Source organism: Brevundimonas sp. (assembly GCF_046295075.1).
GTDB lineage: Bacteria > Pseudomonadota > Alphaproteobacteria > Caulobacterales > Caulobacteraceae > Brevundimonas.
In genome coordinates, this window is the sequence record NZ_JBKBOC010000003.1 from 1 (window position 1) to 110,663 (window position 110,663).

The following is a 110,663-nucleotide window of genomic DNA, read 5'->3' on the forward strand; positions in this document are numbered from 1 at the left end:
GTTCAATCGCCAGAATCATGGCGAACTGGGCGGCTCGCGCGACAGCACCTATGTCTATCACCACACCGGTCGCCAAGTATTCCTGGGCGCGCGGTATCGCTTCTGATGGAAGCCGAGCCGCTGCGGCGGCTCGGCCTTTCAACGACGGGTCATTTAGGAAGAGGCGGTCGAAAGGCCGCCTCTTTTTTCTTGTGCAGGAAAAGTCGACAGCGAGCGCGACCTGCTGTCACGGCCCGCTTTAAACTTTCAACGATTTCTAGATCTGGGCGGTCGTCAGCGGCGGGCTGACGGATGGCGGAGAGGGTGGGATTCGAACCCACGGTACCCTTCCAGGCACGCCGCATTTCGAGTGCGGTACATTCGACCACTCTGCCACCTCTCCGCGGCGCCGATATCGCTTGGTCGAGCGAGGGGCTTCTCTAGTCGGAGCCGCAGCGCTTCGCAACCCGTCTGTGAAAGAAATCCGACGCTATCTTTGGGCAGGCAGGGACAGGCCCGGCGCGGCGCCGGTTTGGGCGTCCACGCCCTTGAATCGAAACAGTTCGGCGGGGCGGCCGCCGGTGGTCGAGGAGAGTTGTCCGGTGGGTTCGACGAGGCCCGTTCGCTCCACCCCGCGACGGAAGTTCTGCTTGTGCAGGCTGAGGCCCGAGACGGCCTCGGCGCCCGCCTGAAGTTGCGACAGGGTGAAGACGCCGGGGGTCAGGTCGAACAGGACTGGGCGGTATTTCAGCTTGCTGCGCAGGCGGCCAAGAGCGGTGGCCAGGATGCGTCGGTGATCCGAGGTCATGATGCGGCCGGGCATGGGCTGAGACGGGGGCTGATCGGCATCGCGCCAGGCCTCGGCGACCAGGCGCGCCTCATAGAGCAGCTCGTAGCGCTCCAGCACCCGCTCCTCGTTCCAGCGATGCTCGGGCGTCAGGGCGAACAGGGCGCGGACGCGGGCCAGGCGGTGTTCGTCGCCGGCGGCCCAGGCGAGCAGGCCGTCGGTCAGGGCGGCGTCGTGGTCGTTGCGGCGGTCTTCCCACGGGAAGAAGTCGAAGACGGCGTCCCAGCGTGCGTCGTGGGTCTGGCCTTCCGAGGCGTCGGGCGTCAGAGCCAGATAGCCGACGGAGACCTCGCGGTGGCGGCCGGGGCCGGGCGTGGCGCGGGGCGAGGCGCGGCCGGCGTCGCCGAAGGTGTAGAGCTGTTCGACGAAGCCGAGGCGGAACCCCGTCTGGGCCGTCACGAAGTCACGCAGGGCGCGCTCGAACGTACGATCGCGCAGCGGGTCGAACGGGCCGAAGGGCAGGGCGCGCGAGCCGTCCTCGGATGGGGTGGTCAGGACGACGGCCTGGCGGGCCTTCAGCGTCATAACGACCGCCGACAGACCGATGCGAACGCCGTCCTCCGCACCCTGCGTCATGGCTATTCCGTATGCCAGGCGTCGTCGGCGGGGATCAGCCCTACCGCGCCGGCGAGGACGCGGTAGCGTTCCAGATAGCGGGCCTGGGCGACCGGGGCGGGTTGGGGTTCGATGATCAGGCTGTAGCCCTCGGGCGGGCTGCCGAAGAAGCCCAGCGATTCCTTTTCGGTGAAGCCCGCCAGTTGCGTCGCCTCGAAGAAGGCGCAGGCCTTGTCGGCCTTCTTAATCAGGGTCTTGATTGTGTGCGGCGTCTTGGGCGGCAGGCCGTATCGCAGGTGGATGGCGGCCTCCAGCCGAGCCTCGAAGTCCTTGTAGCCTGACCCCAGGGCTGCCTTGAACGGCGAGATCATGTCGCCGATGACGTATTCGGAGGCGTCATGCAGCAAGGCCGCCAAGCGCCATTTCGGATCCAGGCCCGGCTTGATGTGGGCGGCGATCTCTTCGACGACGCACGAGTGCTGGGCCACCGAGAAGGCGTGTTCACCGATGGTCTGGCCGTTCCAGCGCGCGACGCGGGCCAGGCCATGGGCGATGTCCTCGATCTCGATGTCGAAGGGCGAGGGATCGAGCAGGTCCAGACGACGGCCTGACAGCATGCGCTGCCATGCGCGCGGTGCGTTCTTCTTGGGTGTGCGCTCGGCCAAAGGGCGTGTCCTGATCGCTTGTCGGGGGGTCAGGTGACCCAAAGACGCGCCGGGATCAAGCCGCATGGGCCCATCCGCGCCGATGGACGGGGAAAAGGGGCCCTTTCGACGGGCGTCAGCGGCCGACGTTAAGCGCGACCAGATCTTTGGCGTCGTCGAAGATGCGGCCGTTCTCGCGATCCTTTGACCGGACCACGGCGACCACGATAGGGCCGCCGCTGGGGCCTCTAGCCTCGAAGCCGACCTGACGCCATCCGGCGTTGCTGGGCTGATCGTCGGCCAGGATATAGGTCATGCGCGTGGCGGCGCCCGGCGCACGGGTGCGCACGCGTGTGGAGTTGTCGTTGGTGTCGATGCTGACGCTGGAGGTTTCCGTGCGGGTGTTCTGTCCGTCCTTGGACTGGATGTTGATGCCGCCGATACGGACGCTGGCGTTATCGCCCTGGGTCTCGATTTTCAGCCCCGGAAGATTGACCGAGGCGTCGTCGCCACGCGCCTGGATATCGACGCCGGGCGCCTGGACCGAGGCGGTCTCGGTCGGCTTTGTCGTCGATGGCGCGGGCGAGGCGTCGCCGGCGCCGGGAGCCAGACGCGCCACAGTGTGGGGCAGGTCCGTGCTGACCCGCGTCTCGAAATCGCGCAGCACGTCATCGACGGAACGTCCGTCCAGCTTGACCAGATGCAGCACGACGTCGGCGCCCTTTGGTCCGCCATAGACGCAGCTCGTGCCGCCAGCCGCGATCAGGCCCTTGCGCGTCAGCACGCCGACACTGTCGGGACATTGCAGGGCGTCGATGACCTTCAGGACGCCCGCGCCTTGATCGTCGCCGGACGAGGTGGTGGTGATCCGCACCGAGTTGTCGCCGTCGCACGCGGCCAGGCTGGCGCTCAGGGCTAGATAAAGCAGGACGTGACGCATGGTCGAACCTCTCGTGGCCTCCATACTGCGCGCTGCCGCCGTTCGATCCAGTGAAATCGCGGTAATCACAGGTCAGCCGCCGGGGCGCGAGCCTTCGCGGCGATTCAGGAAGGCAAGACGTTCGAACAGATGCACGTCCTGCTCGTTCTTCAGCAGGGCGCCGTGCAGAGGCGGTATCAGCTTGTTGGGCGTCTTCTCGCGCAGGGTCTCGGCGTCGATGTCCTCAACCAGCAACAGCTTCAACCAGTCCAGCAGTTCCGACGTGGAGGGCTTCTTCTTCAGGCCCGGCGTGTCGCGGATTTCGTAGAAGGTCTTCAGCGCCTCGGACACCAGGCGGGGCTTGATGCCGGGGAAGTGCACATCGACGATAGCCGACAGGGTTTCGGGATCGGGGAAGCGGATGAAATGGAAGAAGCAGCGGCGCAGGAAGGCGTCGGGTAGTTCCTTTTCATTGTTGGAGGTGATGATGACGATCGGGCGGACCTCGGCGCGGATCGTCTCGTCGGTCTCCTGGACGTAGAACTCCATGCGATCGAGTTCCTGCAACAGGTCGTTGGGGAACTCGATGTCGGCCTTGTCGATCTCGTCGATCAGAAGGACGGGGCGGGCAGGGGCGGTGAAGGCCTCCCACAGCTTGCCCTTCTTCAGATAGTTGCGGACGTCATGAACGCGCGCCTCGCCCAGCTGGCTGTCGCGCAGGCGGCTGACGGCGTCATATTCATAAAGGCCGCTATGGGCCTTGGTCGTGGATTTGACGTGCCAGGTTATCAGGGGCGCGTCGAACGCCTTGGCGATCTCGTAAGCCAGAACCGTCTTGCCGGTGCCGGGTTCGCCCTTGATCAGCAAGGGTCGTTCCAACGCGACGGCGGCGTTGACCGCCACCTTCAGATCGCCGGTGGCGATGTATCGATCTGTGCCTTCGAACCGGCTCATGAAAAACCCACTCCGTGTCTCCACGAAGTGGGTAGCGGATCGTTATCCGCATGAACAGTGATCAGGTGATGCGTTTGGCCGAGACGGGATCGCTGGCGGGGAAGGTCTCTTCCAGACCTTCATCGATTAAGGCCTCCTGGCGGCTTTCGCTCTTTTCGATCTTGTCCAACTGATCGGGCATACCGTCTTCGGACGGGCTGCGCTTGGCGTGAGGGGTGTCGGACGAGGCGTCGTGGCGTGCCTTGTGATCGGTCATGTCGATGTCTCCCTTATCGAGCCGGCCCTGATTGAGTCGGAGTGTCTTGTTCGCCGTCCGGGCCGTAGCCCAGATCGGAGATGTCGTCGTCAGAGAGGCGTTTGGCCTCCCAATGGGCGGCGCTGGCCTGGGCGCCGCGCTCATTTTCCATCAAGCCGGAATAGACCAGTTCGATTTCGTTGGGCGCTGATTGGGGCTCGCCGTCGGCGTCGGACTGGCTGCGGGTTTCGCCGTCCACGCCCAGCAGGGCGTCGGCCTCGCGCTCGATCCCGTCCAAAGCCAACTGATCGTCGAGATCGACCTCGGCGTCCTCGTCGAAATCCTCTTCGTCGGCGTCACCGTCGGCTTGTGTCACGTCCAATACCTGATCGGCTTCGTCGAGCAGGAACTCACCGTCGCCTTCGTCGTCCAGATGGGTCTCGTCGAAAGTTTCCGACTGTTCCTGGTCGTCCTGATAATCGTTGTCCGGCATTGTCGTCTCCTCTTCGAGAAACCAACGCAGCGGCGACGATAGGCGTTCCAGCGGGGCCAGTTCACAAGAGATGGTTAACTGATGGCGGGCTAAGGTTCGATTCAATGCCTGTCGGATACGACCGGCTCGGTTCCATCTGGAGTTCGGTCCTCAATGGCCTTGAAGCTGTCGCTGAAACCCGGCGAAAAGTTCGTCCTGAATGGCGCCGTGGTCCAGAATGGCGACCGACGGGGCGTGCTAATCCTGCAGAACCGCGCCAGCGTGCTGCGCGAGAAGGACATCATGCAGGCCGAGGACGTCATCACGCCTGCCCGACGCATCTACTTCCCCATCATGATGATGTATCTGGAAGAGAGTTCTGCGGCGAAGTTTTACGACGAATTGGCGCTGCGTATCACCGAGTTCATGGGCGCGACGCAGAACCCGGCCATCCTGGCCGAATGCGTCTCGGCCTCGCGTCACGTGCTGGCGCGCGAATACTACAAGGCCCTGATGTCGGCGCGTAAGATTGTCGAGTATGAAGAGAGAGTGCTGAATGTCGCTTCAGGCCTACACAGCGGCGACAGCGAGAGCTGAGAGCCCGCGCGACCTGGAGTACCGTCTGTTCGGTCAGGTCACGCGCGCCTTGGTTCACGCCTCAACCGTCGATCCCTCCGACCTTGCCACGCGTATCGATGCGCTGGACTGGAACCGGCGCCTGTGGTCGACGCTGGCCGGCGATTGCAGCGATCCCGCCAATGCCCTTGGTGCGCCCATGCGTGCGCAGATCATTTCCCTGAGCCTGTTCATCAATCGTCACTCCTCGGCAGTGATGCGGGGCGAAGAGACGTTTCAGGACCTGATCGACATCAATCGGATGATCATGCAGGGCCTGTCGGGCGGGGCGTCGCCCACGCAATAGATAGACGCGGTCACGATAACGCGAAGCCTCTTGGCGCAAGGCGTTGAGGCGTCTTATGTTTCACCTCCCTGTTCAACAGTCGAAAGGAGGTGATCCAGTGTCTCATTGTCATCAATCGCGAGCGGCGACCGCGACCCTGGTCCTCGGAGAGGGCCTGGTCTGATCCTTTCAGACTGAGTTGCGGCCCGACCGTTAGCGGTCAGGCAATGAAGGGTCGTCGGGGAAGCCCGGCGGCCCTTTTTGTTGGGATCAGTGGAACAGGCGGGCGAACCAGCCGGCGACGTGATGGCCCACCTCGACCACCGTCGCCCAGATCAGAAACAGGTACAGGGCGCTCGCCGCTGTCGCCAGCATGCCCAGCAGGATCGCAACCCCGTCGCGCTGCATCATGCCCAGCGCGAACAGGACCAGGGCGATGCCGGGTAGGGCGTCTCCGAACGGGATGGGCAGGGCCATGATCAGCGCCAGCACGACGCAGACCAGACCGGTGAAGGTGTCGGCGACATCGCCGGTCAGCAGGGGCAGGCGCGGGCGGGTCAGCCTTTCGACGGCGCGGACCAGTTTCAGGACGCTGGCGCCCTTTGGCCGTCGACGCACGGCGCGCCGGATGCGGTCGGCGAACATGTAGCGGCGGTGCGCGATCCGAACTCTCGACGACAGGACCCAGCGACGCAGCCAGGCCGGGGCGGCGAAGGGCGTGGCGATCAGGGCATTGTAGGCGCTGCGCGAGACCGAGGCCTTCAACATCCAGCGCGGTAGCCAGACGGTTTGTCTCTGGAAAGCCAGTTCCAGCGACATCAGGATGATCGGCACGGCGAAGACTGCCTTGCCGCCGGGAGGCCAGGGCAGGAGCGCCAGCAGCGACAGAATCAGGATCATGGCCCCGAAGCCGCGCTCGCCGAAGGACGCGACCAGTTCGTCCATGGTCAGCTTGGGTTCTGGGGCATGGCCGAGATCTTCGAGGACGTCGGAAAACCGCCGCAGGTCGTCGTTCGGAAGCGGTTGGGCGGGCATCAGGCAGGGCGCTCGGCTAGGGATTGCGCCCATCTAGGCGGTCGGCGCGTGGATCGCCACTTACAGAACGGAAAGGCGATCAGATAATTCGCCTATGTCTCAGTCCTGCACATGGTCGGGCTTGTCTTCCGCTTGGTGGCGGCGAGCTCTTCGAGCTGGGTCTCGGTCATGGACGCGGCCATGGATTTGGACGCGCCCTTCAGCTTCGACTTCGGCGTCTCGCCGCGCTTGGCCGATAGGGCGGCGCCGGCGGCCTTTTGCTGGGCTGCGGATTTGGCGGGCATCGGGTGTCTCCTTTTGCGGAGACAAACCATCAGCTTCCCAGCAGTTCCCGGCCGATCAGGAAGCGACGGATTTCGTTGGTGCCGGCGCCGATATCATAGAGCTTGGCGTCGCGGACCAGGCGCTCGACCGGCCATTCCTTCGTGTAGCCGGCGCCGCCCAGGGCCTGGACAGCCTCCAGGCTGACCTTCACGGCGTTTTCCGAGGCCAGCAAAATGGCGCCGGCCGCATCGTAGCGGGTAGTCTTGCCCTGATCGCAGGCGCGGGCGACGGCGTAGACATAGGCGCGGGCGCTGTTCAGGGCGACGTACATGTCGGCCACCTTGGCCTGCATCAGCTGGAAGGAGCCGATAGGCTTGCCGAACTGCTTGCGGTCGCGAACGTAGGGCAGCACCACGTCCAACGCGGCCTGCATGATGCCCAGCGGGCCAGCGGCCAGGACGGCTCGCTCATAGTCCAGACCACTCATCAGCACGCCGGCGCCGCCGCCCAGCGGACCCATGATGTTTTCCTCAGGCACTTCGCAGTCCTCGAACACCAGTTCGGCGGTGTCCGAGCCGCGCATGCCCATCTTGTCCAGCTTCTTGGAGACGCTGAACCCCTTCATGCCCTTTTCGATCAGGAAGGCGGTGCACCCCTTCGAGCCAGCCTCGGGATCGGTCTTGGCGTAGACGACCAGGGTGTCGGCGTGGGGGGCGTTGGTGATCCAGAACTTGGTGCCGTTCAGGACGTAGCGGTCGCCCTTCTTGTCGGCGCGGGTGCGCATCGACATGACGTCGGAACCGGACCCGGCCTCGGACATGGCCAGAGAGCCGACGTGTTCGCCGCTGATGAGTTTGGGCAGATACTTCTGCTTCTGCTCGGGCGTGCCCCAGCGACGGATCTGATTGACGCAAAGGTTGGAGTGCGCTCCGTAGGCCAGGCCGATCGAGGCCGAGGCGCGCGACACTTCTTCCATCGCCACGACGTGTTCGAGATAGCCCAGACCCAGGCCGCCGTATTCTTCCTCGACCGTGATTCCGTGCAGGCCCAGTTCGCCCATTTCGGGCCACAGCTCGCGCTTGAAGGCGTTCTTCTCGTCGATCTCGGCCGCCAGAGGGGCCAGGCGATCGGCGGCCCAGCGGGCGGTCGTGTCGCGAATTGCGTCGGCGTTTTCGCCAAGACCGAATTCCATGGATTGGGGCGCGAAGGGAATGCTCATGCCCTAGGGCGTAGCATTGCGCACGGCCTTTCGCCAAGCGCTGTCAGGTGCGGTCAGCCCGTCCCCAGCGACGATAGAGATTGTAGCCCGACACCCCGACGCAGGCGACGGCGATCAGAGCCAGCACCCAGGCGACGGTGGCCGTGTCGCTGCTGTTCGACACCGACGCGCGGCGAAAGGCCGCCATGGCGACGCCCAGCGACAGCATGCCCAGACCGCCCATGATCAGGAAGGTGGCCGTCTCGCCCCAGCCGGGGCGTTTCGCGGCCCTGGCGCGGGCGACGACTTCGCGCGTGCTCGGCGTTTGTTCGACGGGTGTCGCGTCCGGCTCGGAGCTCGGCGCGGCTTCGGCATCGACGGGTGCAACGGCCTCCGGTTCCGAAAGGCCTGGTGCGGTCAGGACGACGCTGGCTTTCTCGGCGCTGGTGAACTCTGCCTTCGAGGCGAGGGGCTTGGCTTCGAGCGGCGCCTGCAGGTCATTGGCGGCGACGGGACCGACGGCTGTAGCGGGATAGATGGAATGGGGCTGAGGCGCAGCCGGCGCGGCGGTCTCGTCGTGCGCGGGGAACGGAGCGACGGCTTCGTCCAGCGCGCCCTCGACGGCGGCAAGGGTCGGCTGGGGCGTCTCGAATGGAGACGGCAGGGGGGCGGCCAGCAGGTCCGCCAGGGTCACGGGCGCGCCGGGGGCGGCGTTGAACAGCGCATGTTCGGCCGAGCGTCGGCGCGTCGGCTTTTCGGCGGCGGCGTCATCCGCCCATTCGGACAGGGCCAAGGCGGCCTGGCGGGCGGCGCCGGCGTTCAACTGCTCGACCACGTCTGACGAGGCGAACCGATCAGCGCCGATGGAGAAGGCGAAACTGGCCAGGGCGTCGAACTGGTGCTGGTTCAGTGGCACGCGAACATGATCTGCCACAGCCTTCACGACCGGGATCAGATCATACTGCATCAGCAGTTCGGCGTCCTGCTCGGACACCGTGGCGCCCTCGCGGGCCGAATGGGTGTGGCCGTAACCGATCACCCATCGGCCGTCGCTGCGCTGCATGGCGCGAGGACGGAAGCCTTCGAAGCTCTTGATCAGCAGGACGCCCTCGCGGGACACCTTGCTGAGTTTGGGGCCGGGTTTGGGCCCGGGATTGGGGAGGACGTCAGACACAGTTGACCCAATTGGAAACAGGCGCGCGGCGCTCGCACGATCATCAGCAAGGCCCGCGCCGGATCGGCGTGGATGATGTCTAGAGCAGCACCAGTGTGGCCAGACCAAGGAATATCAGGAAGCCGAAGAAGTCGGTGGTCGCCGTGACGAACACGGCGGAGGACACGGCGGGGTCGAACTTCAGCTTGGAGAGAGTCAGCGGCGTCAGCACGCCGATGCTGGCGGCGATCAGCAAATTCAGGATCATGGCGGCGCCGATCACCAGACCGATCTTCCAGTCTTCGTCACGGAACCAGAAGCCGGCCGCGATGCCGATCAGGGGCGCCAGAATCATTCCGTTGGCGAGGCCCACCGCCATCTCGCGCCAGAAGGTGCGAGGGGCGTTCGAACTGTTCAGTTCGCGCGTCGCCAGCGCACGCACGGTCACGGTCAGAGCCTGGGTGCCGGCATTGCCGCCGATGGCGGACACGATCGGCATCAGCACGGCAAGGGCGACGATCTGCTGAATCGTGCCTTCGAACAGGCCGATGACGCTGGCGCCCAGGGCCGCCGTCGCCAGATTGATCGCCAGCCACGGCACGCGACCGCGCACGATTTCGGACACGGACGAGCCGCGGTCCTCGTCGGACACGCCGGCCAGACGCAGGATGTCCTCTCGGTTCTCTTCCTGAATGATGTTGACGATGTCATCGACGGTGATCTGGCCGACCAGCCGCCCGCCGGCGTCAACAACCGGCGCAGAGATCAGGTGGTATTTCTCGAAGATATAGGCGACCTCTTCCTGGTCCTGACCGACGGCGATCACGTTGATCGGTTCCATCAGGTCGGACAGGGCGATGCTGCGCGCGGCGCGCAACAGTCCGCTGATCGGCACGCCGCCGACCGGCCTGTTCAACGGATCGACCACATAGATGTCGAAGAACAGCTCAGGCAGGTCGTCGCCCTGCTTGCGGATGTGGTCGATGGTGTCGCCCACGCTCCAGAACTGGGGCGCGGCCATCACCTCGCGCTGCATCAGGCGGCCGGCGGACTCCTCGTCATAGCCCAGGCTGTTCTCGATCGCGGCGCGATCGACCTCGGGCATGGCGGCCAGAACGCGCTCGCGTTGGTCGTCTTCCAGGTCCTCGACCACGGCGGCGGCGTCGTCGGAGTCCAGTTCCTGAAGCGCCACGGCCAAGGTGCCGTGCGGCACCCGCTCAAGCACCTCCTCGCGGATGTTGTCGTCCAGCTCGGGCAGGGTTTCGGCCAGCAGTTCCGGCGGCAACCAAAGCACAACGACGGCGCGGTGTTCCGCCGTCAGAAAGCCCATCAGGTCGGCGACGTCGGCCGGGTGCAGATCTTCCAGAAGCGACCGCAGTCGCACCCCATCGCCGTCGTCGGCGGCGTCCACGACTTTCTCGACGAATTGAGGGGTGAGGACATAGTCCTCGTCCAGGGCGGCGTGGTCTTCGTTATCAGGCGCTTCGGCTGGAGCGAAGGCGGAGTCCGTGGTGTTCACGTGGTCGCCTCCCTTGGTATGTCCAGCCGTAGTTAGCCGATGAATCGCCCTGTTTAGCCAGATGGTGCGGTCGAGAAGACTCGAACTTCCACGGGTTGCCCCACAGCGACCTCAACGCTGCGCGTCTACCAATTCCGCCACGACCGCTCGCATCGGAGCGGCGGCGAATAGACGAAGCCGCCGGAAAAGGAAAGGGCGAATTGAACGGTTCGTGGCGAGCGACGGATGCAAGCCTCAGGCGGACCCGGCCATGAAGTCATAGACGTCGGCCTGGCGGGTGACGGTGATGGCGATTCGGTCGTCGCGGATCTCAATCTCGCCCCGCGCAACGGGGTAGTTGTTGGCCAAAATCCAGACCTCGTCGCCCTCTGCGGCGTCCAGGGGAATCACCGCGCCACGGCCCATGCGCAGCAGTTGCGACATCGGCAGCACCGATCGACCCAGAACCACGGAGATTTCGACGTCGACGGCGTTGATTTGGGTCACGTAAAGCTCTCGATCACTGAAAGGCCGTCTCTTGCGCAAACGCCTCGCCGACCACATTGAAGCGTCATGCTTGCTGAGCCGTTAAGCCCGTCCCTTCAGAAACTGCGTCTCGACGACGGGCGGCCCGTCGAATGGGCCGTGTCGCAGGGCTATGTCGATTACGCCGCCGCCGAAGCCTTCATGGAGGCGCGAGTCGCCGCCATCGCGGCCGGGGAGGCGCAGGAGATGGTGTGGCTGCTGGAACATCCGCCGCTCTATACCGCCGGGGTCTCGTCCAAGGACGAGGATCTTCTGGATGCGGGCCGGTTCCCGGTGCACCGGACGGGGCGGGGCGGGCAGTTCACCTATCATGGGCCCGGCCAGCGGGTGGCCTATGTGATGCTTGACCTGAACCGGCGCGGCAAGGACGTGCGGTGTTTCGTGCGCGGGCTGGAACTGTGGCTGATCGGTGCGCTGGACCAGTTCGGCATCGAAGCCGACATCCGGCCCGGACGCGTCGGGGTGTGGGTCGAGCGCAAGGGGCCGGGCTGGTCGCGCGAGGACAAGATCGCCGCCATTGGCGTCAAGGTCCGAAAATGGGTCAGCTTTCACGGCATCAGCCTGAACGTCGAGCCGAACCTGGACCATTTCGGCGGCATCGTGCCTTGCGGCATTCAGGACCATGGCGTCACCAGCCTTGTCGATCTGGGCGTGCTGGCGACGATGGACGAGGCGGACGAGGCGTTGCGACGCAGCTTCGACCGCATCTTCGGCGCGGCGGCCGAGGCCAAGGCGCCGTTCTAAAGCGCGCCGCATCGCCGCAGGGCGTGTGACAATCGGGCGAAATCCTGACCTGCGGGGTTGGCAAGCGCGTGACGCATGAGGTTTAACCTTCATCACGAGCTTGAAATAGAAGGCCGCAGGAAACCTCCATGAACCGCATGATCGCCGCCGCATCGGCCGCCGTTCTGTCGCTGACCGTCGCCGCCGGCGCCGCAGTCGCACAGGATTTTCGCGCCCTGGCGCAACAGGACCTTCAGGCCGCGCATGACGCCCTGGCCGCCAACCATCCCGCCGCCGTGATCCCCGGCGCGCCCAGCGAAGCCTTCCGCACCTGGATCGACGCCGGCCTGGCCGACGCGCAAGGCAAGGTCGGGCGCGTCAACAGCGGCGACAGCCACGCCTATCTGATGCGCTACTACGCCAACGGTTTCCGCGATTCGAACATCGCGATCCGCCCGACCTATGAGGGGCTCGGTCCCTTCTTCGCGACGAGCTGGCCGGGCGTGACCACAGCCTGGCGCAATGGCGAATATGTCGTCTCCTATGTGAAGCCGGGCGTGCGTAACGTGCCGCCGGTCGGCGCGACACTGGTCAAATGCGGCGACAAGACCGCCGCTCAACTGTCCCAGGAACGTCTGGACCGGTGGGAAGGCGACCTGACGACCGAGGCCGGACGCGTCCGCACCGCCCCCTATCTGCTGTGGAACCGCAACAACCCCTTCACCGGCGGCGTGCCTTCGCTTTGCACCTTCAAGGTCGGGCGTCGCGATCGTGATTTCCAGATGCAGCCCCAGCCGGCCGACGCCGCCAGCCTGGAGGCCGCCTACCGCGCCACCATCTATATGCCCGGCGCCAATCCGCTGTCGGTCGAGACGGTCGACGGCCGTCCCTGGATCCACGTCCACACTCTGGCCGACGACGCCGGTTGGGACGCCTTCTTCGCCGCCGTCGAGGGCCAGTTGCCTGCCATTCGCGGCGCACAAGGCCTGGTCATCGATCTGCGCGGCGCCAACGGCGCATCGCTGAACGCCACCGGCAAGGGCTATGGCCTGGCCAACCGCATCTGGACGCCGGAGTTCACTGTCAGCCGCCAGCCTGAAGCCGGCTCGATCACCTATCGCGCCACGACGGCTAACCGTCAGTGGTTCGCCGACACCCTGGCTCGGATGCAGGCCGATCCGCGCTTCGTCGCCGAATCCGGTCCGGTGATCGAACAGACCCAGGCCATCGTCGCAGCCTTCGATTCGGCGCTCGCCGCCAATCAGCCGACCTTCACCATGCCGGGCCGTCCGTCCGTGGCGGATACCGGCGCGGCCAACCCGGTCGCCGGTCAGGTGGTGGTCCTGGTCGATAGCGGCTGCACCAGCGGCTGCCTGGATACGCTGGATCTACTGACGCGCCTGCCGAACGTGCGCCTGGCCGGATCGGTCACGGCCGAGGATTCGATCTTCATCGAGCCCACCGTGCTGCGCCTGCCGTCGAACTATGCCGAGCTGACCTATGGCCACAAGGCCTGGACGACGCGTCAGCGCGGCAACGACGCCCCCTTCACCCCGGCGCAGGGCCTCGCCTACACGGGCTCGGCGACCGACGAGACCGCTGTGCGCGCCTGGGTCGGCACGCTGTTCCAGTAAAAACGCGGCGCCGAACGGATCAGGGGGCGGGCAGGGGTGGAACCCCGGCCCGCCCCTTCCCATTTGCAGATCATGACCGATCTCGCCCCAACACACGAAAGCCTGCGTTCGCCGTCGGGCTTCGACCTGACTCCGCCGAACGACGAGGAACGCGCTCGTCTGGAAGCCGACCTCACCCCAGAAGAACGGCGAGTCCTGCTGTCGCACGGCACCGAGGCGCCCTTCTGCGGCACTTTGCTGGGCGAGAAGCGGGCAGGGGTCTTCTGCTGCCGCGAATGCGGCCTGCCGCTGTTCAGGAGCGGGACCAAGTTCGAGAGCGGCACCGGCTGGCCCAGCTTCACCCAGCCGGTGGACGAGAGCCACGTTCACGAGATTCGCGACACCAGCTACGGCATGGTCCGCATCGAGACCCAGTGCGCCCGCTGCGGCAGCCACCAGGGCCACGTCTTCCCCGACGGTCCGCCGCCGACTGGAAATCGCTATTGCATCAACTCTGTCGCGCTCAGTTTCGTCGCCGAAGGCGAGGCTCTGCCCGACCCGCTTAAGCGGGGCGACGGCGTCGCCTGACCTTGGCCTCAATCGCTGTGCTAGGATGATTTCGAACGGAGGCGGCCCATGCTGATTGCAGGTTTCTTGGCGAGTGCGGCCCTTGTCGCGGCGGGCGGTGATCCCGACGGCGTCGTCACGACCGCGCCGTCCAACGCCCCGACCTTGGCCCAGGCCATGGCGGCCGCGCCTCAAGAATCGCTGACCGCCCCCACGGCCCAGGACGCTGCTCCGCACGGCCTGACGACCGAACAGCAGATCCAGAACTGGATCAGCTCGCGCACGCCAGGCGCCAGCTTCGACGAAGGCGCCGAGGTCGGTCCGCCGGCGGAGCGCAAGATGCACGGCATGGTCGAGGCCGGAATCGGCACCGGCGGCTATCGCAGCTATGGCGCCGCCGTGTCCCTGCCTGTGGGCGAGAATGGTCGCCTGGACCTGGCCTATCGCGAGGGGCGCAACGAGCCCTGGGGCTATGGGTACGGCGGTTACGGCCTGCGTGGACCGGGCTTCTACTCGCCCTACGGCGGCGGCTGGCGCGGTCGGGGCTATGGCGCGGACACCACCACCAAATCGATGTCGATGGGCTTCAGTTGGAGCAAGGACGGCGATGCGGAAGCGCGCGATCCCTATCGTCGTGGGCAGTACGGCTACGACTGACGGCTCTAGGCCTGCTCTGGAAACTCAAAAAGGCCCGGCGAAAGCCGGGCCTTTTCAGGTCTCAGATGGTGCCGCCGGGGGGAATCGAACCCACGACCTCAGCCTTACCAAGGATGCGCTCTACCACTGAGCTACGGCGGCCCCGACTGAGGAAGCGGCCGTATAGCCAAACCCTTCCGGGGAGGGAAGCGCCTTTTTGGTCCTTCGAAAGAAAGTTTGGACATGGCCCGTTATCACGGCATCATCCGGCCATGACTCATCCTCCGCATGACGCCGACACGCCTGCCGCCACTGCTGCGGCGACGCCGCCCGTCGAATCGGGGCCGGAGTTCGAGATCGCGCGAGCCAAGGCCGAGAAGGCGATCCGTCTGGCTTCGGCGCTTCGCGCCAACCTGCGCCGTCGCAAGGCCCCGGCGCGGACGCCGGCGATGCCGCGCGACAGCAACTGACGCATCGCAACTGAAAGTCATCGGCTCGCGACCTCGCAGCCCTTTGGCAAGCGTCCAACGGCTTGCTAGAGAACCATCCCCCCGAGGCGTTTCCTTCGGGCGCGCTTAAGGACGTCATGGACAGCATCGCCATTCAGGGCGGCGCCCAGCTTTTCGGGGAAATTCCCGTCAGCGGCGCCAAGAACTCCGCCATCAAGCTGATGGCCGCCTCGATCCTGACGGATCAGCCTCTGCTGCTGACCAATATGCCGCGTCTGGCGGACACCCGGTTCCTGGGCCAACTGCTGCGCCAGTTCGGGATCGAAGTGACCGAGCGCGACGGCGCGGACGGGCAGGAGAGCCTGTTTCATGCGGCCGAGTTGACCTCAACCTTCGCCCCCTATGATCTGGTTCGCCAGATGCGGGCTTCGTTCAATGTGCTGGGGCCGCTGCTGGCCCGAACAGGCGAGGCCAAGGTCTCGCTGCCCGGCGGCTGCACCATCGGCGCGCGTCCGGTGGACCTGCACCTCCAGGCGCTGACGGCGCTGGGGGCCGAGATCGAGCTGGACGAGGGCTATGTCACTGCTCGCGCGCCCAAGGGGTTGCGAGGAGCCGAGATCGAGTTTCCGTTCGTTTCGGTCGGGGCGACCGAACACGCCCTGCTGGCCGCCGTTCTGGCACAGGGGACGACCGTGCTGCATCGCGCCGCGCGCGAACCCGAGATCGGCGATCTGGCCCACTGTCTGACCGCCATGGGCGCCAAGATCGAGGGCATCGACACGGATGTTCTGACCATCACCGGGGTCTCGTCGCTGAACGGGACGACCTGGTCGGTGATTCCCGACCGAATCGAGATGGGCTCCTACGCCGTCGCCGCCGCCATGGCGGGGGGCGAGGTGCGCCTGACGAAGGCGCGGGCCGAGCTGATCGGCTCGCTGACCGACAAGATGATCGAGGCCGGGGTCGAGGTGTCGCCCACTGCCGACGGCGTGCTGATCAAGCGTGATCCGAAGCAGCGGCTTAAGGCCGTGGACGTCGAGACGGCTATCTATCCAGGCTTCGCCACCGACCTGCAGGCCCAGTTCATGGCCCTGATGACGACGGCCGAGGGCGTCAGCACGGTGCGCGAGACCATCTTCGAGAACCGTTTCATGCATGTGCCGGAACTGGCGCGGCTGGGGGCGGACATCTCGGTCCACGCCGGCGAGGCCCACGTCAACGGTGTCGAGGTGCTGCACGGCGCCCAGGTCATGGCGACCGATCTGCGGGCTTCCATGTGCCTGGTCATCGCGGGCCTGGTCGCCGAAGGTGAGACGACGGTTGGACGCGTCTATCATCTGGATCGCGGCTTCGAGCGTTTGGAAGAAAAGCTCGGCGCGTGCGGCGCGGACATTCGACGCATAAAAGGAACAGGTGATGAGCACTGAGATCGACGGCGTCATCTCCGAAGCCAAGGCGCCGGTCGAGCCGCTGCGCCTGCTGGCCGAGGATGCCGACGATCTTCAGATCATTTCCGCAGCGCTGCAGGACGCCATCCTGCGGCCGGTCGATATCGTATGGGAGAAGAGTGCGCGCACCCTGACCATCGCCTTCAGCCGCTTCTGCTGGGAATGCGGCGAGACGCGGGTGATGTGCGCCATGCAGTTCGGCGACGTGCTGGCGGTCAAGAGCCGTCGCCTGTCGCGCAGCCCAGACGCCTCGCTGGAATTGCTGGCGCTTGATTTCATCCCGACGGATGCGCCCGGCGGCAAGGTCATCCTGATGTTCGCCGGCGGCGGGGATTTGCGGATCGACGTCGAATGCCTGGACGCGGTGGTCACGGACATTTCCGAGCGGTGGCCCGCGCGGGTCGCGCCGACCCACCTCGACGGCCCGGATCTGGACGCCCCCAAACGCGATGAAGGGAATGCGGCATGAGCGGTCCCCACACGCTGGCTTCGGTCGAACTGGACGCGGTCACCTTGCCCGCCGCCACGGCCGAGATCGAGCACGAGCGCCGGGTCGCCATCTTCGATCTGGTCGAAAAGAACAGCTTCGAACCGGTCGGTGCGGAGGGCGGACCCTATAAGCTCAAGCTGTCGCTGCAGGACAATCGGCTGGTGTTCGACATCGATGGCGAGAACTTCAGCCGCACCTACGCCATCAGCCTGACGCCGCTGAAGGGCGTGATCAAAGACTATCTGCTGATCTGCGACAGCTATTACGAGGCCCTGCGCGGCTCGTCTCCCAGCCAGATCGAATCGGTCGATATGGGCCGTCGTGGTCTGCACAACGAGGGGGCCGACCAGTTGAAGACACGACTGGACGGCAAGATCGTCGTCGATCATGAAACGGCGCGGCGGCTGTTTACGTTACTGTGTGCGCTCTACCGTCGCGGCTGACCTCGACTATCTCTGCGTTTTCGGGCATTAGGCCCCTCCATTCCGCCCCTCGCGCCCGCCCGGCGTGGGGTCGAACGCATTTTAATCGGGCGTGAGAGGCCGCATGGCTAAGGAAGAATTACTTGAGTTTCCCGGCACCGTCAGCGAACTGCTGCCGAACGCCACCTTCCGCGTGACGCTTGAGAACGACCACGAGATCATCGCCCACACGGCAGGCAAGATGCGCAAGAACCGCATCCGCGTGCTGGCCGGCGACAAGGTCCTGGTCGAAATGACCCCTTATGACCTGACCAAGGGTCGCATCACCTATCGCTTCAAGTAAGTGACGACGGCGCGTCCAGAATTGGTGCTGGCCTCGGCCAGTCCGCGCCGCATCGAACTGCTGGCGCAGGTCGGGATCACGCCCGACCATATCGATCCTGCCGATATCGACGAGACGCCGTTGAAGGGCGAAACGCCGCCGCGTCTCGCCGAACGTCTGGCGACCTCCAAGGCCCAGGTGATAGCGGCACGACGTCCCGACGCCGTGGTCATCGCCGCCGATACTGTCGTGTCGGTCGGTCGTCGCTTCCTGGAGAAGGCGGGGGACGAGGCTGAGGCGATCCGTTTCCTGAAACTTCTGTCCGGCCGCAATCACCGCGTCTTCACCGGCGTGGCGGTGGTGCGCGACGGCAAGCTGTCGTCGCGGGTCAACGAGACGCGTGTGACCTTCAAGCCCCTGTCGGACCACGAGATCGCGACCTATGTCGCCACAGGCGACTGGCGCGGCAAGGCAGGCGGCTATGGCATCCAGGGGCCGGCCGGAGCCTTCGTCCAGCGAATTGTCGGCAGCCATCCGTCGGTGATGGGGTTGCCGGTTTATGAGGCCGTCCAGCTGTTGAACGGCGTCGGCTGGCGCGCATGAGCGGCGCGGTCGAGGTCTTCCTCGACGAGACGCCCGGCGAGACGCGCGGCGCGGTCATGCGCGACGGGCGCTACACCCATCTCCTGATCCATCGTGACGACGACGCGGCCCAGACGCGGCTCGGCGCACGGTCAATCGGGCGGGTGACCGAAGTGAATCAGGGCCTGCGCGGCGCCTTCGTCGATATCGGCGCGGCTACCGCTGCCTTCCTACCCTTTCCCCGCAACGACCGCCTGAGCCAAGGCGAACGGCTGGAGGTCGTCGTCACGGCCGAGCCTCGGGCCGGGAAGGGCGCTGTGGTTCGCCGTCTAGGGCCGGGGGAGGGGACACCCCGCCTGCTTCAGGCCGCGCCCAGCGTCGCCGAACAGTTGCGCGAACTCGCGCCAGACGAGGAATCAATCGTCGGACTCGCCGCCATCGACGCGGTCATAGAGGCTGAAGAAGAGGCCCTGGCCCGGTCCTGCGTCTTCGGGTCGCACGGAATCGATTTGGCGATTGAACGCACCCGCGCGCTGGTGGCCGTGGACATCGATTTCGCTTCTATACCCGGTCGTGACCCGAAACAGGCGAGGGTGGTCGCGAATCGTGAGGGGCTAAGACAGGCGGCGCGGCTGATCGGGCTTCGGAACTGGGCCGGTCTGGTCGTCATCGACCTGGTCGGGGACGGTCAGGACGCCGAGGCGCAGGCCAAGAGCGCCAGGGCCGCCTTCGCCCATGAACCGCAAGCCGTCTTCGGACCCATCAGTCGATTCGGCCTGTTGCAGGTGTCGCTGCCTTGGCGACGCACGCCGATTGAGGAAATATTGCTCGACGCCAGTGGACTGCCCTCGGTCCAGACCCGCGCCCTATCGTTGGTGCGATCTCTGCGGCGTCAGCTCTTGTCCGACACTCTATCTCCGCGCATCACCGCACGCTGCGCGCCGGAGGAAGCCGCCATTGCTGGCCCGCTGACGGCGCGACTTGGGCCGCGGTCCCATGTACAGGCCGACGTCGCCGTCCCCGCCGGCCACGGCCGTATAGAAGAGAGTTGAGCCATGGCGACCTGCCCCATCTGCCGCAAAGCCGACGCCGATCCCAAGTACAAACCCTTCTGCTCGCGCCGCTGCTCCGAGGTCGATCTGCAGCGCTGGTTCACAGGCGGCTACGCCATTCCTGCCGCCCTGGACGAGGGCGCCGAAGATGATGGCGAAAAGGACTGATTGGGCGCTGGACAGGCGGAAAAGCCTCCCCTATAGACCCGCCTCTCGCGACGCCGCGTCGGCGCCTGGATAGCTCAGCTGGTAGAGCAGCGGATTGAAAATCCGCGTGTCGGTGGTTCGAACCCGCCTCCAGGCACCATCACTTATCTCACATCACAACGTCATACGTTTGCCGCATCATCCAATGCCGGGATGCCGTGCGTCGTACGGTCAATCTACAGGGTGACGGAGGGAATGGTCTTTGTTTCGACCATTCAGGGAAGTTTCCCTCACGAGAGGTCTGTTTCCGGCAAGCCTGCTCTAAATGACGCTGGATCATCATGAAAACGTCGCGTCGCTACGTTTTAATGTCGGGGTTGGGTGGAACTTTTCTCCATGTCTCTCGACTGGCTAAAAGCCGCTCTTGTCCCTTGACGCTCCGGTAAGGGTTCGTCAAAGGGTTGAGACGCCTTCCCAAGGGAGGCGTTAATACGGATTACAGGAGACGCGCTCTCCGAAGGTTCGATCATCAGAGGCTGGGCGGGCGACCGGACAGTCTCTACCGAAGATTTCAGCGGGCTCGGATCCTCGATAGGACGGGGCGCGTTGAAGGAAACATTTCAGGTTGGGGGGCGGTCGCTGACTATGGCCGCACCTTTGGTTCCACGAGTCAGACCAAGCAGGAACTGGCGAATTATGCTGAACAGCAAAAAGACGAACATCCTTCTCGCCATGGCGGGCGCCGCCGCGCTGATGGCGAGCTCGCCGGTCTTGGCTCAGGCCCCGGCCGAGCCGACCCCGGCTGCCGCACCTGCGGCGACCCCGACGGCAATGGCTCCGGCCGCCGACGCGGCCAACCCCGAAAGCATGAACGAAGCCGTTGGCGGCGGTCACGGCGGCGACATCACGCCGATCTCCATGTTCATGGAAGCCACGGTCGTCGTTAAGGTCGTCATGGCCGGCCTGATGCTGGCCTCCATCCTCTCGTGGACCCTGCTGCTCATCAAGCTGTTCGAGTTCGGCGCTCTGAACCGCAAGACGGACAACTTCCTCGAAAGCTTCCGCGGCGCCCGCACCATCGCTGACATGCGCGCTGTCTCGACCCAGGAAGAGTTCGACGGCAACCCGCTGGCCGACATGGCCGCCGCCGCCACCGAGGAAGTCGAGCTGTCGCGTCAGGCCGGTCTGTCCGTCACGGGCGATCACCTCGACTCGGCTCTGGGCCGCGCCGCCGCCGCCGTCACTGCCGTTCAATCCGGTCTGGCTCTGCGCCTGTCGGGCGGACAGCAGTTCCTGGCTTCGGTCGGTTCGATCGGTCCGTTCGTCGGTCTGTTCGGCACCGTTTACGGCATCATGAACTCCTTCATCGGCATCGCGCAGTCCAACACGACCAACCTGGCCGTCGTTGCTCCGGGTATCGCCGAGGCCCTGCTGGCCACCGGTATCGGTCTGTTCGCCGCTATCCCGGCCGTTGTGTTCTACAACTACTTCAACACGCGGATCGCCGCCTACGGCACCCGCGCCGACGGCTTCGCCGCTGAGCTGCTGAACGGCATCTCGCGTCAGCTCGACAAGGGAGCGTAAGACGGATGGCCGCCAAGATTAAATCGGGCGGCGGCGGCAACCAGGTCGAGGCCAACAGCGACATCAACGTCACGCCTTTCGTTGATATCATGTTGGTCTTGCTCATCATCTTCATGGTCGCGGCTCCGCTTGCTTCCGTGTCGGTGCCGGTAGAGTTGCCAATCGCCGTCGCCAAGGCGGCCCCGAACCCGCCCAAACCGGTCTATATTTCGATCCAGAACGACGGCGACGTCTATGTGGGCGACTTCCGGACCGACGTCGGATCCCTGGGTGAAGATCTGAAAGAACAGATCGGCGCCCGGAACCCGGCGGATGAGCGGATCTTCATTCGGGGCGACCAGAACACCCGTTACGGCGACTTCATGCAGGTCATGAATGCGCTCCAGGATAACGGCTTCTATAGTGTTGCACTGGTCGGCGAAGACCAGGCGACGAATTAGGGTGCGGAGATAGAATGACAGACGTCGAATATCATCGCAGTCGTTACGACGTACCGAAGGCCAAGGGCTTCATGGGGGTTTCCTACCCCGTGCTGATCGTCTGCCTGCTGGTCGTCACCATCCTGTTCGCTCTGCTGATCTTCTTCTTGCAACAGTCGAAGTTCAAGCTGAAGGAGTTCAACTACGTCGACGAGTCCGTCGAGGTCGAGTTGGTCGAGCCGGTTCCGCCGCCTCCGCCTCCGCCGCCCCCGCCGCCTCCGCCGACGGATACGCCTCCGCCGCCGAAGCTTCAGGTGCGCGTGCCGGCACCGGTCCCCAACGTCATGCCGCCTCCGCCGGTGAACATCACACCGACGAAGAAAGAAGACCGCGTCGAATATACGGGCCCGCCCGTCAATATTCCTGGACCGCCGCCTCCGCCCGCACCTCCGGCTCCGCCGCGCCCGTCGACGATCACCAACGTTCAGTGGTCGCGTCAGCCGCGTCCTACTGCTGACGACTTCCCGGCCCGTGCGCTGGAACGGGAAATCAGCGGTTCGGCTACGGTCGAGTGCACTGCGCGCTCGAACGGCGCACCGGCCAACTGCCGCGTGATCTCGGAAGAGCCCGCCGGCATGGGCTTCGGCCGCGCCGCCATTCGGGTGGTTCAGCGTGGACAACTGTCCCCGCGGACCGTCGATGGTGCGGCTCAGGACGCTACGTTCCGCGTCCGGGTGCCCTTCACCCTCGGGTGATCGCCACGGCAATAGACAAGACGCCCCGGAGAGCAATCTCCGGGGCGTTTTCGTTTGTGCAGTCTGCGTCTGAAATCTCTCGCGAAATGTCACGAAGTCGCTTGATCGCTTCCCGCATGCCCGGTAGAGAACGCGCCTCGCGATGCGCGGGCCGCCTTAGCTCAGTTGGTTAGAGCGCCGGTTTGTGGAACCGGAGGTCCTCAGTTCAAGCCTGAGAGGCGGTACCATCGCAAAGCGCGGCCGGGCTTGAAGCCCGCCGTCGCAGCGACCATCTCCTGATCATCGGCCCCCCACTTTAGGGTTTTGGGTCGATCCCCCACATCGATAGGAGAAGGCCTCATGAAGACGCGCAAGCTGGGTCCGAACGGTCCCGAGGTTTCGGCCATAGGTCTGGGCTGTATGGGCATGAGCGCCTTCTACGGCGGCTCGGGTGAGGCCCAGTCCATCTCAGTTATCCATCGCGCGCTCGACTTGGGGATCACCCTGTTTGACACCGCCGAGATGTATGGCCCGCACACCAACGAGGTCCTGGTGGGCAAGGCGCTGAAGGACCGGCGCGACCAGGCCTTCATCGCCACCAAGTTCGGCATCAACTACAACGCCGACCGCACCAAGCTTATGACCGACGGCAGTCCGGCGAACGTTCGCCGCGCCATCGAGGGCAGTTTGCAACGCCTCGGCGTAGATCACGTCGATCTCTACTATCTGCACCGCGTCGACCCGGACACGCCGATCGAGGAGACGGTCGGGGCGATGGCTGAACTGGTCAAGGAGGGCAAGGTGCGCTTCCTGGGCCTGTCCGAGGCCGCGCCCGACACCCTGCGCAAGGCCCATGCGACCCATCCGATCACGGCGCTGCAGACGGAATATTCGCTGTGGACGCGCGATCCCGAGGAGGAGCTGTTTTCGGTCGTGCGTGAACTGGGCATAGGCTTCGTGCCCTACAGCCCGCTGGGCCGGGGTTTCCTGTCGGGCGACATCACCTCGATCGACGATCTGGACGCCGACGACTTCCGCCGCACCAATCCGCGCTTCATGGGCGAGAACTTCCAGAAGAACCTTGATCTGGTCGAGGCGGTAAAGGCCATCGCCGCCGGCAAGGGCGTCACCGCCGCCCAACTGGCCCTGGCCTGGGTGCTGGCGCAGGGCGAGGATCTGGTCCCGATCCCCGGCACACGCCGCATCGCGACCCTGGAGCAGAATGCGGCGGCTGCGGACGTCATCCTGACGCCCGAGGATCTGGCTCGGATCGAGGCGGTCTTCCCCAAGGGCGCCGCGACGGGGCATCGCTATGCCGAGGCGGCGCGGGCAGCCTTGAACCGCTAAGGCCGATAGGCGGACATGAAAAAAGGCCCGGTCGGATCGCTCCGGCCGGGCCCTTCGTCTGTACGGCGCTTCGATCCTATTGGATGCGGGTCCAGGTCTGGGTCTTGCACAGGGGGGCGACGACGCAGCCGCGCAGGTTCAGGCTGTTGTCACCGGTCATGGTGATGGTGCCGCGATAGGTGCGGCCGTCAGCCGGATTGTAGACCGAGCCGTTGCGCCATTCCGTCGGGCCGCCGGTGAAGCCCGTCAGCATGGGCAGGTTGCGAAGCGTGCGGCTGCGCAGGGCGGTGTCGCGGTTCTGCGTGTCGCGGGCGTCGGCGTCAGTGCGGATATGGTTCGAGGTGACCAGCGTGCCGCACAGCGCCTGACCACAGCGCGCGATGCGAACCTGGCCGCCGTTGGTCGGCGTCTGCCACAGGCCGGTCGGATCGCCAGCCAGGGCCGGGGAGGCGAGGGCGGCCGCCAGCGTGGCGGCGGCCAGCATGATCTTGATCTTCATAGTCGTTCCCTTTCGTCGGGTCGGTTGCACCGCCCGTTGAAGGCGACGTTGATCCCGGTTTCAGTTGAAAACAAGGCTGAAACAACGGGTATCGCCAACGAAAACCGGACCTTAAGTCAACTTTGAGCGTCGATCAGGGCCAGCCATTCGTCCTCGGTCAGAACCTGGACGCCGTGCTTCTCGGCGTCCTTGAGCTTTGATCCCGCGCCGGGGCCGGCGACGAGGTAGTCGGTCTTTTTCGACACCGATCCCGAGACCTTGGCGCCCAGGCTTTCGGCGCGGGCCTTGGCTTCGTCGCGGGTAAAGCGTTCGAGGGCGCCGGTGAAGACCACGGTCTTGCCGGCGACCGGGGTGTCGGACTTGGGCCGTTCGGCGTCGAGGATTTCGGTCAGTTCGGCTTCGAGCGCGGCGACGACTTCGAGATTGTGCGGCTCATGGAAGAAGTGGGCCAAGGCCAGGGCGGCGACGGGGCCGACGCCGGTGACGCCGGCGATCTGGTTCAGGATTTCGGACGGGCCTTCCTCGCGCGCCACCCGGGCCAGTTCGATCAGGCCGGACCAGTCGTCCGTCATCGTCGCCAGCGAACGGCGGGCCGGGGCGGCCATTCCGGGGAAGGCCTGGCTGATCTTCATGTCCATGGTCGCCTCGGGCCAGGGATCGGCGGTGGGGGGCGTGGCCTCGGCCATCAGGGTCAGGACGCGGGGCGATATGGCGTGGGCGGAGGCGAGGGCGGTCCAGGCGTCGGACGGCACGCCTGAGGCGGCCTGGAGGCAGGCGGCCTTCAGCGCGGGCCAGCTCTCGAAGGCGCGGGCCAGGACGATGGAGGTCTGTTCGCCGATGTCACGTATGCCCAGGCCGAACAGGAACCGGTCCAGCGAAATGACGCGGCGGGCGTCGATGCCGGCGACCAGGTTGCGGATGCTGGTTTCGCCATAGCCGTCGTCGCGTTCCAGTTCCTTCAGCCGCGCCGCGTCGCGGGCCAGACGGAAGATGTCGGCCGGCTCCTTGATCCAGCCGCGCGCATTGAAGGCGACCAGCTGCTTCTCCCCCAGGCCCTCGATGTCGAAGGCGCGGCGGCCGACGAAATGTTTCAGCCGTTCGACGATCTGGGCGTCGCAGATCAGGCCGCCGGTGCAGCGGCGCTTGACCTCGTCGCCCTCGCGCACCGCCTCTGACCCGCAGACCGGGCATTTGTCGGGGAAGACATAGGGGACGGCGTCGGCGGGCCGCAGGTCCGTAACCACGCCCAGGATCTGGGGGATGACGTCGCCGGCGCGTTGCAGGCGCACCGTGTCGCCGATGCGGACGTCCAGACGTTCGAGCTCGTCTTCATTATGGAGGGTGGCGTTGCGGACGACGACGCCGCCGACGGTGACGGGGTGGAGCCGGGCGACGGGGGTCAGGGAGCCGGTGCGACCGACCTGGATGTCGATGCCCTCCAGCACCGTGGTCGCCTGTTGCGCCGGGAATTTGTGGGCGATGGCCCAGCGGGGGCTGCGGGCGACGAAGCCCAGGCGGCGCTGCCAGTCGAGGCGATCGACCTTGTAGACCACGCCGTCGATGTCATAGCCCAGGGTCGCGCGGTCGCGTTCCAGCTCGCGATAGACGGCGATCAGGCCTTCGGCCCCCTCGACCCGGCGCGAGCGGGCGTTGACGGGGAAGCCCCAGGCCTTGAGTTTTTGCAGGGCCTCCCACTGGGTCTCGGCGAAGTCGCTGGAGTGTTCGCCCCAGGCGTAGGCGAAGAAGTTCAGCGGCCGTTTGCCGGTGATCCGGGCGTCCTTCTGGCGCAGGGAGCCGGCGGCGAAATTGCGGGGGTTGGCGTAGGTGCGGCGGCCCTCGGCCTCGGCCGCCGCGTTAAAGGCGGCGAAGGCGTCGTTGGGGGCGTAGACCTCGCCCCGGATCTCGATCCGGTCGGGCCAGTCGTCGCCGGCTAAAGTCTGTTTCACATCGGAGATGGTGTTCAGATTGGTGGTGACGTCCTCGCCGGTGCGGCCGTCGCCGCGCGTGGCGCCGATGGTCAGCCGGCCGTCCACATAGAGGAGGTTGGCGGACAGGCCGTCGATCTTGGGCTCGGCGACGAAGGCGATGGGCTCGTCGGCAGGCAGTTTCAGGAAGCGGGCGATGCGGGCGACGAAGTCGCGCACCTCGCCCTCGTCGAAGGCGTTGTCGAGGGACAGCATGGGCACGCCGTGGCGCACCTCGGCGAACTGGCTGGAGGCGACGGCGCCGACCTTGTTGGACGGGGAATCCGGGCGGACCAGGTCGGGGAAGGCGGCCTCGATCTCCAGATTCCGCGCGCGTAGGGCGTCGTAGTCGGCATCGGAGATTTCCGGCGCGGCCTCGGCGTAGAGGGCGTCGTGGCGGGCCATCTCGTCGGCTAGCCAAGCCAGGGCCTCGGCGGCCGATTCGGCGGTCAGATATTCAACAGAAGTTTCGAGAGGAATCGCGGAGGCCATTTCGTCGTCATATCATCTGTCGCGGCGGCCGTGCATCGCGCAAAGCCGATGATGACAGAACCGTAGGCTGACGGCCCGATCGGTCGGCGCTAGAGTCTGGGGTCTGTTTTGGAGCCTGTATGAATCGTTCGACCCTCTGCCTTGTCTTGACCGGCGCCGCCCTGATCATCACCGGCTGCAACGCCGTTCCCGTCGCAACGACGCCTGTCGCCTCTGTCACGCCCGTCGCGACGGGGCCGAGCCAACTGCTGGAGGACGTTCGCATTCTTTCAGCGGACGACATGCAGGGGCGCGACACCGGCTTCGAGGGGGGAGAGCGCGCACGCGCCTATATCGTATCCCGGCTGGAAGCCATCGGCGTGCAGGCGCCGCCGTTCGGGCGCTTGCAACCGTTCGAGGCGCCGGGCCGCACGCGCGAAGGCGTCAAGACGTTCAGCGGCGTCAACATCGTCGGCCTGATCCCCGGAACGCGCGTTGCTGATCGCTACATCGTCGTGACGGCGCACTACGACCACGTCGGCGTCAATGACGGTCAGATCTTCCATGGCGCGGACGACAACGCTTCGGGCGTGGCGACCATGCTGGAACTGGCTGCGCGGCTGAAGGCCCAGCCGCCGGAACACAGCGTGCTGATCGTGGCTCTGGACGGAGAGGAGCGGGGCCTGTTGGGCGCGCGCGAGTTCGTCAAGGCGCCGCCGGTGCCGCTGTCGTCGATCAGCCTGAACCTGAACTTCGACATGACGGCGCGGGCCGAGACCGACGGCCATCTGTGGGTCACCGGCACCTATCAACATCCCAATTTGCGGCCGGTGCTGGAAGCCGTGCAACCGAACGGGGCCGTGTCCTTCGCTTTCGGCAAAGACACGCCGCAGGATACGGGCGAGAACAATTGGGTCGAGGCGTCCGACCACGGCGCCTTCCACGCGGCGGGCGTGCCCTTCCTCTATATGGGTGTGAACTATCACCCCGACTATCACCGCCCCAGCGACACTTTCGAGCGGATCACGCCGTCGGTCTTCACCAGCGCGACCGAGATCGCCATCGCCGGATTCCGCGCCCTGGATCAGGCGCTGGATCGATGAGACGTCGCCTTGGTGCGATCGTCGTCATGGGCTTGCTTGCCCTCAGCGCCTGCGAGCGTCGGGAGGCGGCGGCGCCAACACCTGAAACCGCACGGTTCAGTCATCGACTGAGCGCCGACATCTCGGGCGACTATCGCCCTGTCGGCCAGGAGAGCAGCCAGGTGGCGTCGCTGTTCGTCGGCCAGGCGACGGCGTTCACGGCCTGGGAGGCGGGACAAGGCGGCACGGCGCCGCTGATCCTGTCGTTGACCGGGCCGCAGGGGCCGATGCGGGTTACGCCCGACGCCTATGCGATCACCGACGACACGGTGCAGATGACGGGTTCGGCCTCGGACGGCGGCATCGTGCGGCTGCAGGGGCGGATCGACCAGGGCGCGCTGGCGACGGCGCGGCGCAATCTCGGCGACCAGACGCCCGTCATCACCGGAACGGTTTCGGTGGATGGGCAGCGCACGGACTTTGCGCTGAGCTGGTGGGGCGGCGACTGATCAGAGGATAGCGCGAACGGCCAGATAGACCCCGGTCGCGATCAGAATCCAAAGAAGCACGCTGAGGCCGACGACAAAGCCCACAGACCGGATTCCAGACCAGCGCGGTTCGGCATCAACAGTAGTCGGTTCGCTGGATCGGGGAGATTTCTCGGTCACAATCAACTTATGGTAGCATGTTGATTGGCGGTCAATCTCGATGCGACGACTGCCGCATTTAGGTTGATAATTTCACAACCCTGAGAAATGATGATTCTTGGGGGACTGGGTGAATGTCGACAATGGAGGTTGCCGGGCGTCGGGTTGAGCCTGCGCGTCCTGTCACCATGCGGCGTGGCGACGGCGATTTCGGGCCGATCCGCTTTATGGATGTCGTTCTGTCATCGTGCGCCCTGGTGATCCTGCTCCCGCTGCTGGCGCTGACCGCCCTGGCGGTGAGGGCGCAGGACGGAGGCCCGGCGCTCTTTCGCCAGCAAAGGATCGGACGAGGCGGACGGGTGTTCGACTGCCTGAAGTTTCGGTCCATGACCATCGACGCCGAGGCCAGCCTGCCGGACCTCGTGGACGCGGAATGGAATGCAGCGCGGAAGTTTCGACGCGATGCTCGGGTGACGCGCCTGGGCCGTGTCTTGCGCCTTTCCAGCCTGGATGAACTGCCGCAACTACTGAACGTGCTGAGGGGCGAGATGTCGCTGGTTGGACCGCGTCCGATTGTGATGGACGAGGCGACGCTGTATGGGCGTCGTCTGGCCGACTATTGCGCCGTGCGGCCGGGCCTGACGGGGCTTTGGCAGGTGTCGGGCCGCAACGACGTGCCCTATCCGCGTCGGGTGGCGATGGATGTCTGGCTGGTCAGGAACCGGACGGTGCGCGTCTATTTGAGCATCCTGGCGCGCACGATCCCGGCGGTGTTGAGTCGCAAGGGCGTCTATTAGGGCAGGCGTTCCTCGAAACCGTCATCCGTGCCGATGATGGCGAGGTCCGCAAGGTCCAGGAACAGGCCGTGTTCGACCACGCCGGTGATCAGCTTCAGATCGTCGGCCAGACGAACCGGATCATGGATGGCCTTGCAGCCGGCGTCGTAGATCAGGTTGCCGCCGTCGGTGCGGACCAGGCCGCGATCCGCCTGGCGCACGCGGGCCGGCTGGTTGATGTCGTGGTCGATCAGGACGTCGGCGATGCGGTTGGCCGTGGTCTTGTGGCCGAAGGCGACGACCTCGATCGGCAGGGGAAAGGCCCCCAGCATCGGAACCACCTTGGCGGAGTCGGCGATGACGATGCAGCGGGCCGAGGCCTCCCACACCAGCTTTTCGCGCAGCAGGGCCGCGCCGCCGCCCTTGATCAGGGCGAGACCGGGGCCGACCTCGTCGGCGCCGTCGACGGTCAGGTCGATGCGGGGCGTGTCTTCCAACGTGGACAGGGTCAGGCCAAGCTCACGCGCCAGATCGGCGGTCTTTTCCGAAGTCGGGACGCAGCGCAGCCCGGACAGGTTGCGCGCCGCCAGCGCCTTGACGAACCAGGCGGCGGTCGAGCCGGTGCCCAGGCCGACGACCATGCCGGCCTCGACATGGGCGGCGGCCGCCTCGCCGGCGTTCTTCTTTTGCAGATCGCTCATTTGGATTTTGCGGCTTTCTGAGCTTTCGCCTTCTCGCGGAAGGCGGCGCCGGCGTCCGGCTTGAGAGTCTGACGAGCGCGGCCGAAGGCAAGGGCGTCAGCCGGCACGTCCTCGGTGATCACAGAGCCCGAGGCGACGATGGCGCCGTCGCCGATGACGACCGGAGCGACCAGGCTGGAGTTCGAGCCGACGAAGGCCCCGGCGCCGACCTGGGTTCGGGCCTTGTTGAAGCCGTCGTAGTTACAGAAGATGGTCCCGGCGCCGATGTTGGCGCCCGCGCCGACCGATCCGTCGCCCAGATAGGCTAGGTGGTTGGCCTTGGCGCCCTGGGCCATCTTGACGTTCTTCACCTCGACGAAGTTGCCGACCTTGACCCCTTCGGCCAGGTCAGCGCCGAAACGCAGTCGGGCATAGGGACCGACCTCGGCGCCGGAGGCGACGCGGGCGCCTTCGATGTGGCTGAAGCTGCGGATACGAGCGCCGCCCTCGATCACCGCGCCGGGACCGAAGACGACGAAAGGTTCGATCACGGAACCTCCACCGACCTGGGTGTCCCAGGCGAAATGGACGGTGTCGGGCGCGGCCATGGCGACGCCGGCGGCTAGGAAGGCGTCGCGCTGGACGCTCTGGAACAGGGCCTCGGCCTGGGCCAGTTCTGCCTGGGAGTTGACGCCCATGACGGCGTCCTCGGCGGCGAAGACGGCGCGGGTCGGACGACCGGCCTTGCGCGCCAGTTCGACAACGTCGGTTAGATAGTATTCGCCCTTGGCGTTTGCGTTGGTCACGTCGGCCAGCAGCGAGAAGAGCAGGGCGGCGGGGGCGGCCATGACGCCTGAGTTGCAGGCGGTGATGGCGAGCACTTCGGCCGAGGCTTCCTTGGCCTCCGTGATGGCGGTCAAGGCGTCGCCGTCTAGGATCAACCGCCCATAGGCGCCGGGATCGCGGGCCTCGAAACCGATCACCGTCAAGCCGTCCGCGTTGAAGACAGGTTCGATGTCGGCGGCCTTCAGCAGGGGCACGTCGCCATATGTGACGACCACCTCGCCGTCGAAGCCGGCCAGCGCCTGTTCGGCGGCGCGGACGGCGTGGCCGGTGCCCAGCGGCGGGTCCTGGACGGCGACGGCGGTCTCGCCCAACCGCTTGACCACATGGGCGCGGACCTCGGGGGAGTGGGTTCCGACGACAACGACGATCCTTTCGCAGCCCAGGCCTTCGGCCGCGTCGATGGCGTGATCCAGCATGGCGCGGTGCGCGACCGGGTGCAGCACCTTTGGCAGGGGCGACTTCATCCGCGTGCCCTGGCCGGCGGCGAGAATGATGGCGGCGCGGGCGCGCGTCTGGCTGGTCATGAATCGTCTCGCAGTCTAGTCGTCCTGCGATCTAGCCCATCATGCGGGCCAGCGGGAGATGTGGATGACCAATCGCGATCTGGAAGGCTGGACTATCGCCTTCGATCTGGATGGGACGCTGGTCGATTCCGCGCCGGATCTGATCGGAACCCTGAACCGGCTGCTGGTCGAGGAGGGTTTGCCGCCCGTGCCGATGGAATCCGCCTCGACCCTGATCGGCTCGGGCGCGCGGGCGCTGCTGGTTCACGGCTTCGAGGCCGCCGGGGCCTCGGTCGAACGGGCGCAGTCCGACGAACTGTTCGAACGGTTCCTGGTCGATTACGCCGCCCACATCGCCGACGGGTCGCAGCCGTTCGAAGGCGTGGTCGAGACGCTGGACCGGCTGAGCGAACGCGGAGCGATCCTGGTCGTGGCGACCAACAAGCGGTCGGATCTGTCGGAGCTTCTGCTGGAGAAGCTGGACCTGACCCGACATTTCGCCGCCATCGTCGGGCCGGACCGGGTCAGCGCGCGAAAACCCTCCGGCGCGCATCTGAAGGAGGCGGTCGTCAAGGCCGGCGGCGATCCAGAGCGGGCCATCATGGTCGGGGACGCGGCGCCCGACGCGGATGCGGCCAAGGATGCGGGCATGCCGTGCATCCTGGTCACCTTCGGCTTCACGCCCGTGCCGGTCGAGGAACTGGGCGCCGACGTGCTGATCGACGATTTCGAGGATGTCGAGGAAGCCATCGACGGCATCCTGTCGGACTTCTACGTCATGAAGGCGCTGAAATTCTGAGCGGCGCCGACAGGAAATCTGTCGGCTGAATGATCGCCGGAGCGGTTGCGGATCGACACGGCGAGGGACAGATTGGCGCACCCCTGTTGAAAGCAACTCCATGCTCGCCAGATTTTTCAAAATCCCCCTGTGGCAGCGCACCGCGGCCGGCTTCATCCTCGGCATCATCGCCGGGCTGATCCTGCGGGAGCGGGCCGAGGTCTGGCTGCAGCCGATTGGCGATGTCTATCTGAACCTGATCCGCATGGTGGTTGCGCCCCTGGTGCTGTTCACCATCGCCAGCTCCATCGCCAAGCTGGGCGAGGGGGCCGGGGCGGTGCGGCTGGGCGTGCGGACCATCGCCTGGTTCGCCATCACCTCTCTGCTGGCCGTGCTGGTCGGGTTCGCGTTCGGGCACATCATCAATCCGGGCGTCGGCCTGTCCAACCTGCCGCTGGGCGAGGTCAAGGACCGGGTGATTCCCACGCCGCTCGAAGTGCTGATCGGCGTTGTGCCGACCAATCCGTTCACCGCCCTGGCAGAGGGCAAGGTGCTGCAGATCATCTTCTTCTCGGCCCTGGTCGGGATGGCGCTGGTGGCGCTGGGCGACCGGGCGCAGGGGGTGCGGCGGCTGGTGGACGAAGGTGCGGCCGTCATCTTCCGCATCACCCGCTGGGTGATCCAACTGACGCCCATCGGCGTGTTCGGCCTGATCGGCTCGGTCGTCGGCGGTTATGGCTGGGAAGCCCTGCTTCCGCTGCTGAAGTTCATTCTGGCCATCTATGCGGCCTGCCTGTTCCACATCCTGATCGTCTATTCGGGCCTGCTGAAGTTGCATGGACTGAAGGTCACCAGCTTCTTCCGCGGCGCCTTCGCGGCCCAGCAGACGGCGTTCGCGACCTCATCGTCGCTCGGCACCCTGCCGATCACTCTGCGCCAGACGGTTGAACGGCTGGGCGTGCCCCAGGCCTATGCCGCCTTCGCCGTGCCTCTGGGGGCCAATATGAAGATGGACGGGTGTGGGGCCATCTATCCGGCCATCGCCTCGATCTTCATCGCCCAGTATTTCCAGATCGACCTGACCCTGACCCAATATATCTTGATCGGCCTGACGGCGGTTCTGGGCTCGCTGGGCACCGCCGGCGTGCCGGGAACCTCCATCGTCATGCTGACCCTTACGTTGTCTACCGCCGGACTGCCGCTGGAAGGCATCGGCTATATCGTCGCCATCGACCGAATCATCGACATGATGCGCACGGCGACGAACGTGACCGGCCAGATGCTGGTCCCGGTGCTGGTGGCCAAGGAAGAGGGCATCCTGAACGAGGACATCTACAACGGCCACGTCGCCTGGCTGCCGGGCGACCCGGAAGCCGACACGGCCGAAGGTGTTCGCGCCGCCGGAATCTGAAACAGGCGCTTGCGCGGGGACGGCGACCGGGCTATGTCGCCGCCTCCGCAAGGCAAGGACGCGTAGCTCAGCGGGAGAGCACCTCGTTCACACCGAGGGGGTCACAGGTTCAATCCCTGTCGCGTCCACCATCTTCCCCCATTTCTGATCTAGCCTTGAATCGCCCAGTCTTGCGGCCATTGGCCTGTGATCGAGCGATAGGCGAGCGCAAAGGCGCCGATCAGGCCGGCCGAGGCGCCGGCGGTCGGAGCCGCGACATAGGCGTCCATGTCGAGATCACGGAGGCTGGCGTCATAGCCGCCCAGCTGTCGGATCAGCGCCTGCCGAACCAAATTGTACATATGCGGCTGCATCACGCCGCCGCCGATGATGATTCGCTCGGGCCGCAGCGCGTACGTCAGGTTCGTGCAGAGGCCGCCGATATATTCGGCCGCCATCGCCCACGCCGGGTGGTCTGTCGCAAAGGTTTCGGTCGGCTCGCCCCAGCGGGCCTGGAGGGCAGGGCCGCTGGTCAGGCCTTCCAGACAGTCGCCGTGGAAGGGGCAGACGCCCGCGAACGTCTCGTCGCCCTTTGCGCGGGGCAGGCGGATATGACCGGCTTCGGGATGGTTCGCCCCGCCATGAGGCGCGCCGCCGATCATCACCCCGACGCCCACGCCTGTCCCGACCGTGACGTAGCAGAAGCTGTCCAACCCCTTTCCGCTGCCAAACAGGCGTTCGCCGATGGCCGAGCCGTTCACGTCGGTGTCCAGCGTCATCGGCACATCCAGCGTGCGCCGCAGATGGGCGAGCAGATTGACGTTGCTCCAGCCGGGTTTGGGCGTCGTGGTGATCGCGCCGTAATCGGCCGCGTCAGAGCGCAAGGAGAGCGGGCCGAAGCTGCCGATCGCCAGCGCCGCCAGCTTGCCGTGGCGCGCCTGGGCCTCGACGAAGAAGGCGGCGACGGCATCCAGCGTCTCGTCAGGCGTGGTGGTGGGGATTCGGATCTGGTCGATGATCCTGCCGCCGACGTCCGCGACGCCGCAGATGAATTTGGTGCCGCCGGCCTCGACGCCGCCGAGCAGAATGGGTTGGGTCATTGTGGCTCGCCTGTTGGGTGCGACGAAGGTTCGCGGGACTGAACGCGGAGTGCCTTAACGCGTTTATCGCTCATGACCCTTCTTGCTCGCATATTGATCACGCTGGACGCCACGACGAAGATTCTGACACGCAAGGAAAGGCTGCTGTGAGGAGCAATCCGTGCGCGGCGGGATTTGGCGATTGCGTTGAACGCGATGCATCGCCACCTTCACCGTCAGACTAGGACATGAGACGAGGACGCCAATGGCCCGCAAACCCAACTACAGCTTCGAGCGTCAGGAACGCGACCGCGCGGCAGCCATAAAGGCAGCCGAGAAGGCGGCGGCCAAGGCCGAACGCAAGGCCGAAACCGCGACTGAAAAGGCGCCGCCCGCCGAAGACTGACGCTTTACCGCAAAATCCATCCGTCTTTTCGTTGTTTGGACAGGCGCAAAGTCCTATTCTTGCACGATGACACGCTGGACCCCCGAAAGCTGGAGAACCAAGACCGCCCTGCACATGCCGGCGGACTATCCAGATCCCAAAGCCCTCGCCGTCGTCGAGGACGAGTTGCGCGCGTTGCCGCCGCTCGTCTTCGCGGGCGAGGCGCGCCGCCTGACGTCGAAACTGGCCCAGGTGGAGCGTGGCGAGGCCTTTCTGCTTCAGGGCGGGGACTGCGCCGAGAGCTTCAAGGAGTTCTCGACCGACAACATCCGCGATACCTTCCGCCTAATCCTGCAGATGGCGGTCGTCCTGACTTTCGCCGGGCGCAAGCCGGTGGTGAAGGTCGGCCGGATCGCCGGTCAGTTCGCCAAGCCGCGCTCGTCCCCGCTGGAAGAGATCGACGGCGTCGAACTGCCCAGCTATCGCGGCGACATCATCAACGGCATGGGGTTCACGCCGGAAGAGCGCGTGCCCGATCCGCAGCGTCTGATCCGGGCCTATAACCAGTCGGCCTCGACCCTGAACCTGCTGCGGGCCTTCGCCGGCGGCGGCTATGCCGACCTGTACAATATCCACCGCTGGACCCTAGGCTTCGCGGGCGACAACGCCGCCGGCGCCCAGTACCGCGAACTGGCCGACAAGATCACCGAGGCCTTGGCCTTCATGGAGGCTGTCGGTGTCACGCCCGAGACCCATCCGGACCTGAGCCGGGTCGAGGTCTTCACCAGCCACGAAGCCCTGCTGCTGAACGTCGAGAGCGCCCTGACGCGTCTGGACGGCGGGTCGGGCGAATGGTTCGACACCTCGGCACACATGCTGTGGATCGGCGAACGCACCCGTCAGCTGGACGGCGCCCACGTCGAGTTCATGAAGGGGATCAAGAATCCCATCGGCGTGAAGTGCGGACCGACCATGACGGCCGACGACCTGCTGCCGCTGATCGACGCCCTGAACCCGGACAATGTCTCGGGTCGATTGACCCTGATCGGCCGTTTCGGACACGACAAGGTCGGCGAGCGCCTGCCCAAGCTGATGCGCGAAGTGAAAGCCTCGGGCCGCAAGGTCATCTGGTCGATCGACCCGATGCACGGCAATACGCTGAAGGCCGGCAACGGCTACAAGACCCGGCCGTTCGACCGGATCCTGGGCGAGGTGCGGACCTTCATCGATGTGGCCGAGGCCGAGGGCGTCCACCCCGGCGGCGTTCACCTCGAAATGACCGGCCAGAACGTCACCGAATGCATCGGCGGCGCCCAGGCCGTGACCGAGGACGACCTGTCCAACCGCTATCACACCCATTGCGACCCGCGCCTGAACGCCGACCAGGCGCTTGAGTTGGCGTTCCTGGTCGCAGAACGGCTCAAGGCGGGGCGGGTCGCGCAGTCGGCGGCGGCCTAGCCCCCGTCAGCGCCTAAAATGCGGGCTGATCCGGTCATGGTGACGCCATCTCCGCAGCGCCAGATCGGGACGATTCCGAGGTAGTGATCGATGGAAATTGCGGCTCAGATTGACGAAAAGCCCGGCCGGGTCGCCTATCAGGGCGCTCCCGGGTCGTTCAGCCACGAGGCCTGCCTGGCTCTGCGGCCGTGGGACGAGGCGGTGGCGTTCGAGACCTTCGCCCAGGCGCTGGATGCGCTTCGGGCCGGCGATTGCGGCTGCGCCCTTATCCCGGTCGAGAACTCGACCATCGGCGTCGTAGAGCCGGCGGCGACGCTGGTGGGCGGACTTGGCGTGAAGCCTGTGGCCGAGGTCTGGCGGCCGATCCGTCACGCCCTGATGGCGACGCCAGGCGCGCGGTTGTCTGACATCAAAACGGTGGAAAGCCACCCCATCGCCCTGGCTCAGTGCAAGGGCACGCTGGCCGGGCTGAACGTCGAGGTGATCGAACATTTCGACACCGCAGGCGCAGCGCGCGATGTCGCCGAAGCGGGTGATCCGACGCGGGCGGCCATCGCCCCCGTCGGCGCCGCAGAGGTCTATGGCCTGTCGATCCTGCGCAACGACTTGCAGGATTCCAGCGATAATCAGACGCGTTTTGTCCTGTTGAGCTTCCCAAAGGGTTGACGGCGCACGGTCTTTGCGTCCTTAAGACCTGCACGGATCGCAAAACGATCCGCATAACCGGAACCGGACCATGTCCCGCCAGCGCGCTCTTTCTGTTTCTTCCGACCGTTCGCGCGCGGTTTCCGGCCTCTATTTCGGCTACGGCTTTTACGGCTTTCGATACGCCGGCTGAGGCGTCGGGCGCTCTTCGTCCCTGACAGTCTCACCGGCGACCGCTCTGGATCAGAGCGGCTGTTCGCCCTTGCACATATCGAAATCCAGAATGCCGAAAGCCCGATCCCATGCCCAATTCCAACGTCCAGCAAGTGTGGCCTGACATGGCCGACCTGACGCCCGAGCAGCAGGCGCTCGCCGCCCTGCGCGCCGAAATCGACAGCATCGACGACCAGATCCTGGCCCTGTTCGAGCAACGCCTCGCCGTGGCCGCCACCGTGGGCCGCGCCAAGGATGCGCCGACAGGCCCGCATACCAAGCTGCGTCCCGACCGCGAGCAGACCGTGTTGTCGCGGATGCTGAAACAGGCTCAGCCCGAGAACGCCGAGGCGGTCGAGCATCTGTGGCGCGAGATCGTCGGCTGGGGCTTGGCGCGCCAGGGCCGGTTGCAGGTGCAGGTCTGGGCGCCGATCGAACCGACCCGCGCCTATGACGGCGCCCGGCTGCGCTTCGGCGCCGCCGCCGACATCAAAATGGTGCGCGATCCCCAAAAGGCTCTGGCCTTCGCCGCTGAAGGGCACGGCATCGCGGTGCTGGCGATCAACACCGAGGACGCCTGGTGGATGGGCCTGCGCCGCGAATGGTCGATGCTCAGCGTCTTCGACGGATACGGCGGCGAGACGCCGACGTCGCTGGCCGTGGGTAAGATCGATCCGCCAGCGCTGCCGAAAGGCCGCCGCGTCGTGGTGACGGCCGGTGGAGACGCGGGCGACGGCGGCGGCGCGCGGCGCTGGGGCCTGAATACCCATCACGGCTGGACCATCGCCCTGACCGACGCCGACCTGGCGCCGGGCGAGGCCGAGGGCTGCGTCGGCGCCATCGGCTGATCTGGAAGGGGCCGCATCCGACGAACGGATGCGGCCCCTGTCGTTTCAGACGGCCATATTGTCGATCAGCCGCGTCTTGCCCAGCCAGGCGGCCGTCAGGATGCGGGCGGGGGCGTCGACGATGTCGTTGCGGAACGGCGTCAGATCCTCGTCGTGGCGTATGACGACATAGTCGACGCGCTCGAACCCGGCTTTCAGGATGGCGGCATAGGCTTCGCGCTCGACGCCGGGCAGGGGGCGGCCGCTGGCGGCCTGGATGCCGGCTTCAGCCAGAATGCCGTTCAGACGCCGCGCGATCTCAAGTTCGGCTTCGGACAGGTAGCCATTGCGTGAGGACAGGGCCAGGCCCCAGCCGTCGCGTTCGGTCGGGGCGCCGACGATCTCGACCGGCAGATCTAGATCCCGCACGAAGCGACGGATGACCAACAGCTGCTGATAGTCCTTCTCTCCGAAGACAGCGACATCAGGCTGGACCTGATTGAAAAGCTTGGTGACGATCAAGGCGACGCCGCCGAACATCTGGGGGCGGAAATCGCCCTCCAGACCCAGGGCGGGGCCGGTCATGACGACGCTGGTGGCGAAGCCGTCGGGATACATTTCCTCGGCAGACGGCGCGAACATCAGGTGGCAGCCGGCGCCAGCCAGCAGACGCGCGTCTTCTTCCTGTTGTCGGGGATATTTGCCCAGATCTTCGTGGGCGGCGAACTGCGTCGGATTGACGAAGTTGGAGGCGACGACGCGGTCTGCACGGCGCGCGGCCTCGCGCACGAGGGTCAGGTGGCCTTCGTGCAAGGCGCCCATGGTCGGAACCATGCCGACGCTCAGGCCTTGTCGTTTCCAGTCCCGGACAATCGCACGCAGTTCGGCGACGGTGCGGACGACGGGGAGGGAGGCGGCGTCTATCATTATGAAGCGATTAACCTTTCCGCTTAAGCCTGTTGATGCACCAGACCGCAAAGTCTGGGCTCTAGGGTCGTGCTTATGACGCCCGCAGAAGCGACCCGTCCAGTTCTGATCGCCCTGGCCTGCGCCAGCGGCCTGGCTTTGGCCGGCTGCGGCGCGGTGGACAGCGATCCTTATCGTTTCCGTTCGATGGCCGAGAACGTCGCCGCGATCGACGTTCCGCTGACGCCCGGCACCCGCGAAGCCGGACATCGATCCGCCGAGCAGGATGGTCTGCGCCCCGCCCGGTTTACGCCGGTCAAGGTCGCCGTGATGGACCCGCACGCGATGTGGGATGCGCGCGACGCCCAGGCCGGCATTCGTCACGAGGCGGAGGATACGGGTCTGCGCGACGCCGTCATCCGCGTCACCCAGCCCGTGGTCCAGGCGGCGGCGCCCGCCGTCGTCAAGGCCGCAGCGGACGAGGCGGTCGCGCGGTTTCAGGCGCCCATGTTGCGTCCCGCCAGCCTGAGTGTTCCGACGCAGGGGCGCACGATCCAGCTGGGCGCCTATTCCAGTCCCGCCGGCGCGCAACAGGCGTGGGCGCGGCTGAGGGTCAGGTCCGATCTGTCGGGCCTGTCGCCGGTGTTCGAAGAGGTTCAGGTCAACGGCCGGAGCTTGACGCGGTTGAAGGTCGGACCGGTCTCGACCGAGACCGCCGCCGCCGTGTGCCGGTCCGCCGATGTCGCGGACGCATGGTGCGCCCGCAACAGCTGAGGACCGCCCGCTCGCCGTCCACAGGTCTGCGTTAAGGTTCCGTTGACGTTTGCCGCGTTGAGGCCGAATCTCGCCGGACCTAGGACCGCGCAGCTTGAGTCGCGCGGTCAGCACAGAGGATTCCCTCGAATGACGCAGCCGCATGTGATCGTCCTCGGCAACGAAAAGGGCGGGGCGGGCAAGTCCACCCTGGCCATCCACATCGTGACCGGCATGCTGCACGCTGGCCGGACGGTGGCGATCATCGACTTGGACCTGCGCCAGCGGTCGATGCAGCGTTTCTTCCACAATCGCCTGGCCTGGCTGGCGGCGAACGGCCAGACGCTGCCGCAGCCCTTCATTCCCGACATGGGCGACGGCAAGGCCTTGGCCAAGGCGGATGTCGCCGAGCAGATCGCCGCGTTCGAGCGCGCCTTCGACGAAGCGGCGGCGCAGGGCGTGGACTGCATCCTGATCGATACGCCAGGCGGCGACACGGCCGTTTCGAACGCCGCCCACGCCCGCGCCGATCAGATCGTGACGCCGATGAACGACAGTTTCGTCGATTTCGACCTGTTGGGGGACGTCGATCCGGTGACGCTGGATCTGCTGAAGCCGTCCATCTATTCCGAGAGCGTCTGGGAGGCGCGCAAGCAGCGGGCCATCGCCCAGGGGCGTCACGCCACCATCGACTGGTTGGTGGTCACCAATCGCCTCGCCGTCGCCGAGGCGCGCAACCGCAAGCGTCTGGAAGAGCGGATGACCAAGCTGGCCAAACGGGTCGGGTTCCGCGTCGGGCCGGGCCTGCGCGACCGGGTCATCTATCGCGAGCTTTTCCCGTTCGGCCTGACGGTGGCGGACCTGTCGAACGACATCCGGCCGGTGGCGGTGTCGCTGGCCCACGTCGCCGCACGCCAGGAAATGCGCAACCTGATGAAGGCGATGGGGCTGGAACAGGCGCTCAGCCCTTTGGACGTGGCGGCCTGATTTCCTGATGGCCTTGATCTGGCTGGCCCTGGCGGCGATCGCCGTCTGGGCGCTGGTGCGACTGGGCCGGCAGACCGAGCGAAGCGGTCGGGCGCATTGGCGCGTGACGGCGACCCTGCTGGGGGCGGTCATGCTGGCCGGCGGCGCCTTGGCGGCGTTCCGCGGGTCGTGGCTGACGGCGGCGGTCCTGGTTGGGGCGGGGCTCTATCTGGCCTGGTCCTCGCGCATCCGGCCCGTGATCCGATCCGAACCGATCAGCGAAGCCGACGCCAGCGCCGTTCTGGGCGTCGGGCCGGGCGCGAGCGAGGCCGAGGTTCGCGCGGCCTGGAAACGGGCCATGGCGCGCGCGCACCCGGATCAGGGCGGCACCGAAGGCCTGGCCATCCGCGTCAATGCGGCGCGGGATAGACTGTTAAGAAAGACCGGACGCGTCTGAGCCCGCCCTCGGCGCGAGCCGGGGCGTGGAAGGAGGCCCATTCTTGGAGGGCTGGGCGGAGCGCCGGGCCTTCGCCCGGAGATTTGAGTTTGTAAGTACCGTTTCGACGAAGGGTTGACGCTCCGCGCGGAAGGTTGGCTTGCAAGCTCGGGGCGTCGAGCGGTGGCGGTCTTATCGCCTAACCCCATAAGCCTGCGACGGGTCGGCGGGGTCTGCGAAACCCCGTCCCGAGTGCGATCGAGTATCCCCCTCGACCCTCCGACACCGCTCCATGAGTCGATGTCAGCGCGGGCCGTTTCAGACCCGCCCCCGTTCCATCCGCTCCCGCCGCCGCAAGGTCGCAGGCCAAGCGAGCCCTCCATGCGACGGGACGGGTGTATTATGCGGCGGTTTGACCCCGTGGGCAGGAGAACGGGGACATAAATCGGCAAGCGATTGGAATCGCTGCGAATGCACCAGCGGCATTGTGATGGCTGAGCGCGTTTCTCCCTCCCCTTCATGGGGAGGGGCGGCGAAGCGGGGCGCAGCCGGGGTGGGGGCGTGTGAAGCGCTGCGCCTGCTCTTACGGGCCCACCCGAATCGCTACGCGATCGTCTCTCCCCATGAAGGGGAGGGAGAGGCGCCTGTGGGACGTGGTGCGGTCCTCCTCCCGACGATGTGGGGAGGACATGACGGCAGCCACTTCGCTTGCCCTGACGGAAGTCTGGCCTTACGGGTCCGCGCCTTGATCAATGATTCAGGGAGGGGTCGATGACCCTCGCACTTCTGTTTCCGGGGCAGGGCAGCCAGGCCGTAGGCATGGGCGCGCAACTGGCCGACGCATTCCCGTCCGCGCGTGATGTCTTCGCCGAGGTTGACGAGGCCCTGGGCCAGAAGCTGTCGGTGCTGATGCGCGAAGGCCCCGAGGACCAACTGACCCTGACCGAGAACGCCCAGCCCGCCCTGATGGCGGTGTCCATGGCGGCGATGCGTGCGCTGAAGGTCGAGTTCGGCTTCGACGCCGCGACGGCGGCCTATGTCGCCGGTCACTCGCTTGGCGAATATTCGGCCCTGGCGGCGGCAGGGGCGTTGTCGCTGTCGGATACGGCGCGGCTGCTGAAGCTGCGCGGCCAGGCCATGCAGCGCGCGGTGCCGGTGGGGCGCGGCGCGATGGCCTCGCTGATCGGTCCCAAGACAGATTTGGCGCTGGCGGAAGCGGCGGCGGCGGCGGGTTCGGAAATCGGCGTCTGCGTGGTCGCCAATGACAACAACACCGGCAACATCGTCATTTCGGGCGAGAAGGCCGCCGTGGACCGGGCCATCGAAAAGGCCAAGGAACTGGGCGCGCGGGCGATCCCGCTGAACGTTTCGGCGCCCTTCCATTGCCCGCTGATGCAGCCGGCGGCGGATGAGATGGCGGCAGCCCTGGCCTCGGCGACCATCCTGGCGCCGGTCGTACCCGTGGTGGCCAATGTGCTGGCGCGGCCGGAGAGCGATCCGGAAGTCATCCGCCGACTGCTGGTCGAACAGGTGACTGGTCGGGTGCGCTGGCGCGAGAGCATGGAGTGGATGGCGGGCACGTCCGGTTCTGGGGGCGGCGTGACGCGCTTCGTCGAGATCGGCTCGGGCAAGGTGCTGACCGGCATGGCCAAGCGGATTGCGCCGGAGGCCGAGTGTCTGCCGCTGAATACGCCGGAAGAGCTGGAAGCGTTTGCCAAGGCTCTGTGATTTAGCCGCTCATCCCGGCGAAAGCCGGAGCCCATATATTTGGGCGATGAGCGTTTGGGTTTGCGCAGGAACGGTGATCCCGGCCATCCTGCGCACGAAGCACTGGGTCCCGGCTTTCGCCGGGATGAGCGGAGAATTTGAATGTTCAATCTTGCAGGCAAGACCGCGCTGGTGACCGGCGCGACGGGCGGGATCGGCGGGGCGGTGGCGCGGGCGCTGCACGCCCAGGGCGCGACCGTGGTGCTGTCGGGCACGCGCGAGGCGGTGCTGGCGGATCTGGCCAAGGAATTGGGCGAGCGGGCGCATTTCGCCACGGCGAATCTGTCGGACCCTGAGTCGGTCGACAATCTGGTCGCCGCGGCCGAGGCGGCGGCGGGGTCGCCGCTGGACATCCTGGTGGCCAACGCCGGCATCACCAAGGACGGCCTGCTGATGCGGATGAAGGACGAGGACTTCCAGTCCGTCCTGACCGTGAATCTGGAGAGCTATTTCCGCCTGACCCGTGCAGCGGTGAAGGGGATGATGAAGCGCCGCTCGGGCCGAATCATCGGCGTGACCTCGGTCGTCGGCGTGACCGGCAATCCGGGCCAGACAAACTATTCGGCGTCCAAGGCCGGGATGATCGGCTTTTCCAAGTCGCTGGCCCAAGAGGTCGGATCGCGCGGGATCACCGTCAACTGCATCGCCCCGGGCTTCATCGCCTCGCCGATGACGGATGTGCTGAACGACCAGCAGCGCGAGACCATCCTGGGCCGTATTCCGGCCGGCCGACTGGGTTCGGGCGACGAGATCGCCGCCGCCGCCGTCTATCTGTCGTCCGACGAAGCCGCCTATGTGACGGGCCAGACCCTGCATGTGAACGGCGGCATGGCGATGATTTAAGGTCGTCTGCCGTCATCACGACGCGCAACAGACTATTTCCAGCCCGAAAGCCTGTGCTAAAGGGCTAGATGCAACGGCGGTTCGGGCTTTCGGGCTTGCGTCGCCTTCGCTGCCGTGAGACGGCGATTTCTTAGCTACCCCCGCCTCCGCGGCGATTTCAAACAGGCAGAGAGACACTCATGTCCGACACCCTAGAGCGCGTTCGCAAGATCGTCATCGACCACCTGGACGCCGATCCGGACAAGGTTACGGAAAAGGCCAGCTTCATCGACGACCTGGGCGCCGACTCGCTCGACAACGTCGAGCTGGTGATGGCCTTCGAAGAAGAATTCGACATCGAGATCCCGGATGACGCCGCCGAGCACATCCAGACGGTCGGCGATGCGGTCAAGTTCATCGACGAAAAGTCGGCCGGCTGATTTCAGTCGCCGACATCGGCCGAACAGGCTGACGGTTCACAGGGCCGCCCGGCGCTCCTAGCGGAGACGCCCGGCGGCCTTTACTGTTTCTGACCCTTGGGAATCCGCGGTGATTCTGAAAGGTCGGGCTGGAGATAAGGGAGCACGCACCATGCGCCGCGTCGTCGTTACGGGCATCGGTCTGCTGACCCCCCTGGGTTGGGGCGTCGAGAAGAGCTGGAAGGGTATCGTCGAAGGACGATCGGGCATCGGTCCGATCACGTCGTTCGACACCACGGGCTATGGCTGCACCATCGCCGGAGAAATCCCGAGCGTGGATGGACGCGGCGGCGGCGGCGAAGGCGACTTCGACCCCGAAAAGATCATGTCCGTGAAGGACAGAAAGCGCGTCGACGACTTCATCCTGTACGCCATCGCGGCGGCGGACGAGGCCCTGGCCGATGCGAACTGGAAGCCCGAGACGGACGAGGACAAGGAACGCACCGGCGTGATGGTCGGATCCGGCATCGGCGGCCTGGGCCCCATCGCCGAGACGGCCATCGTCCTGAAGGAACAGGGCGTGCGACGCGTCAGCCCCTTCTTCATCCCCAGCGCCCTGATCAATCTGGCCGGTGGGCAGATTTCGATTCGGCATGGGCTGAAGGGGCCGAACCATGCGGCGGTCACCGCCTGCGCCACCGGCGCCCACGCCATCGGCGACGCGGCCCGGATGATCGCGCTGGACGACGCCGATGTGATGGTGGCGGGCGGGGCCGAAAGCTCGGTCGTGCCGATCGGCATTGCGGGTTTTTTGGCCTGCAAGGCGTTGTGCACCGCCTACAATGACACGCCGGAGAAGGCGTCGCGGCCCTATGATCGGGGCCACGCGGGCTTCATCATGGGCGAGGGCGCCGGGATCCTGGTGCTGGAGGAATACGAACACGCCAAGGCGCGCGGGGCCAAGATCTACGCCGAGGTCGTCGGCTACGGCATGAGCGGCGACGCCTATCACATCACCGCCCCGTCCGAGGACGGCGAAGGCGGGGTGCGGGCCATGAAAATGGCGCTGAAACGGGCGGGGATGCAGCCGTCGGACCTGGACTACGTCAACGCCCACGGCACCTCGACCATGGCCGACTGGATCGAGCTGAAGGGGATCGAGAGCCTGGCGGGGGATCACGCCAAGAACCTGACCGTCAGCTCGACAAAGTCGATGACGGGGCATCTGCTGGGCGCCGCCGGGGCCATCGAAGCGGCCTTCTGCGTGCTGGCGATCCGCGATCAGGTCGCGCCGCCGACCATCAATCTGGACGACCCGGAGATGGAGACGCCCATCGACCTGGTGCCCAACAAGGCCAAGCCGATGAAAATTGATGTTGCGATGTCCAACAGCTTCGGCTTCGGAGGCACCAACGCCTCGGTGATCTTCAAGAAGGTCGACTGAGATGTTCGGGCGGGGACGGGTCGAGAAATCCAGCGGGCGGTCGGGGTTCACGGTCTCGCTGCTGACCGCGTCCGCGACTTTCGGCCTGTTCCTGCTCGCGGCGCTGATCGCGGTGTGGGCGATCTATTATGCGCCGGGGCCGTCGGCGCGGCAGGGCGACAAGACGGTCGTGACCCTGGCCAGCGGATCGGGGGTCTCGGCCATCGCGGCGCGGATGAAGGCGGCGGGGGTGATCCGTTCGACGGATCTGTTCCGCGCGGCGGCGACCCTGACCGGGGCGGATCGTCGGCTGAGAGCCGGCGAATACGAGGTGCCGTCGGGCACGTCCCTGGCTGGGGTGCTGAACCTGCTGGTCGAGGGGCGGGTGGTGCGCCATTTCGTGACTTTGCCCGAGGGCTGGTCGTCTCTGCAGGCGGTGGACATCCTGAACAAGGAGCCGGTTCTGACCGGCGTGGTCGGCGAGACGCCCGAGGAAGGCAGCCTGTGGCCCGACACCTATGAGGTCTCGCGCGGCGATACGCGTCAGTCGGTGATCGACCGGATGCAGCGCGCGGCGAACGAGAACCTGCGTCTGCTGTGGAGCCAGCGATCGCCGGCCACGGTCGCGCGCACGCCCGAGGAGGCGGTGATCCTGGCCTCCATCGTGGAGAAGGAGACGGCGCTGGCGGCCGAGCGTCCGCGCGTGGCCGCGGTGTTTTCAAACCGGTTGCGGGCCGGGATGCGGTTGGAGAGCGATCCGACCATCGTCTATGGCGTGACCAAGGGACGGCCGCTAGGACGCGGCATCCGGCGTTCCGAGCTGTTGGCGCCGACGCCGTGGAACACCTATCAGATCAACGGCCTGCCGCCGACGCCCATCGCCAATCCGGGCAAGGAGGCGGTGCAGGCCGTGCTGAACCCGCCGGCTGATCCGGCCCTGTTCTTCGTCGCGGACGGATCGGGCGGACACGCCTTCGCCCAGACCTATGACGAGCATCTGCAGAACGTGGCGCGCTGGCGCCAGATCGAGCGTCAGAAGGCGGGCCTGCCACCCGAGGCCGCTCCGCCTGTGACGCCGGGGACCAGTGCGGCGCCGATGACGACCGAGCCGGCCGCTGCGCCCGTTGCCGGCGGACAGGCGACGATCACGCTTCCTGCAGGCGCGACGCAGGGATCACGATGAGCAGCCTATCTGGAATGACCGGCTTTGGCCGGGCGGACGGGGCGGGCGAAGGCTGGACCTGGTCGGTCGAGGCGCGCTCGGTCAACGGGCGCAATCTGGAGATCCGGTTCCGTGGACCGAACGGTTTCGATGCGCTGGAGCGGTCGGCCAAGGCGGCGGGCCAGGCGCCTTTCGCGCGGGGCCAGGTCACTATCGGCGTTCAGGCCAAACGAACAGAGGGGGGCGAGGCGGCGGTCACGATCAACGCCGCCGTGCTGGCGCGCTATCTGACCCTGGCCAATGAGCTGGCCGAGGACGGTGCGACGCCGCCGTCGGCCGACGGCCTGCTGGCCCTGCGCGGCGTGATCGAGGCGCCGGAAGAGGTGGACGATCCAGAGGCGCGGGCTGCGGTGGAGGCGGCCATGGCCCGCACCGTCGAAGAGGCGCTGGATGCGCTGAAAGCCTCGCGCCAGAACGAGGGCGCGCAGCTGACGCCGGTGCTGGAAGACTTTATCGCCCGGATCGAGACGCTGACGATGCAGGCCGAAGGCGAGGCGGCAGCCCAGGTCGAGACCATTCGCGAGCGTTTCACGCGTCGAATCTCCGAACTGGCGCCGGATGCGCCGGGTCTGGAAGACCGGATTTTTCTGGAGGCGGCCGCCCTGGCGATCAAGGCGGACGTGCGCGAGGAGCTGGATCGGCTGACGGCGCACGTCGCCTCGGCGCGCCAGCTTGTGGCCTCGGCGCCCGCCGGGCGCAAACTCGACTTCCTGATGCAAGAATTCATGCGTGAGGCCAACACGCTGTGCTCGAAATCCGCTACGACCGCGCTCACCGGAATCGGCCTGGAGCTCAAGGCCGTCATCGAACAGTTGCGTGAGCAGGTCCAGAATGTCGAATGAACGCACGCCCCGCCGGGGCGTCCTCCTGATCGTCGCCAGCCCGTCGGGCGCCGGCAAGACGTCGCTGTGTCGCCGGTTGATGGCGGATCACGGCGGGCTGGAGTTGTCCGTCTCCATGACCACGCGCGGCATTCGCCCGGGCGAGGTTCATGGGCGCGACTATAATTTCGTCGAGCATGACGAGTTTCAGCGGCTGATCGACCAGGACGCCTTCCTGGAATGGGCGGACGTTCACGGCAATCGCTACGGCAGCCCGCGCGCGCCGGTGGATCGGGCGCTGGCCGAGGGGCGCGACGTCCTGTTCGATATCGACTGGCAGGGCGCGCGCGACGTCGCCGAGAAATGCCCGGAGGACGCCGTGCGCGTCTTCATCCTGCCGCCCAGTCTGGAAGAGCTGCGCCGACGTCTGGTGACGCGGTCGCAGGACGCCGACGACGTGATCGAGCGCCGTGTCGCCAACGCCAAGGGCGAGATCGAACACTGCGACGCCTTCGACTATGTGCTGGTGAACGAGGACTTCGACCGATCCTACGCCGAGCTGGCCCACATCTATCATGCGGAGCGGTCGCGCCGCTTCCGTAACCTGTGGGTCGAGGACTATCGCACTGCGCTGCTGCGCGAGGTCGTCTGAATAAAAACAGCGCCGCGAGCCGTGGGGGTGACCGGCGGCGCTGCGGGTTACTCAACGCTACGCTACTGAAGCCGTTTTGCCGGACAGAAGGTTTCAGACGGTAAATACAGCGATAGGGAACATTCCCTAGCGGCTGAACGCGCTTGGTTTACGTCCTGTTCGCCCTCTTGACCTAACGTTAGGCGGTGAACGGGGGTATCATGCGTTTTCTGGATTCAATCGGGCCTCTTGTGGCCAGCAGCGCCAAGGAACGCGTCAAGCAGGTTCCGGTGAGGCTTCTGCTGGCAGTCGTGGTCGCTTGGGCGATGCATGCGGCCGACATGGGGCGGTGGATTCCCCTCTGGCTTGCCGTCGCGCTGCTCGTTCAAGCGTTCGAGCTGCTGGCCATGGCGCCGTTCAGGCGTGCAGAGCCTTCCCACGGCCGGTTTATGATCGCAGTAGCCTTGGCTTCCACCACCCTGATGGCGACGACCTATGGCGGCATGGCGCTGATCATCTGGTCTTCCAATCATCCAGCCCTGGTGACCTTGGCCGCACTGACGCTGGCGGGTGGGCTGTTGACCAATGTGGCGTCCGGGATCGGCTCGCGTACGATCTTCTTCATCGGCGGCGGACCCTATCTGGCGGTGCTGACGCTGATGCCTGTGGTCAAGATCATTCAGGGCGACACCCACGGCGTCGTAGTCATGACCCTGTCGGCCGCCCTGTTCGCGGGGGCGATCCTGAACGTCTATTGGCGGGTCCACGCTGCGCGTCAGGCCGAGATCCAGTCGCGCGCCGAGGCCGAACAGCGGCTGGAGCAGGCCCAGGCGGCCATGGCGGATCGCGCCGCGATGGCGGCCATCGTCAGCCACGAGCTGCGCACGCCCGTCAGCGCCATCCTGGCCGGCGCCCACGTCATTCGCGGCGGCAAGCTGCCCGAGCAGCGCGAGGAGACCGCCGACCTGATCATTGACGCCGGGCAGCTGATGACCGGGATGCTGAACGACCTGCTGGACCATTCGAAGATGGAGGCCGGGGCGATGTCGATGGAGAGCCGCGACTTCGAACTGGGCGACCTGATGCGCGACACGGCACGGTTCTGGGCGGCGCCAGCGGCCGAGAAGGGACTGACGCTGGAGATGTCGGGGGGCGAGGGTGACGCCGTCTGGCTGCGGGGCGATCCCTATCGTCTGCGCCAGATCATCAACAATCTGGTGTCGAATGCGATCAAGTTCACGCCGGCCGGCACGATCCGGCTGCAGGCCGCAGCGCCTCGCGCCGATGGCCGCCATCGTCTGACCTTGACCGTCACCGATCAGGGGGCAGGCATCACGCCTGAAGCTATGAGCAGGCTTTTCACGCCGTTCGCGCAAGGATCAGCCGAGGTGGCGCGCACCTATGGCGGGACAGGGCTGGGGCTGACCGTCAGCCGCGAGCTGGCGCGATTGATGGGCGGCGACCTGACGGTCGAGAGCGTGCCGGGGCAGGGAGCGGCCTTCACCCTGTGCATAGACCTGCCTGCAGGAGAGCCGACGCAAGCCGAGAACAGCCTGGATGCCGTGGCGCCGGTGTTGGCGCGCCGTATCCGGGTGCTGGCCGTGGACGATCACGAGATCAACCGTCGCACCATCTCCCTGGTGCTCCAGCCGCTGGACGTGGACCTGGCGACCGCCTCGGACGGTCATCTGGCGCTGGCGCTGCTGGCCGAGCGGCCGTTCGATGTCGTGCTGATGGACGTCAACATGCCGGGCATAGACGGCAATGAGGCGACGCGCCGTCTGCGAGCGTCAGGCGGCATCAACGCCGCTGTGCCGGTGATCGGGTTCAGCGCGGGGACCGAGGATGCGCAGGTTCAGGCCTGTTATGCGGCGGGCATGACGGACTGGCTGGCCAAGCCGCTGGAGCCTCGCAAGCTCTACGACGCCTTGCACAAGGCGACGTCGTCGGGCGGGCAGGCCGAAGCGGCTTAGGCTAGGGCGGCGAACCAGGGGCGCAGACGATTCAGGGCGTCCTCGATCTCTGGCGTCGAGACTGCGAAGCTGAAGCGGATGAAACGATGGCCGTCCACGGGGTCGAAGTCGACGCCGGGTGCGGTGGCGACCCCGGTGTCGCGGAGCAACCGTTCGCAGAAGGCCACGCTGTCGTCCGTAAGATGACCGATGTCGGCCCAGATGTAGAAGGCGCCGTCCGGTGGCGCGATCTTTTTCAGGCCCAGGGCGGGCAGGGCTTCAAGCATCAGGTCGCGGTTACGGGCGTAGTTGTGGATATGGCCTTCCAACTCATCGACCGCGTCCATGGCGACGAGGCCGGCGTGCTGGCTGAGCGACGGCGGGGTCAGGAACATGTTGCCGATATAGGCGCGGGCGGCGTCGATCCGGGCCTCTGGCACCAGAAGCCAGCCCAGGCGCCAGCCGGCCATGCTCCAGTATTTGGAGAAGCTGTTGATCACCACGGCGTCGAGGGCGAACTGCAGCATCGACGGGGTCGGGCCGACGTAGCTGAGGCCGTGATAGATCTCGTCCGAGACGATGGCGATGTTGCGGGCGCGGCAGACCTCGGCGATGGCGGCGAGTTCGGCCTCGGGGATGACGGTGCCGGTCGGATTGGCGGGGCTGGCGATGATGACGCCGTCGGGGGCAGGATCCAGGGCTTCCAGTTGGTCGGCGGTCAGCTGGAACCGGGTCTCGGCTCCGCAGGCGATCTCGACGGGTTCAAGGTGCAGGGCGCGCAGGGTGTTGCGGTAGGCGACATAGCCGGGGCGAGCCAGGGCGATCCGGTGGCCGGGCTTGAACAGGGTGCTGAGCGCCAGGACTAGGGCCGGCGATGCGCCGCAGGTCAGCAGGATGCGGTTCGGATCGACTGCGACGCCGTAGCGCTCGTCATACAGCCGCGCGATTCGGCCGCGCAGGTCGGGGCTTTCCCAATAGCCCATGGCGTCGGCGTCCAGCACCTCGTGCGCGCGGGCGATGGCTGCGGCGGGCGCGCCGGTCGAGGGCTGGCCGAACTCCATATGGATGATAGACCGGCCTTCGGCCTTCAGCTGGTGCGCCAGTCGGCTGACGGAGATGGCGCGGAAGGGTTCGACGGTCATGGGATCACTTACGTTCTAGGCGTTGAGCCAGCGTCGACAAGAACCAAACCATTCCCATGCACAAAACGCCCAAGGTCACTGTCATCCAGCCTGTCGGCGTAGGATGAACATCAATCCAGCTAGGGTTGTTGTCGAGAATGCACCCCCAAGAGCCGTGAACTACAATGTTGATCAAACCTGCGTTGATGATGTGCAAAGCACAGGCGTAACCTATGGCCCTCAGCGCGACGTTCGGTCCCCAATAGATTGTAGAGCAGAGGAGGATGAAGCTAGATGCACCAGCGAACCAGGGTGCTTCCTGTATTACTGATAGAACGTTGCAGGATAGACTCATCGCCCTGCTGAAAGCCGCCAGAGCAAACTGCGCGAACAAGCCAAAAGCCATCACTACGCAGAAGATGGCCCTAGGCCAGCGATGACGGCGAACTGACGGCAATACGCGGTGCTCTATCTTGCCCAAGACACCACGCCCTACTGCAGCGCGTCCGCCAGACGAAGGAAGCCCGCGACGTCCACGGTTTCAGCCCGCACGTCCGGCTCGATCCGGGCAGCCTCGCATAGCTCGGCGCCGCCCAGCTGTTTCAGGCTGGATCGCAGCATCTTGCGGCGCTGGCCGAAGGCGGCGGCGGTGACGCGCTCCAGCTTCTTCAGGCGCTCTGGCGACGGGCGTGCGTCCAGCGGGACCAGATGGACCACGGCCGAGGCCACCTTGGGCGGCGGGGTGAAGGCGGCGGCCGGCAGGTGCATGACGATGCGGGCGGTGCAGACGGCCTGGGCGATGACCGCCAGACGGCCATAGGCGTCCTCGCCCGGACCGGCGGCGACGCGTTCGGCGACTTCCTTCTGGAACATCAGGGTCAGGCTGTGCGGCAGCCAGGGGCCGGTCAGCCATTTGATCAGCAGAGGGGTGCCGACGTTGTAGGGCAGGTTGGAGACCATATGGGTCGGGCCGGAGACAAGATCGGCCTCCTTAACCTTCAGCGCATCGGCCTCGACGATGGTCAGGCGGCCCGAGCCGTCGTCCAGTTCGGTCAGCAGGGGAATGAAGCGCGGATCCTTTTCGACCAGAACCACGGGGCCGGCGTCGGATTCCAGCAGGGCGCGGGTCAGGCCGCCGGGGCCGGGACCGACCTCGATCACGGCGCGGCCCTCGAACGGGCCAGCCATGCGGACGATCTTGCGCGTCACATTGAGGTCCAGCAGGAAATGCTGGCCGAAGCTCTTCTTGGCCAGCAGACCGTGGGCGTCGAGGGTTTCGCGGAGGGAGGGAAGGTCGGTCACACGCCCTGTTAGCGCGCGGCGCGAGCCGCCGCCATCTCCGATGCCAGACGAATGGCGGCGATCAGGCTATCGGGACGCGCGATGCCCTTGCCTGCGATGTCGAAACCGGTGCCGTGATCGGGCGAGGTGCGGATGATGGGCAGGCCCAGCGAGACGTTGACCCCACCCCAGAAGTCCAGCGTCTTGACCGGGATCAAGGCCTGGTCGTGATACATGCAGATGGCGGCGTCATAGGTAGCGCGCGCCTCGTCATGGAACATCGTGTCGGCAGGGCGCGGATCTGTGATGTCGATCCCTTCGGCGCGGAGTTGTTCGGCGACAGGGATCAGAATGTCGAGTTCCTGAAGCCCCAGGGCGCCGCCTTCGCCCGCATGGGGGTTCAGGGCGGCCATGGCCAGGCGCGGGCGGGCGATGGCGAAGTCGCGCTTCAGGCTTTCATGGACGACGCGGGCGGTGCGGGCGACGCGCTCGGCCGTTACCAGTTCCGGCACCTGATCCAGGGCCACATGGATGGTGACCAGACAGGCGCGCAGGTTTTGCGCCGTCAGCATCATCACCGGCCCGCGCGTGCCGGAATAGGGGGCGTCGGCGGTCAGTTCGGCAATGAACTCGGTATGGCCGGGAAAGCGGAAGCCCGAGGCGTACATCGGCGCCTTGGCGATGGGGGCGGTCACGACGCCCGACGCCTCGCCGGACAGGGCGAAGCTGACGGCTTCCTCGATACCGTCCGCGACGGCGGCGGCGTTAGCGGGGTCGGGGCGTCCGACCTCGACCGGCGCGGGCAGGGGACGGTGGATGACCGGCAGGGCAGAGGCGAAGCGGCCGTGGGCGTCGACGGGGCCATTGACCTCGACGACCGGCACGCCTTGGGCCCGCAGGAGAGGGGCGTCGCCGATGACGGCGAAGGCGAAGGCCTCGCTGTTCAGCGCCTTCCAGGCGGCGGCCACGATCTCGGGCCCGACGCCGGCGGGTTCGCCCAGCGTCAGGACCAGAGGCGCGACCGCTGGGGTCATTTGAACTCGATCAGGGCGTCGCTGCGCAGGTCACGCAGATAGCGACGCTCCAGCACGGCCAGGTTCTGAGCGCGCAGGCGGTTTTCGACCTGCTGGCGGTTCGGCGCTTCCGGGCCGCCCACGCGACGACCACAGACGGCGACCAGGTGCAGACCCAGCGGGGTACGGATCGGGGTGGAGACCGTGCCGATCTCGCCGGTGCGGGCGAACTGCTGGAACTGGGGCGCCAGGTTGGCGACGTCGGATTCGCCCAGGTCGGCGCCGAGGACGCCCTCGGTCGCGCGCGCCTGGGAGATGATGTTGTCGCAGGTCAGGCCGGTCCGCATCGCTTCCAGCTTGGCGCCGGCGGCCGCGACATCGGCTTCCGAGGCGGTTTCGGGCAGTTCGACCATGACCTGCCGCAGCGAGACCAGGCTGGTCGAGGCGCCATCGCGCTTGTCGCGCAGATACAGGATGTAGACGCCGCCATCGACGACGATGGGGTTGGACAACTGACCCGGTTGAAGCTGTTCCAGGACGGTCTGAACGGCCGGTTGCAGCGAATCCTTCACCACCCAGCCGGCGTCGCCGGGGACGCGGGCGTTGGCGGACGGGGCCGAGGAGAACTGTTGCGCGACGGCCTGGAAAGGCGCGCCGCCGATGATCTGTTGCACCAGTTGCCGGGCGCCGTTCAGCGCCGCCTGGGCGCCGCCGACGCGAGCGGCGTCTATGTAGATTTCACCGATCAGAAACTGCGGCTTCGACGCGGCCTCGTTCAGGCGACGGACTTCCTGATCGACCTGCAGGGTGCTGGGGCGGGCGCGGCTGTTAAAACGGCCGGGAATCAGCTGACCCCAGCCGATCTGGGTGCGCAGGTTCTCGCGGAAGGCGGCGGGCTGGATGCCTCCCTGTTGCAGGAACTGCAGATAGGCGGCGGGCGCCGTGCCGGCCGCACGCGCCATTTCGGCGATCTCGGCATCGACCTCTTCGTCCGTGACCTTCAGGCTCTCGAACTTGGCCATCTCCTGGGTCTTCAGGCGATCTTCGATCAGGGCGTTGAGGGCGGCCTGCTGGATGGCGGGCAGGTTCTGCTCGGTCGGCTGGACCTGGGACGAGGCGATCAGCATCAGCATGCGCTGGCGCAGATCATAGCCCGTGATGATCTTGTCGTTGACGGTGGCGACGATGCCGTCGGCCATCTCGAACTGAGGTTCGGCGCGAGCGGCGGCCGGCGCCTCTTCGGCCGCAGGATTGGGCGCACCGGCCGCAGGGCCTTGCGCGGGAGCCTGAACGGGCGCGGGCGCCGTCTGGCCATGGGCAGAACCGGCGAGCAGGAACGCCGCGAGCGCAGCCCCCGTCGAATAACGCATCAAACCCATTGGTCGTCCTGATTCCTCACAGCGGTCCGCCAGCCAGGCCGGCAGGCGGTCGCGCCCCGTAAAGCGTCATGCTCAACGCATATCGCCCTGTCCATAACCTGAACCTCCGAAAGTGGCGAGGTTTAGGCGCACATAGATGCCTTCTGAAGGCCCGCCGGGCCGCGCACGGGTGTTGTCGCGGCGGTAGCCCAGTTCGAAGCGAAGGCAATCGTCGTCGAAGAGCACGCCGACCTCGGATCGGGTGATCTCATTCTGATCCAGATCGGCGATGCCGGCGACGGCGACGCCCCAGTTGCCATACACGAACTGCTGACCCGCCAGTTGGACGAACTCGTAGTTCCGGTTCAGCACGCCATCGATCGGGTTCGACTGATCCAGGATGTAGCTGACGGTGGCCAGGTTGCGACGGCCCCAGCGGCCATCGACGGCCGCCTCGGCGCGACGCACGTCGCCCGAGCCGTCGATGGTGGCGTGAACCCAACTGCGGATGCGGTCGGACGGCGAATAGTCGCCTTGAACCACCCAGTCGGAGGTCTCGGCGGCCAGACCCGTCGGATCATACAGGCGCGCGGGATCGTCCGGGATGGAGGTGCGGAAGTCGTCCTGCTGGTCGAAGCGATAGCTGCGGCCGACGAACAGGCTGGCCTTGCGACCCTCGGCCCAGCGGATGGTGGCGCGTCCGCCGGCGGTCAGGCGCACGCCGCCCTCCAGCAGGTCGTAGCCTGAGAAGCGATCCATGCGGAACAGGGACGATTCGTCCAGCTCCAGAACCTGGGAGTCCTCGATGGGGATACGACGATCCAGGCTGACCTTGTTGGAGACCGAAAGCTGGCCGACCGGCTCAAGGATGATGTCGGCGTCGCTGATGCGTTTGACCAAAGGATAGCTGACATCCACGCCGGCGCTAAGGCGCGAGCGGCTGACGGTCGCGTCGCTGTCGATGCCCATCATCGGCGGCAGATCGGACATGGAATAGAGATCGACGCGGGTGTCGATGAAGGGCTCGACGCGGATCCCGACCGGCAGGATGACGGTGCGACGCCATTCCACCTGTCCCGTGATGCGTCGGCTGTCGACGCCGCTGAGACCCGTCGTGACAGCCGGCACGATCTCGGGATTGAGAATCGGCGCGCCGACGAAGGCGTCGCGGTAGAGCGAAACGGCCGAGCCCTTGAGGCGCAGACGCCCGCCGAAGACCAGTTCGTGCGGCTCCCACCGCGCATCGATCAGCGGGGCGACCAGGGGCAGGGTGTCGTCGTTCTCGAACACCTTGAAGCCGTTGGCGTCGCGGAAGTCGTTCGCGGCGAAGGCGGGGTTCAGGCGCAGGCTCTGGATCGAGAAGGCGGCGACCGAAACATAGGAGCGGTCGGTCTGATGCTCGGCGTAGATCTGGCTGATCAGACGGCGGCGGTCGCCGTAGTAGAGGCCGTTGTCCTGATAGGGCGAACGCACATCATAACGGTCGAACAGGGTCTTGTCCGACGTCCGCTCGGCCGTGAAGCCGAAACGCCAGGGACCGTCGGGGTCGAACTCGCCGTGCGACAGCAGATAGCTGCGGCTCTTGCGGTCGCCGAAATCGACATTGCTCTCGAAGTCGCCGTCGCCGTCCAGATCGAAATCGCCGAACTCGCGGGCATAGGTATAGCCGCCGCGCGCCACGATCATGCCGTTGGCGAACCGGCGGCGCCATTGCAGGTTCAGCAGCGGGGCGACGGAGGTGTTGATCTGGGGGCTGATCAGCCAGTCCTCGGACGGCGAGACGACGTGGAGGTAGGGAACCTCGACCGAGACGCCGCGCCCTTCGTCATAGTTGACGATCGGCACCAGGAAGCCCGACGCCCGCTCGACCGTCGGGTCGGGGTGGGCGAAGAAGGGGGTGTAGAAGACCGGCACGGGGCCGATATAGAAGACCGCGTTGCGATACAGGATGGCGCGCAGTTGCTCGTCCTGCACCACCTTCTCGGCCTGGATCGAGATGGTCGGCGTCTTCGGCCCGCCGTCGTCGCAGATGGGGCAGGGAGTGAAGCGCGCGTAGTTCAGCTCGTTGACGGTTTCGCTGCGACGCATGGCCGTGGCGGCCATCAGGCTGGCGCCGTTCGACAGGCGCGTTGCGAAATCGACGGCGACGCCGGTGGTCAGGTCTTTGTCCAGTTCGAGACGGCTGGCGTAGACGACCGTCCCGTCCGGCGCGATGGCCTCGACCTGGCCTTCGCCGGTCGCCGAACCTGCGTTCAGGTCATAGGACAGGTTCTCGCCGCGCAGCACATGGCCGCGGGTGCGCACATAGGCGCGGTTTTCGGGCGTGCCGCTGACGACGATGTCAGCGCCCTCGCGGCGGGCGTTGTCGGCATCGACATAGACGGCTTCGGGCGGCAGGCCGTCGGCAGGCGCGGTCGTGGTCGCGGCCGGAACGGTTTGCGCCAGAACAGGCATGGCGAAGGGCGCGCAGGCGACCAGGGTCGCACCGGCGAGAAGCCTTGCTCTGAAAGCGTTGAAGCGCCGATCGCGGCGATCACCCTGCATAGGCCATCCGTATTCTGAGAAGCGAGCGCCCGATTAGCCGTCTTCAGTATAGAACAGCAAGGTAAAGGCTGCGAGCGCCGTCAGAACGGGCGGGAGCCACGCGGCGACAAAGGGCGCCACGACCTCGGCCGATCCCATCGCCGAAGAAAACTGGTTCAGGAAGAAGAAGGCGAAACCCAGGACCACGGCGGACACGCTCATCCGCGCCAGATCGCCCAGACGCATCAGCCGAAGCGAGAAGGCGGCGGCCAGAATCGACATGGCCGCGAACACCAGCGGCGTGGCCAGAAGCTGCTGGAAGCGCAGGCGGTAGGCCGTGGAGGTGAAACCGGCGTTCTCGATCCGACTGATCTGGTTGGGCAGGGACCAGAAGGGGGTCGATTGCGGCCGCGCGAAACGGTCGAAGGCCTCTTCGTCGGCCAAACTGGAGACCAGGGTCAGGCTGGAATAGGTCACGGCGCGCTGGCCGATCTGGGCGCCGACGGCGTCGGTCAAGCGCCAGGCGCCCGCATTCAGCGAGGCCGACTTGGCGTCGATCCGTTCGGAGAAGGTGCGGCCGCCGCCGGGGGCGGTCGTGTAGATGAAGAAGCTGACGTTCAGCAGGCGGGCGTTGGCGCGGTCCTGCTGTCCGGCGCGGATGATCATCTGACGCTGGTCGTCGCCTTCGCGCAGCCAGATCGCCTCCTTGGGGTCGCCGCCGGGCGCCGTGCCGGAGATGCGCGCGCGTTCGCGTTGCCACAGGCCGTCGCCGGCCGAGGCCATCGGGCCCAGAACGGTGACGGTCAGAATGCCTAAAACAAAGGCCATGCCGGCCGCGGGCAGGACGAAGCGCCAGGCGGACACGCCGGCGGCGCGCATGGCGATCAGTTCGCTGCGCCGGTTCAGGCTGATGAAGGCCGACAGGGTGCCGAACAGGAAGACGAAAGGCATCAGCTGCACGATCACCGACGGCGACTTGAGCAGCACCAGGCCGAAGATCCGCGCCGCCGACAGGTCCTGGGCCGAGCCGACGCCGCGCGAGACCTCGACGAAGTCGATCAGCATGACCAGGGCCGAGATCACGGCCAGGGCCACGCCCAGCGACTTGAGCTGCTGGACCAGCACATAGCGTTCAATCCCGCCGAGGCGAGGAATATGCGGCGAACGACGGCCCGGCATGAGCGCGGTGGTCATGCGAACCTCGCTTTCAGGTCGCGCACGAAGAGCCAGCGCTTGCTGCGTCGCGGCTTCAGCGCGCGAAACAGGACGCGCAGGGCGATGGCGATGGCGATGACGGGCACCACATATTGGAGAATGTTCATCCAGCCATTCCAGGCGCTGGCGGCGACGAGGCCATAGCCGATGACGCGCAGCAGCAGGAACAGGCCCGCCGCCTTGGCGATCCGCAGCGTATAGCCGGTCCTGCTGAAGGCGCCGCCCAGGATGGCGGACAGGGCCAGGGCCATGGCGACCAGGGCATAGAGCGGCGAGGACAGGCGTGAATGGGCCTCGGCCAGCAATTCCCCGCGCGACCCGGCGACTTCGATCACCTTGGCCGTCGGGTTCAGCAGTTGGCGCAGATAAAGGTCCGTCGGCTTGTAGCGGATGGTGTCGGTGACGCCGACGAAGGGGGCGAGCGAAAAGTCGTATCGGCCGAACGACAGGGTCTCCAGCACGCCGCCCGACGAGTAACGCTGGGCCGAGCCGTCGAGCATGGTCAGGACCGGCGTCCCGCCTGCGTCACGGCTGAACCGGGCCTCAGAGGCGTTCCAGGTCGTGACCTTTTCCTTGTCGTCCAGATAGACGAACAGGTTCTTCAGCAGACCGTTCTGTTCGATCTGCTGCACATAGACGGTCAGGCCGTCAGGCCCCTGGACGAACTGGCCTTCCTCGACCAGCAGAGCGGCGAGGTCGGTGCGGATATCGAAGGCCTGACGCCGGGCCTCCTGCTGCGCCCAGGGCAAGAGGAAGACGTTGACCAGCAGGGTGACCAAAGCGACCAGAACAGCGATGCGGGCGGCGGGCGAGATCAACTGCCAGCGCGTCATGCCGCCGGCGAAGGCCGCCGTCAGTTCTTGTTCGCGTTGCAACCGCGTCAGGGCGATCAGGGCGCCGACGAAAAGACCTATGGGCAGAATCACCGAAAGCAGTTGCGGCAGGGCCAGCAGGGTCAGTTTGATCATGACCCACACGCTCTGGCCCCGCTCCACGATCACCTGGAGTTGGTCGAGGCTTTGGCTCAGAATCCCGATTCCCGCCAAGGCTGCGCACGCAGCGATCACGGGGAACAGGATCTGGCGGAAAAGGTATCTTTGAATCAGGTTCATGGGCGGTTGGACTTCGCCCGGTTGCAGGCGGCGATATTGAGGCGCATCTAGTAGCACATCAGGGCGCGTCCGCGACAAGCAGACGCGCCGTTGTCTTTTCGTCGTTGCAGACGCCGGGTGGGGCCTGGCTGGAGTTGTTTGAATGAAGATCGAGTTCGTCGCCGCCGTGGACGCCGCCGAGATTCTGGCGGTTCCTGTTTTTGAAGACCGCGCATTTACGCCCGCAGGCGTCGCCCTGGACGCCAAGACCAGCGGCGCCCTGACCAAGGCAGCCGGCAAGGGCCGTTTCACCGGCAAGGCCGGCCAGAGCCTGAGCGTCGCCGCACCGGCCGGCGTCAACGCCGACACCGTGCTGCTGGTCGGCGCGGGCGCCAAGGACAAGCTGGACGATCTGGCGGTCGAGGCTTTCGGCGGCAACGCCTATGCGGCGGTGAAACTGTCGGGCGCCGAGGTTCTGACCATCGACGCCTCGGACCTGGCGCCGGAGCAGGCTGCCCGCGTTGGTTTCGCCGCGCGTCTGGCCGCCTATCGCTTCGACAGATATCGCACGACGCAAAAGCCGGACAAGATTCCGTCGATCACCGCGATCCGCGTGGTGACCTCTGACCTGCGCGCCGCCGAGACTGCGCTGGAGCCGCTTTCGGCCGTGGCGGACGGCGTAATCTTCGCTCGCGACCTGGTGTCCGAGCCCGCCAACGTCCTGTATCCGGCCGAGTTCGCCAAGCGCGTCAAGGCGCTGGAGAGCCTGGGCCTAGAGGTCGAGATTCTCGGCGAGGCCGAGATGGAGAAGCTGGGCATGCGCACCCTGTTGGGTGTGGGACAGGGCAGCCGTCGCGAAAGCCAGCTGGCGATCATGAAATGGAACGGCGGCGAGGCGGGGGCTCAGCCCCTGGCCTTCGTCGGCAAGGGCGTCTGCTTCGACACCGGCGGCATCTCGATCAAGCCGGCCGACGGCATGGAAGACATGAAGTGGGACATGGGCGGCGCGGCCGCCGTGACCGGAACCATGATCGCCCTGGCCAGCCGCAAGGCCAAGGCGAACGTCATCGGCGTTTTGGGCCTGGTCGAGAACATGCCTGACGGCAACGCCCAGCGTCCGGGCGACGTGGTCGTGTCGATGTCGGGCCAGACGGTCGAGGTGATCAACACCGACGCCGAGGGTCGTCTCGTTCTGGCCGACGCCCTCTGGTACACGCAGCAGCGCTTCAAGCCAAAATTCATGATCGACCTGGCCACCTTGACGGGCGCCATGATCGTGGCCCTGGGCCTGGACTACGCCGGCGTCTTCTCCAACTCCGACGATGTCGCCGATCCGATCCTGGCGGCGTCGAAGAAGGTGGGCGAGAACTTCTGGCGCATGCCGATCCCGGCCATCTACGAGCAGCACATCGATTCCAAGATCGCCGATGTGAAGAATACCGGCAACGGTCGCGCCGGCGGTTCGATCACAGCCGCCCTGTTCCTGCAACGCTTCACCAACGGCGTGCCGTGGGCGCACCTAGACATCGCCCCGACCGCCTGGGCCAACAAGAGCCCCAGCCCCACTGTGCCGGAAGGCGGCGTCGGCTTCGCCGTGCGCACGCTGGATCGCATGGTCGCCGACGCTTACGAATCCTGATCGCCGGGGGTAGAGCCGGGTGAGCGACAAGCCCGAAATCTGGTTCTACCACCTGGAGCGGTCGACGCTGGATCAGGTGCTGCCGACCCTGCTCGAAAAGACGATCGAGCGGCGTTGGCGGGCGCTGATCAAGTCGTCGCATTCGCATCGGCTGGACGAGGTCGACGAGACGCTGTGGACCTTTCGCGACGACAGTTTCCTGCCGCACGGTCGGGCGGATCAGCCCAATGCGGATCGTCAGCCTGTGCTGTTGAGCGAATCGGGAGAGAACCTGAACGGCGCTCAGGCGCTGTTCATCGTTGACGACGCAGAACTGGGCGCGACGGAAGGGTTCGAACGATGCTTCATTATTTTCGACGGTCGGGACGAGCCGGCGTTGCAGCACGCGCGCGGGCGCTGGAAGACGTTGAAGGGGCAGGGCGCGAACCTGGCCTACTGGCGTCAAACCGACGAAGGGCGCTGGGAAAAGGCGGCCTGATCGGGCTGGTTCTGCTGGCGGGCTGTTCGACGCCCGTCGCCGATGCGCCTGCGCCGCGCACCATCGAACAGGCCCAGATGAATCCGCCTGTCGGCAGCCGTATGCCGACCGGACAGACCGACGATGTCTGCAAGGCGGGCGAGATGCAGTATCTCGTCGGCAGGTCTCGCACCGAAATTCCGGTTCCGGTCGACGTGGTGAACCGACGCGTGACCTGCACCACCTGCCCGGTCACCCACGACTTCTCGGCCTATCGGCTGAACATTCTGTACAATGAGCAAACCGGCGTCATCGAACAGGTCCGCTGCGGCTGACGCGAAGGAGAAGACCATGAAGATCATCGTGAGCACCCTGATGGCCGCCGGCGCATTGGCGTTGTCGGCCTGTGCGCCGACACAAACCGCCGAGCCCGCGCCGGGTTCGGAAACGGCTTTCAAGGCCTGCAAGGTCGAAGACTATCAGAGCTATGTCGGGCGCAACCGCTCGGCCATCCCCACCGCGCCTGCGGGCCAGACCTTCCGTGTTCTGTGCACGACCTGCGCGGCGACGATGGACTACCGCGAGAACCGGGTGAATTTCGTCTATGACGAGGCGACAAGCATCGTGCGCGAAGTGAAGTGCGGCTAAGGGATCAGCGTCCAACGGTGTCGCCAGGCCAGAGCGGCCCGCTGAACCTGGCCGCCAGATAGTCCATGAAGGCCGTGACCCGTGCGGGTCGCGGTCCTCCGCTGGGCGCCACCAGATGCAGTGCGATGGGCGGCAGGCGCCAGTCGGTCATCACCGTCTCCAGACAGCCGTCGGCGACATCCTTCCAGTAGATGAAGTCCGGCTGGGGGAAGAGGCCCAGCCCCGCGCACAGCGAGGCGGTCAGGGCGTCGGAGTTGTTGGCCCGCAGCGGCCCGCGGGGATGCACGATGACCTCTTCTCCCGCATCATTTGTGAACCGCCAAGTGTCAGGGCTGGGCATATAGGCGTAGCCGAGGCAGGCGTGGCGGGCCAGATCGTCGGGATGGGTCGGGCGACCGCGCTGTTCCAGATACGATGGCGAGGCCACCAGGGCGCGCGCCACCGGCCGCAGCTTGCGCGCCGTCAGAGACGAATCCGCCAGGGCCGCGATCCTCAGCGCGCAGTCGAAGCCCCCGCCGACCAGATCGATCACCTCGTCCGACAGATGCAGGTCGATCGACACGTCCGGGTGGGTGGCCAGAAACTCGGGCAGGGCTGGGGCGACATAGGCCATGCCGAATGACATGGGCGCCGCCAGCCGCACCAAGCCGCGCGGGGTGACGGACATGTCCAGCGCCTCGGACACCGCGCCCTCAGCCTCGGCCAGCATATGGGCGGCACGGGCGGCCAGGGTTCGACCCGCATCGGTGAGGGCGAACCGGCGCGAGGTGCGGTGCAATAGTGTGGTGCGAAGTTGCTGCTCCAGCCGCGTCACCGCCTTGGACACAGTGGCCTTGGACAGGCCCAGGGTCTCGGCGGCGCCGGAGAACGACTGGCTGTCGGCGACCTTGGCGAAGATGGCCAGGGCTTCGAGGTCGGGCAGGCGGGACATGGGCGACTCCGCGTCCTGAAACGATGAGTTTCGGTTGTTTCTATTTCTGTTCGGTCGCCGATCTCTATCTTGGCGTCAAGCAAAGGCGTCGGACCGTTCCGACGCGAAAGGACGAGTTCGATGATCGAGCGCAGACCGTTTGAATCCCTTGGCGGCGCCAACCATGGCTGGCTGAACGCCAAACACCATTTCTCCTTCGCCAACTACTATGATCCCAAGCGCATGAACTGGGGCAATCTGCGGGTCTGGAACGACGACGAGATCGCCGCCGGCTCTGGCTTTCCGCCGCATCCGCACGCCGACATGGAGATCATCACCTATGTCCGCGACGGGGCCATCACCCACGAGGACAGTCTGGGCAACAAGGGCCGCACCGTGGCAGGCGATGTCCAGGTGATGAGCGCGGGCACCGGCATCCGCCACGCCGAATACAACGCCGAGCCGGAGCTGACGCGGATCTTCCAGATCTGGATCGAGCCGACCAAGCGTGGCGAGGCGCCCAGCTGGGGCTCCAAGCCCTTCCCCAAAGGCGAACGCTCGGGCCAGTTCGTGGTCCTGGCCTCGGGCTTCGAGGGCGATACGGATGCCCTGCCGATCCGCACCGATGCGCGGATCGTGGCGGCGACGCTGAAGGCGGGCGACAGCGCGGACTATACGCTGGGCGCCGACCGTCGGGCCTATCTGGTCCCGGCCAAGGGCGAGGTCGAGGTCAACGGCGTCAAGCTGAGCGCCCGTGACGGCGCGGCCATCGCCCAGGAGGATGTGGTGACGGTCAAGGCGCTGTCCGACGCCGAGATCGTGCTGGTGGACGCCGCCTGATTTTAGGATCAAGCTTCACGGTCGGAACCGTTCCGACCGTGACGTCCGCTTTTGAAAGCCGAGGAAAGAAATGTTCAATCAAGTGAATGGCTGGTCTTCTCGCGCGCTGGCGGTGCTGAGGATCGTCTCCGGCCTGCTGTTCCTGGCGCATGGCGTCGTCAAGGTGTTCGGCTTTCCCGCCGGGGCCGAGCCGGGTCAGCAGGAACTGCTGTCGCTGTTCGGCATCGGCGGCCTGGTCGAGCTGGTCACAGGCCTTCTGCTGATCCTGGGCCTGTTCACGCGACCGGCTGCACTGATCGCCTCGGGCCAGATGGCGGTGGCCTACTGGATGTTCCACTTCCCGAGCAGCCCGTATCCGGCGGTGAACGGCGGCGATGCGGCCATCCTGTTCTGCTTCGTCTTCCTCTACATTTTCACGGCCGGTCCCGGCGCGTGGAGCATCGACGACCGCAGCGCAAAGCGGTTCTGATTTCTAAGACAAGGAGAGCCGCCGCGCCGTCGGGCGCGGCGGCTTTTTCACGTCTGGAGGGTCGCGGCCCAGTCGGCGGCGCGGACCAGGCTATCGACGATCCCCGGCTCGGACGAGGCGTGGCCGGCGTCACCGACGATGTCCAGATGGGCCTCGGGCCAGGCGCGGTGCAGAGCCCAGGCGCCCGAGATCGGCGTCACCACGTCGAACCGCCCCTGGGCGATCCAGCAGGGGATGTGGCGCATCCGGTCCACATTCGTCAGCAGCCAGCCGTCCTCCTCGAAGAAGCCGGCGTTGGTGAAGAACCAGTTCTCGATCCTGGCGAAGGCGACGGCGAAGTCAGGTTCGGCGAACTTGTCCGGCCGGGCGTTGGGGCCCTCGACGCTGACGGTCTCACCCTCCCAGCTGGACCAGGCCACGGCGCAGCGTTCGCGCTCGGCCACGTCGTCGCCGATCAGACGTTTGTAATAGGCGGCCATCAGGTCGCCGCGCTCGGCCTCAGGGATGGGGGCGACGAAACGTTCCCAGGCGTCGGGGAAGATCATCGAGGCGCCGTCCTGATAGAACCAGTGCAGCTCCTTCTTCGTCAGCAGGAAGATGCCGCGCAGCAGCAGGGCGATCACCCGATCAGGATGGGTGATGGCGTAGGCCATCGACAGGGTCGAACCCCACGAGCCGCCGAACACCACCCATTTGTCGATGCCGCACAGTTCCCGCAGACGCTCGATATCGTCGATCAGGGTCCAGGTGGTGTTGTCCTCCAGCGAGGCATGGGGCCGCGACAGGCCGCAACCGCGCTGGTCGAACATGACGATGCGATAGACGGCCGGGTCGAAGAAGCGCCGCATGCCGGGGTTCACGGCGCCGCCCGGCCCGCCGTGCAGCACCAGCACAGGCAGGCCTTGGGGATTGCCGGATTCCTCGTAATAGATTTCGTGCACGCCCTCGGTCGTCATCCAGCCCGAGGCATAGGATTCGATCTCGGGGTGGAGCACACGACGCGGCTCGGCGGGCGTAGGGAAGGCCATGAAGGAACGGTCTTTCTGCGAGAACGAAGCGATTAGGAACGAAGCGCGGCGATGACCAGGCAAACCCAGCCGGCGATCATCAGCAGGCCGCCCGCGGGTGCAACCGCGCCGAAGGCGGGGGCGCTGAGGAAGGCGATCAGGGCCAGGGAGAGGCAGAAGATCAGGCCTCCCAAGGCGCCGAGCCAACCGGCGATCTGCGCCAACCGCCCGCCGACAATCCACTGGGCGCATCCGAAGGCGAAGACGGCGTGGACCATCTGATACTGGGCGCCTGTGGTCAGCAGGGTCTTGATCTGCGGGCCGGCCCCGTGCGCGGCGAAGGCCCCGACAGCGACGGCCATGGCGCCGTTCAAGGCGGCGAAGACGATCAGATTGCGACTCACTGGCATTCCAGAACCCTAGCCCGGCGCATCCCGAATGTCTGTGATCAGGAAGGGTTAACCGGCGCGAGGCAGCGGCGTCAGATGGCTCGCCATGGCGGAGGCGGCGGCCTTGATGCCCTTGCGCACAGCGGCCTCGTTGGCTGGCGCAGGCGCGCGCAACAGGCCCACGGAGGGCGTCAGCGGGCCGTCCGGCAGGTCCGCCAGCACGCGGTAGAGAAGGTAGGAGCCCACATCTTCCTCGGCCTCCGACGACGCGTCGGCCTGCAGGCCGGCGGCGGTCAGGGCGCGCAGCATGTCGGCGACGGGCGCGGTGGTGCGGGCGATGCCGGGGCCGGTGCTGGACAGGCGGTTCTTGTAATCCAGCGTGCGGTTCTCGGCGCGCATCTGGACCCGGAAACCGGAACCCTTGTGCGTGCGTCCCACCAGCAGGACGGCGCGGCAATCGCCGCTGCTCAGACGTGCGGCCAGGGTCGAGGCGAGTTCGTCAGGGTCGGCGGCGGCGATGGGCACGGCGCGTGCGCCGACGGGACTCCAGATTTCGCCGGATAAATTCTCGACCAGGTCCCAGCCGTCGTCTTCGCCGTCGTAGGCGCAGATGATGATGCCAGGGCGGCGATCAACGCTCGCAGGGCCGTCGATCTCGTTCATCGTGCCGGCCATAGCCCCATCCATGACAGTTCGGTGACGCGCAAGAGGCGGCAACTTCCGAACGCGGTCAAGCCCTGATGATCCTTAACCCAGGTCGCCGACGGCCGCATCCAGCAACATGAAGGCTCGGCCGCTGTCGGAGGCCAGGCTGGTCTGGACCGCCGCGCTGTCGCCCGCACGCGCCGAGGCGTTCAACATGACGGCGAAGTTGCGGACGTAGCGTTCGGCGTCGCCACGCAGTTCGGCGTCGCTGAGCACGCGGCGCGAGACGCTACGCACGGCGGCCGGGGCGACACGGCGCACGATCTGGCGCGCGGCGTCGGGATCGCCGTTGCTGATGGCGCGCGCGGCTTCTTCGACGCGCGAGCGGGGCAATAGGGCGTTGGGGTCCACGCCCATGCGCCGGATGGCGGCGGCCACGCGTTCGGACAGGGCCTCGGCTTCGGCGGGCGAAGGGGAGGGCGTATCCAGCTCCAGCGGGGCCTCGTGCTCGTCGTCGCCGGAGATCAGATCGCTCCAGTCCAGCCGATTTTCCGACGGCGGACGCGGGGTTTCGGCGGGTTCCAGCCGCAGGCGACTGCGCAGGCCGAACCGGCGCTCTTCTGGCGGCGTCTCGGGAGGTGACATCCGCGACGTGCGAGGCTCTGGATGGGCCTCGATTTCGGGCGTCGGTTCGCGACGGCGCGGTGGCGAGGCGTCGCCCGACACCACGCCCATCAGGCGCACGGCCTCGGTCAGCATGTCGTAGTTGCAACGCACACGCTCCTGGAAGCCGACATCCAGCGCCTCGGTATCTTCTGCCGCCTTGCGCGAAGCGGCGGACAGGGCGGCGAGACCGTCCTCGACCGTGGCGCGGACGGCGTCGGCGCGGGCGCGGGCTTCCTGCGGCAGGCGGGCGGCGCGTTCGTCGATGTCGGCGACGGCGGTGTCGATCTCCGACAGAGCCGAACTCAGTCTCGTGACCAGCGTTTCCAGTCGATTGGCCATACGCTCGCCGGCCTCGTCCACCAAGCCGGAGGTTTCGTTGACGATACGGCGGGCGTCGGCGATGCGGGCGTCGGCGGCCGTATCGGCCTTCTGGGCGGCTTCAAACAGGGATTCGCCCAGGCGGTCGGTGCGCAGACGGGCCTGTTCGACGGCGTCGGCGGCTGCGGCGCGGGAATCCTCGGCTGTGGCGCGCATCTGCTCCAGCGCCCTGCGGGTTTCTTCCATCAGGGCGTCGCGAGCCTCGGCGGCCAGGGCCTCGAAACGATCCAGGGCGACCTTGGTGGCGGAATCAAAACCGTCGGCCTCGCGTTGCGACATGTCGACCAGGGCGCGGAACTGATCGGCGGCGGCCTCGACCAGGTCGCGCATCGACTCGACCGAGGTCTGAGACGTGCGATCCAGATCGCCGGCGGCAGTGCGGGTGGCGGACAGGTGTTCGATCAGTTGCGCGCGCTGGCTCTCGACCTGGGCGGAGAAGTCTTCCTGATCCGTGCGCAGAGCATAGGCGGCGGTGACCAGGGCGGCGCGTTGCTGGCCCAGGCCTTCTTCGACCGACTGGATCTGTTCGGCGACGCCGGTGCCGGCGTTTTCCAGACGGATCGTCTGGCGCGCCAGATCGTCGGAGGCGACCCGCGCGGCGTCCTGGGCCTCGCCGGCGGCGGCGGCCAGATCGGCGGCGCGGGCGGCCAAGGCGGCCTCGGCCTCACGCAGTTGCGCCTGCGCCAAGTCGGAGGCGTCGGCGACCATGCGGGATTGCCGTTCCACCGCGTCGATCACGCCGGCGGCCTGGGTGTCCAGATGGATGCCCAGGGTCTGCATCTGGTCGCGCTCACGCCCCAGGTTTTCGGTCAGGCGTCGGGCGGTGCGGCCCGCGTTCTCGGCCGCCTCGTTCAGACGCGTGGTTTCCTGCGAGAGCGCTTCGCGAAGCAGGGCCATGTCGTTGCGGGCGCGTTCGGCCGCCAAGGTCGCATGGTCGATGTCGGAACGCAGCGACTGGAGGACTTCGCCGGTCTGTTGCGCGGCCAGGGCGGTCGGGGCGACCAGGGCCTCGGCCAGTTGCCGGGCGCGACGGGTCTCGGCGGCGAGGCCGGCTCCTTGACGCACGGCATGGGCCAGCATGATGGCCAGACCGGCCGGGGCCAGGGCGATCAGGACATAGATGGCGATCCGCAGCGGGTCGAGCTCGGCCCCGCCTGCACCAAACTCATAGGCGGCCCAGGACGCGACGCCGCCGATCCAGAGCGCTGAAGCGATGCCGGAAATCAGATAGGCGTGCCGGCCGGAGGGTTCGGGCTGGGTCTTGGCTGCGACCGTCTTTACGGTCGGCGGCTTGGACAGTTCGAAGGTTGCGGGCGGCTTTCCTGCGGCGACGGCCATTTCGACGGCGGCGGTCGATTCCGGCATAGGCTCTGCGCTCAGCTCGGGCGTGGCCATGGGCTCCGGCTCGATGGGGCCACGTTCCGTCGCCAGGGCGCGTTCCTCGGCGAGGCGTTGTTCTTCCAACAGGCGACGGCGACGGCGCTCGGACATGGGTGGATCGAACGGGGGCGCCTCGAACGTCGGCTGAATGATTTCAAAATCAGGCTCGGGGATCGGTTCGAGTTCTGAAGTCGCATCATCCGACGGCGTCTCGTCCGTGATCGACAGTTCGACGGGCGTAACGCCTTCGTCGTCGGTCAGCTTAAGCGGCGGCCGTTTGGGAGACTTCATCAGCTCTAAAACTCGATCTCTACGCGGGCGTCCGACAGCGCCGAGGAAACCCTAGAGCATGATTGGTGCGGACGAAACCGACTCAAGACCGCAACCTGTCGATGAACCGCTGCGCCGACGCACCAGAAGGCGCGATCCGATCAGCAGTCGCGCTGGGTTTCGGACAGCAGGGGCGCTTGCGATCCGGCGTCGCGACACTCGGCGACACGGCGCACTTCGCGGTCGGCATGATTCGGTGTGTGGGTGTCTACGCCGAACTGCGACAGGACGACGGCGGCCAGCAGGGCGATGAAGCCAGCGATCAGTTCGACAAGCGCCTGCATTCTACCCTCCCTCGCAGCCTGTATGGCTACGCTCCTTATGCGCCAAATCGACGAACGTCACAATCCCGCCCTGAAAGATTGACCCGACGAGACGTGCGTGGAACGGAGGATGCGGACGCTCCGACACCGTGTCACGCGAATCAGGCAGATAGGTCGCATGACGCAAGGCGGCGACAGTTACGAAGGTAGTCTGCTGGAGCCCGGTCCGGGCCTGTGGACGTCTGCGGTCGCGCATCGCTTTTCGGTGCTGATGGAAAACGAGGCCTATTTCGACGCCCTGTCGTCGGCGTTGCACAAGGCCGAGAGGTCCATCGTCTTGCTGGGCTGGCAGTTCGATCCCCGCACGCACCTAGACCCAGAGACGCGGCCCGGCGACAAATCAGCCGAGATCGGTCGCCAGTTGCGCATGATGGTGAAGAGGAAGCCGGATCTGGACGTGCGGCTGCTGATCTGGAAGTCGCCGCTGTTGATCGCGGCGTCGCAGGGCTTTTATCCGCACCGGGCGCAGCGCTGGTTCCGCAAGCGGATGGTGGAGTTTCGGCTGGATTCGCCGGGGCCGATCGGCGCCTGCCATCACCAGAAGGTCATCGTCATCGACGACAAGGTGGCCTTCTGCGGCGGCGGGGACATCTCCACCGACCGCTGGGATTCCGACGAGCATCTGGACGGCGACCCGCGCCGCGCCCTGCCCAGCGGCCTGATCTGCAAGGCCCGGCATGAGGTCATGGCCGTGATGGACGGGCCGGCGGCGCGCGCGCTGGGCGATCTGGCGCGCGAACGCTGGTTCAAGGCGACTTGGGAACGCACCACCCCGGACGAGGTCGAAAGCGATCCCTGGCCGGACGGCGTGCCGGTGCAGATGACCGACGTGCCGGTCGGCATCGCCCGCACCGAGCCCAAATGGTCGGGCCGGCACGAGGTGCGCGAAAGCGAGGCGCTGCATCTGGACTCCATTCGCCGCGCCAAGCGGCTGATCTATTTCGAGAACCAGTATTTCACCTCGCCGGTCATCGCCGCCGCCTTGGCCGAACGGCTGGCCGAGGTGGACGGGCCGCAGGTGATCGTCATTTCGACGGCGAAAAGCCCCAGCTGGTTCGACAGCCTGACCATGGATACGGCGCGGGCCGAAGTGCTGCATCGGTTGGAGCAGGCCGACACCTACAACCGCTTCTTCGCCTTCGCCCCGCTAACCGAGCATGGCGACCGGATCATCGTCCACGCCAAGGTGACGATCATCGACGACCGGCTGCTGAGAATCGGATCCACGAACCTGAACAACCGCTCGATGGGATTGGACACGGAGTGCGACATCGCCGCCGAGCCGACGGATGACGCCGGGCGAGCCGTGATCACCGCCTATCGTCACCGCACCATCGCCCACTGGCTGGGCGTGGCGACCAAGGACTATGCGGCGGTCGAGGGCGTATTCGGCTCGGTCGGGGCGGCGATTTGCAGCTTCGAGACGGATCGGCTAAAGCCGCTAGGGTCTGACCCGCCGACGCGCATCCAGCGGATGTTCGCCGAGTGGCAATTGGGCGACCCCACCTCCTCGACCGACGCCTGGCGGCCGTGGAAGCGGCTGAAACGGTCCCAACGCACCCGACCGGCGTCCGAGGGCGGTCACGCGCCGGGCTGAACCACATCGAAATCGATGATCAGCGGCAGATGGTCCGAGGCCACGCGCGCCAGGGGTGAAAAGGCCGAGCGCACCGCGCGGATGCGGATTTCCGGACTGACGAAACAGTGGTCGATGCGGATGGCGGGGAAGGCCGAGGGGAAGGTCTTGACGCTGGGCTTCAGACCAAGCTGACGCTGACAGTCCTGAAGGCTGCGGCACAGTGTCTGATAGGGGCGGGTGATGGAGGTGGCGTTGAAGTCGCCCGCCAGCAGCGTCGGTCCCGTGCAGGCGCCGACCCAGCCCGACCCGGCCAGCGCCGCCGCCTGAAGCCGCTGTTCGCGGGGGACCAGGCCCAGGTGGGTGTTCAGGATGTTGATGGCGGCCCCATCGATCTCGATCTCGGACCAGATGGCGCCGCGCGGCTCAAGGCCCGGAATGCCGGATACGGTGGGCAGGGAGCCGGCGCGGATCAGGCGTTCGGGATGGGGGGTCAGGATGGCGTCGCCATACTGTTCGGTCTCAACCCGCATCGCCGGGTGAAAGCGTGAGGTCATGGCCAAACCTGTGGCGATCGCCTGCGCCTGGTCCACGCTGCCGGTGCGAACGCGGCCGACGTCCAGTTCCTGAAGACAGACGATGTCTGGCTCGAACTCGCCGATGACGGCGACGATCCGGCCGACATCCAGCCGTCGATCCGTGCCGACGCAGCGATGGACATTATAGGTGAGAAGGCGAGGCATGGCGTGCAGCTGTGTGGGCGTTGAGCGTGGGCTAGGCCTTCTGGCGCGCGAATGCGACCCCGATACGACGATCAGAGCAGGATCAGGTGATCGGGCAGTTCGTTGGGGTTGTCGGGGCGCGGCGGGAAGTGTCGGGCCAGCACCTGTCCGCACAGATCGACAGCCGCCGCGAAACCCTCGACTGGACGATCGGCCCGCAGTTCGCGGGTCAGGACGGCGACGGCCTGGGCCCAGGCGTCCTCATCCACCTTGGCGTAGATGCCTTCGTCGGCGATCAGCTCGACCTGATGTTCGTCCAGAGCGGCGAACAGCAGGACGCCGGTGCGGTCCTGAGTGACGTGGACGCCTTGGGCGAGGAACTGCTGCAAGGCGGCTTCTCTGACGCGACCACGCCGGACCCCGGCAGGCGTGACCAGCCTGCGAACGGCGGGAATGCGCGTCAGCAGGAAGACGCCGACGAAGACCACGGCTTGAGACAAGGCGTAGAGGGCCAGGGCTTGAGCCGTGGTGGCGGCTTGGGCGGCCTCATGCGCGGCTTCCCAGCCATCGCCGGGCCACCGAAAATCCAGCACCAAGGGAATGAAGACGATGGGCGCCAGAAGGGCGGCGCCTGCCGCCCAGGCCAGGCTGACGTCCAGATAGGTGGAGACCCGTCGCGAGATCACGCAGAAGATTTCGCCCGACGTCTTTCGCTCGGCCGCCGAGATGGCCTCGCCGATCCGGCTGCGGTCGTTGTCCGTGATCTGCATCACCATCCCCCCGAGGCGCCGCCGCCGCCGAAGCTGCCGCCGCCTCCGCCGAACCCACCGCCACCGCCGCCGAAGCCTCCGCCGCCGCCACGCCCCGAGCTTCTCAGCGCTTCGGACGCAGCCCACAGCAGCACGGATCCGACGTTGCTGCGCCGCCCGCGCCCGGACCGCATGGCGATCAGGAACATGAACAGGAAGATGGCCGCGATGATGACAATCGGGACGATCGATTCGGCCTTGGTGTCAGTCTGCTGCGCCGCAGCCGCCTGGGCGCGCGCCTGAGCCTCGGCGGGGTCGAGCGACAGTTGGGCGATCAGGGCGTCCACGCCCTTGACCACGCCCGCCTGATAATCGCCGTTGCGGAAGGACGGCAGGATGTCGTCGCGTATGACCTGGGACGAGAAGGCGTCGGTCAGGATCGGCTCAAGCCCATAGCCGACCTCGACGCGGACCTTGCGTTCGTTGGGGGCGACGATCAGCAGGGCGCCGTTGTCGTTTTCCTTCTGGCCGATACCCCAGGCGCGACCTAGCTGATAGCCGTAGTCCTCGATCTCCTGGTCCTGAAGACTGTTCACGGTCACGACGACAAGCTGGTCGGTGCTGCGAGCCTCCAGCGCTGCCAGCTTTTCCGTCAAAGCCTGTTCGGTCGCGGGATCGAGCAGATTGGCCTGATCGACCACTCGGCCGGTCAGGGGCGGGAAGTCGATTTTGGTTTGGGCCGCCGCCGGAACGGCGAACAGCAGGGCGGCGACCAGACACAGAAGGAGGGCGGCGAGGCCCGTTGAACGCCACCCCGCCGCTTGAAGGCCTGTCACTGCGCGGGCGGGGTCGCGCCCGGCGCCACGGCCGGTGCGCCGCCGCCGGGCGCCGAGGCGTTTGCGGGCGAGGCGTTCAGGTTGAAGTTGACCTGGGGCGCCGACTGGGCTGCGGCCGTGGCGGTGAACAGCTGCATCGGCTGCGAGCCGCCGTGCAGGGTCTTGGCCCAGATCACCTGCGGGAAGGTGCGCAGCGTGGTGTTGTAGTCACGAACAGCCTCGTTGTAGTCGCGGCGCGAGATGGCGATGCGGTTCTCGGTGCCTTCCAGCTGCGACTGCAGGGTCAGGAAGTTCTGGTTGGCCTGAAGCTGGGGATAGGCCTCGACCGTGACCAGCAGGCGCGACAGGGCGCCGGACAGTTGGCCCTGGGCCTCCTGATACTGCTGGAAGGCCTGCGGGTTATCCAGATCGTCGGCCGAGACGTTGACCGAGGTGGCGCGGGCGCGGGCGTTGATCACGTCCGTCAAGGTGGTGCGTTCCTGGATCGCGGCGCCCTGGACGGTGGCGACAAGATTGGGAACCAGGTCGGCGCGGCGCTGATACTGGCTCTGAACGTCCGCCCAGGCCGCCTCGGCGCGTTCCTGCTTGGTCGGGATGGTGTTGTAGCCACAGCCGGCCGCAGCCGGGGTGATGAGGAGTGCGGCCGTCAGAGCAAGGGCGCGAGCGTTGAGGCGAACCATGACATCTCCCTGTCGGCGCAGATCGCCGTCGGGTCGAATATTGACCCGCCGCATGAATGCATCAAGCGTCCAATGGCTCCGGTTGGATATTGTTGATGCGGCAGGCTGCCGAATAGGTGTTGGCCAGCAGACAGCCGATGGTCATGGGGCCGACGCCGCCCGGCACCGGGGTGATGCGACCGGCGACCTCGACCGCCTCCTTGAAAGCCACGTCGCCGACGACGCGGGTCTTGCCCTCGGCGGCCTTGACCGGATCGGCCGAGGGGACGCGGTTGATGCCCACGTCGATGACGGTCGCGCCCGGCTTGATCCAGTCGCCCCTGATCATCTCGGGCCGACCGACGGCGGCGACCAGAATGTCGGCGCGGCGGCACACCTCGGGCAGGTCGCGCGTGCGCGAATGAGCGATGGTCACGGTGCAGCTCTCGCCGAGCAGAAGCTGGGCCATCGGCTTGCCGACGATGTTGGAGCGGCCGACGATGACGGCGTTCAGACCCGACAGGTCGCCCAGCTGATCCTTGAGCAGCATGAGGCAGCCCAGCGGCGTGCAGGGCACGAGGCCCGGCAGGCCGACGGCCAGACGACCCGCGTTGACGACGTGGAAGCCGTCCACATCCTTGTCCGGCGAAATGGCGTCCAGCACCACCGAGGCGTCGATGTGGGCGGGCAGGGGCAGTTGCACCAGGATGCCGTGGATGCCCGCATCCGCATTCAACTGGGCGATCAGGGCCAGCAACTCGTCCTGGCTGGTGGTGTCGGCCAGGCGGTGGGTGTCGGATCGCATGCCGGCGCGCAGGGTCGTCTCGCCCTTGTTGCGCACATAGATCTGGCTGGCGGGATCCTCGCCGACGATGACGACGGCCAGGCCGGGTTTGACGCCGTGTGCGCTCTCCAGCCGGGCGACGGCCGCGCCGACACGCTCCACCAGGGCGACCGAAAAGGCCTTGCCGTCGATCAGGGTCGCAGGCGTGGATTGGGCCGACATGGCAGCTCCGTCTGGCGGGAAATGAGGATGGCGGCGATTTACAGCCGTCACGGTTCGGCGTCTATGATCCGCGTCCAATGCTGGAGGAATTCATGAATCGTCCGTCTCTTGCCGCCGCTGTCAGCACCGTCGCCCTTCTCTGGGCCGCCGCGCCCGCTTTGGCCCAGGACGCCCAACCCTTACGGATCGGCGCGACGGTGAACGGCGCCCTGACGGACGCAGACGGCAAGGCGGCGGACGACGAATATCGTTATGACGACTATCGGTTCGACGCGCGCGCAGGCCAGCGTCTGGAAGCCATTCTGAGGTCCGACGCCTTCGACGCCTATCTGGCCATCTATGCCGACGGCGCCGAGGGCGAACCGCTGGCGACCGACGACGACGGTCTGGAGGACAGCACGAACGCGCGTCTGCGTTTCACGCCAGAGCGGGCAGGCGCCTATGTCCTGCGGGCCAGAACTTTGAGCGGACTGGACGGCGGCGACTATCGCCTGTCGCTGCAGGAACGCCCGGCCGCGCCGCGTGCGCCGCGACCTGGCGGCATCCGCCTCGGTGCGACCGAGAGCGGGGAACTGACCGCGCGCGATCCGGAGCAGGACGACGGCGGCCGCTATGACGCCTATGTGTTCCGCGCCAACGCCGGCGACCGGTTCGTCGTGACCTTGGAGTCGAGCGACTTCGATCCCTTGGTGCGGGTCGGGCGGATGAACGGTCCCGATTTTGCGGAGATCAGCTTCAACGACGACGCGCCTGGCGGCGGGCTGAATTCGCGCCTGACCTTCACGGCGCCCACGGCGGGCGAATACGTGATCCGGGCCACGTCGCTGGAAGACGGCCTGGGCCGCTATGAGTTGGGTCTGGCCGAGGCGCCGCCCGCCGCGCCGTCCGAGCCCATCGCCGTGGGCGACGAGATCAAGGGCGAGTTGGGGTCCGACAGCGCCGTCAACGACGGCGGCCAGCGCGCCGACACCTATCGCTTTACCGGCACGAACGGCCAGCGCGTCGCCATCGAGATGAAATCCAGCGACTTCGACGCCTATCTCACCCTGCGGCGGGCATCGGACGATACCGTGCTGGCCGAGGATGACGACGGCGCCGGATCGGGAACGGATTCCCGCATCGCCCGCACCCTGGACGCCGACGGCGACTACATCATCGAGGCGCGGGGATTCAGCGACGACGCGGAGGGCGACTATACGCTGAAGCTGACCGAAACCGCGCCGCCGCCTCCACCGACCCCGGCGACCCTCGGGGAGAAGGTCGAGGGGGAGATCACGGACGAGGACCCTCAGGGCGACGACGGCAAACGCTATGACGCCTATGTCTTCACCGGAACGGAGGGGCAGCGCGTCCAGGCGATCCTGCGCTCGGGCGACTTCGACGCCTATCTGGAGATCGGCGAGGTCGGCGATACGTTCGAAGCCTTGGCCAGCGATGACGACGGCTTGGCGGAAGGCACGGATTCGCGCCTGAACTTCACCCTGCCGTCGGCTGGCGACTATGTGGTGCGAGCCTCGCCGCTGGATTCGGAAAGCAAGGGGCTTTATTCGCTCGAACTGCTGGATCGCGGGCCTGAACCCAAGCCGGGCAGCCTGCTGGTCGGCGGGACGGTTCGTGGAACCCTGTCCAACAGCGCGGCGCTCAGCCACGAAGGCGCCTATTTCGACGCCTATCGGTTCCAGGCCAAGAAGGACGAGAAACTGCGGATCACCATGGTCTCGAACGCCTTCGATTCCTTCATCGACCTGGGTCAAGTCGATGACGACGGCGACTTCTCCAGCCTGGCCACCGACGACGACGGCCTGTCTGACGCCCACGCCAAGCTGGACTGGACCGCGCCGGACGACGGCTGGTATCTGGTGCGCGCTCGCGCCTATGGCCCCAATCAGACGGGCGCCTATGCTCTGACGGTGGAGCGTCAGCCGGCCGGCGCGTCGGCCGTCGCCCACGATGAGGCGCCCATCGTCGTGATGCCGAAATAAGGCGATGACCGACGCCACCCCGCCAAATCGCAAGGACCAGCACCTGGACGTAGTGCTGGCAGGGCGCGGCCGGCACGCGCGCGACGCGGGTTTCGACCGGGTGCATTTCGTCCATGAGGCGCTGCCGGATCTGGATCACGACAAGATCGACCTCGGCGCCGACTTCCTGGGCAGGCGGCTGAAGGCGCCACTGCTGATCAGCGCCATGACCGGCGGACCGACGCGCGCCGAGGCCATCAATGCGCGCCTGGCCGAGGCGGCCCAGCATCTGGGCATCGCCCTGGCGGTCGGCTCGCAGCGCGCGGCGGTCGAGGGCGGGGCGGCGGGCGGCCTGGACCGCACCCTGCGTCGTCGGGCGCCGGACACCTTCATCCTGTCCAACATCGGCGCCGCCCAGCTGACGCGCGGCTTCGGGCTGGATGAGGCCCGGCGGGCGGTCGAGATGATCGACGCCGACGCCCTGGTCGTTCACCTGAACCCGTTGCAGGAAGCCTGTCAGCCCGAGGGCGACCGCGACTGGTGGGGCGTCGGCGCGGCGCTGGAAGCCTTGGTCCGCAAGCTGGAGGTTCCGGTCGTCGTCAAGGAGACGGGGGCCGGCCTGTCGGGCCACACGGCGCGGCGACTGGTGGACATGGGCGTGGCCGCCGTGGACGTCGCCGGGGCCGGCGGTTCCAACTGGGGTCTGGTCGAGGGCGAGCGCGCCATCGATCCGGCGGACAAGGCCCACGCCGCCGTCTTCGCCGACTGGGGCACGCCGACGGCCCACGCGCTGGTGGACGTCAGGCGCGCCTGCCCGGACGCCGTCATCATTGGATCGGGCGGCGTGCGAAACGGCCTGGATGTCGCCAAGGCGATTCGGCTCGGCGCGGACGTGGCAGGGCAGGCGGCGGGCGTTCTGGCGGCCGCGACGATCTCGACCGAGGCCGTCGTGGATCATTTCCAGCTGGTCATTCGACAGCTGAGAACCGCCTGTTTCTGCACTAACTCCGCCAATCTGGCGGCTCTGAGACGGGCGCCGCTGCATCCCTTCGACTGATCTGCACAGTTGCCAATCCGTCGGCGGCGCGTGTAGAGGACCGCCTCCTGTTGGGGAGTAGCTTCCGGCGTCGAGACGTCGGGATCGTGTCAACACACTCGCGTTTCGGCGCGTGGCGCGATCAGCGGACCATCACCGCCTAGCGAGACCAGCGCGTTCCACCGCCGCACCGGCCGGAGTGGAGCCGCTGTCTTGCGTCCGGTCGAGTGCAGTCCATGACCCCGGGAACAATCGCCATCCTGTCCCTCAGCATGTCCACGGACGCCTTTGCGGCCGCCGTGGGCCGGGGAGCCTCGCATCGTCCGGCTGTGAAGGACGCGATCAAGGCGGGGCTGGTGTTTGGGGTCATAGAGGCGATCACGCCCCTGATCGGCTGGGGGCTGGGCATCATCGCGGCGGGGCTAGTCGAGAAGGTGGATCACTGGATCGCCTTCACACTTCTGCTGATCGTCGGCGGCAAGATGATCTGGGAAGGCGCCAAGCCGCGCGGTGCGCAAGACGAGGCCGCGCCGCGCCGGTCCGGCCCCTGGGCCTTGATCGCCACCGCCATCGGCACCAGCATCGACGCGGCGGCCGTGGGCGTGGGTCTGGCCTTCATCGGCGTGAACATCTGGGTGATCGCCGCCTCGATCGGCTTCACCACCTTCGTCCTGACGACCATCGGCATGCTGATCGGCAAGGCCGTGGGAACCCGGTTCGGCAAGTCCGCCGAAATTGTCGGCGGCGTGGCCCTGATCGGCTTGGGCACGGCGATCCTGCTGGAGCACCTGGGTATTCTGGGCGGCTGACCCGTCAGGCCGAGGGCAGAAGGTCGGCGGCGAAGGCCCGATAGCGACCGGCGCGCACGCCGTCCGTCGCGCGAGCGATGTCGGGCGCGAAATAATGGTCGCTGGTGTACGGCGCGGCTGCCTCTCGCACGACGGCGAAGACCTGTTCCAGGGCGGGGGAGCTGGTCAGGGGGCGGTGGAACTCCAGTCCTTGAGCCGCCGCCAGAAGCTCGATGCCGACCACCGTCGCCGCGTTCTCGGCCATGTCCAGCAGGCGGCGCGCGCCGTGGGTGGCCATGGAAACGTGGTCTTCCTGATTGGCGCTGGTCGGCACCGTGTCCACGCTGCACGGATGGGCGACCATACGGTTTTCGGCGATCAGGGCGGCGGCCGTCACCTGGGCGATCATGAAGCCAGAGTTCAGGCCGCTTTCCTTGACCAGGAAGGCCGGCAGTTCGCTCATCTTCGGATCGACCAGGATCGAGGTGCGGCGCTCGGAGATATTGCCGATCTCGCACAGGGCCATGGCGATCTGATCGGCTGCAAAAGCAACGGGTTCAGCATGAAAGTTGCCGCCCGAGATGACGTCTCCGTCCTCGATGAAGACCAGCGGATTGTCGGTCACGGCATTGGCCTCCCGCTCCAGCGTGGCGGCGGCGGTATTCAGGACATCCAGGATCGCGCCCATGACTTGGGGCTGGCAACGCAGGGAGTATGGATCCTGCACCTTGGTGCAGTCGTCGCGGTGGCTGTCGCGGATAGCCGAGCCGGTCATCAGCTCGCGCAGGCGTGCGGCGACGGCGATCTGGCCCGGCTGGCCACGCAGGGCATGGATGCGGGCGTCGAACGGGGCGTCGGAGCCCTTCAGCGCATCGACCGACAAGGCTCCGGCCGCGATGCCGGCGGCGAAGACCGCCTCGGCCGCGAACAGGCCCGCCAGAGCCAGCGCCGTCGAACACTGGGTGCCGTTCAGCAGGGCCAGGCCTTCCTTGGGGCCGAGCGTCAGGGGCGTCAGACCGATCTTGGCCAAGGCCGCTTCGGCCTCCAGCGTCTCGCCGTTCAGCCGCGCTTCGCCCACGCCGATCAGGACGCAGGACATGTGGGCCAGCGGGGCCAGGTCGCCCGAGGCGCCGACCGATCCCTTCGACGGAATGCACGGCAGGACGTCGGCATTGACCAGGGCGATCAGGGCTTCCAGCGTCGTGCGCCGGATGCCGGATGCGCCGCGCGACAGGCTGGCGATCTTCAGCACCATCAGCAGGCGGGTCACCGCGTCGGGCAGCAATGGGCCGACGCCGCAGGCGTGGCTGAGCACCAGGTTGCGCTGAAGCGTTTCCAGATCCTCCGGGGCAATGGAAGTGTTGGCCAGCAGGCCGAAACCCGTGTTGACGCCATAGACGGTGAGGCCCTGGGCCACGATGTCGGCGATCACGGCCGCGCCCCGGTCCACGTCGGTCCAGGCGGCGGGCGACAGTTCGACCGTGACAGGGCCGTCGAGGACGGCGCGCAACTGGGCGAGGGTGAGAGGGGACTGGCCGAGGATGAGGCTCATGTTTGCTTTTCCTGTCTGCGGCTCAGCCGGGCCGCCGTGAAATCCACAGGCCGAACAGCGCCGCGATGGGGAACATCAGCACCCCATAAACGGCCGCTGGCAGCGACATTTCCGGCTGCTGCAGCACGCCCTGGGCGATGACGATGGCGAGGGTGGCGTTGTGGATGCCGACCTCGAAGGCGCTGGCCACCGCCTGGCTCTTCTCGATCTTCAACAGGCGCGGAACGACATAGCCGACCGTCAGGCTCAGGACGCAGAAGACGATGGCGATCCCGCCGAGCAGCAGCACGTTGGCCGCCAGAAGGTCAAAGCTGCTGGCCACCGATCCCAGGATCACGAGGACCAGGATCGCCACCGAGGCGATGCGGACCGGCTTGTCCATGGCCTTGGCGAAGTCCGGTTTCAGCGCCCTTACGGTCATGCCCAGCGCGACCGGCGCGAGAACGATCAGGAACACCTCCAGCGTCTTCTTGAACTGCAGGCCGACGCTGAGGTCGCCGGGCTGGAACCAGGCGATGGCCAGGTTGGTGATGACCGGCAGCGTCACGACGGCGATGACCGAATTTATCGCTGTCAGCGAGATGTTCAAAGCCACATCGCCCCGGAACAGGTGGCTGTAGAGGTTGGCGGTCGTGCCGCCGGGCGAGGCCGCCAGCAGCAGCATTCCGACCGCCAGGATGGGCGGTAGGCGGAACAGAAGCACCAGGGCGAAACAGATGGCCGGCAGCACCAGCAACTGACAGCCCAGGGCGACGGCGGCCGCCCTGGGCTGTTTGGCCACGCGCACGAAGTCGGCGGGCGTCAGATCCAGCCCGAGGCCGAACATGATGATCCCCAGGGCCAGAGGCAGGGCGACGGCGGCGAATTCCATGCAGCTTTCCTAGGAGATGAGGGCCGGCCGTCGACCGGCCTGGAACATTAGATCAGGCGAGGCTGGGAAGGTTCAGTTCGTGCTCACGGGCTGCGGCTTTGGCGATGTCGTAACCGGCGTCGGCGTGTCGCATAACGCCCGTGGCGGGGTCGTTCCATAGCACCCGTTCCAGCCGTCTGGCGGCCTCCGGCGTGCCGTCCGCGACGATGACGACGCCCGAATGCTGGGAATAGCCCATGCCGACCCCGCCGCCGTGGTGCAGCGACACCCAGCTGGCGCCCGAGGCCGTGTTCAGCAGGGCGTTCAGCAGAGGCCAGTCGGACACGGCGTCGGAGCCGTCCATCATGGCCTCGGTCTCGCGGTTCGGGCTCGCGACCGATCCGCTGTCCAGATGATCGCGGCCGATGACGATGGGGCCCGACAGCTCGCCCGACGCCACCATCTCGTTGAACATCAGGCCTGCGCGGTGGCGATCACCCAATCCAATCCAGCAGATACGGGCCGGAAGTCCCTGGAATGCAATCCGTTCTCCGGCCATGTCCAGCCAGCGATGCAGGCCGGCGTTGTCGGGGAACAGCCGTTTCATGGCTGCATCGGTCTTTCGGATGTCGTCGGGATCGCCGGTCAGGGCGGCCCAGCGGAACGGGCCGATTCCCCGGCAAAACAGCGGGCGGATATAGGCGGGCACGAAGCCGGGAAAATCGAAGGCGTTGGCAACGCCTGCGTCGAAGGCGACCTGGCGGATGTTGTTGCCATAGTCGGTCGTCGGGATGCCCATCGCCTGGAAGGCCAGCATCGCCTTGACGTGTTCGACGATGGAACTGCGCGCGGCGGCGGCGACGCTGTCAGGGTCGCTGACGCGCTTGTCTTCCCATTCGGCGACGGTCCAGCCGGACGGCAGATAGCCGTTGATCAGGTCGTGGGCGCTGGTCTGGTCCGTGACCAGGTCGGGGCGGACGCCACGTCTGACCATTTCAGGCAGAACATCCGCCGCATTGCCCAACAGGCCGACGGATATGGGTTTTCCCGTTCGACCGGCGTCTTCGATCAGGCCCAAAGCCTCGTCCAGCGTCTCGGCCATGACGTCGAGGTAGCGGGTCTTCAGCCGCATCTCGATCCGGCTGCGCTGGCATTCGATGGCCAGGCAGGAGGCGCCGGCCATGGTCGCCGCCAGCGTCTGGGCGCCGCCCATGCCGCCGAGGCCCGCCGTCAGGATCCACTTGCCCGACCAGTCGCCGCCATAGTGCTGGCGTCCGGCCTCCATGAAGGTCTCATAGGTGCCTTGGACTATGCCTTGGGTGCCGATGTAGATCCACGACCCGGCCGTCATCTGGCCGTACATCATCAGGCCCTTGCGATCGAGTGCGTTGAAATGCTCCCAGGTCGCCCATTTGGGCACCAGGTTGGAGTTGGCGATCAAGACGCGCGGGGCGTCGGCATGGGTGCGGAACACGCCGACCGGCTTGCCCGACTGCACCAGCAGGGTCTCGTCGGCCTCCAGCGTCTTCAGCGTCTCGACGATCCTGTCGAAGGCGGCCCAGTCGCGCGCCGCCTTGCCAATGCCGCCATAGACGACCAGATCCTGAGGACGCTCGGCCACCTCTGGATCGAGGTTGTTCATCAGCATGCGCATGGCGGCTTCGGCCGCCCAGGTCTTGGCGGTCTTGTCCGGCCCGCGCGGGCTGCGGACGATCCGGGCGTTGGGCGTGTTCATCTCTGGCTCTCGGCGAAGGCGATGCAGGCGGTCAGCACGCGGCGCAGATGCCTCCGCATCGGCTCGGCGCGTTCGGGTTCGTAGGGGCTGGGCCAGTTGTCCGGCGACACCTTACCGACGGGATCGAGGATGTAGCCCCGGTCCGCCAGCTCCATCTGGATGGCGTGGACGTCGGTCTCGGGTCGGCCATAGTGGCGCGTGGTCCAGCCGCCCTTGAACCGGCCATTGACGACCAGGCTGTCGCCGCTGATCGCACAAGCGGCCTCGACAGCCTGGGTCAGGTCTCCGGCGCAGGTCACGCCGTCGTTGTCGCCGATGTTGAACTGCGGCAGTTCGCCCTCGAACAGGCGCGGCACCACCGAGCGGATCGAGTGGGCGTCATAGAGGACGACAGGGCCGTTGATACGCAGCCGGTCCAACTGGGATTGCAGGGCGGCATGATAGGGATCGAACCATGTCGCGCGTCGCTCGGCGATCTCGGCCGCATCGGGTTCCTGGCCCGCCCGATACAGCGGCTCGCCGTCGAAGGTCTCGGTGGGGCACAGGCCGGTCGTTGTCATGCCGGGATAGAGGGAGACGCCCGACGGATCGCGGTTCACGTCGATGACGCTGCGTGACACGCCTGTGCGGACCAGGGTCGCGCCCATGTGGACGGCGAAGTCGTACAGCCGATCAACCCACCAGTCGGCGTCCTTGCGCGCCAGCCAGCCTGAGGTCATTCGCGCCTCAATGGCGGCCGGAATGTCGGTCCCGGTGTGCGGCAGGCCGATCACCAGCGGCGCCGAACCTTCATGCACGGTCAGCCAGTCCTGCATCCGTTCAGCCTCCCTCGCCAAATCGATCCGTCGTGGTATGTCTAGACATATTGATCGCAACACGACGGACCTGTCCAGTGACCCTTCAGCCGCAGCCCGTGGATCGCACCCTCTGGTTCGAGACGGCCCTGCTACCGGATGGCTGGGCGCGAGATGTGCGGATCGGCGTGGCGGACGGGCGAATCGTCAGTCTCGAAGCGGGCGTTGCGCGAAAAGCGGCAGATCAGGGCGGGGACTTAGCCCTACCTGGCGTCGCCAACATCCATAGCCATGCCTTCCAGCGGGCCATGGCCGGTCTGACCGAGGCCCGCGGCCCATCCGACGACGACTTCTGGACCTGGCGCGCGCTGATGTACCGCTTCCTCGACCGGGGCGGGCCGGAAGAGATCGAGGCCATCACCGCCCTGGCCTTCATGGAGATGCTGGAGGGTGGCTTCACCCGCGTCGCCGAGTTCCACTATCTGCATAACGACCCGACCGGCTCAGCCTACGCCGATCGGGCCGAGATCGCCGGGCAGATCGTGGCGGCGGCGCAGGCGACCGGGATCGCCCTGACGATGCTGCCGGTCTTCTACGCCCATGCCGGGTTCGGGGGGCAGCCGCCGTCGCATGGGCAAAGGCGCTTCATCAATGATCTGGACGGCTTCGCCGATCTGGTTTCGCGATGCCGCACCCTGACCGCCGATCTGCCGGACGCGGCGGTCGGGGTGGCGCCGCACAGCCTGCGCGCCGTCAGTCCGGAGGAACTGTCGGCCATGCCCGCGCTGGCGGGCGATGGGCCGATCCACATCCATGTCGCCGAACAGACCAAGGAGGTCGAGGACTGCCTGGTCTGGTCGAGGGCGCGGCCGGTCGAATGGCTGCTGGCCAATGCGCCGGTCGATCCGCGCTGGTGCCTGATCCACTCGACCCACGTGACCGAGACCGAATGGCGCGGCGTGGTCGAGCGTGGCGCCGTCGTCGGCCTGTGCCCGATCACCGAGGCCAATCTGGGCGACGGCGTGTTCCCGGCGGCGGAGTTCACCCGCGCCGGAGGGCGGTTCGGGATCGGCACGGATTCCAACGTCCAGATCGGCGTGGCCGAGGAACTGCGGATGCTGGAATACAGCCAGCGGCTGGCGCTGCGCGGCCGTGCGGTCATGGCGGACCCCCAGCGCTCGACGGGCCGCGCCCTGTTCGAGCGCGCATTGGCGGGCGGCGCCCAGGCCACCGGCTCCGCATCGGGTCTGAGCGTCGGGGCGTCGGCGGACATCGTGTCGTTGGATGCAAGCGGCCTGGCCTTCGCCGGACGGTCGGGCGATGCGTTGCTCGACAGCTGGATCTTCGGCGCGCCGACGGGCTCGATTTCGTCGGTCTGGCGCGCGGGGCGCGAGATTGTGAAGAACGGCCGTCATATGGCTCGGGAAGACATTGAGGCGCGCTATCGCAGGGCGCTGGCGACGGTGCTGGGGTGAGCCTGCACCGCCGCATCTACGCCGATCTGGAGGGGCGCATCCTGTCCGGCGATCTGTCGCCCGGCGACCGGATTCCGTTTGAGCACGAGCTGACCGAACGCTACGGCTGTTCGCGCATGACCGTGTCCAAGGCCATTTCCGAACTGGCGGGGCGGGGGCTGGTGACGCGCCGTCGCCGAGCCGGCACCTTCGTCGCCCAGCCCAAAGCCCATGCCGCCGTCCTGGCCATTCCCGACCTGCGGGCCGAGGTGATCGAGCGGGGGCAGGCTTACGCCTATGCCCTTCTGGAGCGGATCGAGCGCGAGCCGGAGGGCGCGGACGAGATCGAACTGGCGTCAGGCGGCCGTCTGCTGGACCTGACCTGTCTGCACAGCGCCGACGGCGCGCCGCTGGCGCTGGAGCATCGGCTGATCGTTCTGGGCGCAGCGCCTCAGGCCATAGACGTTGATTTTCAGACGGTTCCGCCGGGAAGCTGGCTGTTGGACTCCGCCCCTTGGACCGAGGCGGAGAACCGCATATCGGCCATCGCGGCCGATGCCCGCGCCGCACGTTTGCTGGAACTCAAGCCCGGCGCGGCCTGCCTGTGCGTCGAGCGGCGGACGTGGCGGGACGGGCAGGGGGTGACGCGGGTCTGGCAGACCTTCCCCGGTGACCGCTACGATCTGGTCGCGCGTTTCTCGTCAGCCCATTCACCCGTTCTGGCCAAGGAGCCCCGTCGATGAAGGCCGACCGTCTGCTGATCGACTGCCACGTCGCCACCATGGTCGAGGGACCGGTTCCCTATGGCGCCATTCAGGACGCGGCCGTGGTCATCGCCGACGGCCGGATCGCCTGGGTGGGGCCGCGCGCTCATCTGCCCGCCGTTGATGCGGCCGAAACCGTGCAGCTGGATGGGCGCTGGGTCACGCCGGGCCTGATCGACTGCCATACGCACCTTGTGTTCGCCGGCGACCGGTCGGCCGAGTTCGAGCAACGACTGGGCGGGGCGACCTATGAGGAGATCGCGCGCGCTGGCGGCGGCATCGTTTCGTCGGTCAAGGCCACGCGGGCGGCGTCGGAAGAGGATCTGTTCGCCTCGGCCATGACGCGGCTGGCGGGACTGAAGGCCACCGGCGTGACCACCGTCGAGATCAAGTCCGGCTATGGGCTGGATCGCGAGACGGAGCTGAAGATGCTGCGCGTCGCCCGCCGGATAGGACGCGAGAGCGGCGTGCGCGTCCGCACCAGCTATCTGGGCCTGCACGCCGTGCCGCCGGAATATCGCGACGACCGCGCCGCCTATGTCGATCTGGCCATCGACGACATCCTGCCCGCCGCCCATGCCGAAGGTCTGGTCGATGCGGTCGACGCCTATTGCGAGCCCATCGCCTTCTCGACCGACGAGGTGTCGCGCCTGTTCGACAAGGCGCGCGCCCTGGGCCTTCCGGTCAAGCTGCATGCCGATCAGTTGTCGAACGGCGGCGGCGCGGCCCTGGCGGCGCGCTATCAGGCCCTGTCCGCCGACCACATCGAACATGCGACCGAAGACGGCGTCACCGCCATGGCCGCCGCCGGCGTCGTCGCTGTGCTGCTGCCCGGCGCCTATCTGATGCTGCGCGAGACCCAGGCGCCGCCCGTCGATCTGCTGCGTCGCCACGGCGTGCGGATGGCCGTCGCCACAGACTGCAACCCCGGCACCTCGCCCGTCGCCTCCATGACCGCAGCGCTGAACCTCGCCTGCGTCCAGTTCCGCCTGACCCCCGAAGAGGCCTTGGCCGGTGCGACGCGTGAGGCCGCGCGGGCGCTGGGGATGCTGGACGAGATCGGAACCGTGGAGATCGGCAAGGCGGCGGATCTGGCCATATGGGACGTCACCCGACCGGGGGAGCTTTGCTACTGGCTGGGCAAGCCTTTATGCGCGGCGCGTTATCGCGGAGGTTTGCGCGTATAGATTGCGTTATGGTGTATAATAACCCTAGATTGTTTCCTTGCAGGGGAAACAATCAGACGATGTCGAGGCCTTCATCGCCCATTGGTCGAGCGTTCCGATCAGCGAACGGGCCCACTACCAGACCTTTATCATCCAACTGTGTCGCCTGATCGGAGCGCCGGCGCCGGATGATGAACGGACCGGCGACCTGGACTACTGCTTCGAACGGCCGGTTCGATTTCGGCATGACGACGGGTCCAGCCAGTCTGGCTACATCGACTGCGCCAAGCGCGATTGTTTCGTGCTTGAGGCGAAGCAGTCGCAGAAGCGGCGCGAGGGCGGGCCTTTCGATCCGGTCGTTCAACTGGCTCTGTTTTCGCGCTCCACGGCCAAATCGCGTGCGCCATCGCAGGACGCGCTGGATCGGCTGATGCGGACGGCCAAGCGTCAGGCCGAGAACTACGCCAAGGCGCTGGATGAATGGCCGCCGTTTCTGGTGATCATGGACGTCGGGCGATCGATCGAGCTTTGGTCCGACTTCGCGCGTCAGGGTAAGATCTACGCGCCGTTCCCCGACCGTGCAGGTTATCGGATCACCCTGGATCAGCTTCGCTCGCCCGAGGTGATGGACCGCCTGCGCCGGGTCTGGACAGAGCCCATGTCGCTGGACCCGGCCGCCAAGGCGGCCGAGGTGACCACGGCCATCGCGTCGCGGCTGGCCTGGCTGGTGAGATCGATCAACAACCGACGGCAGGCCGGGCTGGACCGGGTGGACGCTTCGGCTCAGGCCGAAAAGACGGCGTTGTTCGTCATGCAGTGCATCTTCGCCATGTTCGCCGACAGCGTCAGGCTGATCGATGACCGGGGATTCCTTGGGCTGCTGGAAAGCTATCGCTCCAAGGCCGAGCGATTTCACGATGCCGCGCGGATATTCTTCAGGACGATGGATGAAGGCGGGCACTGCCTGGCGACGCAGGAGCGTATCCGGCGGTTCAACGGGGGGCTCTATCATCGCGTGGACCCGATCCCGATCACAGAAGACGAGTTATCGGCGCTGATCGCAGCGGCGCGATGCGATTGGGCCAATGTCGAGCCCGCGATCTTCGGCGCCCTGCTGGAGCAGGCGCTTGATCCAGCGGAACGCGCTGAACTGGGCGCCCACTACACGCCACGCGCCTTTGTCGAGCGCCTGATCGAGCCGACGATCATGGAGCCGTTACGCTCGGATTGGGAGGCGGTCGAAGCCCAGGCCATCGGCCTGTATCTGAATGGTGATCCCTTGGGTGCGCGCCGTCTGATCCGTGGCTTCCACGAACAGCTGTGCAAGGTGCGTGTGCTGGATCCAGCCTGCGGCACCGGCAACTTCCTCTATGTCGCGATGCGAATGATGAAGGAGTTGGAAGAAGAGGTCGTCAGCACCCTGGGCGAGATGGGCGAGCATCAGGGCATTCTGGCCCTGGAAGGCCATGTGGTCAGTCCCGAGCAGTTCTATGGGCTGGAGAAGAACGCCAACGCCGCCTGGATCGCCGAGATGGTCATGTGGATCGGCCATCTCCAGTGGCATTTCCGCGTGTCCGGCGACGCCATGCCCAGCGAGCCGATCCTGAAAGACTTTCGCACCATCGAGCGATCGGACGCGCTGTTGGAATATGCGCGTATCGAGATCGTTCGCGACAGCGCCGTTCATAGCCGTGCGCCGGACGGTGATCGCAAAGGCCGGCCTCTGTTCGAGAGAGACTGGGAGCGCGAAACCGTCCGTTACGTCGATCCGCGTCCGAAGCCCTGGCCTCCGGTCCATTTCATCGTCGGCAACCCGCCCTTCATCGGCGGCAAGGACCTGAGGCGTGAGCTTGGCGACGGCTATGTCGACGCCTTGGCAACGATCAGGGGCGGGCGGTTTCTGTCTGCGGATTTCGTGACGGCCTGGTGGGACCGCGCGGCCGAAATCCTGACCCAGCCCGGGTCGATCCTGCGGCGGTTCGGCTTCATCACGACCAACTCGATCACTCAGACCTTCTCGCGTCGCGTGCTTGAGCATCACCTCGACAGAGATCCGTCGATCCGTCTGGCATTCGCGATCCCGGATCATCCCTGGGTCAAGGGCGTCGGATGCGCCGACGTGCGCATCGCTATGTCCGTCGCCGAGCGGGGCGAACCGGACGGCCAGGGGCGATGGCTGAAGGCCCGCGATGCGGAGGCGCTGACGTTCGAGGAAAGGCATGGCGACATCGGCGCCGATCTGATGCTGGACAGCCGGCTGACGCGGGTCGGGGCGTTGAAGGCTAATGCGGGCTTGGCCTATCGCGGCGTGCAGTTGATGGGGGCAGGATTTCAAGTCTCCCCGGCGAGGGCGAAGGCGCTGTTGTCGGGGTCGGACCCGCAGGCGCCGTCCCCGGTTCGCGACTATCGCAACGGGCGGGATTTGGCCGACCGGCCGCGGGGTGTTCAGGTCATCGACTTCTTCGGCTGGGACGAAGGGGAGGCGCGGCGACGTCATCCGCTGCTCTTCCAGCATCTGTTGGAGACGGTGAAGCCGGATCGGGATCGCAACAACAGGGCTGCCTATCGCGACCACTGGTGGATTTTCGGTGAGCCGCGTCGCGATCTCCGAACCGCACTGGAAGGCCTGAACCGCTACATCGTCACTGTCGAGACGGCCAAACATCGGTGGTTCCGCTTCATGGATGCGGCGACCTTGCCGGACAACAAGCTGGTTGTGATCGCCAGCGACGATCCCGCCGTGCTGGGCGTGCTGTCCTCACGGCAACATCGGGCGTGGTTCGCTGCCAATGCAGGCCGGATCGGCGAATACGAGCGCGAGGCCGTCTATGTGAAAGGCGCCTGTTTCGACGCGTTTCCTTTTCCCGAAATGAAGGGCGATTTGGCAGCCGAGATCGGCGTACTCGCCGAAGAACTGGATAGGCTGCGGTCCGACGTTTTGGGTCGCCACGCTGCTTTGACGATGACCGGATTGTACAATGCCCGGGCGCGGATGGGCGGCGAACTGCTGACGGAAGCGGAACGCGTCGCTCAGGAAGCCGGATGTGTGGGTGTTCTGGATCACCTGCACCAGCGTCTCGATCGGCTGGTCGCCCATGCCTACGGCTGGCCTGACGACCTGACGGACAGCCAGATCGTGGATCGCCTTATCGTGCTGAATCAGGCGCGTGCCGAACAGGAGGCGAGGGGCGATGTTCGCTTCCTGCGCGCGGGATACCAAGCCGGGAAGGTCAGGCAGGGCGGGGCGATGAAGCCTGTTCAACCCAGCCTGCCGGCGTCGCGTGAGAAGATGTTCCTACCAGAGGAACCTGGCGCTCTCGCCTCAAGCCTGCTCTCCATCCTGCGCAAGGCAGGCGTCCCGATGCCGCCTTCAGCCCTGGTCGCCGAGTTCGAGGGCAGCAGGCCACGGGCACGCCGAATGATCGACCATACTCTGGCGGTTCTGGCGGTCGCGGGTTCTGTGCAACGCACCGACGTCGGTTGGTTCGCGCCGCGGCGGATGCCGAGTTAGGGCTCAGGCCTGGGCGACGCCCATGGCCTTCATCAGGGCGTCGCGGATGGCGGCTTCGGTAAAGGGTTTCTGGATGGTGGGTTGGCCGCGCCATTCTTCGGGCAGGCCGCCTTCGCCATAGCCCGTCGAGAAGACGAACGGCACGCCGCGCGCCTTCAGGACCTCGGCGACCGGGAAGACCTGACGACCGGCGACGTTGACGTCCAGGAGGGCGGCGTCGAGGTCGGCCGTATCTCGGGCCAGGGTCTCGCCGTCGTCGATGTTGGACGCCGGACCGACCGGAATGCATTCCATGTCTTCCAGGATCGTCTCCAGAAGCATGGCGACGAGGGATTCGTCCTCGACGACCAGGACGCGGCGGCCGCTCAGGGGTTGGGTCATCGTGAAGCCGTCCTGTCGAGCGGAACCGTCAGTTCCGCGATCAATCCATCAGGGGCGTAGACCAGATCAATCTCGCCCGCCAGATCATGGCGAATGTTTCGTTCAATCAAGCGGCTACCAAAGCCTCTTCTGACCGGCGCCGCAACCGTCGGCCCGCCCATTTCGCGCCAGCTGAGCTTGAGCCTGGGCGCGCGTTGATCCGCCAACGCCCAGTCGATCAGTATGCGACCTTCCGGTGTGTGGAGCGCGCCATATTTGGCGGCGTTGGTGGCCAGTTCGTGGAAGATCATGCCCAGAGATAGCACGATGGCGGGCTCCAACGACACGGGCGGCCCGTTCAGACTGATGCGGGTATGGCCGTAGGCTTCCGTCTCGTGCTCCAGGATGGCGCGCAGGTCGGCGCCTTCCCAATGGCTTTGCGTCAGCAGATTGTGGGTGTGCGACAGGGCCATGATCCGCGACTGGAAGGTCTCGGCGAAGCTGGCCGGGTCAGTGTTGGAACGCGCGGTCTGGATGGCGATCGACTGAACCGTGGCCAGGGTGTTCTTCACCCGGTGATTCAGTTCGTCGATCATCAGCTTCTGGCGCTGGGCGGCCAGGACATTCTCGGTGATCTCGTGGCCCTGGACGAAGATGCCGACGACCACGCCCGCATCGTCACGGATCGGCTGGTAGATGAAGTTCAGATAGACGGTTTCTAGCGGGCCGTCGGGCGTGCGCTGTAGCTGGGCCACGCTCTCGCGGCCCTCATAGGGTTCGCCGGTCGCGAAGACTTCGTCCAGAAAGTCATAGAAGCCCTGGCCCTCCAGCTCCGGCAGGGCCTCGCGCACGGACTTGCCGGCGATGTCGCGGTGGCCGATGAGCTGGCTATAGGCGTCGTTGTGCATCTGGAACCGGTGTTCCGGACCAGACAGAATGGCGACGAAGCCCGGAGCCTGCATGAACATTTCGACCAGGCGATTGCGCTCAGTCTCCAGGCGACGATTGTCTTCCTGGACCGACTGGGCGCGACGCAGGACCGATCCGCCTATGATGGCGTCCAGCGCCGTCGTCGGCTCGTCCGGCTGAATGTTCGGGGAAAGGTCCGTGACGTCCATGGTGTGCTGGAGCAGCAGCACCACCTCGCCTGCGTCGTTCAGGATCGGCGTGTGGGTGGCGCTCCAGATGCGCTCGACGAAGACCTCGCTGCCGTCTGGCAAGGTCTTAGGCATCGAATAGCGCACGACGGCGAGGTGATCGCGTTGTCGGGTATCGCGCGCCTTTTCCAGAGAGGCGCGGACCTGTCGCACGTTTTCCGGCGCCTCGGTTCCGGGGCCGGAGTCGAAGGCGGCGAACAGAAGCTGGCCGATCACCTCGCTGCGCTTGGCGCCCGTGACCTCCACATAGGCTTGATTGAATTCTGCGATCCGCAGGTCGGGCGTGAGCAACAGATACGGGTTGGGCGAAGCCTCGAAGGCCGCGCCCAGATCGACGGTCAGGTCGCTTGATTGTGTCGTGTCGTTCAACGCCTACCCCGTCCAGCTTGGCGATAACGCACGATTTCTAAATCGGTTCTACAGCGAGATGTCGTGAACTGTGATCGCAAGGTCATTGGCGCGATCTCAGGATTTGCTAATCAGCGAGGATGACAATCGCCGGCGTCTTCGCCACCCTCTCGCTCATGATGGCGCCCGCAGCCGACCAGCCCACCGTCCGCATTCAGCAAGGCGTCCTGATCGGACGCGCCGATGCCGACGTGGCCGCGTTCAAGAATATCCCCTACGCCGCGCCGCCGACGGCAGAGCGACGCTGGCGCCCGCCGGGCGCAGCCCCGACCTGGGAGGGACAGCGCGACGCCTCGACCTATGGGCCCATGTGTATCCAGGCGCCGCCGAACGGCGATCCCGGCGTGGGACCTCTGCCGATGAGCGAGGACTGCCTGAACCTGAACGTCTGGCGGCCGGTGGGCACACGCCAGCCGGCGCCGGTCATGGTGTGGATCCACGGCGGCGGTCTGGTGAACGGGTCCGGCACGGCGCCGCTGTATGACGGCACGACGGTGGCCAAGCGCGGCATCGTCGTGGTGACGCTCAACTATCGGCTGGGGCGGCTGGGCTTCTTCGATCACCCGGCGCTGGCGGCCGAGCGACCGGCAGGCGAGGCGGCGGGCAACTATGGCCTGATGGACGTGACGGCGGCGCTGAAATGGGTGCGCGCCAATATCGCGGACTTCGGCGGCGATCCCGAGAACGTCACTATCTTCGGCGAGTCGGCGGGCGGCGCCATCGTGACGCGGCTGATGATCTCGCCGCCGGCGCGGGGCCTGTTCGACCGGGCCGTGGTGCAGTCGGGCCTGGGGCGCGAGTTGCAGACGCCGTTGGACAAGAAGGGCCCCCACGGCGCCCCGTCGGCGCGCGAGCGGGGCGAGGTCTGGTCGTTCGGCGCGGGTCTGAGGACCGCCGCCGATCTGCGCGCCGCGCCGGCCGAGATGTTCCTGACGCCTCCGCCGGTGTTCGCCAATGGCGACCTGAGCCTGATCGACGGGCGGATCGTGCCGTCCACGGTCGAGGCGGCGTTCAAGGCGGGACGGCAGGCGCCGGTTCCGCTGATCATCGGCACGAACAGCGCCGAGTTCTGGTGGATGCGGCCGACGGACTGCAACGGTTATGGCCAGATCGACGACGACATGACCTGGCTGGAGCGGGCCGATGCGGTCCAGGCCTATGGCGGGCCGGAGGCGTTCGACAGGCTGTCCATAACGGATCTGGTGTTTTCGGAGCCGGCGCGGATGCTGGCGCGGCTGCACGACAAGGCCGGTCATCCGGCTTGGCTCTACCGGTTCGACATCTCGTCGCCGCAGAACCCCGAGCCGCACGGCGGGGCGACCCATGCGATCGAGCGGCCCTATGTGTTCGGCACGTTGAACACCCTGCCGTATCCGGTCGAGGATCGGGATCGCAAGGCGTCTGAGGCCGTGATCGGCTACTGGACCGCCTTCGCGCGTTCGGGCGATCCCAATGGCGTCGGTCGCATCGAATGGCCGCGCGCCAGGTCAGGGGATACCCGACTGATGAATTTCGGCAACGCCGGGCCGACGGTGACGCCGGTTCCGTTCAGTGCGCGGCTGGACCTACTGGAACGGTTCCGCGACCGGCCCCGTCCGTAAGGGCGTCAGCCGGCCGAGGTGGCGCCCGACTGCTTCTCTTTCAGGGTGACCAGTTCCTCGGCCATGGTCGGATGGACGGCGCAGGTGGCGTCCCACTGGGCCTTGGTCAGGCCGGCCTTCACGGCGATGGCGGCGAGCTGAATCATCTCAGGGCTTTCGGGGCCGACGATGTGAACGCCGACGACGCGCTGGCTGTCGGCATCGACCACCAGCTTCATCAGCACCCGCTCGTCCGAGCCGGTGAAGGCGTATTTCATCGGGCGGAAGCGGGTGACGTAGACGTCCACGCCGTTCGAGCATGACCGGCGCGCCTCGGACTCGCTGAGGCCCACCACGCCGACCGGCGGCTGACTGAAGACGGCGGTGGCCACGGCCTCGTAGTCGAAGTGCTGGGGGTTGCCGCGATAGACGGTCTGGTGGAAGGCGACCGCCTCGCGGATGGCGACGGGCGTCAGGTTCATCCGGTCGGTCACGTCGCCGATGGCCCAGATATTATCGGCCGTGGTCTTCGAATAGGGATCGACCTTGATCGCACCCTCGTCATTCAGCTCGACGCCGGCAGCCTCCAGGCCCAGGTCCTTGACGTAGGGGATGCGGCCGGTGGCGAACATGACCACGTCGGCTTCCAGCTTCATGCCGTTTTCGAGGTGATTGACCAGACCGGCAGCGGTCTTTTCGATCTTCTCGTGCTGGCAGCCCAGGACGACCTTGATGCCGCGCTTCTCGATCTCGCCGGCCAGGTGCGCGCGCACGTCGTCATCGAAGCCGCGCAGGATGTTGGGGCCACGATAGATTAGGGTGGTCTCGACGCCCAGACCGGCGAAGATGCCCGCGAACTCCACCGCGATATAGCCGCCGCCCGCGATCAGGATTCGCTTGGGCAGTTCGGGCAGGTGGAAAGCCTCTTCCGAGGTGATGGCGTGTTCGATGCCGGGCAGGCTTTCCGGCTTCCACGGGCGGCCGCCGGTGGCGATCAGGATCTTCTCGGCCGTGAAGGTCTGGTTCTTGCCGACAATCTCGACCGTATGGGCGTCCTTCAGGACCGCGCGGCCGTGAACCAGTTCGACCCCGGCCTTGCCCAGGTTGGCGGCGTAGATGCCTGACAGGCGCGCGATCTCGACGTCCTTGGCCTCCAGGAAGGTGGGCCAGTCGAACCGGGCGTTGTCGAAGGACCAGCCGTAGCCTTCGGCGATTTCCAGCGCGTGGCTGACTTCGGAGGCCATAACCATGAACTTCTTGGGCACGCAGCCGCGAATGACGCAGGTGCCGCCGACCCGGTATTCCTCGGCAACCGCAACCTTCTTGCCGTCCAGCGCCGTCAACCGCGCCGCCCGCACCCCGCCCGAACCGGCGCCGATGACGAAGAGGTCGTAGTCGTAGTCGGCCATGATCAAGAGTCCATTCAGCGAGGTATCGGCATTTAAGCCGTGCTGCTCGAAATCCAATAGGGATGGAAGGGTTCGATCAGGCCGGGCGGGTTGCGGTGGAACTCGCAGCACGCGACGGCGCCGGCGCGCTGCCGGAAAGCGATCTGAACAACTGGGGCTATCGGCTGCTGTCCAGGGACCGGGTCGCTGACGCCCTGGCCCCGATGAAGGTGATCTTCAGCCGACAGCCTGGCCGAGGCCTATGCAAAGTCAGGCGACCGTGCGCGGGCTAGGGAGAACTACCAGCGGTCGCTCGTGCTGGATCCGGCCAACACCAACGCCGCCGAGCAACTGCGTCTGCTCGGAGCTGAACCGTCCTAGAGGCGTCAGGGGATCAGGCGTTCGGCCCTCAGCTGCTCGAACAGGGCGAAGAAGGCGTCGTCGGTGGGTTGGTAGTCGAGGAAGCCCAGGCGGCGGCTCTTGCCCATGTCGGTCACCACCTCGATGGGGCGGCCGAGGTCGGCGTCGGTGTGCCAGGGCGAGGCCAGCCGATCCAGATCGGGCTCGATCAGGTTCTCGCGCTCGGCGATCCGGCGCCAGACGGCGTGGTCGCCGGCCATCTGGGTCTCCAGCGGAGAGAGTGTCCCGTCGAACTCGGCGGGCTTAAGGCCGAACCAGTCCGCGATCCGTCCCCACATCCACTTCCAGCGGAAGACATCGCCGTTGACGACGTTAAAGGCCTGGTTGGCGGCGGCGGGCGTGGTTGCAGCCCAGACCAAGTGACGCGCCAACTGGGTCGCGCTGGTCATGTCGGTCAGGCCGTTCCACTGGGCCTCGGAACCGGGGAAGCGGAACGGACGGCCTGTCTCGCGGCACAGGCTGGCGTAGGCGGCCAGGGTGGTTCCCATGTTCATGGCGTTGCCGACGGCCTTGCCGATGATGGTGTGGGGGCGGTGGATACTCCAGGCGAAGCCGTCGCGTTCGGCGGCCGAGAAGACCTCGTCCTCCTGGGCGTAGTAGAAGTTGTCGATATCCAGTCGGCCCTGTTCCTCGTGGAACGGCGTCTGGGGCAGGACGCCCTGGCCATAGGCCTCGAACGGGCCGAGGTAGTGTTTCAGGCCGGTGACCAGGGCGACATGGCGCACCGAGGCCGCCGGGCGCACGGCGTCCAGCACGGTGCGGACCATGGCGGCGTTGACGCGGATGTTCTCGGCCTCTGTCGCCTGGCGCGCCCATGTGGTGAAGAAGACGGCGTCGGGGCGGACATCGGCGAGGGCCGCCGCTGTCGCCGCCGGATCGTGGAGGTCAGCGACAATGGGCGTGACGCCCGCCTGCGCGACAGGACGGCGGGCGAGGCCCAGCACCGACCAGCCTTGCGACACGAGTTCGGCCGCGACGGCGCCGCCGGCGATGCCGCTGGATCCCACCACAAGGGCTGTTTTGGACATGGTCGTCTCCTCTTCGTTCGCCCATCACCTAGTGGGGGCGACGCCGGGTCGCTAGAAGGCACCATTTGGGGACCTGGGTCCCGAAAGGCGACCATCATGCAGGCAGGCGGCGAAGACGAGGACTGGCGCGAGGACTGCGCGCCCCGGCGGGTGCTGGAGCTGTTCGCGACCAAATGGACCAGCATGGTCCTGCACACCCTGCATGCGCGTCATGGCGGCTGTGCGCGGGCCGGCGTCCTGCTGCGCAGCTTGCCGGGGGTGTCCAAGAAGATGTTGACCCAGACGCTGCGCGAGATGGAGGTCAGCGGCCTGATCAGCCGCCATGTGCTGGAGACGATGCCGCCCGCCGTCGAATACCGGCTGACGGACCTGGGCGCGCGGTTCGTGGAGCTGGTCGAACTGCTCTACGCCTGGGGGCGGGACAATGCGGATGCGCTGGGTCGGCTCGCGCCGCGACCGACCTCGCGCAGAGGCTAGGTTTTAGTCCACCGCGCGACATTGCGTCGGCTGGCGGCCTTCGACGGACCAGGTGGCGAGGACGCCCTTGCCGCGCAGTTCGACGTTGGAGGCGCGGTACCATATGCCGTCGGCGGCGCGTTCCTGATACAGGTCGATGGCCTCGCCGGACGAGTTCCGGATGGTAGCCATCTGGCGCGGATTGTCGAAATCGACCGACAGGCGCTCCCCGTTGTCGCACAGATAGACGGTGTGGACGACGCGGTTCAGGGTGCGGTCCTGGATCTCGGCGCCGGTGCGCTGGCGGGCGGTCTGGGCCTCGATGGCGCGGTCCTTGACCTCGTCGCCGGTGGTGGGCGCCTTGTCGGGGTTGGGACCGCAGGCGGTCAACAGAGCAAGCGCGGCGAGGCCGCTGAAGACGATCGACTGCGGCAGATCCGGCTTGAACAACGACATTCCCTCCACGGCGGCGCCCAACAGCGCAGCTTTTCGCGGCGTTCTAACGTGCGCCGCCTGTGGCCGTTCCCCGCCGTTGACGGAAGAAGGACTTGAGCAGGGTGGACGCCTCTTGCCCCAGAAGACCTGAGTCCGTCGTCGGGCGCCAGTGGCAGGTGGGTTGTTCGAACAGGCGAGGGCCGTGGATCACCGCGCCGCCCTTGGGATCGTCGGCGGCCCAGACGACACGGCCGATGCGGGCGTGGCTGATGGCGCCGGCGCACATGGCGCACGGCTCCAGCGTCACATAGAGGGTCAGGCCGGTCAGGCGGTAGTTGTCGAGCGCCGTCGCCGCGCGCCGCATGGCCACGATCTCGGCATGGGCGGTGGGGTCGTGTGACGCGATCGGACCGTTGGCGCCGGTCGAAATTACCTCACCTGAGGCAGGATCGACAAGAATTGCGCCCACAGGCACCTCTCCTGCGTCCGCCGCCGCTTGCGCTTGGTCCAGCGCCATGCGCATGAACCGCTCATCATGGTCCGCCATACAGACGACAACGACAAGAAGCCCCGCGCCCGTCAAGACGAACGGTCGCCCCGGCCCTTTAAATCCTCCGGTCCCCGCAAGAGCGGCGACGGGACGAAATCCTATGGCGACAAGCCACGCAGCCCTCGCGAAGACGGCCCCAAGCGGTTCGGCGACAAGCCTGATCGCGGCGACAAGCCGCGCGCGGGCAAGGACGGAAAGCCGTCCAAGACGCCCGACACGCCCCTGCGCGCCGAGCGAATCGCCAAGACCATGGCCCGCGCGGGCATCGCCTCGCGCCGCGAGGTCGAGCGGCTGATCGGCCTGGGCAAGGTGGCGGTCAACGGCCGCATCCTGGACACGCCCGCGACCCTGGTGACGCGCGACGACGTGATCACCGTGGACGGCAAGCCCATGGGTTCGACCCAGGCGACGCGCGTCTGGCGCTATCACAAGCCCGCCGGCCTGCTGACCAGCCACAGGGATCCGACCGGACGCCCGACGGTGTTCGACGCCCTGCCGGCCGGCCTGCCGCGCGTGATCTCGATCGGACGGCTGGATCTGTCGACCGAAGGCCTGCTGCTGCTGACCAACGACGGCGAGCTGAGCCGGGCGATGGAGCTGCCTTCGGCCGGGCTGGTGCGTCAGTACCGGGCGCGGGCGCGGGGCAAGATCACCCAGGCGCAGCTGGACGAGCTGAAGAACGGCGCCGTCGTGGAGGGCATCTCTTACGGTCCCATGGTGGCGACGCTGGACAAGGCCAAGGAGTCCAAATCCGAGGACGGCCGCACGCCGAGCAATCTGTGGATCTCGGTCTCGATCACCGAAGGCAAGAACCGCGAAGTCCGCAAGGTGCTGGAGTCCGTGGGCCTGACGGTCAACCGCCTGATCCGCCTGGCCTATGGTCCGTTCCGCCTGGACGTCCTGCCCGTCGGGTCGGTCGAGGAGATCGGGCCGCGCGTGATCCGCGAGCTGCTGGCCGACTACATCCGGCCCGAGAACCTGCCGACCGGCAATACGGTCGAGACGCCTGCGCCCATTCCCGGCCGTCGCGTCTCCACGCCGATCCTCAAGGGCAACTCGGGCTCGGCCATGTCGGACCCGTCGCGCAAGCCCAGCCGGGTCCGCGCCGCCGAGACGGCCCAGGCCGACGCGGTCGAGCGCCGCGAGCGGCCGCCCAAGAAGGAAGGCTGGGCCAAGGCGACGCCCCGCACCGTCCACCCCAAGAAGACCTACAAGCCCCGCGAGGACGGCGAACGCCCGGCGCGCGCCTACACGCCCCGCGAGGACGGCGACCGTCCGGCCCGCACCTATACGCCGCGTGAGGGCGCTCCGGCGCGCAGCAGCGACGGGCCCAAGCGCGAGTACAAGCCCCGCACGGCGGGGGCCGACGACGGCAAGCGGGACTTCAAGCCGCGCGGGTTCGGCGCGAGCGGCAGCAGTCGCGAGGTCCGGCCGCCCCGCACCGGAGGCGGCAAGCCGGCGGGGCCTTCGGGCACCAGCGGTCGCGCGCCGGGGGGCAAGCCCCGCACGCCGCGCTAAGGGGCGAACGGAGACCTGACGATGGATGCACGCCTGTCCGGCCGGTGCCTGTGCGGCGCGGTGACCTTCACCGCCACGCCGAACGGCGGCATGCACGCCTGCCATTGTACCACCTGCCGACGGCAGTCGGGCGGCATCCTGTTCAGCGTCGATTGCGGCGACAGCGTCGAGGTCCAGGGCGATGTGGCGACCTACGCCTCGTCCGATTGGGCGACGCGGCAGTTCTGCCCGGCCTGCGGGACCGGCCTGTTCTGGCGCGCCAACGACGGCGGGATCACTATGGTCTCGGCCCAGGCGTTCGACGATCCGGCGGCCTTCGCGCTGGAGGACGAGTTCTGCATCGAGAGCAAGCCGGCGGCCTATGCGCTGGCGGGCGACCGGCCGCGCCTGACAACCGAACAGCTGTGGGCGCAGTTCGCGCCGCCGCAGGCCTGACGCCGTGCGGATCGTCGCCGGCAGCTTGAAGGGCCGGGCCATCGTCGCGCCGGAGGGGCAGGGCACGCGCCCGACCTCTGACCGGGCGCGGCAGGCGGTGTTCAATGTGCTGGAACATGCCGCCTGGGCTGAGAGCCTGCAGGGCGCGCGGGTCATCGACCTGTACGCCGGATCGGGCGCCCTGGGGTTCGAGGCGGTCAGCCGGGGGGCGGGTTTCTGCCTGTTCGTCGAGACGGACGACGGGGCGCGCGGCGCCATCCGCGAGAACGCCGACGCCTATGGGGTCATGGGGCGCACCCGCGTGCATCGGCGCAGCGCCACGGACTTGGGCGTCCGGCCCGGATCGGACGGCGAGGCCTTCGACATCGCCTTCCTGGACCCGCCCTATGGCAAGGGGCTGGGGGAACAGACGCTGCTGCGGCTGTTGGAGGGGAACTGGCTCAAGCCCGGCGCCCTGGTGGTGTTCGAGCGCGGGTCGGACGAGCCGGAGATCGACACGCCCGGCTATCAGCGGCTGGACGCGCGCGACTATGGCGCGGCGCGGGTGCTGTTCCTCAAGGTCCTGACCCCGACCGCCTGAGCGGGAAAAGTGCACTCCAATTTTTTGAGTGCACTTTAGTGCAGATTTTTGCGAGCGGATCGCAACGGGATCAGTCCTCAGGCGGCGGACCCAGCAGGGCCTCGTCCTCCTCTTCGATCTCGCGGCGTTCCTGCGCCAACAGGGCCTGGGTCTCTTCGCGGCTCATGCCCTTGAAGAATTCGGCATCGGCTTCGCGGCACGCGTCGCGAAGTTCCAGCCACAGGCGCTGCCAGCGGCGCGCGTCGGTGGCGCGACCGGCCTCCGTCGCCTCGATGAAATGCAGTCGGGCGGTCCGGGCCAGATGGTCTATGCCCACGTCCTCATAGAGGCTCAGGTCGATCTCGCCGGGCGGCGGCTCGACCTGATCGCTGCGCCGCCAGCCGTATTTGCGGGCGCGACGGCGAAAGGCGGACAGGCCCAGGTCGTGGCGGCGACAGACGGCCTCGGCGCTGAGGCCGGAAAGATAGTCGGCGCGGGCCTGGGCCCAGGTTTGAGCGGCGCGGATGCGATAGACGTCGGTCATGACCGCAGCCGTAAACCAATGCTACGTCAGATGCGGACGTGGGCGCGTCCTGTCCTTCTCCCGTTGGGAGAAGGTGGCGCTGAGCGCCGGATGAGGGTCGGCTCCATCCGTCGGCGTCAGCCGTCGCAGGGGCTCGGGTCCAACATGCGACCCTCACCCTTTCGCGCGAAGGCCGATCGCTCGCGCTCTCGGGCGCTCAAGCCCTCTCCCAACGGGAGAGGGTGTCAGAGTTTGGCGACCAGACCGCGCGCGGCGGCCGTCACCTCGGCCCAGGTGATCTCGAACCCGGCGTCGTCGCCGAAATAAGGGTCGGTCACGGCCTGACCCTCGCGACCGGGGACGTGGTCGAGCAGCAGACTGAGTTCGGCGGTGGCGTCGGCGGGGGCCAGGCGGCGCAGGTTGGCCAGATTGTCGTGGTCCAGGGCCACCACATGGGTGAAGCGGCGGAAATCGGCCGGCGTCACCTGCCGCGCCCGCAACCCCGAAATCTCGACCCCATGCCGCCGCGCCGTCGCCTGCGCCCTCGGGTCCGGCGGCTCGCCCGCATGCCAGTCCCCGGTCCCGGCGGAATCGACGATCAGATCGAGGCGGAGCCGCTCAGCCTCGGCGCGCAGGGCGGCCTCGGCGAGGGGCGAGCGACAGATGTTGCCGAGGCAGACGAAGAGGATGGAGGGCATGGGGAATCTTCGCACATCGGTATCTAGTTCAATAGCTTTGTCCGTTTTAGCCAACTCAAGATGGTAAAAGTTTATGCGCGGTGTTCGCTGACAGCGAACACAGTTGACGGACGGCGAACGTCTGGTATGGTGTCCAAGTCGTTAACAGGTGGAGGGCATCGCCATACCTTGGGTCGCGCCAGTGCGACCCGTGGGGGATTTAGGTCTCCCGCCCCCTCAAGGGCACGTGGTGACCGCCTCTAGGCGACATCCCGGTCCCGCGAGATCGGGCGCGCCCGGCGACGGCGCGCCAGGTGCAAGCTGGGTTAAAACTGCCGTTCTCCACTTCCGCATCACCGGCGAGACAGGCCCGCATAGTGCAGGTCTGCGATGAGGGAGAACCTACCATGACGTTAGGTCCTGATGACGACCAACGGCAGGGGCAGCGGACTTCGAAGATGGAGCGAAAGTGGCTGCGCTGCTTTTTCAACATCACGACAGCCCGGACGTTGATTTCTCTCGGTCGCTTGGCCGTTGAAATAGTCCGACTGTTCGACAGATAGTCTTCTGCCACCCAGTCTTGTTACTCAACTGGAGGTTATATGATAAGTAAAGCTCTGACGCTGCTGCGGAGATTTAAGGGTCTATCGCAGACTGAAATGGCTCAGAGGCTTGGCGTAACGAAATCATGGATTTCGGAGATTGAAGGAGGAAAGAAGGATCCGACACTTAACCTTTTGAATGGTTATGCTGATGTTTTGGATATACCTCTTTCTTCAATACTATTTTTCTCCGAACAAATGGACGGCGACAGGCCATCTGAACGGGCCAGAACTTTTGTTTCAAGGAAAGTGCTGGCGATTATGGACTATATTGATGCTCAATCGGGGGAGGATCTAGACGGTGAAAACGCTCCCCCGGCCCCACCCGCTCAAACTGTCACCACTGCATAAGTTAGGTAACCACCGGCGGTTGGCGGCCCTTCTGAAAACGGATGTCCGCTCCCTTAAGGCGATGGCTGCCTTGGGGGAGCGCGGCTATACAGAATGGGATGACGTCAGCGCTAAGGGCAAAACTCGTCATATCGAGAACCCCAAGCCACAGCTTAAAAGGGTGCAAGCGCGGTTGGCGACGCTCCTTGCCTTGATTGAGCCACCGGAGTTTCTGACGTGTCCCGTAAAGGGGAGGTCCTATGTCACAAACGCTCGTCACCATGTAGGGGCCGCTGAAATCGTCACGATGGACGTGTCTGCTTACTTTCAGTCGACGACTTGGAAGCGGGTGTTCTGGTTCTTCAGTAAGCGCCTATGCATGCCGAGCGACACCGCTTGGACATTAGCTCACCTCGCTACCCTGAACGGGCAGCTGCCGACAGGCAGTCCGCTGAGTCCGGTGATGGCCTATTTGGCTCATGAGGATATGTGGTTGAACGTAGCAAATCTGGCAGCAGGATCTGGCTGCCGGGTCACGGTTTACATGGACGATCTGACAATATCCGGCGACAGAGTGCCCGAGTCATTGCTTTGGGCCATAAAGCAGGAAATCCACAAGACAGGGCTACGTCTCAACAATAAAAAAGAGCGACGGTATATGCGGGGTGAGGGCGTAGTTACTGGGGTTGTTGTTACGCCGAACGGTTTACGGCTTCCAAAGCGGTCACACTTGAATTTATCCGAGGCTCGGAAGGCGTTCGCTGCCACTGCTGAAGTTGAGCAAAAAACTAAGATCGGTCACCGAGTTCGCGGGATTGAATCCCAGCACCGCCAAGTACTGAAGTCCTGAACTAACCGTTGGAGCACCTTCACATCGCGTCATCCTCGCCCTTGTGGCGAGGATCCAGACTCCCGGTGTGTCCGCAAGGTGCGCCGGTGTCGGGACCGGGAGTCTGGATCCCAGGGACGAGCCCTGGGATGACGAGGATGGGGGAGCATGGGGCGCGGGCGCACGACGCTGGCTGCTGAACGTCCGCTACTCACCGCTCACCATTCACCGTCGCCCAAACAGCTTCTCCAGATCGTGCAGTTTCAGCTCCACATAGGTCGGCCGGCCGTGGTTGCATTGGCCGGAGTGGGGGGTGGCTTCCATCTGGCGGAGCAGGGCGTTCATTTCGGGGGCCGAGAGGACGCGGCCGGAGCGGACGCTGCCGTGGCAGGCCATGGTGCCGCAGATGGCGGCGAGGCGTTCCTTGAGCGACAGGGCCAGGCCGTGTTCGGCCAGATCGTCGGCGATGTCGCGGATCAGGCCCTGGACGTCCGTGTCGCCCAGCATGGCCGGGGTCTCGCGCACCAGGACGGCGCCGGCGCCGAAGGCCTCGACGATCAGGCCCATCTCGGCCAGTTCCTCGGCGCGCGAGGCGACGCGTTCGGCCTCGGCCGGGTCCAGATCGACCACCTCGGGCGTCAGCAGGGCCTGGCGGGTCACGGACCCCTCGGCCATCTGGGCCTTCATCCGCTCATAGACCAGCCGCTCGTGGGCGGCGTGCTGATCGACGATGACCAGGCCGTCGCGGGTCTGGGCCACGATATAGTTGGCGTGCAACTGACCCCGCGCGGCGCCCAGGGGGTAGTCGAGGGGGTCGGTCGGGGCGTGATTGGTGAAGGGTGAGTCGTGACTGGCGGGGTCGGCGGGCGCTTGCTGGGGCCATGACGGGGCGTCCCAGGACGGTTCGACGCGGGCGCTGCGTTCGTTGAAGCCGGGCAGGACTTGGGCGGCTGCGGCGGGCTGGGACCAGCCGGTCCAGCCGCTGAAACCCTGGGCCGAGGGGGCGCTGGGGCTGTAGGCAGGACCGATTGAGACGCCGGTGTGGGGCTGGAACCCCGCCATCGCATCGGCGGCGACGGTGGTGGAGGCGCGGTGGCCGGCGGCGTGGAGCGCGTGTCTCAGGGCGCCGACGATCAGGCCGCGCACCAGGGCCGGATCGCGGAACCGGACCTCGGCCTTGGCCGGGTGCACGTTGACGTCGACATAGAGGGGATCGATGTCCAGGAACAGGACGGCGGCCGGGTGCCGATCCCTGGCCAGGAAGTCGGCGTAGGCGCCGCGCAGGGCCCCTTGCAGCAGGCGATCCTTCACCGGGCGGCCGTTGACGAACAGATACTGATGCGCCGCATTGCCGCGCGAATAGGTGGGTAGGCCAGCATAGCCCGACAGGCGAACGCCGTCCCGCTCCTGATCGATCAACAGGGCGTTGGCCTCGAAGTCGCGGCCCAGCAGGGCGGACAGGCGTTTCAGCCGGCCCTCGTCGCCGGGGTGTTCGGCGGGCAGACGCAGGGTGACCTTGCCGTCCAGCGACAGGGTGAAGGCGACGGCCTCGTGCGCCATGGCCTGGCGCTTGATCTCCTCCGAGATGGCCATGGCCTCGGACCGTTCGGACTTCATGAACTTGAGCCGGGCGGGGGTGGCGTAGAAGAGGTCGCGCACCTCGACCCGCGCGCCGTGTGGGCCGGGGAAGGGGGCGGGGGCCAGGGGACGGGTCTCGCCGCCCTCGACCTGAATGGTCCAGGCCTCGGCTTCGTCGCGGGATCGGGTGGTGATCGACAGCCGGGCGACCGAGCCGATCGACGGCAGGGCCTCGCCCCGGAAGCCCAGGGTGTGGATGCGCAGCAGGTCCACGTCGCCGGCGTCGTCGGGCTCCAGCTTGGAGGTGGCGTGGCGTTCGATGGCGAGCGGCAGTTCGGCCTTGGGAATGCCCTTGCCGTCGTCGGCGATCAGGATGCGCGACAGGCCCCCGCCGTCGGCCTGGATCTCGATATTGCGGCCCCCGGCGTCCAGGGCGTTCTCGACCAGCTCCTTGATGGCGCTGGCCGGCCGCTCGACCACCTCGCCGGCGGCGATGCGGTTGACGGTTTCGGGGGAGAGGCGGCGGATGGGCATGAGGGCAGGAAGATAGGGGGCGCGGGGGATTCGCGCCACGCACTATCCTTTCCCTCTCCCGTTGGGAGAGGGTGGTCCGAAGGGCCGGGTGAGGGTCGGGCGGTGGGCCAGTTCGCAACACCGTGACCCTCACCCTTTCGCGCGAAGGCCGATCGCTGACGCTCTCGGGCGCTCAAGCCCTCTCCCAACGGGAGAGGGATCAGTCTTCGGTCTTCGGCTTTGCGGCCTTCTTAGCGGGGGCCTTCTTCGCGGCCGGTTTCTTGGCTGCGGCCTTTTTCGGGGCTGCGGCCTTCTTGGCGGCCGGGGCCTTCTTCTTGGGCGCGGCGCCGGCCTTGGCGGCGAGCAGGGGCAGGGCGTCTTCCAGGGTCAGGTCTTCGGGCGCCGTGCCTTTCGGCAGGGTGGCGTTGATCTTGCCGGACTTGACGTAGGGACCGAAGCGGCCGGCCATGACATGGATCGGTTCGCCCGTTTCCGGGTGGGCGCCCAGGTCCTTCAGCGGGGCCGTGGCGGCGCCGCGGCCGGGACGGCCGGCGCGCTTTTCGGCCAGCAGGGCGACGGCGCGGTTCAGACCGACCTCGAACACCTCGTCGATGTCCGAGACGTTCGCATAGGTGCCGGCGTGCAGGACGAAGGGTCCGTAACGGCCCAGGCCCGCCGTGATCATCTTGCCGTCCTCGGGGTGGACCCCGACCTCGCGCGGCAGGGCCAGCAGACGCAGGGCCTGGTCCAGAGACAGGGAGGCCGGCGACCAGCCCTTGGGCAGGGACGAGCGTTTGGGCTTTTCACCCTCGGGCGGCGTGATTTCGACATAGGGGCCGAAGCGGCCGATCTTCAACTGCACCGGCTGGCCGGTCTCAGGGTCGATACCCAGTTCGCGGTCGCCGCTCTCGGCCAAACCGTCTTCAGCCGACGGGCTGGCGACGGGGCGGGTGTATTTGCAGTCCGGATAGCGCTCGCAGCCGATGAAGGCGCCGAAACGGCTGGTCTTCAGGCTGAGTTGCCCGATGTGACACAGGGGGCATTCGCGCGGGTCCGAGCCGTCTTCCTTGGCCGGGAAGATGTGGGCGCCCAGGCTTTCGTTCAGGGCGTCCAGAATGGCCGTGGTGCGCAGTTCGCCGGCGGCCTGGGTCGCGGCGTGGAAGTCCGACCAGAACTCGCGCAGCAGCACCTTCCAGTCCAGCTGACCGGCCGACACCTCGTCCAGACGCGTCTCCAGAGCGGCGGTGAAGTCGTATTCGACCCATTTGCGGAAGAACTGCTCCAGGAAGGCCGTGACCAGCCGTCCCTTGTCCTCGGGATAGAAGCGGTTCTTGTCGACGCGGACATATTCGCGGTCGCGCAGGGTGGACAGGGTCGAGGCGTAGGTCGAGGGCCGGCCGATGCCCAGCTCTTCCAGCTTCTTGACCAGGGTGGCTTCCGAATAGCGGGGGGGCGGTTCGGTGAAATGCTGGTCGGTGCGGATGGCGTCGACCTTGGCCTTGGCGCCTTCCTTCAGGGCCGGCAGGCGGCTGGTGTCGTCGCTCTCGTCCTCTTCCGCGCCCTTCTGCTTCTCGTCGCGGCCTTCCTCATAGACGGCCATGAAGCCGTCGAAGGTGACCACCTGGCCGGTGGCGCGTAAGGCTGTCAGGCCGTCGGGCGTCTCGATATCGACCGTGGTGCGGTCCATGCGGGCTGCCTCCATCTGGGAGGCGACCATCCGTTTCCAGATCAGCTCATAAAGCCGCTGAAGATCGGATTCGAGGCGCAAGGAATCGGGGTGGCGGGCGATGTTTGTCGGCCGGATCGCTTCGTGCGCTTCCTGAGCATTCTTGGCCTTGGTCTTGTAATAGCGCGGTTCCTGCGGAACGAAGGCGGGGCCGAACGCCTGGCTGATGACCTCGCGCGCCTGGGCGATGCCCTCGGGCGTGGTCTGGACGCCGTCGGTCCGCATATAGGTGATCAGGCCGCCGGTCTCGTCCACGCCCTCATACAGTTTCTGCGCCGCCTGCATGGTGCGCTGGGCGCTGAAGCCCAGTTTGCGCGAGGCTTCCTGTTGCAGGGTCGAGGTGGTGAAGGGCGGGGCCGGGTTGCGGCGAACGGGCTTCTTCTCGACCGAGTTGATGGTGAAGTCGCCGGCGTCGATGGCCGCGCGGGCGGCGGCGGCGGTCGCCTCGTCCTTGATGTCCAGGCGCTGGATCCGCTTGCCCTCATGCTTGACCAGGCGGGCGGTGAAGGGCGGGCTGTCGGCGTTCAGGTCGGCCTCGATGGACCAGTACTCCTGGGCCTTGAACTTCTCGATCTCCATCTCGCGATCGACGACGATGCGCAGGGCGACGGACTGGACTCGGCCGGCCGAGCGGGCGCCCGGCAGCTTGCGCCAAAGGACCGGCGAGAGGGTGAAGCCGACCAGATAGTCCAGGGCGCGGCGGGCCAGATAGGCGTTCACCAGCTCCATGTCGATCTGGCGCGGGGCGGCCATGGCGTCGAGGACGGCGGACTTGGTGATGGCGTTGAAGGTGACGCGCTCGACGTGCGTGTCCTTCAGCACCTTCTTCTTGTTCAGCACTTCCAGCACGTGCCAGCTGATCGCTTCCCCTTCGCGGTCGGGGTCGGTCGCCAGGATGACGCGGTCGGCGCGCTTGGCGGCCTCGGCGATTTCGGACAGGCGTTTGGCGCCCTTGGCGTCGGCCTCCCAATGCATGGAGAAGTCGTCGTCGGGCAGGACCGAGCCGTCCTTCGACGGCAGGTCGCGGACGTGGCCGTAGGAGGCCAGGACTTCGAAGTCCGGGCCGAGATACTTATTGATGGTCTTGGCCTTTGCGGGGCTCTCGACGATGACGAGGTTCATATCTGTCCGGTCTCGGGAAGGGGCGCGAACGTGGTTGGAGCGGGGCCGTGTGTCAATCGCACCTGTCGTCTTACAGCCCAAGGTAGTTGTGTTTTAATGAAACGCGGTTAGATTGTGAGGCTGGCAACGGAGGCGATCATGGCGACGGCACACCCCCAATCGGCGAGCGCGCCGGAGTTCCGATCCGACATAGAGGCGGCGGCCTTTCCCACGCGGGAATACATCGGCGCCATGGCGCTGGAAATGGCCCGACTGGCGCGCGACGAGGGCGACGCCCGGCTGGCGGGGATGCTGGAACAGGTCGCGGGCGTGGCTGGCCACCCGCCGGCCTAGATGGACGCCAGCCCGCCGGGCAGCAGTTCGGCGCGGCCGGTCAGGCTGAGTTCCAGCAGGGCGGCGGCGACCTGGGAGACGGGCGTGTTCAGGGCGCGGGCGATCTCGTCGCGCGGCGTCGGGGTGGGCGAGAGCAGGGCGGCGACGCGGTCGAGGAAGGCGTCGTCGATGTCGCCGTCGAATCGCATCGGATCGGCCGCCGGCTCGCGCAGGGTGCGCAGGGTGTTGAAGGCGCGGTCGATGTCCTCGATCCCTTCGCACAGGATGGCACCCTGACGCAGCAGCTCGTTGGGGCCGCGCGCACGGGGATCCAGCGGCGAGCCGGGGACGGCGAAGACGTCGCGCCCCTGTTCGGCGGCGAGACGGGCGGTGATCAGGGAGCCGGACCTGATCTCGGCCTCGACCACAACGACCCCGCGCGACAGGCCCGAGATGATGCGGTTGCGGCGGGGGAAGTCGCGCGCCTGGGCGCGGGCGCCGACGGGACTTTCGGAGACGATGCAGCCCTGATCCGTCAGGCGGGCGTAGAGGTCGGCGTGTTCGGGCGGATAGATGTCGTTCACGCCGCCGCCCAGGACGGCGACGGCGCCGGTCTCCATGCTGCCTTCGTGGGCCGCGGCGTCGATGCCGCGCGCCATGCCCGAGACGACGACGTGGCCGGCCTGACCCAGCTGCTGCGCCAGGCCGCGCGCGATGCGTTGACCGCCGGCCGAGGCGATGCGGGCGCCGACGATGGCGACGCTGGGTTGGTTCAGCAGGTCGGCGCGGCCGCGCGTCCACAGGATGGGCGGGGGCGGATCCAGCGCGGCCAGCATTTCGGGATAGTCGCCGTCGCCCAGCACCAGCAGGCGGGCGCCGATGGCGTCGCCGGCGGCGAGCTCACGCTCGACCGCCTCGACAGGCGGGGGCGTGGAGGCGGCGCCGGACTTGCGCACCAGATCGGGCAGGGCGTCCAGCGCGCTGGCGGCGGAGCCGTAGCGGCCGAGGAGTTGGGCGAAGGCGACGGGACCGATGCGGTCGGTGCGGGCGAGCCGCAGCCGGGCGAAGCGTTCGGCCGGGCTCAGGCTCACGCTTTCTTGGCCCCGATGCGCGGTTCCTCGCCCTTCAGCAGCCGGGCGATGTTCTGGTGGTGACGCACCCAGATCAGGACGGCGGCGAAGACGGTCAGGGCGAGGATGGGCAGACCCACCGGCAGGCC

The 110,663-nt window shown here is 66.6% G+C and carries 112 protein-coding genes and 6 tRNA genes (1 of these 118 running past the window's edge); 63 read left to right on the top strand and 55 right to left on the bottom strand.

Annotation, left to right across the window (positions count from 1 at the left end):
• Positions 1-292: 292 nt before the first annotated feature.
• The 7 genes from ACK4MH_RS03315 to ACK4MH_RS03345 all read right to left on the bottom strand — a co-directional run bounded on the left by ACK4MH_RS03315 (position 293) and on the right by ACK4MH_RS03345 (position 4,626).
• A tRNA-Ser gene (locus ACK4MH_RS03315) sits at positions 293-382 on the bottom strand.
• 87 nt (positions 383-469) lie between these two features.
• Positions 470-1,402, bottom strand: coding sequence for an NUDIX hydrolase (locus tag ACK4MH_RS03320; protein ID WP_409714739.1), 933 nt, complete (start codon positions 1,400-1,402; stop codon positions 470-472).
• A gap of 2 nt (positions 1,403-1,404) precedes the next feature.
• The gene (locus tag ACK4MH_RS03325) at positions 1,405-2,046 is read right to left on the bottom strand and encodes a YfbR-like 5'-deoxynucleotidase (RefSeq protein ID WP_409714742.1); all 642 of its coding nucleotides are present in this window, start codon (positions 2,044-2,046) and stop codon (positions 1,405-1,407) included.
• 115 nt (positions 2,047-2,161) lie between these two features.
• Positions 2,162-2,965: a methyltransferase type 11 gene (locus tag ACK4MH_RS03330; protein ID WP_409714745.1), complete on the bottom strand. Its 804-nt coding sequence runs from the start codon at positions 2,963-2,965 to the stop codon at positions 2,162-2,164.
• Between the two features lie 72 nt (positions 2,966-3,037).
• Positions 3,038-3,898, bottom strand: a complete 861-nt coding sequence (locus ACK4MH_RS03335) for a MoxR family ATPase (RefSeq protein WP_346495511.1) — start codon at positions 3,896-3,898, stop codon at positions 3,038-3,040.
• A gap of 61 nt (positions 3,899-3,959) precedes the next feature.
• A complete protein-coding gene (locus ACK4MH_RS03340) occupies positions 3,960-4,154 on the bottom strand; it encodes a hypothetical protein (protein ID WP_409714748.1) in 195 nt (64 codons plus the stop codon).
• A 13-nt stretch (positions 4,155-4,167) separates the two neighbouring features.
• Positions 4,168-4,626, bottom strand: a complete 459-nt coding sequence (locus ACK4MH_RS03345) for a hypothetical protein (RefSeq protein ID WP_409714750.1) — start codon at positions 4,624-4,626, stop codon at positions 4,168-4,170.
• 153 nt (positions 4,627-4,779) lie between these two features.
• Between ACK4MH_RS03345 and flbT the strand changes: the two genes are divergently transcribed.
• Positions 4,780-5,202, top strand: a complete 423-nt coding sequence (gene flbT, locus ACK4MH_RS03350; RefSeq protein WP_409714753.1) for a flagellar biosynthesis repressor FlbT — start codon at positions 4,780-4,782, stop codon at positions 5,200-5,202.
• Entirely contained in the window at positions 5,162-5,527 is a 366-nt protein-coding gene (gene flaF, locus ACK4MH_RS03355) for a flagellar biosynthesis regulator FlaF (RefSeq protein ID WP_409714756.1), read from the top strand. Before flbT ends, flaF begins: the two co-directional genes overlap by 41 nt.
• A gap of 249 nt (positions 5,528-5,776) precedes the next feature.
• On the opposite strand, the gene ACK4MH_RS03360 is transcribed toward flaF, so the two are convergent.
• The 7 genes from ACK4MH_RS03360 to ACK4MH_RS03390 form a co-directional block, all read right to left on the bottom strand.
• A complete protein-coding gene (locus tag ACK4MH_RS03360) occupies positions 5,777-6,541 on the bottom strand; it encodes an exopolysaccharide biosynthesis protein (RefSeq protein WP_409714760.1) in 765 nt (254 codons plus the stop codon).
• 92 nt (positions 6,542-6,633) lie between these two features.
• On the bottom strand, positions 6,634-6,825 hold the full coding sequence (locus ACK4MH_RS03365) for a DUF3008 family protein (RefSeq protein ID WP_409714764.1): 192 nt from the start codon (positions 6,823-6,825) through the stop codon (positions 6,634-6,636).
• Between the two features lie 29 nt (positions 6,826-6,854).
• Positions 6,855-8,024, bottom strand: a complete 1,170-nt coding sequence (locus tag ACK4MH_RS03370; RefSeq protein ID WP_409714767.1) for an isovaleryl-CoA dehydrogenase — start codon at positions 8,022-8,024, stop codon at positions 6,855-6,857.
• A gap of 43 nt (positions 8,025-8,067) precedes the next feature.
• Positions 8,068-9,177 carry a glycoside hydrolase family protein gene (locus ACK4MH_RS03375; protein WP_409714770.1) on the bottom strand — a complete coding sequence of 370 codons (1,110 nt, stop codon included), beginning with the start codon at positions 9,175-9,177 and terminating at the stop codon, positions 8,068-8,070.
• A 79-nt stretch (positions 9,178-9,256) separates the two neighbouring features.
• A complete protein-coding gene (gene mgtE / locus ACK4MH_RS03380; protein ID WP_409714773.1) occupies positions 9,257-10,675 on the bottom strand; it encodes a magnesium transporter in 1,419 nt (472 codons plus the stop codon).
• A gap of 62 nt (positions 10,676-10,737) precedes the next feature.
• Positions 10,738-10,822: transfer RNA gene (locus ACK4MH_RS03385), tRNA-Leu, on the bottom strand.
• A gap of 87 nt (positions 10,823-10,909) precedes the next feature.
• Positions 10,910-11,218, bottom strand: a complete 309-nt coding sequence (locus ACK4MH_RS03390) for a FliM/FliN family flagellar motor switch protein (protein ID WP_135195731.1) — start codon at positions 11,216-11,218, stop codon at positions 10,910-10,912.
• A gap of 9 nt (positions 11,219-11,227) precedes the next feature.
• Between ACK4MH_RS03390 and lipB the strand changes: the two genes are divergently transcribed.
• From lipB to ACK4MH_RS03410, 4 genes are all read left to right on the top strand, one after another.
• The gene (lipB, locus tag ACK4MH_RS03395) at positions 11,228-11,944 is read left to right on the top strand and encodes a lipoyl(octanoyl) transferase LipB (RefSeq protein ID WP_409714776.1); all 717 of its coding nucleotides are present in this window, start codon (positions 11,228-11,230) and stop codon (positions 11,942-11,944) included.
• Between the two features lie 128 nt (positions 11,945-12,072).
• The gene (locus ACK4MH_RS03400) at positions 12,073-13,557 is read left to right on the top strand and encodes a hypothetical protein (protein ID WP_409714779.1); all 1,485 of its coding nucleotides are present in this window, start codon (positions 12,073-12,075) and stop codon (positions 13,555-13,557) included.
• Between the two features lie 72 nt (positions 13,558-13,629).
• The gene (gene msrB, locus ACK4MH_RS03405; RefSeq protein WP_409714782.1) at positions 13,630-14,124 is read left to right on the top strand and encodes a peptide-methionine (R)-S-oxide reductase MsrB; all 495 of its coding nucleotides are present in this window, start codon (positions 13,630-13,632) and stop codon (positions 14,122-14,124) included.
• A 48-nt stretch (positions 14,125-14,172) separates the two neighbouring features.
• On the top strand, positions 14,173-14,760 hold the full coding sequence (locus tag ACK4MH_RS03410) for a hypothetical protein (protein ID WP_409714785.1): 588 nt from the start codon (positions 14,173-14,175) through the stop codon (positions 14,758-14,760).
• A 66-nt stretch (positions 14,761-14,826) separates the two neighbouring features.
• Here the strand turns inward: ACK4MH_RS03410 and ACK4MH_RS03415 are convergent.
• A tRNA-Thr gene (locus tag ACK4MH_RS03415) sits at positions 14,827-14,901 on the bottom strand.
• A 110-nt stretch (positions 14,902-15,011) separates the two neighbouring features.
• Here ACK4MH_RS03415 and ACK4MH_RS03420 point away from each other — a divergent pair.
• The 14 genes from ACK4MH_RS03420 (at position 15,012) to ACK4MH_RS03485 (ending at position 23,735) form a co-directional block, all read left to right on the top strand.
• Positions 15,012-15,209 (top strand): hypothetical protein, encoded by a 198-nt coding sequence (locus ACK4MH_RS03420; protein WP_409714788.1) that lies wholly within the window; start codon positions 15,012-15,014, stop codon positions 15,207-15,209.
• A gap of 116 nt (positions 15,210-15,325) precedes the next feature.
• Positions 15,326-16,615: a UDP-N-acetylglucosamine 1-carboxyvinyltransferase gene (gene murA / locus ACK4MH_RS03425; RefSeq protein ID WP_409714791.1), complete on the top strand. Its 1,290-nt coding sequence runs from the start codon at positions 15,326-15,328 to the stop codon at positions 16,613-16,615.
• Positions 16,605-17,105, top strand: coding sequence for a DUF2948 family protein (locus tag ACK4MH_RS03430; RefSeq protein ID WP_346495472.1), 501 nt, complete (start codon positions 16,605-16,607; stop codon positions 17,103-17,105). The genes murA and ACK4MH_RS03430 overlap by 11 nt, the downstream gene beginning before the upstream one ends.
• A complete protein-coding gene (locus tag ACK4MH_RS03435; protein ID WP_409714794.1) occupies positions 17,102-17,569 on the top strand; it encodes a UPF0262 family protein in 468 nt (155 codons plus the stop codon). The genes ACK4MH_RS03430 and ACK4MH_RS03435 overlap by 4 nt, the downstream gene beginning before the upstream one ends.
• Positions 17,570-17,672: 103 nt before the next feature.
• A complete protein-coding gene (gene infA, locus ACK4MH_RS03440; RefSeq protein ID WP_008261544.1) occupies positions 17,673-17,891 on the top strand; it encodes a translation initiation factor IF-1 in 219 nt (72 codons plus the stop codon).
• On the top strand, positions 17,892-18,473 hold the full coding sequence (locus ACK4MH_RS03445; protein ID WP_409714797.1) for a Maf family protein: 582 nt from the start codon (positions 17,892-17,894) through the stop codon (positions 18,471-18,473).
• Positions 18,470-19,504 (top strand): ribonuclease E/G, encoded by a 1,035-nt coding sequence (locus tag ACK4MH_RS03450; protein WP_409714800.1) that lies wholly within the window; start codon positions 18,470-18,472, stop codon positions 19,502-19,504. The genes ACK4MH_RS03445 and ACK4MH_RS03450 overlap by 4 nt, the downstream gene beginning before the upstream one ends.
• A 3-nt stretch (positions 19,505-19,507) precedes the next feature.
• The gene (locus ACK4MH_RS03455; RefSeq protein WP_135195741.1) at positions 19,508-19,672 is read left to right on the top strand and encodes a DNA gyrase inhibitor YacG; all 165 of its coding nucleotides are present in this window, start codon (positions 19,508-19,510) and stop codon (positions 19,670-19,672) included.
• 63 nt (positions 19,673-19,735) lie between these two features.
• Positions 19,736-19,811 (top strand) — tRNA-Phe (locus ACK4MH_RS03460).
• A gap of 536 nt (positions 19,812-20,347) precedes the next feature.
• Positions 20,348-21,235, top strand: a complete 888-nt coding sequence (locus ACK4MH_RS03465; protein WP_346495468.1) for a MotA/TolQ/ExbB proton channel family protein — start codon at positions 20,348-20,350, stop codon at positions 21,233-21,235.
• 5 nt (positions 21,236-21,240) lie between these two features.
• The gene (locus ACK4MH_RS03470; RefSeq protein ID WP_409714805.1) at positions 21,241-21,675 is read left to right on the top strand and encodes a biopolymer transporter ExbD; all 435 of its coding nucleotides are present in this window, start codon (positions 21,241-21,243) and stop codon (positions 21,673-21,675) included.
• 14 nt (positions 21,676-21,689) lie between these two features.
• Positions 21,690-22,409, top strand: coding sequence for an energy transducer TonB (locus ACK4MH_RS03475; protein WP_409714808.1), 720 nt, complete (start codon positions 21,690-21,692; stop codon positions 22,407-22,409).
• A 150-nt stretch (positions 22,410-22,559) separates the two neighbouring features.
• A tRNA-His gene (locus tag ACK4MH_RS03480) sits at positions 22,560-22,636 on the top strand.
• 112 nt (positions 22,637-22,748) lie between these two features.
• Positions 22,749-23,735: an aldo/keto reductase gene (locus ACK4MH_RS03485; RefSeq protein WP_409714811.1), complete on the top strand. Its 987-nt coding sequence runs from the start codon at positions 22,749-22,751 to the stop codon at positions 23,733-23,735.
• A gap of 76 nt (positions 23,736-23,811) precedes the next feature.
• Here the strand turns inward: ACK4MH_RS03485 and ACK4MH_RS03490 are convergent, their stop codons facing one another.
• Together ACK4MH_RS03490 and ligA are read right to left on the bottom strand one after the other, a co-directional pair.
• A complete protein-coding gene (locus ACK4MH_RS03490; RefSeq protein WP_409714814.1) occupies positions 23,812-24,234 on the bottom strand; it encodes a DUF2147 domain-containing protein in 423 nt (140 codons plus the stop codon).
• A gap of 116 nt (positions 24,235-24,350) precedes the next feature.
• The gene (gene ligA / locus ACK4MH_RS03495) at positions 24,351-26,690 is read right to left on the bottom strand and encodes an NAD-dependent DNA ligase LigA (RefSeq protein ID WP_409714816.1); all 2,340 of its coding nucleotides are present in this window, start codon (positions 26,688-26,690) and stop codon (positions 24,351-24,353) included.
• Between the two features lie 119 nt (positions 26,691-26,809).
• Here ligA and ACK4MH_RS03500 point away from each other — a divergent pair, with 119 nt between their 5' ends.
• From ACK4MH_RS03500 to ACK4MH_RS03510, 3 genes are all read left to right on the top strand, one after another.
• Positions 26,810-27,772, top strand: a complete 963-nt coding sequence (locus ACK4MH_RS03500; protein ID WP_409714818.1) for a M28 family peptidase — start codon at positions 26,810-26,812, stop codon at positions 27,770-27,772.
• Positions 27,769-28,260, top strand: coding sequence for a hypothetical protein (locus tag ACK4MH_RS03505; RefSeq protein ID WP_409714821.1), 492 nt, complete (start codon positions 27,769-27,771; stop codon positions 28,258-28,260). The genes ACK4MH_RS03500 and ACK4MH_RS03505 overlap by 4 nt, the downstream gene beginning before the upstream one ends.
• A 326-nt stretch (positions 28,261-28,586) precedes the next feature.
• Complete coding sequence (locus tag ACK4MH_RS03510; RefSeq protein WP_409714824.1) at positions 28,587-29,195, top strand: sugar transferase; 609 nt, start codon at positions 28,587-28,589, stop codon at positions 29,193-29,195.
• Here ACK4MH_RS03510 and rpiA read toward each other — a convergent pair.
• Positions 29,192-29,875 (bottom strand): ribose-5-phosphate isomerase RpiA, encoded by a 684-nt coding sequence (gene rpiA, locus ACK4MH_RS03515; protein ID WP_409714827.1) that lies wholly within the window; start codon positions 29,873-29,875, stop codon positions 29,192-29,194. The two genes, ACK4MH_RS03510 and rpiA, sit on opposite strands and share 4 nt — an antisense overlap.
• Positions 29,872-31,224, bottom strand: coding sequence for a bifunctional UDP-N-acetylglucosamine diphosphorylase/glucosamine-1-phosphate N-acetyltransferase GlmU (glmU, locus tag ACK4MH_RS03520; RefSeq protein WP_409714830.1), 1,353 nt, complete (start codon positions 31,222-31,224; stop codon positions 29,872-29,874). Before glmU ends, rpiA begins: the two co-directional genes overlap by 4 nt.
• A gap of 58 nt (positions 31,225-31,282) precedes the next feature.
• Between glmU and ACK4MH_RS03525 the strand changes: the two genes are divergently transcribed.
• From ACK4MH_RS03525 to ACK4MH_RS03535, 3 genes are all read left to right on the top strand, one after another.
• Complete coding sequence (locus ACK4MH_RS03525; protein WP_409714833.1) at positions 31,283-32,002, top strand: HAD-IA family hydrolase; 720 nt, start codon at positions 31,283-31,285, stop codon at positions 32,000-32,002.
• Positions 32,003-32,102: 100 nt separating this feature from the next.
• A complete protein-coding gene (locus tag ACK4MH_RS03530; protein WP_409714836.1) occupies positions 32,103-33,392 on the top strand; it encodes a dicarboxylate/amino acid:cation symporter in 1,290 nt (429 codons plus the stop codon).
• 56 nt (positions 33,393-33,448) lie between these two features.
• Positions 33,449-33,523 (top strand) — tRNA-Val (locus ACK4MH_RS03535).
• A gap of 18 nt (positions 33,524-33,541) precedes the next feature.
• Here the strand turns inward: ACK4MH_RS03535 and ACK4MH_RS03540 are convergent.
• Positions 33,542-34,471: an ROK family protein gene (locus ACK4MH_RS03540; RefSeq protein ID WP_409714839.1), complete on the bottom strand. Its 930-nt coding sequence runs from the start codon at positions 34,469-34,471 to the stop codon at positions 33,542-33,544.
• A 244-nt stretch (positions 34,472-34,715) separates the two neighbouring features.
• On the opposite strand from ACK4MH_RS03540, the gene ACK4MH_RS03545 reads away from it, so the two are divergent.
• The 4 genes from ACK4MH_RS03545 to ACK4MH_RS03560 all read left to right on the top strand — a co-directional run bounded on the left by ACK4MH_RS03545 (position 34,716) and on the right by ACK4MH_RS03560 (position 37,999).
• A complete protein-coding gene (locus ACK4MH_RS03545) occupies positions 34,716-34,856 on the top strand; it encodes a hypothetical protein (RefSeq protein WP_167762578.1) in 141 nt (46 codons plus the stop codon).
• A 66-nt stretch (positions 34,857-34,922) separates the two neighbouring features.
• A complete protein-coding gene (locus ACK4MH_RS03550; protein WP_135195768.1) occupies positions 34,923-36,293 on the top strand; it encodes a class II 3-deoxy-7-phosphoheptulonate synthase in 1,371 nt (456 codons plus the stop codon).
• Positions 36,294-36,383: 90 nt separating this feature from the next.
• Positions 36,384-36,959 carry a prephenate dehydratase domain-containing protein gene (locus tag ACK4MH_RS03555; protein WP_409714843.1) on the top strand — a complete coding sequence of 192 codons (576 nt, stop codon included), beginning with the start codon at positions 36,384-36,386 and terminating at the stop codon, positions 36,957-36,959.
• Between the two features lie 281 nt (positions 36,960-37,240).
• Positions 37,241-37,999, top strand: coding sequence for a chorismate mutase (locus tag ACK4MH_RS03560; RefSeq protein ID WP_409714846.1), 759 nt, complete (start codon positions 37,241-37,243; stop codon positions 37,997-37,999).
• 45 nt (positions 38,000-38,044) lie between these two features.
• Here the strand turns inward: ACK4MH_RS03560 and panC are convergent, their stop codons facing one another.
• Entirely contained in the window at positions 38,045-38,905 is an 861-nt protein-coding gene (gene panC, locus ACK4MH_RS03565) for a pantoate--beta-alanine ligase (RefSeq protein ID WP_409714849.1), read from the bottom strand.
• Between the two features lie 75 nt (positions 38,906-38,980).
• Between panC and ACK4MH_RS03570 the strand changes: the two genes are divergently transcribed.
• From ACK4MH_RS03570 to ACK4MH_RS03620, 11 genes are all read left to right on the top strand, one after another.
• Positions 38,981-39,658: an SPOR domain-containing protein gene (locus tag ACK4MH_RS03570; RefSeq protein ID WP_409714852.1), complete on the top strand. Its 678-nt coding sequence runs from the start codon at positions 38,981-38,983 to the stop codon at positions 39,656-39,658.
• Positions 39,659-39,787: 129 nt separating this feature from the next.
• A complete protein-coding gene (locus tag ACK4MH_RS03575) occupies positions 39,788-40,624 on the top strand; it encodes a division plane positioning ATPase MipZ (RefSeq protein WP_409714855.1) in 837 nt (278 codons plus the stop codon).
• A 7-nt stretch (positions 40,625-40,631) separates the two neighbouring features.
• Positions 40,632-41,060 carry a J domain-containing protein gene (locus tag ACK4MH_RS03580; protein ID WP_409714858.1) on the top strand — a complete coding sequence of 143 codons (429 nt, stop codon included), beginning with the start codon at positions 40,632-40,634 and terminating at the stop codon, positions 41,058-41,060.
• A 750-nt stretch (positions 41,061-41,810) separates the two neighbouring features.
• On the top strand, positions 41,811-42,767 hold the full coding sequence (gene fabD / locus ACK4MH_RS03585; RefSeq protein ID WP_409714861.1) for an ACP S-malonyltransferase: 957 nt from the start codon (positions 41,811-41,813) through the stop codon (positions 42,765-42,767).
• Between the two features lie 141 nt (positions 42,768-42,908).
• Complete coding sequence (fabG, locus tag ACK4MH_RS03590; protein ID WP_346495433.1) at positions 42,909-43,649, top strand: 3-oxoacyl-[acyl-carrier-protein] reductase; 741 nt, start codon at positions 42,909-42,911, stop codon at positions 43,647-43,649.
• 179 nt (positions 43,650-43,828) lie between these two features.
• Positions 43,829-44,068: an acyl carrier protein gene (locus tag ACK4MH_RS03595; RefSeq protein ID WP_008264317.1), complete on the top strand. Its 240-nt coding sequence runs from the start codon at positions 43,829-43,831 to the stop codon at positions 44,066-44,068.
• A 151-nt stretch (positions 44,069-44,219) separates the two neighbouring features.
• On the top strand, positions 44,220-45,491 hold the full coding sequence (gene fabF, locus ACK4MH_RS03600) for a beta-ketoacyl-ACP synthase II (protein ID WP_409714864.1): 1,272 nt from the start codon (positions 44,220-44,222) through the stop codon (positions 45,489-45,491).
• Between the two features lies 1 nt (position 45,492).
• Positions 45,493-46,653 (top strand): endolytic transglycosylase MltG, encoded by a 1,161-nt coding sequence (gene mltG, locus ACK4MH_RS03605; RefSeq protein ID WP_409714867.1) that lies wholly within the window; start codon positions 45,493-45,495, stop codon positions 46,651-46,653.
• The gene (locus tag ACK4MH_RS03610; RefSeq protein ID WP_409714870.1) at positions 46,650-47,534 is read left to right on the top strand and encodes a YicC/YloC family endoribonuclease; all 885 of its coding nucleotides are present in this window, start codon (positions 46,650-46,652) and stop codon (positions 47,532-47,534) included. The genes mltG and ACK4MH_RS03610 overlap by 4 nt, the downstream gene beginning before the upstream one ends.
• Positions 47,524-48,165 carry a guanylate kinase gene (gmk, locus tag ACK4MH_RS03615; protein WP_135195780.1) on the top strand — a complete coding sequence of 214 codons (642 nt, stop codon included), beginning with the start codon at positions 47,524-47,526 and terminating at the stop codon, positions 48,163-48,165. The genes ACK4MH_RS03610 and gmk overlap by 11 nt, the downstream gene beginning before the upstream one ends.
• A gap of 200 nt (positions 48,166-48,365) precedes the next feature.
• Positions 48,366-50,117, top strand: coding sequence for an ATP-binding protein (locus tag ACK4MH_RS03620; protein WP_409714873.1), 1,752 nt, complete (start codon positions 48,366-48,368; stop codon positions 50,115-50,117).
• Here the strand turns inward: ACK4MH_RS03620 and ACK4MH_RS03625 are convergent.
• The 7 genes from ACK4MH_RS03625 to ACK4MH_RS03655 all read right to left on the bottom strand — a co-directional run bounded on the left by ACK4MH_RS03625 (position 50,114) and on the right by ACK4MH_RS03655 (position 59,719).
• Positions 50,114-51,238, bottom strand: coding sequence for a pyridoxal phosphate-dependent aminotransferase (locus ACK4MH_RS03625; RefSeq protein ID WP_409714876.1), 1,125 nt, complete (start codon positions 51,236-51,238; stop codon positions 50,114-50,116). The two genes, ACK4MH_RS03620 and ACK4MH_RS03625, sit on opposite strands and share 4 nt — an antisense overlap.
• Before the next feature lie 471 nt (positions 51,239-51,709).
• Positions 51,710-52,519, bottom strand: a complete 810-nt coding sequence (rsmA, locus tag ACK4MH_RS03630) for a 16S rRNA (adenine(1518)-N(6)/adenine(1519)-N(6))-dimethyltransferase RsmA (protein ID WP_409714879.1) — start codon at positions 52,517-52,519, stop codon at positions 51,710-51,712.
• Between the two features lie 8 nt (positions 52,520-52,527).
• Positions 52,528-53,532 carry a 4-hydroxythreonine-4-phosphate dehydrogenase PdxA gene (pdxA, locus tag ACK4MH_RS03635; protein WP_409714882.1) on the bottom strand — a complete coding sequence of 335 codons (1,005 nt, stop codon included), beginning with the start codon at positions 53,530-53,532 and terminating at the stop codon, positions 52,528-52,530.
• Positions 53,529-54,890 carry a peptidylprolyl isomerase gene (locus tag ACK4MH_RS03640; protein WP_409714885.1) on the bottom strand — a complete coding sequence of 454 codons (1,362 nt, stop codon included), beginning with the start codon at positions 54,888-54,890 and terminating at the stop codon, positions 53,529-53,531. The genes pdxA and ACK4MH_RS03640 overlap by 4 nt, the downstream gene beginning before the upstream one ends.
• A gap of 72 nt (positions 54,891-54,962) precedes the next feature.
• On the bottom strand, positions 54,963-57,413 hold the full coding sequence (locus ACK4MH_RS03645; RefSeq protein ID WP_409714888.1) for an LPS-assembly protein LptD: 2,451 nt from the start codon (positions 57,411-57,413) through the stop codon (positions 54,963-54,965).
• Positions 57,414-57,446: 33 nt separating this feature from the next.
• Positions 57,447-58,586 carry an LPS export ABC transporter permease LptG gene (lptG, locus tag ACK4MH_RS03650; protein ID WP_409714890.1) on the bottom strand — a complete coding sequence of 380 codons (1,140 nt, stop codon included), beginning with the start codon at positions 58,584-58,586 and terminating at the stop codon, positions 57,447-57,449.
• The gene (locus ACK4MH_RS03655; protein ID WP_409714893.1) at positions 58,583-59,719 is read right to left on the bottom strand and encodes an LptF/LptG family permease; all 1,137 of its coding nucleotides are present in this window, start codon (positions 59,717-59,719) and stop codon (positions 58,583-58,585) included. The genes lptG and ACK4MH_RS03655 overlap by 4 nt, the downstream gene beginning before the upstream one ends.
• A gap of 142 nt (positions 59,720-59,861) precedes the next feature.
• Here ACK4MH_RS03655 and ACK4MH_RS03660 point away from each other — a divergent pair, with 142 nt between their 5' ends.
• From ACK4MH_RS03660 to ACK4MH_RS03675, 4 genes are all read left to right on the top strand, one after another.
• Positions 59,862-61,337 (top strand): leucyl aminopeptidase, encoded by a 1,476-nt coding sequence (locus tag ACK4MH_RS03660; RefSeq protein WP_409714896.1) that lies wholly within the window; start codon positions 59,862-59,864, stop codon positions 61,335-61,337.
• 19 nt (positions 61,338-61,356) lie between these two features.
• A complete protein-coding gene (locus ACK4MH_RS03665) occupies positions 61,357-61,815 on the top strand; it encodes a DNA polymerase III subunit chi (protein ID WP_409714899.1) in 459 nt (152 codons plus the stop codon).
• 77 nt (positions 61,816-61,892) lie between these two features.
• The gene (locus tag ACK4MH_RS03670) at positions 61,893-62,129 is read left to right on the top strand and encodes a hypothetical protein (protein ID WP_409714902.1); all 237 of its coding nucleotides are present in this window, start codon (positions 61,893-61,895) and stop codon (positions 62,127-62,129) included.
• 16 nt (positions 62,130-62,145) lie between these two features.
• The gene (locus ACK4MH_RS03675; protein ID WP_409714905.1) at positions 62,146-62,442 is read left to right on the top strand and encodes an I78 family peptidase inhibitor; all 297 of its coding nucleotides are present in this window, start codon (positions 62,146-62,148) and stop codon (positions 62,440-62,442) included.
• 4 nt (positions 62,443-62,446) lie between these two features.
• On the opposite strand, the gene ACK4MH_RS03680 is transcribed toward ACK4MH_RS03675, so the two are convergent.
• Positions 62,447-63,373: a LysR family transcriptional regulator gene (locus ACK4MH_RS03680; RefSeq protein WP_409714908.1), complete on the bottom strand. Its 927-nt coding sequence runs from the start codon at positions 63,371-63,373 to the stop codon at positions 62,447-62,449.
• A 120-nt stretch (positions 63,374-63,493) separates the two neighbouring features.
• On the opposite strand from ACK4MH_RS03680, the gene ACK4MH_RS03685 reads away from it, so the two are divergent.
• Entirely contained in the window at positions 63,494-64,192 is a 699-nt protein-coding gene (locus ACK4MH_RS03685; protein WP_409714911.1) for a pirin family protein, read from the top strand.
• 70 nt (positions 64,193-64,262) lie between these two features.
• Entirely contained in the window at positions 64,263-64,661 is a 399-nt protein-coding gene (locus ACK4MH_RS03690; protein ID WP_409714914.1) for a DoxX family protein, read from the top strand.
• A 47-nt stretch (positions 64,662-64,708) separates the two neighbouring features.
• Here ACK4MH_RS03690 and pip read toward each other — a convergent pair whose 3' ends face one another.
• The 5 genes from pip to ACK4MH_RS03715 all read right to left on the bottom strand — a co-directional run bounded on the left by pip (position 64,709) and on the right by ACK4MH_RS03715 (position 69,740).
• Entirely contained in the window at positions 64,709-65,689 is a 981-nt protein-coding gene (pip, locus tag ACK4MH_RS03695; RefSeq protein WP_409714917.1) for a prolyl aminopeptidase, read from the bottom strand.
• Between the two features lie 32 nt (positions 65,690-65,721).
• A complete protein-coding gene (locus ACK4MH_RS03700; protein WP_409714920.1) occupies positions 65,722-66,078 on the bottom strand; it encodes a DUF423 domain-containing protein in 357 nt (118 codons plus the stop codon).
• A gap of 48 nt (positions 66,079-66,126) precedes the next feature.
• The gene (locus ACK4MH_RS03705) at positions 66,127-66,732 is read right to left on the bottom strand and encodes a hypothetical protein (RefSeq protein WP_135195796.1); all 606 of its coding nucleotides are present in this window, start codon (positions 66,730-66,732) and stop codon (positions 66,127-66,129) included.
• 72 nt (positions 66,733-66,804) lie between these two features.
• Complete coding sequence (locus ACK4MH_RS03710) at positions 66,805-69,417, bottom strand: tipN (protein ID WP_409714924.1); 2,613 nt, start codon at positions 69,415-69,417, stop codon at positions 66,805-66,807.
• A gap of 140 nt (positions 69,418-69,557) precedes the next feature.
• Positions 69,558-69,740: a hypothetical protein gene (locus ACK4MH_RS03715; protein ID WP_346495410.1), complete on the bottom strand. Its 183-nt coding sequence runs from the start codon at positions 69,738-69,740 to the stop codon at positions 69,558-69,560.
• A 157-nt stretch (positions 69,741-69,897) separates the two neighbouring features.
• On the opposite strand from ACK4MH_RS03715, the gene ACK4MH_RS03720 reads away from it, so the two are divergent.
• Positions 69,898-71,376, top strand: coding sequence for a phospholipase D-like domain-containing protein (locus ACK4MH_RS03720; protein WP_409714927.1), 1,479 nt, complete (start codon positions 69,898-69,900; stop codon positions 71,374-71,376).
• Here ACK4MH_RS03720 and ACK4MH_RS03725 read toward each other — a convergent pair.
• The 5 genes from ACK4MH_RS03725 to ACK4MH_RS03745 form a co-directional block, all read right to left on the bottom strand.
• Positions 71,361-72,098, bottom strand: coding sequence for an endonuclease/exonuclease/phosphatase family protein (locus tag ACK4MH_RS03725; RefSeq protein WP_409714930.1), 738 nt, complete (start codon positions 72,096-72,098; stop codon positions 71,361-71,363). The genes ACK4MH_RS03720 and ACK4MH_RS03725 overlap by 16 nt on opposite strands.
• Before the next feature lie 71 nt (positions 72,099-72,169).
• The gene (locus ACK4MH_RS03730; protein ID WP_409714933.1) at positions 72,170-72,847 is read right to left on the bottom strand and encodes a TPM domain-containing protein; all 678 of its coding nucleotides are present in this window, start codon (positions 72,845-72,847) and stop codon (positions 72,170-72,172) included.
• On the bottom strand, positions 72,847-73,662 hold the full coding sequence (locus ACK4MH_RS03735; protein WP_409714936.1) for a TPM domain-containing protein: 816 nt from the start codon (positions 73,660-73,662) through the stop codon (positions 72,847-72,849). Before ACK4MH_RS03735 ends, ACK4MH_RS03730 begins: the two co-directional genes overlap by 1 nt.
• A complete protein-coding gene (locus tag ACK4MH_RS03740; RefSeq protein WP_409714939.1) occupies positions 73,659-74,342 on the bottom strand; it encodes a LemA family protein in 684 nt (227 codons plus the stop codon). Before ACK4MH_RS03740 ends, ACK4MH_RS03735 begins: the two co-directional genes overlap by 4 nt.
• Before the next feature lie 61 nt (positions 74,343-74,403).
• Positions 74,404-75,327: a bifunctional methylenetetrahydrofolate dehydrogenase/methenyltetrahydrofolate cyclohydrolase gene (locus tag ACK4MH_RS03745; RefSeq protein WP_409714942.1), complete on the bottom strand. Its 924-nt coding sequence runs from the start codon at positions 75,325-75,327 to the stop codon at positions 74,404-74,406.
• A gap of 92 nt (positions 75,328-75,419) precedes the next feature.
• Between ACK4MH_RS03745 and ACK4MH_RS03750 the strand changes: the two genes are divergently transcribed.
• The 3 genes from ACK4MH_RS03750 to ACK4MH_RS03760 all read left to right on the top strand — a co-directional run bounded on the left by ACK4MH_RS03750 (position 75,420) and on the right by ACK4MH_RS03760 (position 79,133).
• Positions 75,420-77,309, top strand: coding sequence for a PPC domain-containing protein (locus ACK4MH_RS03750; protein WP_409714944.1), 1,890 nt, complete (start codon positions 75,420-75,422; stop codon positions 77,307-77,309).
• Positions 77,310-77,313: 4 nt separating this feature from the next.
• On the top strand, positions 77,314-78,345 hold the full coding sequence (fni, locus tag ACK4MH_RS03755) for a type 2 isopentenyl-diphosphate Delta-isomerase (protein ID WP_409714947.1): 1,032 nt from the start codon (positions 77,314-77,316) through the stop codon (positions 78,343-78,345).
• Between the two features lie 215 nt (positions 78,346-78,560).
• On the top strand, positions 78,561-79,133 hold the full coding sequence (locus ACK4MH_RS03760; protein WP_409714950.1) for a manganese efflux pump MntP family protein: 573 nt from the start codon (positions 78,561-78,563) through the stop codon (positions 79,131-79,133).
• 4 nt (positions 79,134-79,137) lie between these two features.
• On the opposite strand, the gene hutH is transcribed toward ACK4MH_RS03760, so the two are convergent.
• The 4 genes from hutH to hutG are packed head-to-tail and all read right to left on the bottom strand — an operon-like array spanning position 79,138 to position 84,064.
• Complete coding sequence (hutH, locus tag ACK4MH_RS03765) at positions 79,138-80,664, bottom strand: histidine ammonia-lyase (protein WP_409714953.1); 1,527 nt, start codon at positions 80,662-80,664, stop codon at positions 79,138-79,140.
• A 22-nt stretch (positions 80,665-80,686) separates the two neighbouring features.
• Positions 80,687-81,535, bottom strand: a complete 849-nt coding sequence (locus tag ACK4MH_RS03770) for a bile acid:sodium symporter family protein (protein ID WP_409714956.1) — start codon at positions 81,533-81,535, stop codon at positions 80,687-80,689.
• A gap of 52 nt (positions 81,536-81,587) precedes the next feature.
• On the bottom strand, positions 81,588-83,249 hold the full coding sequence (gene hutU, locus ACK4MH_RS03775) for a urocanate hydratase (RefSeq protein ID WP_409714959.1): 1,662 nt from the start codon (positions 83,247-83,249) through the stop codon (positions 81,588-81,590).
• Positions 83,246-84,064: an N-formylglutamate deformylase gene (gene hutG, locus ACK4MH_RS03780; protein WP_409714962.1), complete on the bottom strand. Its 819-nt coding sequence runs from the start codon at positions 84,062-84,064 to the stop codon at positions 83,246-83,248. Before hutG ends, hutU begins: the two co-directional genes overlap by 4 nt.
• A 77-nt stretch (positions 84,065-84,141) precedes the next feature.
• Between hutG and ACK4MH_RS03785 the strand changes: the two genes are divergently transcribed.
• The 4 genes from ACK4MH_RS03785 to ACK4MH_RS03800 are packed head-to-tail and all read left to right on the top strand — an operon-like array spanning position 84,142 to position 90,938.
• Entirely contained in the window at positions 84,142-85,518 is a 1,377-nt protein-coding gene (locus tag ACK4MH_RS03785) for a formimidoylglutamate deiminase (protein WP_409714965.1), read from the top strand.
• Positions 85,515-86,240, top strand: a complete 726-nt coding sequence (gene hutC, locus ACK4MH_RS03790) for a histidine utilization repressor (RefSeq protein WP_409714968.1) — start codon at positions 85,515-85,517, stop codon at positions 86,238-86,240. Before ACK4MH_RS03785 ends, hutC begins: the two co-directional genes overlap by 4 nt.
• A complete protein-coding gene (gene hutI / locus ACK4MH_RS03795; RefSeq protein WP_409714971.1) occupies positions 86,237-87,448 on the top strand; it encodes an imidazolonepropionase in 1,212 nt (403 codons plus the stop codon). Before hutC ends, hutI begins: the two co-directional genes overlap by 4 nt.
• Before the next feature lie 37 nt (positions 87,449-87,485).
• On the top strand, positions 87,486-90,938 hold the full coding sequence (locus ACK4MH_RS03800) for a class I SAM-dependent DNA methyltransferase (RefSeq protein ID WP_409714974.1): 3,453 nt from the start codon (positions 87,486-87,488) through the stop codon (positions 90,936-90,938).
• A gap of 3 nt (positions 90,939-90,941) precedes the next feature.
• Here the strand turns inward: ACK4MH_RS03800 and ACK4MH_RS03805 are convergent, their stop codons facing one another.
• Positions 90,942-91,319, bottom strand: a complete 378-nt coding sequence (locus ACK4MH_RS03805) for a response regulator (protein WP_409714977.1) — start codon at positions 91,317-91,319, stop codon at positions 90,942-90,944.
• Positions 91,316-92,824 (bottom strand): sensor histidine kinase, encoded by a 1,509-nt coding sequence (locus tag ACK4MH_RS03810; RefSeq protein ID WP_409714979.1) that lies wholly within the window; start codon positions 92,822-92,824, stop codon positions 91,316-91,318. The genes ACK4MH_RS03805 and ACK4MH_RS03810 overlap by 4 nt, the downstream gene beginning before the upstream one ends.
• 119 nt (positions 92,825-92,943) lie before the next feature.
• Here ACK4MH_RS03810 and ACK4MH_RS03815 point away from each other — a divergent pair, with 119 nt between their 5' ends.
• Positions 92,944-94,464 (top strand): carboxylesterase/lipase family protein, encoded by a 1,521-nt coding sequence (locus ACK4MH_RS03815; RefSeq protein WP_409714982.1) that lies wholly within the window; start codon positions 92,944-92,946, stop codon positions 94,462-94,464.
• Positions 94,465-94,469: 5 nt separating this feature from the next.
• Here the strand turns inward: ACK4MH_RS03815 and gor are convergent, their stop codons facing one another.
• On the bottom strand, positions 94,470-95,852 hold the full coding sequence (gene gor, locus ACK4MH_RS03820; protein ID WP_409714985.1) for a glutathione-disulfide reductase: 1,383 nt from the start codon (positions 95,850-95,852) through the stop codon (positions 94,470-94,472).
• 365 nt (positions 95,853-96,217) lie between these two features.
• A complete protein-coding gene (locus tag ACK4MH_RS03825) occupies positions 96,218-97,279 on the bottom strand; it encodes an SDR family oxidoreductase (RefSeq protein ID WP_409714988.1) in 1,062 nt (353 codons plus the stop codon).
• Positions 97,280-97,375: 96 nt separating this feature from the next.
• Here ACK4MH_RS03825 and ACK4MH_RS03830 point away from each other — a divergent pair, with 96 nt between their 5' ends.
• A complete protein-coding gene (locus ACK4MH_RS03830; protein ID WP_409714991.1) occupies positions 97,376-97,756 on the top strand; it encodes a winged helix-turn-helix transcriptional regulator in 381 nt (126 codons plus the stop codon).
• Positions 97,757-97,759: 3 nt separating this feature from the next.
• Here the strand turns inward: ACK4MH_RS03830 and ACK4MH_RS03835 are convergent, their stop codons facing one another.
• Both ACK4MH_RS03835 and tadA read right to left on the bottom strand, forming a co-directional pair.
• A complete protein-coding gene (locus tag ACK4MH_RS03835) occupies positions 97,760-98,191 on the bottom strand; it encodes an MliC family protein (RefSeq protein ID WP_409714994.1) in 432 nt (143 codons plus the stop codon).
• Positions 98,192-98,234: 43 nt separating this feature from the next.
• Positions 98,235-98,693, bottom strand: coding sequence for a tRNA adenosine(34) deaminase TadA (gene tadA, locus ACK4MH_RS03840; RefSeq protein ID WP_409714997.1), 459 nt, complete (start codon positions 98,691-98,693; stop codon positions 98,235-98,237).
• A 12-nt stretch (positions 98,694-98,705) separates the two neighbouring features.
• Here tadA and ACK4MH_RS03845 point away from each other — a divergent pair, with 12 nt between their 5' ends.
• From ACK4MH_RS03845 to rsmD, 3 genes are read left to right on the top strand one after another with little or no spacing between them, the layout of a single operon-like run.
• On the top strand, positions 98,706-100,238 hold the full coding sequence (locus ACK4MH_RS03845; protein ID WP_409715000.1) for a pseudouridine synthase: 1,533 nt from the start codon (positions 98,706-98,708) through the stop codon (positions 100,236-100,238).
• A gap of 21 nt (positions 100,239-100,259) precedes the next feature.
• On the top strand, positions 100,260-100,673 hold the full coding sequence (locus tag ACK4MH_RS03850; protein WP_409715004.1) for a GFA family protein: 414 nt from the start codon (positions 100,260-100,262) through the stop codon (positions 100,671-100,673).
• Positions 100,674-100,677: 4 nt separating this feature from the next.
• Complete coding sequence (gene rsmD, locus ACK4MH_RS03855) at positions 100,678-101,253, top strand: 16S rRNA (guanine(966)-N(2))-methyltransferase RsmD (RefSeq protein WP_409715007.1); 576 nt, start codon at positions 100,678-100,680, stop codon at positions 101,251-101,253.
• Between the two features lie 70 nt (positions 101,254-101,323).
• Here rsmD and ACK4MH_RS03860 read toward each other — a convergent pair whose 3' ends face one another.
• Both ACK4MH_RS03860 and ACK4MH_RS03865 read right to left on the bottom strand, forming a co-directional pair.
• On the bottom strand, positions 101,324-101,776 hold the full coding sequence (locus ACK4MH_RS03860) for a hypothetical protein (RefSeq protein ID WP_409715010.1): 453 nt from the start codon (positions 101,774-101,776) through the stop codon (positions 101,324-101,326).
• A 224-nt stretch (positions 101,777-102,000) separates the two neighbouring features.
• Positions 102,001-102,453: a low molecular weight protein-tyrosine-phosphatase gene (locus ACK4MH_RS03865; protein WP_409715013.1), complete on the bottom strand. Its 453-nt coding sequence runs from the start codon at positions 102,451-102,453 to the stop codon at positions 102,001-102,003.
• Between the two features lie 581 nt (positions 102,454-103,034).
• Between ACK4MH_RS03865 and ACK4MH_RS03870 the strand changes: the two genes are divergently transcribed.
• Together ACK4MH_RS03870 and ACK4MH_RS03875 are read left to right on the top strand one after the other, a co-directional pair.
• Positions 103,035-103,385: a helix-turn-helix domain-containing protein gene (locus ACK4MH_RS03870; RefSeq protein WP_409715016.1), complete on the top strand. Its 351-nt coding sequence runs from the start codon at positions 103,035-103,037 to the stop codon at positions 103,383-103,385.
• Positions 103,336-104,214 (top strand): reverse transcriptase family protein, encoded by an 879-nt coding sequence (locus tag ACK4MH_RS03875; protein WP_409715019.1) that lies wholly within the window; start codon positions 103,336-103,338, stop codon positions 104,212-104,214. The genes ACK4MH_RS03870 and ACK4MH_RS03875 overlap by 50 nt, the downstream gene beginning before the upstream one ends.
• Before the next feature lie 204 nt (positions 104,215-104,418).
• Here the strand turns inward: ACK4MH_RS03875 and mutL are convergent, their stop codons facing one another.
• Together mutL and topA are read right to left on the bottom strand one after the other, a co-directional pair.
• On the bottom strand, positions 104,419-106,305 hold the full coding sequence (mutL, locus tag ACK4MH_RS03880; RefSeq protein WP_409715380.1) for a DNA mismatch repair endonuclease MutL: 1,887 nt from the start codon (positions 106,303-106,305) through the stop codon (positions 104,419-104,421).
• A gap of 199 nt (positions 106,306-106,504) precedes the next feature.
• The gene (topA, locus tag ACK4MH_RS03885; protein WP_409715022.1) at positions 106,505-109,132 is read right to left on the bottom strand and encodes a type I DNA topoisomerase; all 2,628 of its coding nucleotides are present in this window, start codon (positions 109,130-109,132) and stop codon (positions 106,505-106,507) included.
• Positions 109,133-109,270: 138 nt separating this feature from the next.
• Here topA and ACK4MH_RS03890 point away from each other — a divergent pair, with 138 nt between their 5' ends.
• Positions 109,271-109,465 (top strand): hypothetical protein, encoded by a 195-nt coding sequence (locus ACK4MH_RS03890; protein ID WP_409715025.1) that lies wholly within the window; start codon positions 109,271-109,273, stop codon positions 109,463-109,465.
• Here ACK4MH_RS03890 and dprA read toward each other — a convergent pair.
• Together dprA and plsY are read right to left on the bottom strand one after the other, a co-directional pair.
• Positions 109,462-110,535, bottom strand: coding sequence for a DNA-processing protein DprA (gene dprA, locus ACK4MH_RS03895; protein WP_409715028.1), 1,074 nt, complete (start codon positions 110,533-110,535; stop codon positions 109,462-109,464). The two genes, ACK4MH_RS03890 and dprA, sit on opposite strands and share 4 nt — an antisense overlap.
• Positions 110,532-110,663: the end of a glycerol-3-phosphate 1-O-acyltransferase PlsY gene (plsY, locus tag ACK4MH_RS03900; protein WP_409715031.1), read on the bottom strand. 507 nt of this gene lie beyond the right edge of the window; the window shows 132 of its 639 coding nt (coding positions 508-639); its start codon lies off the right edge, out of view — the gene reads right to left on this strand; its stop codon occupies positions 110,532-110,534. The genes dprA and plsY overlap by 4 nt, the downstream gene beginning before the upstream one ends.

Coding starts and splice junctions, on each gene's coding strand:
- ACK4MH_RS03320 (WP_409714739.1), bottom strand. CDS start 1,402: ATGACGCAGGGTGCGGAGGACGGCGTTCGCATCGGTCTGTCGGCGGTC.
- ACK4MH_RS03330 (WP_409714745.1), bottom strand. CDS start 2,965: ATGCGTCACGTCCTGCTTTATCTAGCCCTGAGCGCCAGCCTGGCCGCG.
- ACK4MH_RS03335 (WP_346495511.1), bottom strand. CDS start 3,898: ATGAGCCGGTTCGAAGGCACAGATCGATACATCGCCACCGGCGATCTG.
- ACK4MH_RS03340 (WP_409714748.1), bottom strand. CDS start 4,154: ATGACCGATCACAAGGCACGCCACGACGCCTCGTCCGACACCCCTCAC.
- ACK4MH_RS03345 (WP_409714750.1), bottom strand. CDS start 4,626: ATGCCGGACAACGATTATCAGGACGACCAGGAACAGTCGGAAACTTTC.
- flbT (WP_409714753.1), top strand. CDS start 4,780: ATGGCCTTGAAGCTGTCGCTGAAACCCGGCGAAAAGTTCGTCCTGAAT.
- flaF (WP_409714756.1), top strand. CDS start 5,162: ATGTCGCTTCAGGCCTACACAGCGGCGACAGCGAGAGCTGAGAGCCCG.
- ACK4MH_RS03360 (WP_409714760.1), bottom strand. CDS start 6,541: ATGCCCGCCCAACCGCTTCCGAACGACGACCTGCGGCGGTTTTCCGAC.
- ACK4MH_RS03365 (WP_409714764.1), bottom strand. CDS start 6,825: ATGCCCGCCAAATCCGCAGCCCAGCAAAAGGCCGCCGGCGCCGCCCTA.
- ACK4MH_RS03370 (WP_409714767.1), bottom strand. CDS start 8,024: ATGAGCATTCCCTTCGCGCCCCAATCCATGGAATTCGGTCTTGGCGAA.
- ACK4MH_RS03390 (WP_135195731.1), bottom strand. CDS start 11,218: ATGTGGTCGGCGAGGCGTTTGCGCAAGAGACGGCCTTTCAGTGATCGA.
- lipB (WP_409714776.1), top strand. CDS start 11,228: ATGCTTGCTGAGCCGTTAAGCCCGTCCCTTCAGAAACTGCGTCTCGAC.
- ACK4MH_RS03400 (WP_409714779.1), top strand. CDS start 12,073: ATGAACCGCATGATCGCCGCCGCATCGGCCGCCGTTCTGTCGCTGACC.
- msrB (WP_409714782.1), top strand. CDS start 13,630: ATGACCGATCTCGCCCCAACACACGAAAGCCTGCGTTCGCCGTCGGGC.
- ACK4MH_RS03410 (WP_409714785.1), top strand. CDS start 14,173: ATGCTGATTGCAGGTTTCTTGGCGAGTGCGGCCCTTGTCGCGGCGGGC.
- ACK4MH_RS03420 (WP_409714788.1), top strand. CDS start 15,012: ATGACTCATCCTCCGCATGACGCCGACACGCCTGCCGCCACTGCTGCG.
- murA (WP_409714791.1), top strand. CDS start 15,326: ATGGACAGCATCGCCATTCAGGGCGGCGCCCAGCTTTTCGGGGAAATT.
- ACK4MH_RS03430 (WP_346495472.1), top strand. CDS start 16,605: ATGAGCACTGAGATCGACGGCGTCATCTCCGAAGCCAAGGCGCCGGTC.
- ACK4MH_RS03435 (WP_409714794.1), top strand. CDS start 17,102: ATGAGCGGTCCCCACACGCTGGCTTCGGTCGAACTGGACGCGGTCACC.
- infA (WP_008261544.1), top strand. CDS start 17,673: ATGGCTAAGGAAGAATTACTTGAGTTTCCCGGCACCGTCAGCGAACTG.
- ACK4MH_RS03450 (WP_409714800.1), top strand. CDS start 18,470: ATGAGCGGCGCGGTCGAGGTCTTCCTCGACGAGACGCCCGGCGAGACG.
- ACK4MH_RS03455 (WP_135195741.1), top strand. CDS start 19,508: ATGGCGACCTGCCCCATCTGCCGCAAAGCCGACGCCGATCCCAAGTAC.
- ACK4MH_RS03465 (WP_346495468.1), top strand. CDS start 20,348: ATGCTGAACAGCAAAAAGACGAACATCCTTCTCGCCATGGCGGGCGCC.
- ACK4MH_RS03470 (WP_409714805.1), top strand. CDS start 21,241: ATGGCCGCCAAGATTAAATCGGGCGGCGGCGGCAACCAGGTCGAGGCC.
- ACK4MH_RS03475 (WP_409714808.1), top strand. CDS start 21,690: ATGACAGACGTCGAATATCATCGCAGTCGTTACGACGTACCGAAGGCC.
- ACK4MH_RS03485 (WP_409714811.1), top strand. CDS start 22,749: ATGAAGACGCGCAAGCTGGGTCCGAACGGTCCCGAGGTTTCGGCCATA.
- ACK4MH_RS03490 (WP_409714814.1), bottom strand. CDS start 24,234: ATGAAGATCAAGATCATGCTGGCCGCCGCCACGCTGGCGGCCGCCCTC.
- ligA (WP_409714816.1), bottom strand. CDS start 26,690: ATGGCCTCCGCGATTCCTCTCGAAACTTCTGTTGAATATCTGACCGCC.
- ACK4MH_RS03500 (WP_409714818.1), top strand. CDS start 26,810: ATGAATCGTTCGACCCTCTGCCTTGTCTTGACCGGCGCCGCCCTGATC.
- ACK4MH_RS03505 (WP_409714821.1), top strand. CDS start 27,769: ATGAGACGTCGCCTTGGTGCGATCGTCGTCATGGGCTTGCTTGCCCTC.
- ACK4MH_RS03510 (WP_409714824.1), top strand. CDS start 28,587: ATGCGGCGTGGCGACGGCGATTTCGGGCCGATCCGCTTTATGGATGTC.
- rpiA (WP_409714827.1), bottom strand. CDS start 29,875: ATGAGCGATCTGCAAAAGAAGAACGCCGGCGAGGCGGCCGCCGCCCAT.
- glmU (WP_409714830.1), bottom strand. CDS start 31,224: ATGACCAGCCAGACGCGCGCCCGCGCCGCCATCATTCTCGCCGCCGGC.
- ACK4MH_RS03525 (WP_409714833.1), top strand. CDS start 31,283: ATGTGGATGACCAATCGCGATCTGGAAGGCTGGACTATCGCCTTCGAT.
- ACK4MH_RS03530 (WP_409714836.1), top strand. CDS start 32,103: ATGCTCGCCAGATTTTTCAAAATCCCCCTGTGGCAGCGCACCGCGGCC.
- ACK4MH_RS03540 (WP_409714839.1), bottom strand. CDS start 34,471: ATGACCCAACCCATTCTGCTCGGCGGCGTCGAGGCCGGCGGCACCAAA.
- ACK4MH_RS03545 (WP_167762578.1), top strand. CDS start 34,716: ATGGCCCGCAAACCCAACTACAGCTTCGAGCGTCAGGAACGCGACCGC.
- ACK4MH_RS03550 (WP_135195768.1), top strand. CDS start 34,923: ATGACACGCTGGACCCCCGAAAGCTGGAGAACCAAGACCGCCCTGCAC.
- ACK4MH_RS03555 (WP_409714843.1), top strand. CDS start 36,384: ATGGAAATTGCGGCTCAGATTGACGAAAAGCCCGGCCGGGTCGCCTAT.
- ACK4MH_RS03560 (WP_409714846.1), top strand. CDS start 37,241: ATGCCCAATTCCAACGTCCAGCAAGTGTGGCCTGACATGGCCGACCTG.
- panC (WP_409714849.1), bottom strand. CDS start 38,905: ATGATAGACGCCGCCTCCCTCCCCGTCGTCCGCACCGTCGCCGAACTG.
- ACK4MH_RS03570 (WP_409714852.1), top strand. CDS start 38,981: ATGACGCCCGCAGAAGCGACCCGTCCAGTTCTGATCGCCCTGGCCTGC.
- ACK4MH_RS03575 (WP_409714855.1), top strand. CDS start 39,788: ATGACGCAGCCGCATGTGATCGTCCTCGGCAACGAAAAGGGCGGGGCG.
- ACK4MH_RS03580 (WP_409714858.1), top strand. CDS start 40,632: ATGGCCTTGATCTGGCTGGCCCTGGCGGCGATCGCCGTCTGGGCGCTG.
- fabD (WP_409714861.1), top strand. CDS start 41,811: ATGACCCTCGCACTTCTGTTTCCGGGGCAGGGCAGCCAGGCCGTAGGC.
- fabG (WP_346495433.1), top strand. CDS start 42,909: ATGTTCAATCTTGCAGGCAAGACCGCGCTGGTGACCGGCGCGACGGGC.
- ACK4MH_RS03595 (WP_008264317.1), top strand. CDS start 43,829: ATGTCCGACACCCTAGAGCGCGTTCGCAAGATCGTCATCGACCACCTG.
- fabF (WP_409714864.1), top strand. CDS start 44,220: ATGCGCCGCGTCGTCGTTACGGGCATCGGTCTGCTGACCCCCCTGGGT.
- mltG (WP_409714867.1), top strand. CDS start 45,493: ATGTTCGGGCGGGGACGGGTCGAGAAATCCAGCGGGCGGTCGGGGTTC.
- ACK4MH_RS03610 (WP_409714870.1), top strand. CDS start 46,650: ATGAGCAGCCTATCTGGAATGACCGGCTTTGGCCGGGCGGACGGGGCG.
- gmk (WP_135195780.1), top strand. CDS start 47,524: ATGTCGAATGAACGCACGCCCCGCCGGGGCGTCCTCCTGATCGTCGCC.
- ACK4MH_RS03620 (WP_409714873.1), top strand. CDS start 48,366: ATGCGTTTTCTGGATTCAATCGGGCCTCTTGTGGCCAGCAGCGCCAAG.
- ACK4MH_RS03625 (WP_409714876.1), bottom strand. CDS start 51,238: ATGACCGTCGAACCCTTCCGCGCCATCTCCGTCAGCCGACTGGCGCAC.
- pdxA (WP_409714882.1), bottom strand. CDS start 53,532: ATGACCCCAGCGGTCGCGCCTCTGGTCCTGACGCTGGGCGAACCCGCC.
- ACK4MH_RS03640 (WP_409714885.1), bottom strand. CDS start 54,890: ATGGGTTTGATGCGTTATTCGACGGGGGCTGCGCTCGCGGCGTTCCTG.
- ACK4MH_RS03645 (WP_409714888.1), bottom strand. CDS start 57,413: ATGCAGGGTGATCGCCGCGATCGGCGCTTCAACGCTTTCAGAGCAAGG.
- lptG (WP_409714890.1), bottom strand. CDS start 58,586: ATGACCACCGCGCTCATGCCGGGCCGTCGTTCGCCGCATATTCCTCGC.
- ACK4MH_RS03655 (WP_409714893.1), bottom strand. CDS start 59,719: ATGAACCTGATTCAAAGATACCTTTTCCGCCAGATCCTGTTCCCCGTG.
- ACK4MH_RS03660 (WP_409714896.1), top strand. CDS start 59,862: ATGAAGATCGAGTTCGTCGCCGCCGTGGACGCCGCCGAGATTCTGGCG.
- ACK4MH_RS03670 (WP_409714902.1), top strand. CDS start 61,893: ATGAATCCGCCTGTCGGCAGCCGTATGCCGACCGGACAGACCGACGAT.
- ACK4MH_RS03675 (WP_409714905.1), top strand. CDS start 62,146: ATGAAGATCATCGTGAGCACCCTGATGGCCGCCGGCGCATTGGCGTTG.
- ACK4MH_RS03680 (WP_409714908.1), bottom strand. CDS start 63,373: ATGTCCCGCCTGCCCGACCTCGAAGCCCTGGCCATCTTCGCCAAGGTC.
- ACK4MH_RS03685 (WP_409714911.1), top strand. CDS start 63,494: ATGATCGAGCGCAGACCGTTTGAATCCCTTGGCGGCGCCAACCATGGC.
- ACK4MH_RS03690 (WP_409714914.1), top strand. CDS start 64,263: ATGTTCAATCAAGTGAATGGCTGGTCTTCTCGCGCGCTGGCGGTGCTG.
- pip (WP_409714917.1), bottom strand. CDS start 65,689: ATGGCCTTCCCTACGCCCGCCGAGCCGCGTCGTGTGCTCCACCCCGAG.
- ACK4MH_RS03700 (WP_409714920.1), bottom strand. CDS start 66,078: ATGCCAGTGAGTCGCAATCTGATCGTCTTCGCCGCCTTGAACGGCGCC.
- ACK4MH_RS03705 (WP_135195796.1), bottom strand. CDS start 66,732: ATGGCCGGCACGATGAACGAGATCGACGGCCCTGCGAGCGTTGATCGC.
- ACK4MH_RS03710 (WP_409714924.1), bottom strand. CDS start 69,417: ATGAAGTCTCCCAAACGGCCGCCGCTTAAGCTGACCGACGACGAAGGC.
- ACK4MH_RS03715 (WP_346495410.1), bottom strand. CDS start 69,740: ATGCAGGCGCTTGTCGAACTGATCGCTGGCTTCATCGCCCTGCTGGCC.
- ACK4MH_RS03720 (WP_409714927.1), top strand. CDS start 69,898: ATGACGCAAGGCGGCGACAGTTACGAAGGTAGTCTGCTGGAGCCCGGT.
- ACK4MH_RS03725 (WP_409714930.1), bottom strand. CDS start 72,098: ATGCCTCGCCTTCTCACCTATAATGTCCATCGCTGCGTCGGCACGGAT.
- ACK4MH_RS03730 (WP_409714933.1), bottom strand. CDS start 72,847: ATGCAGATCACGGACAACGACCGCAGCCGGATCGGCGAGGCCATCTCG.
- ACK4MH_RS03740 (WP_409714939.1), bottom strand. CDS start 74,342: ATGGTTCGCCTCAACGCTCGCGCCCTTGCTCTGACGGCCGCACTCCTC.
- ACK4MH_RS03745 (WP_409714942.1), bottom strand. CDS start 75,327: ATGTCGGCCCAATCCACGCCTGCGACCCTGATCGACGGCAAGGCCTTT.
- ACK4MH_RS03750 (WP_409714944.1), top strand. CDS start 75,420: ATGAATCGTCCGTCTCTTGCCGCCGCTGTCAGCACCGTCGCCCTTCTC.
- fni (WP_409714947.1), top strand. CDS start 77,314: ATGACCGACGCCACCCCGCCAAATCGCAAGGACCAGCACCTGGACGTA.
- ACK4MH_RS03760 (WP_409714950.1), top strand. CDS start 78,561: ATGACCCCGGGAACAATCGCCATCCTGTCCCTCAGCATGTCCACGGAC.
- hutH (WP_409714953.1), bottom strand. CDS start 80,664: ATGAGCCTCATCCTCGGCCAGTCCCCTCTCACCCTCGCCCAGTTGCGC.
- ACK4MH_RS03770 (WP_409714956.1), bottom strand. CDS start 81,535: ATGGAATTCGCCGCCGTCGCCCTGCCTCTGGCCCTGGGGATCATCATG.
- hutU (WP_409714959.1), bottom strand. CDS start 83,249: ATGAACACGCCCAACGCCCGGATCGTCCGCAGCCCGCGCGGGCCGGAC.
- hutG (WP_409714962.1), bottom strand. CDS start 84,064: ATGCAGGACTGGCTGACCGTGCATGAAGGTTCGGCGCCGCTGGTGATC.
- hutI (WP_409714971.1), top strand. CDS start 86,237: ATGAAGGCCGACCGTCTGCTGATCGACTGCCACGTCGCCACCATGGTC.
- ACK4MH_RS03805 (WP_409714977.1), bottom strand. CDS start 91,319: ATGACCCAACCCCTGAGCGGCCGCCGCGTCCTGGTCGTCGAGGACGAA.
- ACK4MH_RS03815 (WP_409714982.1), top strand. CDS start 92,944: ATGACAATCGCCGGCGTCTTCGCCACCCTCTCGCTCATGATGGCGCCC.
- gor (WP_409714985.1), bottom strand. CDS start 95,852: ATGGCCGACTACGACTACGACCTCTTCGTCATCGGCGCCGGTTCGGGC.
- ACK4MH_RS03825 (WP_409714988.1), bottom strand. CDS start 97,279: ATGTCCAAAACAGCCCTTGTGGTGGGATCCAGCGGCATCGCCGGCGGC.
- ACK4MH_RS03830 (WP_409714991.1), top strand. CDS start 97,376: ATGCAGGCAGGCGGCGAAGACGAGGACTGGCGCGAGGACTGCGCGCCC.
- ACK4MH_RS03835 (WP_409714994.1), bottom strand. CDS start 98,191: ATGTCGTTGTTCAAGCCGGATCTGCCGCAGTCGATCGTCTTCAGCGGC.
- tadA (WP_409714997.1), bottom strand. CDS start 98,693: ATGCGCATGGCGCTGGACCAAGCGCAAGCGGCGGCGGACGCAGGAGAG.
- ACK4MH_RS03845 (WP_409715000.1), top strand. CDS start 98,706: ATGGTCCGCCATACAGACGACAACGACAAGAAGCCCCGCGCCCGTCAA.
- ACK4MH_RS03850 (WP_409715004.1), top strand. CDS start 100,260: ATGGATGCACGCCTGTCCGGCCGGTGCCTGTGCGGCGCGGTGACCTTC.
- ACK4MH_RS03860 (WP_409715010.1), bottom strand. CDS start 101,776: ATGACCGACGTCTATCGCATCCGCGCCGCTCAAACCTGGGCCCAGGCC.
- ACK4MH_RS03865 (WP_409715013.1), bottom strand. CDS start 102,453: ATGCCCTCCATCCTCTTCGTCTGCCTCGGCAACATCTGTCGCTCGCCC.
- ACK4MH_RS03870 (WP_409715016.1), top strand. CDS start 103,035: ATGATAAGTAAAGCTCTGACGCTGCTGCGGAGATTTAAGGGTCTATCG.
- mutL (WP_409715380.1), bottom strand. CDS start 106,305: ATGCCCATCCGCCGCCTCTCCCCCGAAACCGTCAACCGCATCGCCGCC.
- topA (WP_409715022.1), bottom strand. CDS start 109,132: ATGAACCTCGTCATCGTCGAGAGCCCCGCAAAGGCCAAGACCATCAAT.
- ACK4MH_RS03890 (WP_409715025.1), top strand. CDS start 109,271: ATGGCGACGGCACACCCCCAATCGGCGAGCGCGCCGGAGTTCCGATCC.